Here is a 115343-nt window from a genome sequence, read left to right on the forward strand (position 1 = left end):
CCCTGTTCCAGGCGATCCGCAAACCCTTTGGCCGCCCTTTCAAAGTGACGGAGAAGGGAGGGGACAGGTCCACGATCCGCGTTCACCGCCCAACGGCGCTGTTTTTCGGCTTTGTAGCGGCCTTGTCGGGCCTGTCTGTCGTCAGGGTTGTCTATGGCTGGGATGCGCCCGTCGAATTTTCCGCACGCGAATGCCTCAATCTCGTCTGGTCGTCGGTGGCGATGATCATTGCGTTCACGAGCCTGCTTTGCTGCATTGAGCTGCCGCGCTTCGGACAGGAGGAGCCGATCGAAGTCCGGCTTCGCGGGCGGCACCGGGCCAATGGACACATCGGCGATGTGACGATAACAGCCCTGTCCACGGAAGGCGCGACGCTGGCGGAGCACGGCCCGGCCGGTGCGAAGGACGAGGCGGTGTTCATCCCGGAAATCGGCTGGATTTCCTCCCCGGCCAGAGCGGCGCCATCATCGACGGCCTTCTGCCTTATGCCGACGCCGGAGCAGCACAATGCCATCCTGCGGCTGCTTTTCAGGAGCGCGCCCGACAACGTCGCGGAACGGGGCGATTTGCGCAAATCAATGCACATGCTCTTGACGCGTGCCTTCTCCTGATGGGCGGGCAGGACCATTCGACAGACGCGGGGTGACATATGCGAAGCTCTATCAGGGCCTTTCTGACCGGCGCGGTCGTCATATATTTGATGCACGCGGCATGGGCCGGCGAGGAACGACACGTTCAGCTCGCCGCCAAGCTTTGCGCCGGCCTCGTTGCGCACATGAGCGGCGAGCCGGCGCAACCTTTCGTCTTCCGCAGCTACGAGCCCGCGGACAATGCTTCGCCGCTCCATCCCGCGCTTGAAAATGCCGGCTTTACCTACGACAACGCACTGGCGGTGATGGCGCTATATGCCTGCGGCCGAAAATCTGAAGCAGGCCGCGTCGCCGATGCCCTGGTGCTCGCTCTGAAGGCGGATCGATTTTATCACGACGGACGGTTGCGAAACGCCTATCGTGCCGGCCCGGTTGAGGGTAACGGCAGCATGCTGCTTCCGGGCTATTGGAGCCCGATCAGCAAGTCCTGGATTGAAGACGACTACCAGGTCGGCAGCGCGACGGGCAGCACGGCCTGGGGTGCGCTGGCGCTACTGACCGCTTACGAGCAGACCGGCCGAATGCCCTATCTGGACGCTGCTCGAACGATCATGAACTGGATCCATCGCAGCACTGCAGATCCGCAGACGCCTGGCTATTTCGGTGGCTTCTTTGGTGAGGAGCCCTCACCAGAACGCATCGGCTGGAAATCCACGGAACATAATCTCGACGTCTATGCGGCGGATCGCTGGCTTGCCGGGTTCGATCCCATGGGCGACTGGACGCATCACGCCGAGAAAGCGCGCGCGTTTCTGGAGGTCATGTGGGATTTCGAGGACGGCCGCTTTTTCGTCGGAAGTCTGCCCGACAGCGATGCGCCGAATATGAAGATGTCGGGTCTCGATGCCGAATTGTGGCCGCTCATCGCTGTGCCGTCCTACGCATTCAGGCGCGCGCGCGTCCTGGAATGGACGAAACGCAATCATGGCGTTGATGGCGGTTTCGACTTCAACAACGACCGAGACGGCATCTGGCTGGAGGGCACTGCCCAAGCCGCCCTCGTGTTTCGTCTGAGCGGCAGGGCGCAAGAGGCCGAACCTTTGTTCGAAACGATTTCCAGGCAAATTGCCCCCGACGGGCTGCTCTATGCCACGGTCAACGCTGAGCTATCGACCGGCCTGAAGGTCGGACCCGACTCCGCGTCCGTTGACTTCAATTACTTCCGCCTTCCCCATGTCGGAGCGACGGCATGGGCTGTGCTTGCTGCACTGAAGCGCAATCCTTTCATAGGCACAGACGGTCAGTCGGCGAGCCGTTAGAGTTTCCCGGAAAAGTGCGAAGCGGTTTTCGTCTGGAATTGCGAAAAAACAAAGGGCGATTTCGTAATTCCATATTGTTCGCTCCTGCACCGAGCCGTGAGCGGGGCTTTTTCCGAGTCGAAAGCGCCGGCCACTACGACTTGTATTACAAGCCGGAATACGTGAATCAGGCTACCGACCGGCTCCCGGTGTTTTATTCGAAGCATCTGATCACGTAGTTGCTGCTCCAGGCTGGTCCGGAACGGTCTCCGTGAGCCACTTGATATCGTCAGTCACAATTTTTGTTTTCTCGGCTGCTGCTGTCGAAGCATTCGATCAGCATTTCGGTCAGCACGCGCACTTTTCTTGAGGAATGCTGCCCTGGCGGGCGAACGACGAAGATCCCGGCCGGCGGCGGCGGATGATTTTTCATGACTGTCACCAGAGCGTCGGAATCGAGGTAATCCTGGGTGAGGCCATCGGGGAGCACAGCGATACCCAATCCTGCCGAAGCGGCGACGACGAGAGCAGCGCCGTTGTCAGCCTTGAAACGGCCCTCCGGGCGGATGGTCAGGATCTTGTCGCCATCCATCATCTGCCACGTTTCCATTCCTTGCATAAGCGCCTGATGGGTCACGAGATCGGCGCTGGCGTCCAGCTTCCCCTTAAACCGCTCAATATTTTCAATCACATATGAAAGGGCGGGGCAGTCACGGACATTAGGGCTCTTCCACCAAGAAATTCAATCTGTTCGTGAACTTGCGGTATAAAAATAGGGCGCCAGATCGCGTGTCAATTAATTCAAGGGTAAGATGAAGAAGATTCTTTTGCTCCAATACTGATGGGGGCTTTATGGGAGGGATTAGCTCGCAACTGCCTACCAAGGCAAAAAAGGTCTGGCAATTCGACAGAGCATTCGGTCATCATGGGTGTCGATGGAGACCCTCAGGAGAGTCCCTGACGCTCAACAATATGCCCAGTGAGGAGAGGCAGCTCCTTGAAGAAGAGAACCCGAACAGCCATGCAGGGTGTCAAACGCGTCAAATGATTAATCGTGCGTTCAGGGTGTTGCCGCTAGTTAGGCGACAACGATTGCCCCGGTTGCTGTCAAGTGGGGCGCTGCAACGAAGATCTCAGGCTCCCGGTTCTCGTTTCTAGAAACTCGCATTCGAGAAACGACCCGACAAAAGCGAAAGACACATGTCGTCAAAAAATATTGCAAACGATTCTGCTTCAACTCCCCAGGTGGCTCATTCGGATCGCGAATTCGGAATCCGCGCCGCTCTTCTATCGAACGAACAGTTGAGAGCGAATGCTGCGAAGTTTGCTGAGAGTCGCACGCTCGATCTGGTCGGGTTTAAAGACTTCGATTTTTATCTCCGGCACAAAGAGAACGAGAACGAGATTCTCAGGGTCTATCGCGCTGCTGCCGCGGATGTGGACGCCGGTGAGAGCATTACGCCAGCTGCCGAATGGCTGCTCGACAATCACTACATCGTCGAAGAAGCAATTCAGGAAGTACGCCGCGACTTTCCGAAGAAGTTCTATCGTGAACTGCGCAAGATCAAGCTCGACGGCGTGGAGGTGCCGCGCACCCTTGCGCTCGCCTGGCTTTACATGGCGCATGCGCACAGCAATATAAGCAATGCCGGAATGACCGCTGTAACGGAAGGATTCCAGGATCGCGAAACACTGCGGATCGGCGAACTCTGGGCGCTCCCTTCGCTGGTGCGCTACGTGTTGATCGACAATCTTCGCCGGGTGGCATCGCAGATCGATAAGAGCCGCGAAATGCGCGCGGCCGCCAATGCAGCGGCTACCGAGGTAATTTCGCTCGGTGACGCCGGCGCAGCGCAACATCTGGAAACGCTCGCTGCCAATCTCGACGACACGACCTTCGTCACGCAGCTGCACTATCGTCTTCGCAATGCGCTCGAGCCAACCGAAGCTGCCTTGAATTGGCTCGAAGGCAAGCTTTCCGCTAAGGGAACGGATGCCGAAGCTGTCATGTCGGCCGAGCAGACCCGTCTTGGCGCAGCCAATGCGCTCATGGGCAGCATCATCAAGAGTCTGCGCGAGATCAACGACACCGACTGGTCCGAATGGGTCGAAGAGGTCAGCACCATCGACAAGCTGCTCTGGCAGCAGACGGACTATGCCGAGCTCGATGCCGGATCTCGCAACAGCTACCGCCGTCAGATCGAAAAGCTTGCAAAGCGCTCCGACAAGACGGAAATGGATATCGCCGAGGCCGCCGTGAGGCTGACCGACCGTGCAAAAAATGAGAGCAGGGACGGATCAGCGAGCAATATCGGCTACTATTTCGTCGGCAACGGGCGCCCGGCACTCGAGGCGGAGATCGGTTTCCGGCCGACGCTCGGCCTGCGGTTCATGCGGATGGTCCGCAAGCTGAACTGGCTATCGATCGCCGTTCCCGTACTTCTCCTGACATTGCTGGCGCTGGTCCTGGTCGAGTGGGTGTTCGTCGACGCCGGCATGCCGCTTTTTGCGACCATCGTTCTGCTGCTGATGTTCGCGCTCCCGGCCTCCGAAGGTGCCACCGGTCTCTTCAATTTCTTTGCCACCTTCTTCATCACTCCGGATCGTCTCGTCGGCTATGAGTTCAAGAAGGGATTGCCTGCAGACGCCCGCACGCTCGTCACCATTCCCTCCCTGATCGGCAGGCGCGAGCATGTCGATGAGCTCGTCCGCAATCTTGAGGTGCATTACCTTGCCAACGCCCGCGGCGAGATCTATTACGCACTTTTGACCGACTGGCCGGATGCCGAGGAAGAACAGACCGCCCGCGATCTCGAAGTGCTCGATTATGCGCGCAGCAAGATCGCCGAACTGGAATCACGCTACTCGGAAGAAGGCAAGCAGCGCTTCTATCTCCTGCATCGCCGCCGGCAGTATAACCCGGCCGAGGGCGTCTGGATGGGTTGGGAGCGTAAGCGCGGCAAGCTGCACGAGCTCAACATGCTGTTGCGCGGCAGCCCAGACACGAGCTTTATCGCAGGTGTCGATGTTGTGCCGGCAGACGTCAAATATGTCATGACGCTCGACAGCGATACACGCGTTGTACGTGATACCGTCGTCAAACTCGTCGGCAAGATGCATCATCCGATCAATCGCCCGGTTTTCGACGACAAGAAGCAGCGCGTCGTCGATGGTTATGGCGTACTGCAGCCGCGCGTGACGCCATCGCTGACCACGGGCAAGGACGCGTCGACCTTCCAGCGCGTCTTTTCGGTCAATCGCGGTCTCGACCCTTACGTCTTCGCGGTTTCCGACGTTTATCAGGACATCACCGGCGAGGGTACCTTCACCGGCAAGGGCCTCTATCACGTCGACGCCTTCGAAGCTTCATTGAAGGGCCGTATCAGCGAGAACTCTATTCTGAGCCACGACCTGCTCGAAGGCTCGATGGCTAGATGCGGTCTGGTGACGGACTGTGAGCTGGTCGAGGATTTCCCAATCCGCTACGAAGTCGAAGTCTCGCGCCAGCACCGCTGGGCTCGCGGCGACTGGCAGCTTATTCCCTACATTTTCGACGAGCGCCGTGGCATTACCGCGCTGGGCTGCTGGAAGATGCTCGACAATTTGCGTCGCTCACTGACGCCGATCGCCTGGTTCTTCGCTTCCGTGCTCGGTTGGTACTGGATGGATCCTTTCGGGGCGCTCATCTGGCAGATCCTGCTGATCTTTAGCCTGTTCGTCGCCCCGACATTGTCGCTGATCAATGGCATCATCCCGCGAACCAGCGACATCATCCTGCAGGCGCATCTCCACACCGTCTGGAAAGACATTGAGAATGCCAACGCCCAGGTGGCGCTGCGCATCATCTTCATCGCCGACATCGCCTGCGTCATGGCCGATGCGATCGTCCGCTCGCTCTACCGCATGTTCGTCAGCCGCAAGCTGATGCTGCAATGGCGTACCGCTGCAAGCGCGCAGGCCATGGCCCAAACGACGATTCTCGGTCATTACAAGGTCATGTGGCGCGCCCCGCTGCTGGCCATTTTGGCGCTGGTCTTCGCAGCCTCTTCCGGCGACATCGCCTGGCTGGTCGGGCTTCCTTTCGTGCTTCTCTGGGTGCTGTCGCCAGCCATCGCCTGGCTGGTCAGCCAGACGGCGGAAACCGAAGATCGGCTCGTCGTCCCCGATCACGTCCGCAACGAATTGCGCAAGATCGCGAGACGTACCTGGCGCTATTTCGATCACTTCGTCGTTCCCGATCAGCACTTCCTGCCGCCCGACAACGTTCAGCAGACGCCGCATGCCGTCGTTGCCATGCGTACGTCTCCGACCAATATCGGCGTCTATCTCTTGTCGGTCATCTCGGCGCGTCGTTTCGGCTGGATTTCGTTCGAGGACGCGGTCAAGCGCATCGAACAGACGATCGAAACTGTCGAAAAGCTGGAAAAATATCGTGGGCACCTGTTCAACTGGTATCATACCGATACGTTGAAGCCGCTGGGCCGGAAATATGTGTCCTCGGTCGATAGCGGCAATTTTGCTGGCCATCTGATTGCCGTTTCATCGGCGTGCCGTATCTGGGCTCAGTCGCCGCTCGCCCATATCCATACCGATCTCGATGGCATCGGCGATGTCGCCGCAATTCTGCGCGAGGTGCTTTCCGAGCTCGATGACGATACACGCTCGAATCGCTCGCTTCATGACCGGCTCGACGGCCGGATTGCCGAGCTGGAAGCGGCGGTCGCGACCGGCAAGCGCGAGAAGGAGTTCTCCTCGGGTCTCATTGAACGATTTGCAGGACAGGCTCGGGAAATCCGCGAGCTTGCCGGAAGCCTCGACAGGGAAGTCAAGACCACGCGGAGCGAGGAGGTTGTCCATTGGGCGGAGAAGCTGGTCGAAACCTGCGAACTCCATCAAATCGACAAGGCTTTCGATCCCTCGCAGGCGCCCGACATCAGCGAAAGGCTGACGCGGGTCGGCAATCGCGCCCGCGAAATCGCCTTCGACATGGATTTCAGCTTCCTCTATCGCCCGGAACGCCGGCTGCTGTCGATCGGCTTCCGCGTCGAGACGGAGGAAGTGGATGCCGCTTGCTACGATCTGCTCGCTTCTGAAGCGCGTCTGACGAGCCTCTTCTCCGTAGCAAAGGGTGATCTGCCGACCGAGCACTGGTATAAGCTCGGCCGCCACGTGGTGCCCGTCGGTACGCGCGGCGCGCTGGTCTCCTGGTCCGGCTCGATGTTCGAATATCTGATGCCGCCCCTCGTCATGCAGGAGCGCAGCGGCGGGATTCTCAACCAGACCAACAATCTGATCGTTCTCGAGCAGATGAACTATGCGCGCAAGCTTGGCACGCCATGGGGCATCTCGGAAGCGGCCTTCAACGCCCGCGATCATCAGATGAACTATCAGTACAGCAACTTCGGGGTGCCGACGCTCGGTCTGAAACGCGGTCTCGGCCAGAACGCCGTCATCGCACCTTACGCCTCGCTGCTGGCCAGCCAATACAATCCGGTCGCAGCCCTCGAAAACCTCGATCGGTTGCGGGCCGTCGGCGCGCTCGGCATGTATGGTTTCCATGATGCCGTCGATTTCACGGCAAGCCGCGTGCCTGAGGGCAAGCAATGCGCAGTGGTTTACAACTACTATGCGCACCATCACGGCATGTCGATTGCCGCTGTTGCCAACGTGGCTTTCGATGGCCTGCTGCGAGAGCTGTTCCATGCCGATCCGGTAATCGAGGCTGCCGAACTGCTGCTGCAGGAAAAGGCGCCGCGTGACATCCCCGTTATGGCCTCGAAGCACGAAACCGATGCGCCCGCGACCATCCAGGGCGACCTGATGCGTCCGGAAGTGCGTCGCCTCGAAGACCCGGCATCGCGCGAGCGCGAGTTGCTGCTGTTGTCGAACGGCCGTTACTCAACCATGCTGACGGCGACCGGTTCCGGCTACAGCCGTTGGAAAAACCTCTCCGTCAATCGCTGGCGCGCCGATCCGACCGAGGATCGATGGGGATCGTTCGTCTTCATGCGCGACACGGCATCGAACGAATGGTGGTCTGCGACGGCAGAGCCGCGTTCGATCGCCAACGAGCATGTTCGCGTAAGCTTCAGCGACGACAAGGCGGAGTTCATCAAGACCGTCGGCGAGCTGACGAGCGAAATGCAGGTCTTCGTTGCCAGCAACTACGATGCCGAAGGCCGCCGTCTGACGATCAGCAATACCGGCGCGGAAGACCGGGTCATCGAAGTCACTTCCTACATGGAGCCCGTTGCAGCGCTCGATGCCGTCGATACCGGTCACCCGGTCTTCGCCCGCATGTTCCTCAAGACCGAAATCGCCGAGAATGGCGATGCGATCTTTGTCGAGCGCCAGAAACGCGGTGTGACGGATCCCGACGTCGCCATCGCCCATCTGATCGTCGATACGTCGGGCGAAGATTTGCCGACTCACTATGAGACGGATCGCATGCGCTTCCTTGGACGGGGTCGCACGCTGACGGAGGCTGCGGCCTTCGACGCCGGTGCGGAACTTTCCAATTCCAGCGGCTTCACGATGGACACCTGCTTGTCGCTGCGTCGGACGCTCCGCGTGCCGGCAGGAGAGAAGGTCAGCGTAACCTTCTGGACCATTGCCGCGGCCGAACGCGCCGAACTCGAGGCGGCGGTTGAGCACTATCGCCAACCGGAAAGCTTTGCCCAAGGTCTCGTTCAGGCCTGGACGAGAACGCAGAGCCAGCTGCGCCAGATCGGCGTCAATTCGAAGGAGGCGGCCGCCTACCAACGCTTTGCCCGCTACATCATTTATCCGGATATGGCTCTGCGCGCCGACAACGAGGCGGTCCGTAAGGGGCTGAATTCGCAGTCCGTTCTTTGGGGCGCTACCTTGTCGGGCGATGCACCCCTGATGACCTTGCGCATCACCGACGAGCTCGGCACGGATCTTGTCAAGGAACTGTTGCGTGCGCAGGGCCTCTTGCAGTCGCGCGGAGTCGAGGTCGATCTCGTCATCTTCAACGAGCGCACCGGTGAGGCGGCTGCCGAAATGCAGCGGACCATCGACCAGCTCTGTGATGCGGCGCGTCACGCCAGCGAGGTCGCCGGCATCCAGCGCAATATCTACGTCCTGCGCAAGGATCTGACGACACCGGAGGCCTATGACGCCATCATCGCCGCCTCGCGCGTCGTGCTGCGCGGTCGCGACGGCAGCCTCATCGATCAGGTGCAGAAGGCTCGTTCCGTTGCCGGTTCGCCTGCGCTGCTTGGTCAGTGGGGCGATTCCACCCTGGTGCCGCGTATGGTTCGCGACACTGCCGGGATCTCTCCGGTCGATGGCAGCGATCTTGCCTTCTGGAACGGCTATGGCGGCTTTGCGGCCGATGGCAGCGAATATGTCGTGCGCCTGTCCGGCGGCGAACAGACGCCGCATCCGTGGGTCAATATCGTAGCCAACGAGAGCTTCGGCTTCCATGTCTCGGCGGAAGGTGCTGCCTTCACCTGGAGCCAAAACTCCCGCGACCATCAGCTGACGCCCTGGACCAACGACATGGTGACCAACCGGCCAGGTGAGGCCTTCTATTTGAAGGATCTCGATCGCGGCTCCGTCATCGTGCCGTACGCCTCACTCGCGCAGCGCGTAGACACGCGTTTCGAAGCCCGTCACGGGCTTGGCTATTCGATCTTTTCGACGGTTCAGGACGAGATTTCCTTGGAGGTCACCCAGACCCTCGACATGGAAAAGCCCGTTAAGCTGACGCAGCTGCGCATCCGCAATGATGCGGGTGAAGCACGCAAGCTGCGTCTTTACGGCTACGCTGAATGGATTCTCGGCAACAACCCGACCAAGAGCAAGCCCTTCATCATATCGAGCTTCGACAGCGTGAGCGGAGCGGTCTTTGCGAAAAATCCGTTCAGCGTAAACTTCGGGACGCGCGTCGCAGCTTTTGCGGCAAGTGAAACACCGTCGAGCGTCTCCACCAGCCGCCGCGAATTCATCGGCCGGCACGGAACGATCCAGCAGCCGCGCACGGTCTCGGCCGGCTCGCGGCTATCCAATGCCGTCGACCTCGATGGTGATCCGGCGGCTGCCATGGCATTCGATCTGACGATCGAGCCCGGCGAAGTGCGCGACATCTGCTTCTATATGGGTGACGCCGCCTCGCAGGAAGAAGCCGCCGCTCTCATCGCCGAGATACGCTCCGTCGGCTTTGGCGACGTTCTTGAGAAGACGCGTGGGTTCTGGAAGACCTTCACCGGCAAGACACGTGTCTCGACGCCGGACCAACGGCTCGACTTCATGGTCAACAATTGGCTGCCTTATCAGACCTATAGCTGCCGCATCATGGCTCGCACCGCCTTTTACCAGTCGAGCGGCGCGTGGAACCTGCGCGACCAGCTGCAGGATTCGCTGGCCTTTCTGCTGCATTCGCCTGAAATCGCACGCAAGCAGATCCTCAATACCGGCCGCCGTCAGTTCCCGGAAGGCGACTTTCAGCACTGGTGGCTGGCAGACAGCGGCGCGGGCGTTCGTACGAACATCTCCGACGATCCGGTCTGGCTCGCCTATGCCGTCGACCAGTATTGCACGGTGACCGGCGATAGTTCGATCATGGACGAGATGCTGCCCTTCGTCGAAGGTGCACAGCTCAGCCCCGGCCAGTACGATGCCTTCCTGCAGCCGCGTGTTTCCGACGAGACCGCTTCGCTCTACGAGCACGCCGCACTTGGCCTCGATCTCGCAATTAAGCGCACGGGCGTCAACGGCCTGCCGTTGATGATGAGCGGCGACTGGTGCGACAAGATGGATCGTGTCGGCATCGCCGGTCGCGGCGAGAGCGTGTGGCTTGCATGGTTCCTTGCGGGCGCCTTGCGCCGCTTCATCGCCTATGCCGAAAAGCGCGGCGACAAGCAACGCGTCAGCCGCTGGTCGGATCATCTGGCAAAGCTCAAGGTCGCGATCGAAACGGCCGGTTGGGATGGCGAATATTATCGCCGTGGCTATTACGACAACGGCGCGCCTCTCGGCTCCAGCCAATCGGCGGAAGACAAGATCGACTCGATTGCGCAGTCCTGGAGCGTGCTCTCGGGTGAGGGTGACGCCGACCGTAGCGCTATGGCCATGAACGCGGTCCTCGACAAACTGGTTGACAACGAGGGCAAGCTCATCCGCCTGCTGACGCCGCCCTTCGTGAAGCCGGTCAATGATCCCGGCGTGATCAAGGCCTACCCGCCAGGCGTGCGCGAAAACGGTGGCCAATATACGCATGCCGCCATGTGGACGGCCCTTGCGTTGGCCCGGATGGGTCGAGGCGAAGACGCCTGGCGCGCTGTCGAAATGCTGAACCCCATCAACCACGCGCTCGATAAATCCTCTGCGGAGACCTATCGCGTCGAGCCTTATGTGATCGCCGGCGACGTTTATGGCGAAGGCGACCTTAGGGGCCGTGGTGGCTGGAGCTGGTATACCGGGTCGGCCGGATGGTTCTACCGCACGGCGCTCGAAGGCATCCTCGGCATCCGTACTGAGAACGGACGGTTGCACGTCAAGCCTGTCTTGCCGGCAGGCTGGAACGGCTATTCGGCCACCCTGGAACTTCCAGACGGCAGGTACGAGGTCTCGGTTTCGAAGGCGGATGCGGCCGGAGGATATTCGGTCGCCATCAATGGGACTGTCGTCGACGACCTTCAGGAAGGATATTCGCTCGCGTCCCCGTGAGCGAAGTCCCCTAGCAATTCGAAGTCCGCAATGTGATTTGCGGTTGCTTGCGCTGCTGGCGGTCAATTGTGGGCACTTCGGTTCCTCGTTCGACGAGGAACCGGTTGTGACATTTGCACCAGCCCAATCCGCGAGCGAAGCGGGGAAAGGGGCAAGCGCGCCAGGACATTTCGATTGGTTGCCGTTTCGTAGTTGAAGCGACGGCCGGATTGTCGCGCCATATTCATAAGTCCAGCGCCAGCAAGAAGAACCCCACTTGCCGAAGTGCCCCGACATGAAAATACCAGAGGGCCGCTGCCGGGACCGCACATCGACATCTATCCCTCCTAGAGGTCTGATCTCAACCGCGGCGGTGGGTCGCCGGGCTCATGCGGCCGGCAGCACCCTTATGGGGATGTCGTCGTTCTCGTCGTCGCGTTCGAGGGCCATTTGGTTAGCGAGCTGGCGGAGTTGGTTGAAGTCGGCCGGGCCGTCGAAGGAGATGCCGCCGAGGCGGATGGCGACGGAAAGCGGCGCGCCGTCGGCGCTGAAGGTGGCCTCGGAGAGGCGTGTGCGGATGCGGGTGCTGATGTCGCGGGCATCCTCGATGGTGGCGCCAGACAGGAAGATGCCGAGTTCGTTGGTCGCAAGCCGGGCCACCAGATCGTCGCGACGAACCGAGGACTGGATGATAGAGGCAAGCGATTGTATCACAGTGTCGGCCCATTGCGGCCCGTAGCGGCGGCCGATATCGTCAAGCGTATCGACGATGACGGCGATGACGATGCCGCCGGCATCGGTGGTGGTATGCTTGCGCCGGTCGATAAAGTGCTCGACGGCCGCGGCGAATGCGGTGCCGTTCAGCGTGTTCGTAACGCTGTCGTGGCGCGCCGCATGGGCGACGTTTTCTTGCATCTCGCGGACGACGCCTTTGTGGAGCTGCAAGGCAAAAAGCAGCGGAAAGGCAATAAATGCGGAAAAAAGCGCTGCACCGACAAATCCGACCAAAAATGGTCGATCCGGCATCCATAAGTTTAATATAAGGAAAAGACCAACAGAACCGCCGATGGCGCACAGGGTACCGAGTGTGGCCCTCTGCAGGGCTTTGAAAATGGTGGCGGAGGGATGTCGCTGAATCATATCGAAGTTACATCCGTTCTTGACGCTATGTTAGCTGAACATGGGCTTGAAAAAAACCGATTTAAGAAAATCTGTAAAATTTGTTGCTTTGCACCGTTGTTCTCACGAATTCGCCGGCTTTCCTTGCTCTGGCCTCAGCCAGACTTTGGCTCCCTGTCATTTGCGCACAGCTCGTTTAGAGCGCTCTTTCTCTGCTCCCCAAAAGGAAAGTCGAGCGTTTGGGACTTCCTTGCAAACCGCGATTTGCATATGAGCTCGAAGCTCACTTCGAAAGCGCGAGGCGTTGCGGGCTCCCCATACACCAGCAAAGCACTCTCCGGACGCATCGTTCGTGAAGACCACAGCTCCACCAAAAGCTGAAGACAGGCCGCCTTCACCAACGACACCTCCGGCCCCATAAACCGCGACAACGCGATCCAGCGGCGCAACGCTGACGACCGTATCGCCCCACGGAGCGAACCTGCGCTTCTAAAAAGATAAACCGGGCAAGGCAAAGTTGTCATCGATCGAGCATATCTCGATCAGCAAGGGCGGCAAGCTCCTGATCGAACTTTGACGACAGGACCTAGATTCTAAATGCATCGGCGATGCCCCCGCCTTCGCCGCTTCAGAGTGCCCTAAATATAAGGCCCGAAGGTGATCGCACCCCGTGATCAGAGGTTAGTTTCGACCATTCGATGTCTTAGCCAGCATCTCGCTCAGCGTTGCGGCGGACAGCATGGCTTCGGCCAAAAGCTTCTTGAGCTTCTGGTTCTCTTCTTCCAGGGCTCTCATTCTTTTGGCAGCGAGACCAGCGCTTCCAAACTGTAGGGATTGCCACCGGTAGAAGGTCGGCTCGCTGATGCCGTGCTTGTGGCAAACATCAGCAACCGTCACCCCCGCTTGGTGCTCTTTCAGAATGCCGGTAATCTGGTCGTCGTCGAATTTTCTCTTGCCCATCACCGCTTCAGTCCTCACGAAATGCTCTGTGGAAACTGTCGAGAAGTGGTCTGATGGCATAGAACGCCACGCTGCTTTCGCCCGTTTCGATCAGTGCCTGTGCGGGCATGCCCGGGACCAGTTCGACATCGCTCATTTTCGCCAACCGTTCGTCCGTCACTCGGATCGTCGCGGCAAAGTATGGCTGGCCGCTCTGTGCGTCGATGAGACGGTCCGCCGATACATACTCGACCCGGCCCTTCAGCAATGGAACGCGCCGCTGATTGTATGGAAGGAGGTGAACCTGCGCCTCAAGTCCCGCATGAACGAGATTGATATCTTCCGGTCTGACGTGGGCGGACACGATGAGACGATCGCTGCGCGGCACAAGATCGACGAGCGGCTCGCCCGCGCCGATCACGCCGCCGGCCGTATGGATGCGCAGGTTCATGATTGTTCCGTCTTCCGGAGCGCGGATATCGGTCCTTGAAAGCTGGTCGTCGATCGCCCACAAGCGCTCGCGCAATTGCATGATCTGACTTTCCGTGTCGCGCATGCCCTGCGCGATTTCGCTCAGCCGGTCGCTTTCAAGCTTTGCAAGATCGGCCTGTGCCTCGCTGATCACTTGGTAGGCGCGGGAAATTTGCGCCTCCACCTGACCTTGCTGGCCAGCGAGGTCTGCTTTTTCCCGCTGGAGGTTGAGAACAGTATTCTTTCGTTCCAATCCCTTGGCGCTGAGGGCCGTAACCTGATCCAGTTCCTGCTGAGAGATTGCCACTCTGTCGGTCAATGCGGCCTTCTGGGCGCCAAGTCCGATGATTTCCTGGCGCACCTGTGCGATCTTTTCATTGGTGATGCCAGCTTCCGCCTGCATGACCTGGCGACGCGCTTCGAAAATTTTTCGCTGCCCGGTCAGAATCGCGCCGACCGAGGGATCTTTGTCCATTGCCGCCCGGAGATCCTGCGGAAAGGCGATATGGTCGGTGCCCGTCTGCTCGGTAAGCAGGCGGGCACGGCTTCCTTCGGCGTCCCAAAGTTGCCCTTGAATACTGTCGCGCTCCGAGCGGGACTTCGTGTCGTCGAGTTCTATCAAGACTTGTCCGGCCGTGACCGCGTCGCCGTTTTTGACGAGTATGCGCCGCACGATGCCGCCTTCCAGGTGCTGAATGGTCTTGCGGCTGGACTCCGGTTCGATGACGCCCGATGCGACCGCTGCGCTTTTCAGCGGCGCCAGAACCGACCAGATTCCCAATCCGACTATGAAGACGCCGACCAACAGGTTCCCTGTCCAGATAACGCCTCTAAGCCCTGGTATCGGCGAAGGAGGGGCGGGGCCGCGCTTTTTCGACTCGATCACCGGCGAGTAGGCTGCCAGTTGCTTGGGCGTCGCAATCGATCGTTCAGCGAACCGTTGGCTCGCTCTTGACGAATTTGAAAATCTCGCCAACGTTTCGTCCAGTCGAACAAGGGTCATGACCATCTCCCTCCCTACGTTCCTGTTCGAGATGGCGGTTGAAGATGGGTTTCGTAAATCTGCTCGCTATCGCCGAAGGCGGCCATCGTCCCGTTACGCATAATGGCAATCTTGTTGGTGACCGGCAGGATACCCATCCGGTGAGTTATGATGACGACGGTCATCCCCCTGGATTTCATGCGCTCAATCGCTTTGTACAGCATGCGTTCGCCGTCGTAATCAAGGCTCGAGTTCGGATCGTCGAGAACGATGAGGGACGGATTTCCATAGGCCGCCCGTGCCAGTCCTAGCTGTTGGCGCTGAGCTCGAAGAAGCAGGTTTCCACCTTCGCCGATATCGGTCTCGTAGCCCTTTGGCAGCCGGATGATCGCCTCGTGCAATCCAACCAGCTTTGCGGCGTCGATCGCTTTGGCGAGATCTCCTCCGTCCAGCCTGCCTATCACATCCTTGATTGCTCCGCCAAAAAGCTCGATGTCCTGCGGCAGGTATCCGACGTGGTGGGTCCCTCCGCAAAGGCGCAGAGCCGAGATATCGACCCCACCAAGAAGGGCGCACCCGCTCGTTGCCTGAACAACGCCCGCTATGACGCGGCCCAGCGTCGATTTTCCCGATCCAGACGGGCCGATGAGCGCTATGCAATCGCCGGGTGCCAGGCGCAATGTGATACCAGTCAATATCTGCCGGTTGGCGAATGGCTGAATATAGCCGACGTTATCGAGAATGAGGCCACTGGGTTCCGGTTGCGGAACCGTTCGGGCATCGTGTTCCGATGCCATGGTGATCAGCATTCTGTTCAGGCGATTGAAGGCATTCCGCGCAAACGTTAGGGAGCGCCATGCACCGATTGCACCCTCGATCGGTGCGAGGCCGCGTCCGAGCAGTAAGCTCGCAACGAAAATGATGCCGGGACTGCTGTTACTCGCAAGCACCAGCCATGTCGCCGATCCCATCATCAGGATCTGCGCGAGGGTGCGGATCGATTTGGAGAAACCAAGAATTATCTCCGTACGGTGCATCGCGATGTCCTGCGCTCTTCTTGCCAATTCCGCATCGCGATAGACGAGCAGCGCTGCACCATACTGCATGCCCATTGCCCGGATTACTTCGATGTTTTTGAGGGCGCTCGCAAATCGCAGATAGCTCCTCGAGAGGGCAAGATTGGCACGGGAAAGCGGCTCTTGCGTCGCCAGTTCCGTGAGGAATGCAAACAGAAGAAGCGCAACTGCGCTCAAAAGACCGATGGTCCCAAGCAGCGGATGAACAAGAAAGAGCAGGAGCAGGAAGACCGGCGCCCAGGGAACGTCAAAGAAAAGGGAGCTCGCTGGGGAATCGAGGAATTGGCGTAAGGTGGCCAGGTCCCTGTAGCACTCCGTGGCGGCTCCGGCATCGGCGCGAGCGGCATATTCGAATGATGCGGTGAGCACCATGGGCCGCAACCTGTGATCCAGCCAGCTGCCGATGCGCGAAAGAGCAGCCCTGCGCACGATATCCAGAATGGAGCCGACCACGACGGCGATGGCGATGATGATCGTCAGCATCAGGAGCGTGTCGGCGCTTCGGCTGGACAGAACCCTGTCATAGATCTGCAGGAGATAGATGGAAGGGGCTAGAAGAAAGAGATTGTAGCCGCAGCTGTAAAGGAAAACCAACCCGAAGGCTCCGGCACAAGCCCGGAGCGCAACAACGAGCTGTGTCTGTGGGCGCGATGGCTTTACAGAAAGTGTTGCCATTATCCGATCTCGCTCCACTTGATACTGACAAGACGAGGCTGCCGGCGGGTTCCGCAACCTATGGGGGTCGCCAGCCGAAGCCGGCGACCCTCAGGGCCTGAGGTCATGAGCCAAGATGGCTGAGATCGATATGACCGAAGTCGTTCGTGAAATGATCGAGAGCATTGTTCACGGTCGTCGTTGATGGGTCCGTGTGAACCAATGCTGCCGAGATGTCGCCGCCGCGAGCTGTGTTACCGTTGCCGCCATTGCCGCCAACGCCGGCGAGGATGGTGGCATGCTGATCGGCCAGAAGCTGCGTATATTGCGTCGCCGTCGTATCGGCGCTTACCGCCGCCGTGTCGCCGCCGCTCACGCTTCCTTGGCTGCCGTTGGAGTGAGAATCTCCCCCGGCGCCGCCGGCGCCGCTATTCGTGACCGCCGCCAGGAAGCCGTTTTGGGCCTGGGTAAAGCCACCAGGTCCGCCGCTGCCGGCGGTCCAATCCGCTGTCTGCCCGACATGATCACCGTTGTGCAGATCGGTGGATGCTCCTTCGACCGATTGCACATTGGCGACATACGCAACCGGATTGTAGTCGATGTTGCCATGGCTGATGCCATCGCCGCCGTTGCCGGCGCTCCCGTCGCCGGCAACCGGGTCACTGAAATGAATCGTGTCAGATATTTGTGGAATAGGCATTGATGTCCCTCCTTCAACTTCGTTTCGTCCGAGTTCCTTACTACGGCGTGGGTATCCAGCATCTCATCGCCAGCCAATACAACCGCAGGTTAATATTATCCGCGATTTAATTCGTGAGCTATCTAGATATTCGGCGATGTTCTTTCGGACGTATCGTTGGAGATGGAGCGGCGTTGTTTCGGCTTGATGCTTCCTGATTTGGCGCCGGATGGCATGACCAACGACTATGTCCGCGATCTCGTCGAGGCGGTGCTGCTTTCGTCGCAACGGCCGCTCAGGCGTACCGGCCAAATTCCGGGATTCTGATCATGCTGCGCATGGCAGAGGAGATTCTGTTCAAGGCTGAAAGCGGGTGTATTCCCTGGCCGGAAAAGCGGGCGCACATAATGCCGGACCTCCAATCCAAAGGCGGATTTGGTGCCTTCAAACTCGTACAAGGGGGTTCCGCATCCACGACAGCCAAATGGCTATAGTAACTAGCCGACGGGATGTAGACGAATTGCAGGCTCTGCTTTTCTCATGTTCAGATGCACAATACCTCAAAAATTCAAGCTGCATGCGCTGCCGCACACTCGTTGGGGTGTGCGTTTGACCGCGAAATGGAGATGGTAATGACGGAAATTCGGCCCTTATCGGAAGACTTGCCCAAAACAGGCACCGATCAGAACCTCACCTCCAATTCGGCTGTGGGGCATCTGGCGCTAGTGCCGACCTGGCTTCCATTGGATGTCACGTCGGGTCCGAACTATAATTCAGCCGGCAGTGGCGGTGACGGGATAAGCGACGGCGTGATCGACAGCAACGCGCTGGCCGTCTTCGTGCCCTCCAATGCGGCTATTGCAGGACCTCATTCGAGCGCAGACGCCTTTCAAGGTAACGATGCGCTGATCAATCAGCATCCCACCGAAATGGCTGGGATTGGCGGGAATGGCGGGAGCGGCAATGTTGCCATCGGCGGCGGCGGTGGCGTCAATCATGCCGGCACCGGCGGCAACGGTCTATTTTTCGGCGGGCTCGTAAGCTCCGATGTTGCGGTGTTTGCCCCCGTGAACACGGCTGTGGCGGTTGGCCCTGGCGCTGAGGCTCACGCGGATCAATCGAACAACGCTATGTTCCTGCAGGGGGCGACCCAGATGGGTGGCATCGGCGGCTCTGGGGGAGATCATAATGTCGCGATCCACGATTCGACGATGAGCCCGGGAACCGCAGTTACATTTACTGGTAACAATTATGCGGGGCATGGCGGCAGCGGAGTTTTCGTCGGCAGCATGGTCGACGTGAATGTAGCCATCTTTTCCCCGATCAACATCGCGGTGGGTGCCGCAGGCGGTTCGGCGGAGGCACATCAGACAAACAACGCAATTTTCGATCAGGGCAGTATGCAGATTGCGGGTGTCGGCGGCAACGGCGGTGGCTTCAACATGTCGTCGGATACGATCTTTACCGGCAGCCACGCGGCGGGCGGCGGCGGGATCGGATCGTCAACCGGCAGCATGGTAGACGTCAATCTCGCCTATTTCCATCCTATCAATATTGCCGTTCCCGCCGGCGGGACGGCAGACGCTCAACAGATCGATCACGTGCTCTACGATCAGCATGCGCTTCAGTTGGCCGGCATCGGTGGCCATGGCGGAGGCGGTAACCTCACGGACGCCCATTCGGCTCTCGTAGACGACATTCTCGGCTTCATCCATACCTAGCGGATAGTCTCCCTCACTCACATTACCGCGACGGCGCGAAACCGTTCCTCCGGCCATTTCAAGCGGTATGGTAGATCACTTCCTCCACCGGCTTTCGTCTCCTGGCCCGACATCACGCGGAACGATCGCTTCACGGGGAAATCGAACATTCGACCACGACCTTCTACGCATTGCCGTCGATACGACCGGCAGATGCCATTACGTTTGCCCGGTATCTGCCTGTGCAGTGCTGTAACTGCCTTAAGTTGAGATATGGTATCAAACGCAGGTTGATCAGCATCTGATTACATCCAACTACTCTTTATTGAATGGATATGTCGAAGATCGATTGTCTTTTCAGTGCTTTTGAAAGCTATGTTGAGTTGCTTGCCACACACGAATTCCGCGAAAAGATGTGTCATCTGCAGCGAATAGTCGATTCCGCATGTCTTCACAATCAAGCTTTTTCAACGTGCTCCGCATGCATGGGTTGTCTATCGCTCTGAGCTCATTGGCTATAAGAACTATCATGAAAGATAAGACTATTGATATCGAGAGTACCCCTTTTTTGTGTCATGACATGAAATGAGAACAGGAATAATACGTATTGCCGTTGGGCTGCCAATATTCCGGGGGAGCACGCAGATGTCCAACAGTGCTAAAACCAAGCGTCAAATGCGGCGCAATTTACCAACTATTGTCGTAATTCAGCATTCCACACTGGCGCGGACAACTGTGGTCAAGCTTCTTGAGCGTGAACTCGCCGGGTGGAGTTTTATCGACATGATCTCGACCGAGAGTCTCGATAGAGCTCTCGGAGCCGAGGTGCGTTTGATAGCGCTAGATCTAGCCGGCAGAGATGTTGAGAGCACAAGCCTGCGCGACGATCTCACGGTAATTGCCGCACAATTTCCCGATGTTCCTATCACGTTGCTCTTGGGAACGGATGATGTCGACATAGTTCGTCACGCACTCCAGATGGGTATCCGTGGCTTTTTCTCGACTTCACTTCCCATTGACATCGCCCTTGCCGGTCTTCGTCTCGTTCTGGCTGGAGGAACATTCTGCCCACAGCTGTTGGGAGCTGTTACAAACGGCTCAAACGAGCATATTCCGTTCAGAATTGAGGCCGAAAAAAGCCTGGATGATAGGGCTCAGTATTTGCAGATTGCCGATTTCACCCCCCGGGAGGCGGACGTCCTCGCAGAGTTGCAATGCGGCTGCTCAAACAAGGTAATTGCAGGAAAACTCAATTTGTCGGGGCATACGGTGAAGATGCATCTGCAGCACATAATGCGTAAGTTGCAGGCGCAGAACCGCACGGAGGTGGTTGCCCGCCTGGTTCGAAGAGCCTCCGGCGGGCAGGACGCGTCGCCATGACCGTGAAAGGCGCGCGGTGCGCTGGCTCGCAAGCTGGCGGTGGCGTTGCACGCATGCTTAGGGACGGAACTAACTTCATTCCTCGCAGGGCAGCGCCAGCCGTGGCCGGTGGGGAGGAGGGTGGAAAAGAAAGCAACAAGCTTTCGGGCGGCATACCATCAGTCCCCCGGACCCACGCGTGATCAGGTTTATTCTTGAGGACGAATATCCGACTGAAGCTCCTCTAGTGCTTTCAACGATCCAACAAAAATCGGTCGAGTTTGCCGTTCGAACTCCCGGAAAACAACTCTTTGAACAAGGCGGAAGCAACCCGCGGAGCCAATCCCGCCCTTTCATCGATTAACACCACCGAGAGTCTTTTGATTTCAAGGGTGATTGTGCGCGCCTCGTCACTGCGACGATACTTCCATGAATCCAGTAGATAGAATCCGTTCTGTACTGCCCATGCCGCAATAATCTGCGCCGTCATGACGTATCCTTGTGCGGAAATGGCGCGGCCGCTGCGCGCGTTCAAATCATTCCGCTAACGGATTAATATCTCCTGGGAATGAAAGAGATCCAGCGCGAAAATGACCGAGCGTCAGATTGTCTGAAGACTGTTGCAGGTTAGACTCATGTCGCCCATCAAATCGGTCGAAATATTCATAGGCAGGCGGTGTCGATTAAATCCATTTCACAATCCAATCACAAGATTTTTATAAATTAGATCCGACTAATTCCGACTTCGCTATTTTCTTCCTGTTTCCTGTTCCTATCTCGCACTTGCGAAATGATCGCGCATTCCAACCCGCCGGGCATGGGTACGCCCCCTGCCTGCCGTCCGGCCCATCACAAGGACTCGACAATGGGTGATTTGCTTAAAGGGATCTCCAGCTTTCGCGGAGCCGTCTTTCCCGACCATCGGGCACTTTATCGCCGGCTGGCGGAGGAGGGACAGCAACCACAAGCGCTTATGATTTCCTGCGCCGACAGCCGGGTGATGCCCGAAACGATCACGCAATCCGGCCCTGGCGAACTTTTTGTTTGCCGCAATGCCGGAAATATCGTTCCCCCGTTTTCGACGGCAAATGGTGGCGTATCATCGGCGATAGAATATGCGGTCGTCGCGCTCGGCGTTCGCGATATCATCGTCTGCGGGCACTCCGATTGCGGCGCAATGAAAGGGCTCTGCCATCCCGATCTCCTGAAGCCGATGCCGAATGTCGCCGCGTGGCTGAAACATAGCCATGCGGCCCATTCGATTGTTTGCGAAGCCTATCCTGCCGATCTGCCGGAGCGCCAAAGGGTTCGCGCCATTGCCATGGAAAACGTCGTTGTCCAGCTTGACCATCTGCGCACGCATCCTTCGGTCGCGGCCAAATTGGCGACCAACGACATTACCCTGCATGGCTGGTTTTTCGATATCGAGACGGGCGAGGTGCTGGTCTATGACGGTTCGGCCGCTCGCTTCACGGATATCATGGAGGACAGGCCTTTGCCCGTCGCCGTCACCGGCCGTGGTCGTCCGCATGTGATGCCGCAAGCTGCGGAGTAGGCCGATGATATCAAGCTCTGTTCTGTCGCGAGACTTCGCATCGTCGCTCGTCGTGTTTCTCGTCGCCATACCGCTCTGCCTCGGCATCGCCGTGGCTTCAGGCGTTCCGGTGGCCATGGGCCTCATCTCAGGCATTGTCGGCGGCATCGTCGTCGGCCTTCTAGCCGGATCTCCGCTTCAGGTATCAGGACCGGCGGCTGGTCTCGCCGTGATCGTCTTCGGCTTTGTCGAGCAATATGGCGCTGCCATGCTCGGGCCGGTTCTCATCGTGGCGGGATTGCTGCAGGTCCTTGCCGGATTCCTGAAGATCGGATCGTGGTTTCGCGCCATTTCGCCTGCGGTGGTCCACGGCATGCTCGCCGGGATCGGCATCCTCATCATTCTTGGCCAGGTCCATGTGCTGATGGGGGCAAGACCTGCTGCCGGCGGTATCGAAAACGTCACTGCCATGGAGCAGACCCTTGGCCGCGTGTGGGGCGCGGGACTGACCCAGGAAGCGGTTGCTCTCCTCGTAGGCTTGATTTCCTTGCTGGCCATGGTCGCCTGGGAGAAGTTCAGGCCGAAGCCATTGATGCTGGTACCCGGTGCTCTGGTGGGGGTCGCGGCCGGCACGATATTGACGGCCGGGATGCAGCTGCCGATCGCCAGGGTGGAGGTGCCGTCCTCTCTCATCGACAGTATTTCGCTGCCGACGCTCGATGGTTTTGCCAGGATGGTCGAGCCCGGTATCATCGTGACGACGCTGGTTATCGCGGTGATCGCCAGTGCGGAAACGCTGCTGTCGTCCGCCGCCGTCGATCGCATGCATGATGGCGTGCGAACCCGCTTCAACAAGGAGCTGTTTGCGCAAGGCATCGGCAACGGGCTCTGCGGTCTGCTGGGTGCGCTGCCGATCACCGGCGTCATCGTCAGATCGTCCGCCAATATTCAGGCAGGTGCGAGAACCCGGGCTTCGGCCGTGCTGCACGGCGTTTGGATTCTTGGCCTAGTGGCATTTCTGCCGGAGCTGCTCGCGATGGTGCCGCTGACGGCACTTGCAGCGGTGCTGCTGGTGACGGGATGGCGGTTGATCAGTCTCCATCATGTTCGTCACCTCTTCGATCATCACGGCTGGGTTCCCGTCGGGATCTGGACCGCGACGGTGGCAATGGTGGTGCTTCAGGACCTGCTCGTCGGCGTGGCGCTCGGCCTTGCGCTATCCATATTGGAAATTCTCCCCTATCTGCGTCGCAAGCTCGCTATCGACAGATTGGAGGATGATGAAACCATCCACCTCGACCTCGTCGGTGTGGCGACATGCAAGGATGTTCCAGCCCTGCTAAACACGCTGGAAACGCTTCCCGAGGGTCGCAAGATCAGGATTGTCGGCGCCCGCCTGCATTATCTTGACCATACGAGCGCCGAAACCCTGCGTGAATGGCTGAAACGACAGAAGAAATCGGGACGCCTTGTTGAAATTGAGCTCCCGCCGCTCGGACGCCATCGCAGATTGAAGCCGATCTTTGAAAGGCTGTCAGAGGAAGTTGCCTGATCGGCGGTAAGACGTCAGGGATCTTACGACAATGCTCTTGCCCCGCTTGATGGGGCAAGGCGAACAGCAAAAAGCAAAGCGCGAAATATTAGTTGATTTTCATTGCTGCGGTTATTTCCAAGGGCGATCAGTTCGTGAGACGTGGCAGCACCTTGCACGAACCGGCGACAAGCCAACCTGGCATCCTCATGCCTCATTGGTTCGCTTTCCTTCCAAAGCTATACCGGATCGATTAACCGCGAACTGTCTAAAATTCTTGGAGCCAATCGCGATGAATCATGTGGTGCCTCCTTAGACCGCTCTCCCCAAGCCGAGCGGCGTTAGCCGCGGAAGCGTGTCGGCGCTTTTGTCTTCATGCAACAGTTCGAGGCAATGACGTTTCAGCCGCGAAAATTCGAGCGATGCAATGATATCTGTCGAACGCGGCCGCGGGGAGGGGACGATGAGCTCTTCATGAATGCGGCCAGGTTGTGCCTTCATGACGATGATCCGGTCAGCGAGCAGCAGAGCTTCGTCGATATCATGTGTCACGAACAGTATGGTCTTGCGGAATTGCTCCCATATGGTGAGCAGCAATTCCTGCATCTTCAGCCTCGTCAGGGCATCGAGCGCTCCGAAGGGCTCGTCCATGAGCAGCAGTCGCGGTTGATTGATCAGGACGCGGGCAATTTCCACCCGTTGCTGCATGCCGCCCGAAAGCTGTGTCGGATACCGATCGGCAAAACCGTTCAAGCCGACGAGGTCGAGCATCCTTTGCGCCTCGCGATGCCGCTCTTGTCTTCCGACGCCGCGCATCTTGAGCCCAAACGCAACATTGTCGCGCGCGCTCTTCCAGGGAAACAGGGTGTGGTGCTGGAAAACGATCCCCCGTTCGGGATGCGGGCCCCTGACCGAGCTTCCGTCGACATGTAATCGACCGCCGGCGATCTCGATATGGCCGGCGAGTGCGCCGAGAAGTGTCGATTTTCCGCAGCCGGATGGGCCGAGAAGGCAGACGAATTCGCCGGGAGCGACGGAGAAACTGACGTCGGAAACGGCTTCAAAGGCGGCTTTGCCTTTGCCCAGACGGATGGAAACCCGTTCCGCCAGAATTCTCCCCGTCTCGGATCGCGGCAGACGTTGGTGGGTGTTCATCTGGCCTTTTCCTTCTTCTGCCACGGGATCAATGCATTGCCGGCAGCTCGCAGCAAGGTACTGCTGCCCATGCCAAGCACGCCGATCACAATCATTCCGACGATAATCTCCGGATAATTTTGCAAGGAATATGCTTCCCAGGTGTAATAGCCGATGCCGAATTGCCCGGAGATCATTTCGGCCGTCACCAGACAGAACCATGACGTGCCCATGCCGATGGCGAGGCCAGTGACGATGCTCTGCGCGGCGCCGGGAAGGATGACTTCGAAAAGCATCGCGCGGCGGGTACTGCCGAGACTGCGCGCGGCTGCGATCAGACGCGGATCAACACCCTCGACGCCGTGAACAGTATTGAGCAGGATGGGAAACAAGGCACCGGTGAATGTAATGAAGATCATCGACAGCTCGGACGACGGGAACATCAGCACTGCTAGGGGTATCCAGGCAACCGCCGGGATCGGCCGCAGCAATTCGAGAGGTGCGAGCAGGAAATCTGAAGCGTTACGCGACCAGCCAATGATCAAGCCGAAGGCAATGCCGACGACGCTGGCAATTGCATATCCGGCAAATACTCTTTCGAGGCTGCTGGAAACATGCGAGAGGAGCTTTGGCGATCGGACAAAGGCCAGGCCGGCCATAAGCACCTCCACGGGCGAAGGCACGTTCCGGAAGGTAACGAGGCCGAGGTCGAGCCGCAGGGTGGACGCCACCTGCCATAGGACAAGGCAGATAGCGATCGATCCTGCACGGCGCAGCCAAGATGCATAATCGGGGCGCATCCACGTCGTCATTCCCGGCCTCAGTTGCTTGCCACGACAGAGGATTTGGCGACGGCAAAATCGAGCACTGCGCCGCCATGAGCCTTGGCCCAGCCTTCAGCATTTTCCTTGAGCAGAAAGGCGCTGATCTCCCCCTTTTCGTTGCGAACGAACCAGGCTTGGTTGCCGAGCAGTTTGATGCCGCTCTCCCGATCCTGGGCATAGAAAACGCGGATGCTCCTACCTTCGCTTTCGAGCGTCCTCAAAGCCTTGAACGCATTTTCCGCCGTGGCGTAGTGGCGAACGAGCGGCTCGTCCTTGACCCAGATCTCGGCGACGCGCTTTGGGTCCTTGATCGGTTCGCCCGTTGCCGCGTCCTTCGCGTCGAGCGGAAGCTGGTCATAGTTCTTCAGGCTCGCTTCATAGTCGAGACCCGATGCTTTGAAGGCGGCCTTGATGAAGCGATCGTCGATGAAACTGTCGACATCGAGGCCGGTGTCGGCCTTTTTCAGGTACTTCAGCGTTTCGATCGCCGTGCCGACGGCCTGCCGGTATTCGGGCTTCCAGGTCAGATCGCGGGTCTGCAGACCAAGCGGGCCGTGAAACAGATAATCTACCTCCGCTTCGACGCCGGTCACCTTCGCGATCAATTCACTGTATTTCTCCGGCTCCTTGGCAATCAATTGATCGGCTTCCAGCGCAGCGCGCAGATAGGCCGTAACGACCTCTGGATATTTTTCGGCGTAGTCCGCATCGACGAGCACGCCATGGAAGGTCGGTCCGTTCGCCTGCGAGCCGTCATAGATCTTCCGCGCGAAGCCGCGCCAGGGATAAAGCTCGGCAAAGGGCACGAAATCGGCATGCGCTTCGATCTGGTTGGACTTCAGAGCGGCGCCGGCGACTTCGGGGGCTTGAGCTACAATGTTGACATCGGTTTCCGGATCCCAGCCTTGAGCCTTGATGGCGCGCAGCAATAGGCCGTGCGATGTGGCGGCGAAGGGGACCGAAATCGTCTTGCCCTTAAGTTCCGAGATGGACTGGATCGGGGAGTCTGTGGGCACGACGATGCCGTTTCCGCTTCCTTTGACGCTACCCGAAAGGACCGAGACGAATAGGCTTTTGCGTCCCGCCTTCAAATGCGCGAGACCATTGAAGGAACCGGGGAAGTCCGCCATCACGCCGAAATCGAGTTTGCCGGCAATCTGCTCGTTGGTGATCGGTGCACCACTGGTGAAGTTCTTCCATTGGATGTCGTAGCTCGCGTCCTTGTATTTGCCGTCATGCGGCAGGTATTTTTCGAGAAGGTGCAGTTCCCGGATCAAAAGACCACCGGTTGCCGTATTGATCGTGGTGTCCTGCGTGCCGATCGCGACGCGAATGGTTTCGGCATGAGCCGCGCCGGTAAAACTGATCGCAGTCAAAACTGCAGCTGCCAATGTTGAGCGAATATGCATTGTGCCACCCCATGTGATCCCGTCGTCCCGCGACAGCAACTTTCCGAATTCTTGCGGAGACGCCTAGCAACCGTTCATCAGCCGGCGTCGTGCAGATTTATGTGGTGTGGCGCGAGACGGCGGAAGCAATTAATTTGCATCATGGGGCTGGCAGCGCGGCGCCATATCTCGCGGATCTGAGAGCACAGCCATCAAATCGAATAATTAGAGATTTCAGTGGTTTAATGTCGGGTTGGCAGAGTGAGTTTGTAGCGACATCGCGATAAACGACCACATTCACAGCCGAATTTGCAATTATATTTCTTTATAATCCATAGATTTTATATCTATTGACCCTCTCTTGAATACCAGAGGGCTATCGACGATGAGCTTGGATGTTGAAATCGCACAGCCGGAGCCGCTAAAGCCGGGGCGTAAGCGCGTACTGCGCGATACTGACCCTGAGTTGCCTCGGCAGGCTATCCTGCCCGGCGCGCAGTCGTTGTTTCTCAGTGAGACCGTCGACGGGCTCGACGAGGGTGCGCATTTTCTCGATCCGCTCAAGCTCGATGAGTGGGCGATATTACGAAGCCACGGACGGCGACTCAGCTTCTCAGCTGGCGAAACGATCTTTACTCAGGGCGACAAGCACGGCGGTATCTTCATCATCGAGCGCGGTTCCGTGCGCGTCTTTTATTCCGCGCCGTCGGGTCGTGAGATCACGCTTGCCTACTGGACACCGGGCAACTTCATCGGCGGTCCCGAGATGACTGGCGGCGGCACGCATATCTGGTCGGGCGAGGCCATGGATGATTGCGAAATTTTGTTTCTGCCTGCTCATGCCCTGGGAAAGCTGATCGTCGAACTGCCCAATTTTGCGCTCTGTCTTATCCAGGGCCTGGCGTCGAAAGGTAAAAGCTATTCCGCCATGGCACAGATGCTCGGGACCCGCTCAGTTATCGAGCGATTGGCCCAGTTTCTGATGAACCTTGGAAAGCTGCATGGCGTGCGGGACGGTCATGCCGTTATCATCAACGCCAAGGTGACCCACGACCAGATCGCCGCGATGGTCGGTTCTACCAGGCAATGGGTGACGATGATGATGAAGCGTTTTCAGAAGGAAGGATTGCTGACGGTCACGCCGCGACATATCCGCATCGAACGGCCGCATCTGCTGATGGCAATGGTTTCGAAAGGCGGCGTCTAAGACACCCCCTTTTCCTGATGTTGCTTAACCCAGGCGAGTAAGCGCCCAGCGCACTGTTTTGCGCACATCCGGATCCGGATCGTCAATGTTCATGGCCAGTGCTTCCTCGGCACTATGGTCGCCGATCTCGCCGAGTGCGGCCGCCGCTTCCTTGCGTAAGGTCGGTATGTCGCTTTCAAGCAGAAGGATAATCCGGTGCAGGGCGGTATTTGCTTTCAGCTTGCCGAGCGCGCCGAGCGATTTTTGCTGCACCTGCCAATAGTCGTCGGAAAGGGTCTGGCACAGCGCCTCGACCGCCGAATTATGGCCGATGCGGCCAAGCGATTCCGCCGCCGCCGCCCGGACTTGCCAGTTCGCATCGCCAAGGGCGGTCGCGACGGCCTCTGCTGCAGCCGATTGAGTCGTGAACGTCAGGGCACTGACCGCAGCGGCGCGCACCTCGATGTTCTCGTCGCGCGTCGCGGCGATGAGGGATGGTATCGTCGAGTCGAGCTTGAGGTAGGCGATCGTGCCAAGAGCCTGCACGCGCACCGATGCGTCCCCGTCGCGTAGCGCAACGAGGGCAGGGCCGAGCGCATGCTGCAGCCGTAGTCCTTTCAATCCGCGAAACGCCGCCGCTCGCACGAAGGCGCTTGCGTGATCCAGAAGAGGCAGCAGGCTGTCGCCCGCCTCGTGATTTTTCAACTCCGCCAGGCCATCCGCTGCGGCCTGAGCGACCGAATGATCGTCGTCGACGACCAATCGCGCCAGGCCTGCGGCAGCATCAACGCCATCGAATTCGGCGAGAGCGATCGCTGCCTGGAGGCGGACATCTTCGCTGACGTCGCCAGCTGCGGTAATCAAGTGCGGCAGGGCTTCGAGGCTGGCGGTTTCCGCAAGCTCGATCACAGCAAGGCGGCGGATGGCGGCATCCTGATCGAGCAGGCGTTCCGCGATGACCTCGATATCGCCGAAGTCTTCGAAAGGTTCAAAGGCGCTCATGTCAACGCAGCAGGTAGGGAATGTTGACGGTGACGGCCCCAGTCGGACAGTCGGTTTCGCACGGCATGCAGTACCAGCATTCGTCGAATTTCATGTAGGCTTTGCCGGTGAGATCGCTGATGCGCAGGACGTCGAGCGGGCAGACGTCGACGCAGACCGTACAACCTTTGTCGGCGATGCATTTGGCGTCATCGACAGTCACGGGCACTGTACTTGGGGAAAGGGCGAGAGGCATGGATCTTCCTGTCAGGCTTGCTTTTGAACACGCAGACGCTCGTAGGCCGTCCGTTCCTCGGTCTCGATCGGGACGACGTAGGGCTGGACCTGCCGCTTCTCCGAGACCATGCGGTCGTCGATCTTCTTAAGGAGCGTGTGGCAGAACCAGTTGTCGTCGTCCTTTTCCGGATAGTCGACGCGGTTGTGATACAGACCCCAGCGGCTTTCGGTTCGGAAAAGCGAGGCGTGGGCTGCCATCTCCGCGCAATCAAGAATGGACGATACTTCGAGCGCCCGCATCAGTTCATGGGCATCGCGAGCCACCAGCCCGGTCTCGAGGTCGTCGCGGACTTCGCTGAGCCGCGCCTGGCCGATCCGCATCTTGGCAGTCACCTTCGGCGGCTGCAGATAATCGTTGACCAGGCGGCGCGTCTTGTATTCGAGCTGGTTCGGCGGAATCCCGTCCTCGCGCCGCGTGGGTGCCAGCACTCGTTCGCGCTCGCGCTCCACCAACTCACGATCATAGTCGGGAAGCTCTGTTGCCGAGGCGACATCGGCCGCGTGCTCTCCGGCAACGGCACCATTGGTAAAGGCGCCGAGCATGTAGTTATGCGGGACGTTTGCCATGTCGCCTGCAGCATAAAGGCCTTCGACGGTCGTCCGTGCAAATTCGTCGACGAACACGCCCGAGGCGCTATGACCCGAACAGAAGCCGATTTCGGAAATGTGCATCTCGATCATCTTGTCGCGGTAGTCGGTGCGACGCCCCTGGTGGAAGCGCCCGCGCGATGGGCGCTCGACCTTATGCAGGATCTGCTCGATCTCGCCGACCGTATCATGGTGCAGATGATTTAGCTTCAGGAACACTGGTCCTTTGCCGGACTGCAGTTCGTTATAGAATTCCTGCATCATCTGACCCGACCAGTAGTCGCTTTCAATGAAACGGTTGCCATCGCTGTTGGCGGTATAAGCGCCGAAGGGACCCGCGACATAGGCGCAAGCGGGGCCGTTATAGTCCTTGATCAGCGGGTTGATCTGATAGCATTCGAGGTTCGCAAGCGCAGCACCCGCATGATAGGCCATGGCATAGCCATCGCCCGAATTGGTCGGGTTTTCATAAGTGCCGAAGAGATAGCCGGAATGCGGTAAGCCGAGCCTGCCTGCCGCCCCCATGCAGAGGATCACCGTCTTGGCGCGGAGAACAAGAAATTCTGCCGAGCGCGTGTTGACGGCGATCGCGCCGGCAATCCTGCCGTCCTTGGCCGTGAGAAGTCGCGTCGCCATGTAGCGGTTGGAGATCAGGATGCGTTCGCGGCGAAGCTGTCGATAGAGCGCCTTCTTAACGGTATCTCCGTTCGGCATCGGCAGAACATAAGTGCCGAGGTGATGCACTTTTTTGAGGTCGAAATCGCCATTGGTATTCTTCTGGAAGCGGATGCCGAAGCGATCCAGCTCCTCGATGATCTCGTAGCAGCGCGACGCATATTTATAGACCGGCGCCTGATCGACGATGCCGTCATTCGCGATGGTGATTTCCTTGGTATATTGCTCGGGCGTCGCATAACCCGGAACGACGGCATTGTTCAGGCCGTCCATGCCCATGGAGATCGCGCCCGAGCGCTTGACGTTGGCCTTTTCGAGCAGGATGACGTTCAGCTTGGGATTTCGCTGCTTTGCCTTGAGCGCCGCCATGGGGCCCGCCGTGCCGCCGCCGATCACCAGCACGTCGCATTCGACCTCGGCCAGGCCTTCTACAAAATTATCCATGCACCATTCCTAAACCCAATGAATCAGCGATTTCGCGCAGGTATTGCCAGGGGTAGATTCCTCGATCGTGCCCATCCGAGAAAACCAGCCGGACGGCATAGGAGCCGATCGGCTCGATGCCGGCTACTGTCACGTTCTCGAACGCTCCCTCACGCCCATCGAGCGAAGCTCGAACCGCCTGGGCCGAGCGGCTGTGCCGCCTCAGCACGGAAGCTGGAATAAGAGATGTGTCGCCACCTTCCCAGGTAATGGCGAGGGTGCGGCGTTCCGGTTCGAGCTTCAGTTCCAATGGTGTCATGATCTTCCCTGTCAATTGCAACTCACTCTAAGAGAGCGCGGGACAGAGACACGCAATAAATTGCCTCGTGGCAATTTGCCGAAAGTGGCACCGCACTCTTAGCGAAGGCGGTGCCCCGACATGAAAATTAAGCGAGAAGACGACCTGGTCCCCCCGCTTGAACCATTTCCGCAGATTTAAGAAAGGCTTACACTTTGTTTTTGCGGACAACGTCTGCGACTGTCACCTTCTTGGGAATGAGCTTGAGCTCGAAAAAGACGTCGGCTATGGCTTGCTGCTGCGCCACGACGGAAGCATCGAGGCTGCTGATGCCATAGGATTGACGCTCGAGCGCCTTGACGAGGATAGGTTCTGGGATGCCGACCGACGGTGATAGTTCCGCGGCCGCGGCCGCAGTATCGGATTTGGTCCATGCGTCGATCTCGGAGATTGCGTCTATCAAGACATCAACCGCTTTGGCGTGATTGTCGACTAGCGCACTGGTGCCGAGATAGAACTGGTAATTGGGGACGATACCCTCTCCATTTCTAAGCTCTCGCGCTTCGACCGCCACTTCTGCGGCAGCTTGGAAGGGATCCCAGATGACCCACGCGTCGACCGCGCCCCTTTCGAAGGCTGCGCGGCCGTCGGCCGGTGCCAGGAAGGATGCCTCCACGTCCTCATAGGTCAAGCCAGCTTCTTCGAGAGCTTTAACGAGCAGGTAATGCACGTTCGATCCCTTGTTGAAGGCGACTTTCTTTCCCTTCAAGTCCGCAACAGACTTTATGGGACTATCTTTCGGGACAAGAATGGCTTCGCCACGCGGGGCGGGCGGTTCATGCGCGATATAGATAAGCGGAGCGTTCGCTGCCTGAGCGAAAATCGGCGGCGTTTCGCCGGTCGAGCCGAAATCAACGGCACCTGCGTTCAGCGCTTCGAGAAGCTGGGGGCCGCCAGGAAACTCTGCCCACTCGACCCTATAGTCGATTGCTTCGAGTTTCTTTTCGAGCGTTCCCTTGCCCTTGAGAAGCACCAGAGTTCCATATTTCTGGAAGCCAATACGGACGACCTTGTCGGCGGCCCTTGCCGTTTGAATATTCGTCAGTGGCGCCGCGATGGCACCCGCCACAACCGCAGTGAAAGCTCGTCTTGTGATTTTCATCATGACCTCCCAAACAAGGCTACATCAAACTAAAGTGTTTTTGAGAACGCAGAATACGGCCGACGTCCAGCGCGCCCTCGACTTGAAATGTTCGCTACGATGGTTCGTGCAATGAGCCATTCCGGTATCAAACTGAATTCCAACCTCACGATTACGAACGAACGCCTCATCCTCGAAGCCGAGAGAGTGTTGACGACCGTACTCGGACACATGCAGGCTGGATGCGCGGCGAGCAAAAGTTACCTTTGCAATGATTTTGTCCCAATTGACCTGCTGCGCGATTGCGATGGGTCGCCAGCCGCATCACAACAATGCGATACAAATTTCGATATTATCCATTCATTTGATAGGTTTTTCATTTCGCAGAAATAGGATCACTTCGAATTATTTTTTCAAACTCCGGCGCTTTCATCCCGCTCCCGTGACTCAGTGGGCCACCCTCCAAATGAAAATTCGGGTTAAAGCGTCGTGAAACTCGACAGCCAGAGGGCTTGGAAGCCATAAACATCACCACGTCCGGCACAGCGTCGTGTCCTAAGGTTGACCAGAACATTGTTATAATTTGCGGTTGGACCGGAACTCGAACTGATCGAAGCGGTGCACAAGCTTGCCGAAGAAGAAAGCCAACGTTGAGTTTACTTCAATCGAAGGCCCGTCTTCCCTCTCGCGCATGGTCAAGGCACTTGGCTACAGATCCTTCCGCGGCTTCAGGCAAGTCTATCGGAACCATGTTTTGACGTTATCGCGCCGGTCGCATGGTCTCGGATGATTCGGAGAGATTTCCCGCAATCCCGTCCTGCCATGGCGCAGGCTGCCTATCCTTTTATTCCGGCTGAAAGCATGATGGCGCGCGTAATCTGCTTCTGAAAGACAAGGTAGAGAATGGCTACGGGAAGGCCGGCCAGAACAGCGGCGGCCATGTCCTTGGCAAAACGCACGCCGAAAACATCCTTCACCTGGGTAATCCCGACGGGAATGGTGATTGTGCTGTCCGATGTCGCGACCAGGAATGGCCATAGGAAATTATTCCATGCCGCGATGAAGGTTGTGATGCCGAGCGCAGTGATCACGCCCCAGTTCATCGGCACATAGATCTTCCAGAGCGTTCTCAAGTGCCCGGCGTTGTCGAGCATCGCCGCCTCGCGGAATTCCTTTGGAATCTGGTCGAAGAATTGCTTGAGAATGATGATGACCGATGGCACCACCAGCTGCGGCAACACGATGCCGCCCCAGCTGTTGATGAGACCGAACATGTTCATCAACACGAAATGGTTGATGATGAGCGCCTCCGCCGGCACCATCACCGAGGCGATCAATGCCCCATAAATCACACGTCGGCCGGGAAACTGGATTTGGCTGAGTGCGTAGGCGCAGCCGACGCTCATCATAAGCACCAGAACCGCAATGATAGCCGAGGTGCCGACCGAGTTCATGTACCATTGCACGATGCTGGAATGCTCGATCACGTAGCGATAGGGCTCGAGCGTCGGTGCTTTCGGGAAGAGCCCGGGCGAGCGGCTTACCACCTCGGTGTCCGATTTGATCGACGTCATGACCGCCCAGTAGAGCGGAAAGAACCAGATGAGAGCACCGAACGCCGTCAGGGCGGTCAGCGCGTGCCCGCTCCAGCCTCGGGAGGCGACATGGCTCTTTGCCGCGGTCAGGTCAGTTTGTGCGCTTGTCGTGAGAATACTCATTTTTCCCCTCGCGCACGCAGGAACTGATATTGCAGGACGGAGGCGATGAGAATGATGACGAACAGGATGGTCGCGACGGCCGCGCCCTCGCCACCCTTGTTCTGCTTGAAGGCGAGATCGTAGATGACGGTCATGACAACGGCCTGCGCATCCGCCGGCGTATGGGCGAAATAGCCGAGCAGATAGGGCTGGGCGAAGATCTTGAACTGCGCAATCAGCTGCAGCGTCAGAACCAGCGCTGTCACCGGCCAGATCAGCGGCCAGGTTATTCTCGAAAACACGCGCCAGCGGTTGGCATTGTCGAGTGCGGCCGCCTCATAGACGTCGGGCGAGATGCTGCGCAGTGCCGCAAGGAACAGAAGGATGTTGAAGCCGATCGTCCACCAGATGGTGACCACTGCAACCGACGGCATGAAATAGGTTGGCGAACGCAGTACCGGGAGCGCCCGCCCGCCGGTAAACAGACCGATAACATTCTGGATGACACCGTATTGCATGTTTGCAATCCAGGTCCAGATCTGGGTCACTACCGACACCGGCAGGATCGAAGGCAGGAAAAAGCAGGCGAGAACCAGCATCTGTATGCGCCCGCTCAGGCGATTGATGCCCATGGCAATGAATAGCGCAAGAAACGTGCCGGGGACGACGGTCAGGACAATGAAGTAGAGCGTATTCAAAAGCGCCTTTTGAAATTGGGGTGAGGAGAGTTGGCGCGCATAATTGTCGAGGCCAATCCATTCGCCCGGTCCGATCAGTGGCGCATTGGTCAGGCTCATCGCCACCATCCGCCATGTCGGATAGGCGAAGATCACCAGAAACGCGATGACCGCCGGTGCGACTAGCAGCGCTGCAACGACATTATCCTGTTTCCTGTTGCTGACGGCGGCCATCCATCACCTCTCTCGTTAGCGCAGCCCCGGGGCAGGAAGAGCCCCGGAGCTGTTGAAGAAAGCGTCACTGAGAGTTCATGTGATCGCGAAACTTCGCGAGTGTTTCCTTCACGTCGCCGTCGCCGTTCAGCGGCCCCGACGCCATGTTCTGCCAATCGTCGTCGAATTTCGATGCTGCACCCGTCAGCGGCGTCTTCGGCATGTAGAAAGCGTTGAGCGCCATGGCGGCGTAGTCCGCCTGCGGCTTAAGCGCCTTGTAGGCTGATGACGTGCTGACCGGAAGATAGGCCGGAATGTGGCCGGCAGCAGCCCATTCCAGCGAGTTCACGTTCATCCATCGGATGACTTCGAGAACCGCGGCGCGCTTTTCCGGAGTCATGGTCTTGCCGACATTGTTGGGGATCACGAAGGAGTGTGAGTCCGACCAGTTGGCGGGCTTGCCCATCCAGGCCGGAATGTTGACCATGCCATAATCGAAACCGTTGCCCTTGGCGACTTCGGTTTCCATGGTCGGCAGCTCCCAATTGCCGTTCAGGAAGAAGGCGGATTGTCCGGCGAGAAAAGTGGGGGTGATGGTCTCGGTGTCGATATAAGGCTGGGCCCAGCCTTGCTTCACCCAATCGGCGACTTCATTGTAGGCTTTTTGCATCTTGTCGAAATTGTCGCCCTGCAGGAACTTGCCGTCGGCTGTCAGTTGGCCGCCCTCCTGGCCAAACAGGGTATAGATATCGCGCAGATCGCCGTTGGATGAGGAGATGACGACGCCGTTCTTGCCGGCGTCCTTCGCCTTGGCCAGCAACGCGCGCCAGCCTTCCAGCGTGTCGATGCCGGTCGGCTTGCCGTCGTTGCCCAATGCGCCCAGCTCTTTCAGTATAGTCTTGTTATAGTAGAGCACTTCTCCGTGCACGTCGAAGGGGACGGCATAGCGGACGTTATCGACCGTCGAGGCGGCGATTGCGTTCGGCGGATAGTCGCTGTCTTTCAGCCCGACGGCATCGAGCTCCTTCGGATCGATCGGCGAAACGGTCTTGGCCGCAACTGCGGCTGCCAGGCGTGACAGGTGGTATGTGGCGATATCAGGACCCTGGCCAACGGCGGCGGATGTCTGCAGCTTGGTATAGTAGGGGATACCCCATTCGAGCGTCGTGCCCGTGATCTGGATCTTGTCCTTATGCTCGTCGTTGAAGCGCTGGATCAGCGCCTTCATTCGCACGCCGTCGCCTCCGGACAGAAAGTCCCACCAGACGACATTTTCGACTGCGAATGCCGGAAAGGCAGTCATGAGGGCTAACGCCGCAATCGATGTTCTCAACAGGTTACGCATTCTCTCTCCTCCAGGCTGTTCTGTTTTCCTCCCGGGCCGCTCTTTGCTGGGTGGCCCTTATGCCTTGCGCAGCGGCTAACGAGCCGCGTGATATCCCTTGCAGCTGTCTGGACCGCCTCAACTTCCTCCGGGTCATATGCGGCGGTTCAATCTTTTGGCCACCTATCCCGCTGCCGTCTCGATGATGCAATCGAGCAAGGTTACCGCCACCGGATCGACACCGGCCGCTTCGCGCATCAGGCCGAAGGTCGTGGCGACGATACGGCCGGCGCCAACCTTCCTTTCGGCAATGGTTGCACATGGCTTGTGGATCCAGCCCACCATCGTACCTGCATGCACCAAGCCGTCGAAATGGATCGGCCGAAAACCGGTGATGACGCGGTTCGGGTTGACGCCGACGAAGGAGAGATCGGTCAACGGGCCGCCAGGCAGGCGCTCGAATTTCCCCGAACGCTTCACCCAGCTGAAGCCGGTGACCCAATTGCCCTTCCAGATGGTGCCGTTGCGTTCGGTGACGCGCATCTGCGGCATGGATTGCCCGCGATCGCCCCCTGTCGGGTAATTCCAGTTCGGCTGGTCGTTGCGCAGATTGCCGAACGGCAGCGGCGCCACATCGGCAAGCGATACATAATGGGCGCCGTGCTCCATGGCGTCGATATCGGCCTGGCTGAGGGAAGACGCAACCCGCACATCCGCCTTGCCGGCCTCGACAAGCGTGTAGCCGAGCGCAGTCAGATATTGCGTGATTTCGGGTTCGGCCGAGAATACGGAAAGGACCGGCTTGGAGCGGCTGCCATAGACGCTGACCTCGAGGCTGTTGCGCGCAATCTCCTTGCCGCCGGCGGTGATCGCAAACTGGATGCTGACCTGTCTGCCGGCCATGGCCGGCTCAAAGGACAGAGAAAGTGCCGGCAGATGATGCACCGATGTCGCATTCACAGCCGGGATCACCATCTTTCCGGCAATCGTACCATCGATGCTCCAGCTTAGCTCGGCCGTGGGGAGCGCCTTGCCCCCGGTCGAGATTTCGAGCTCGATATTGGCGGTATCGCCTGCCCACACAGCATGGCGCTGCATGCGCGGGATGATGACGACATCGGTGTTAATCTCGTGGAAGCGGCTGTGATAGGCACGCGTATTACGCTGCATGTCCATCAGGCCATTGGCTTCCCAGTGCAAATCGGTCAGCTCGGTGATGACATAGCCCTGGATCGAGGCGTGGCGGCGCATCTCCTCGATTTCGAATTTGAGGGCATTGAACTGATGCCACTGCGTGTCCTCGATGAAGGAGCCGAAGGACGGAAAGACCTTGTCGAACTGATAGGTGCGGAATCGCTGTTCGACGCCATGCGGATAGGTCGCACCGTCGCTATCCCATTCCAGGCCATTGATGAACCAGAACGGCTCCTTGCCGTCCTGCTTGAGTTTTTCCGGATGCGGCAGACCCCAGACGCCGAACTCGGAGACGACGAGCGGTTCGTCGCCGCGCCGTTTTGCATCGCCGTTCGGCGAATAGGACCACTCAGGCCGCGCCGCGAAAGCCGATACCCAGTCAGTCCATTCGCGTGCCATTTCCGGAACCGAGGCGTAGTAGTGATAGTCGTCTATGTCGGAGACGACATGGAAGTTCGGAATGCAGGCGGAATTGTCGACGACCAGCCGTGTCGGGTCCTTCTTCTTCAGCCAGTGATAGGCGCCTTTCAACCAGGCTCGCTGATCGGCGCTTTCGACGAGGCGCGTTCCCCAATCCTCGTTGATGATGGTCCAGATCACGATGGAGGGGTGATTACCGTCGCGGCGCAGGATCCCTTCCATCGTATCGAGCAGGCGCTTCGCCGATTTCTCGGTGAAGGTCTGAATGTTCGGAATCTCCGTCCAGACCAGCAGGCCAAACCGGTCCGCCACATCGTAGTAGCGCGGATCGGGAACCTTGATATGGCAGCGCAGGAGGTTGAGCCCGAGTTCCTTCGCCTTGCGTGCCTGGTCTTCCAGAAACTCCAGCGACGGCGGTGTATAGATGCCCTCGGGATAATAATCCTGATCCAGTGCGCCACGCATGTAGAAGGGCTCGCCGTTCAGGAAGAACTTTCCATCCTTTGCCTCGAAGCTGCGAAAGCCGAAATTCTGCTCGGCGACATCGAGAACTGTGTCGCTCTCGGATAGCTCGGCAACGGCCCGATAGAGCGCGGGATCATCAAGCGACCACGCCTCCGCTTTGGCGACTTTGAGCGCGGCCGATGCCCGTGCCTCGTCATCGAGCGCAACTTCGGTCGAAGCTGCGACCGCACCGCTGCGATCGAGAAGCGTGATTTTCAAGACGCCGGTAAAAGCTGCTGCCAGCTCGACATCGATAGCGACATCGCCCGTTGCGAGATCGGCGCGAATGGCCTGGTGGGTGATATGCGCCTCGCAGCGGCACTCCAGCCAGACCGATTGCCAGATGCCACCCAGCATTCCGTACCAGCTCTGCTTGCCATGCGGGATCTCGTCGAACGGGAAATCCGGGAAGGCCCGGACATCGGCGTTCGGCAGCGTAACCTTCACATCCAGACGCAACTCGCCGGTCAATAGATCGGCAGGGATGACGAATTCGAACGGCAGATAGCCGCCTTCGTGAGAACCGAGAGCACGGCCGTTGACCGAGACCTCGGCGAAATAGTTCACGGCACCGAAATGCACGATGACCTGACGGTCAAGCCACTCTTGCGGCACCGTGAAGGCGCGGGAATAGGTTGCCACGCCAGCCGCGGCCCGCAGATCTGGAAAATGAGCCTGCCAGGGCGCGGGCACGGCGACAGTCGTCGACGTTTGCCCTTCCAGCTGAAAGTCCCAGGTTCCGTCGAGAGACAGGCGTGCACGCGGCCCGGAACGAGTATCGGCGAAACGGTGGGAGGCGATGGTCATAGCCGCGGGCTTTTCGGTTGGATTAAGTCACAAAATAAGTTACAGACAAGTTTCGTAACTTATAAACTTAACTTCCGCAAGGGCCGTAGCTTCACATTGTCCGTCAGATTTCCTAACGTGCGTGCAGACTGCCCTTGAGTCCGAGAAAGAAACTGAGTGAACGACAAGACGACGAAACGACCGACCATGTCCGATATCGCCTCGCAGGTCGGCGTTTCGCATGCGACGGTTTCACTGGTGCTGAACGAAGCGCCCGGCAAGAGGGTTTCGGAGAAAGTGCGCGAGCGCGTGCTGGCGGTCGCCGAGGAACTTGGCTACCAGAAGACCGCGCCGGCCAATGATCCGATCGGCGGCATCATCGTTCTCCTGATCGACGATCTCATGGCCTCGCAGCATGCTGCGCCGCTGATAGAAGGTGTTCGGAGCGCTGCGGAAGAGCAGGGCTTGGCGGCGCTCACCGTCGTGACGGGCGGACAGGTCGAATTCGCCGAATCCATTCTCGACTATTTGGGACGGCGCCAGATCGTCGGCGTAATCTACGCCACGCTCATCACCCAGCTGGCGCCGGTGCTGCCTTCCAAACTTGGCAACTATCCGGCCGTCCTTCTGAATTGTCATCAGCAGCGGGCCGAGTTCTCTTCGATCATTCCAGGCGATCATGCCGGCGGTTATGCGGCAACGGAAGCCTTGATAAAGGCCGGCCATCGCCGCATCGCCATGATCGATGCCGGCAGGCAGCGGCTTGAAGCGGCGCGCGATCGTCTGTGCGGCTATCGCCAGGCGCTGACGACCTACGATATCGCCGTCGATCCCGAACTGATCCTTTCGGAAGCCTGGTCGCTCGATCTCGGGCGGGAAAAGATGCTGCAGCTCCTCGATCTGCCGTTGCCGCCGACGGCGGTTTTCTGCTTTTCCGACCGTGTGGCGATGGGCGCCTATGATGCGATCAGGATGCGCGGATTGAGGATTCCCGACGATATTTCCGTCATCGGTTTCGACGATGAAAGCCTCGCCCGAAAAATCCTGCCGCCACTCACAACATTGAAGCTGCCGCACGAGGATATGGGCCGTTGGGCGGTCGCCGAGCTTCTGGAAAAGGTGATGCAGCCGAAGAAGCCGCCAGTGAGGCTGAAGATGGAGTGCCAGTTGATCCTTCGCGCTTCCATCGCCCCACCGCCTTGAATGCAATGAAGGAACGGCCCGAGCGTGTTGCTTTCTCAACGATTCGCTGAAGGCCTCGAATGCGCGAAGGGGTTTGCTCTTTTATGAGCGAAAGGTCTTGCCCTGTTGGCATGAAACAAAGGTGGGGTGCGTGCGTTTCCGTAGTGGTGAAAGGAGTTCACCAATGACGTCCCTTGCTCTTTCACACGGCATTTTCGAACCAAACGATCTGGAGATCCTGCAAAAAGTGTTCGACCGGATATGCGCGGAACCTTGGTTCACCGTGCGTACGGAAGAAAGACGGAAGTTCGCCCGATATTTGATGCACATGTATATGCGCGGCCTCATCCTGCCGGATCGCCTGGACGCGCTTTGCCGGCTTGTAGCCTACGAGCGGTTTTCCCGCCGTCGCGGCATGACCGATATTTCGGGCCAGCGGTTTCTTGTCGTGGAGGATGAATACATGATTGCGATGGAGGCAAAGGAAAAGCTGAACGAGTCCGGCGCCGAAGTCGTCGGTCCGGTCGCCAACGTGAATGACGCACTCCAGATCCTCAAGTCTCAGGACATCATGCTTGATGGAGCTCTTCTCGATATCGCTCTTGATGGGCAGATGGTTTATCCAGTCGCAGCCTCTCTGCGCATGAAGCGGATCCCGTTTGCCTTCGTGACAGGTTATGAGGGGCGGCAGGTTCCTGCAATCTATCGAAGGGTTCCGACTTTCGCCAAACCCGCAGATTGGGCCGCGGTGGCTGCTTCGCTCGCGGACTCCAAGACCCATGGTGCCATGCGCCGCCCCGCGCATCATAAGCACTGATGAGTCTCCTAGTTGAAGTCGCGGCTCAGCCTGAGCCCGCCCCGGCAATGAGCAGGAGCGGTCAATCGCAGCTCTGCGAACCCGCTTGCTCCTGATTAGCCGATGTCGAGGTCATTGCATTGGCCTGATTGTTGCAGCCGCCACTATTCTTGTTCGAATCCGCCTTCGTCTTCTTGCCGGTGTCCTGTGCCCCGTTCGCTCCGGTTTTGTTGTCTCCCTGCACCGGTTTATCTTGGTTTGTCGCGGAAGCGGGAGGTGAATGATCGCTGGCTGCGCCGTCGGAGCTGTTGGATTGTGCCAGCGAGGCTGTGGCTAGGCAAAGTGAAATAAGCGAGGTGGCCGCGATTTTCGAGAGCATGGCTTTCTCCTCAACATTCTTGTAAGTTCACTCGGAACTTTTGCAGCTGCCCGAAGTTCCGAAGCCCGTCGCAGATATTTAGAGCGGGCATATGTTTTCCGTTGCCGAGCGGGACAATTCACTTCGATCCTATTCCTGTCACCTGAGCCCGCGCGAATACTGGTTAATCGAGGGTATTTTCGATGGAACGTAAACGTGCTCGGGGCCACACCCGCCGTGCATTCCTCTCATCCACGGCAGTTGCCATCATCCTTGGGTCCGTGCAAAGGGCGAGCGCCCTCGTCGTCGGCGGGGAACGTCCCTGGATCCCATTTGACGCGAGTCCGCCGGATGTGCCCTCGGCGGCAGCGTCCGGACGATGGTTTTTCTTCACCGATGAGGAAGCAGAGACGATCGGCGCCATTGCCGAGCAGTTGATCCCGGCCGATGAGCTCAGCATCAGCGGAAAAGAGGCAGGCTGTACCGAATACATCGACCGGCAGCTGGCAGGTTTTTTCGGCAACTTCGACCGGCTTTACATGCGGGGTCCTTTTCAGCCTGGTACGCCTGAACAGGGAGATCAATCGTCGCTTGTTCCGCGTGCCCGTTACCGCATCGGCATTGCGGCACTGAATGAACACTGTTCCGCCACCTTCAAGCAGCCCTTCGCCAAATTGACGAGCGAACAGCGCGATCAGGTGCTGACGGATCTTCAGCATGGAAAAATCGCCATGCAGGCCATTGATTCCATGGCCTTTTTTTCGCTCGTCCATGCCAACACCATGGAGGGGTTCTTCGCCGATCCCATCTATGGCGGCAACAAGGACATGGTCTCCTGGAGGATGCTCGGCTTTCCCGGCGCCCATTACGACTACCGAAACTACGTGGAGCGCCATAACGAGACGCTTGATCTGCCGCCGGTCGGCATTGCCGGGCGGCCCGAATGGAACATCGGAAAGGATTGACGATGGCGACGAAGCTGCCTCACACGGATGTCGCCATCATCGGCCTTGGCTGGACCGGTGCCATTGTGGCAAGCGAACTGACGGCCGCCGGCCTCGATGTCGTTGCGATCGAGCGCGGACCCTGGCGCGACACGGCGCGCGACTTCAGCATTGCGTCCGTTCCTGACGAACTCCGCTATATCCACCGGCAGGAACTTATGCTGCGTACGGCCCAGAATACGGTGACCGTCCGCAACAATCCCGCGGAAACTGCCCTGCCTATGCGCAATTGGGGTTCCTTCCATCCTGGAAACGGAACGGGTGGCGCCGGCAATCATTGGGCCGGCATCACCTTCCGCTTTCAGCCGCAGGAGTTCCGGCTGAAGAGCTATTTGCAGGAGCGTTACGGCCCCGCAGCCATTCCGGACGAACTGACCTTGCAGGACTGGGGGACGGATTGGAACGAGATGGAGCCGTTCTATACAGCCTTCGATCGCATCGTCGGGACCTCCGGCAAGGCCGGCAATCTCCGCGGTCAGATTCAAGAGGGAGGCAATCCGTTCGAGGGCCCCCGTTCGGAAGAATATCCGACGAAACCGCTTCGCCAGCCTTATGGGCCTGTTCTGTTCGCCAAGGCCGCGGCGGAGATGGGCTATCGGCCCTTTCCAGTGCCGTCTTCGCTGATTTCCGAGCCATATACCAACCCTCTTGGCGTAACCATGGGGCCGTGCACCTTCTGCGGGTTCTGCACCAATTACGGCTGCGCCAACTATTCCAAGGCCAGCCCTATCGTAAACATTCTCCCGGCGCTTGTTCGCCGGCAGAATTTTACGGCGAGGACGAACTCCGAAGTCTTGAAAGTGCTGACCGATTCCACCGGTAAAAAGGCGACCGGCGTTCTCTTCGCCGATACCTCAGGCCAGGAATGGGAGCAGCCGGCAGATCTTGTCGTTGTCGGCGCCTTTACCTTCGAAAACGTGCGTCTGATGCTGCTATCCGGGATCGGTAAACCCTACGATCCCTCAACTGGAGAAGGCACCACCGGACGCAACTATTGCTATCAGACGGCCAATGGCGTGCAGCTCTTCTTCGATGACAAGAACTTCAATCCCTTTATCGGCGGGGGCGCGGTCGGCATGGGGATCGATGAATTCAACAATGACAATTTCGACCATGGCGGCCTCGGTTTCTTCGGTGGCGGGTCGATCCGCGTCACGCCGATCGGCGCCGCTCCGATCAGCTATCGGCCCGTGCCGCCGGGAACGCCCGCCTGGGGCAAGGAATGGAAAAAGGCGACGGTGAAGAATTACCTGTCGGCCATGTCGATCGGCTGCGAGGCCTCGAGCTATGCGACCAGGAACAATTATCTCTCATTGGACCCGACCTATACCGACCGTCTCGGACGGCCGCTTTTGCGCATTACCTTCGATTTCCCTGAAAACGACCTCAAGATGGCACAATACTGCACGTCGAAGGTCGCCGACATCGCCAGGCACATGGGGCCACGCCAGATCGTGGAGAACCCGATGAAAGGTCATTGGAATACGGTTCCCTATCAGTCGTCGCATGTGGTTGGCGGATTTATCATGGGTGAAAACCCCGCCAACAGCTGCGTCAATAAATATCTGCAAAGCTGGGATGTGCCGAACCTGTTTGTCGTCGGCGCTTCCGCCTTTCCGCAGAATCCAGGCTACAATCCGACCGGCACTGCGGCCGCCCTCGCTTTCAAGGCTGCCGATGCAATCAGGAACATCTATCTTAAAGATCCAGGCCCGATGGTGCGCACATGACGAGGGCGCTCTGGAAATTCCGGGTCGGGGTGACGGTAGCCGCAGTTGGGGGCTTATCGTCACTTGCCATGGCGCAATTCCTGGGCGATGCGGAGTTCAACGTGGTCGACCGGGGCCGCTATCTCTCCATTCTGAGCGATTGTGCGGCCTGCCACACCGCGCCAGGAGGGCAGCCCTTCGCCGGCGGTCTGAGCATCGAAACACCCTTCGGCGATCTGGTCACACCGAATATAACCCCGGACCGCGAAACCGGCATCGGCAAATACACGAAGGAAGATTTCCAGCGCGTCATGTCCGAAGGGATCGGCAGGGGCGGCTATCATCTCTACGCCGCCATGCCGTATCCTGCCTATACTAAAATGACCGCTGAGGACAACGGAGCGCTTTTCGCCTATTTGCAAACGTTGCAGCCAGTTAAAAATCAGGTCGAGGTCAACCAGCTGCCGTTCCCTTATAACCAGCGCTGGTCGCTATTCGGCTGGAACGCCCTGAACTTCACTGCAGGTGTTTTCAAACCGAATGCAGCCAAGAGCGAGCAATGGAATCGCGGAGCCTATCTCGTGGAGGGGCCCGGGCATTGCGGTACATGCCACACGCCGAAGAATGCGCTCGGAGGAGACAAGGACAGCAAGGCATTGCAAGGGTTCGTCATACAGGGATGGAATGCTCCCAATATAACCACTGATCAGCATCAAGGCATCGGCAACTGGAGCATGGACGATATCGTTGCCTATCTCAAGACGGGTGCTAACCGGTTTGATCTGGCGTCTGGACCGATGGCGGAAGTCGTCACCAAGTCTACATCCAGGATCAGCGATTCCGATCTTGCAGCGATCGCCACCTACCTCAAGGACAGCGGCGAAACATCAACGGCGGCACCTGCCGCCATCGCGCAATCCGAGCCTGTCATGAAGGCTGGCGCGGCTCTTTATGCCGACCGTTGTTCCGGCTGCCATACGCCGGCGGGCGAGGGGATACCAAAACTGTTCCCAAGGCTTGCCGACGCGCCGCTCGTCAACGCCGATGACGCAACATCGCTAATCCATGTGGTCCTCGCCGGAAGTCGAGCCGGGAGCACAGATGCCGTCAGTACCTCCCCCGCGATGCCCGCCTTCGACTGGAACATGTCTGACGAACAGGTTGCAAACGTCCTGACCTATGTTCGCAATAGCTGGGGCAATGCTGCACCGGCGGTAAAGTCCGCGGATGTTGCAAGTCTGCGTGACTATTTAAAGAAGCAATGATCGTGTGGTCTGACGGTTTCTTGAAAAAATCCAGATGCCGGATTGCGGATCGCTTCTACCGCTTAGCTCCAAATCCAGATGGCTCGGGTTACGAACGGAAGGAAGCGTCGTGTCAGCATATTTAAAGATAGCGTGCGGCCAAACCGCTGCACCACAGCATCAGCCTTGATGCTATGCGTAAGTCCTGCAATCGTCATATGTCGAAGCCCCATTCGAGCACAACATCAACGATCAACCAGCTGTGCGGAAGGTAGGAGCAAAATAGCGCTTACATTAGACTGGTGCACGACCTAAGATTTATTCGCGGGCGCGACCGGTGCCTAATTTACGACGCGACGAGCCACATATAAGCTGCAGCCGTCCAGGAGAAGCCAAGGCCGCCGCAGCCTTCCCCGGTGACCGGGTCGAAATATTCGGCAAAACCCTCCGCCTCGATCGCCGAGATGGTCGACTTGCGTAGCTTCTCGGCTTCGTCGATCCGGCCATTGCGCTTCAGGCCGTCGATCAGCAGCCAGTTGATGATGGCCCAGGCCGGGCCCCGCCAGTATCGTTTCGGCTCCCAGCTGGCGACGCCGGGCTTTACGGTCGGGAAGGCGACTTTCATCCCCTTGGACCATGCCTTCATTTCATCGACGAGAGCGCCGACGACCGCCTGGTCGAGATCGAGCGACAGAAGCGGGATGAACCCCGCTTGTGTCGGTGCCTCGACATCCCAGCCCGAAACGAGATCGCGGGATACGAAACGCGACAGATCGGGTCGCCACTGGGCGAGGATCGCGTTGCGAGTTTTTTCATTGAGTGCGGCGATCTCGGACGCATCTTCATTGCGGCCGAATTCGTGGGCGAGTGCTTCGAGGTCTTCGCCGGCCTTGAGCAGGATCGCGGTGGTCTGGATCTCGGCGACCTTGAAGGGGGCCTTCGCCCACTGTCTGGCCGGCTCCCAGCCGCAGGCGGCATAGGTATCAACTAGGTGGATGAAGCGCTGATAGTCCTCGTCGCGGGGACGCATCAAAGCGTTCACATGGCCGGTATCCTTCCGCACGACCGGCGTGTCGGTGGTGGTGGGAACGCGGGCAAGCGCGACATCCCATGCGGGAGAATTGTCGCTGCCGCTTTCCCAGGGATGAAGCAGGGCAACGAGGCCGGTCCCTTCAGGGTCGCGAGCCGCATACCACCAGCGATGCCATTTCAGGGCCGCCTCATAGAGCGGCAGGGTGCGGGTCTTGTCCCCAGTGGCTTCGTGCAGCTTGCGGAGCGCGATGGCGAAAACGGGCGGCTGGGTGATGCCGGAGGTCGGGATCGTATGGCGGGTGCGCCAGACGTTCGGGCCCGGAAAATAGGTATCGCTCGGCTGATGGAAGACGATATGCGGGATCATGCCGTCGGCCCACTGGCCCTCGACCAGCCGCTCCAGTTCGCGATAGGCGCGGTCCGTATCGTAAAGCGCGAAGCCCATGGCGACGAAGGCGGAATCCCAGTTCCACTGGAAGGGGTAGAGCCGGTCCGTCGGCACCGTATAGCCGCCGCGGTCGTTGGCGACGAGAATACGCTTGGCTTGATCGATATGGAGGTTCATGTCGGTACTCCGGTATTTGGGGAGGGACGCCCCTAGGCCATGACGGCCGGAAAGGATTGGCCGCTTTCGGGGGAAAGCCAGGTGATGCGCTTGCGATCGAGCTTCAGGCCGATCGTATCGCCGCTCCTGACGGTCTCGGAGGCAGGCAGGATGACGCGGACGGGCTGATCGTGGATCGAGCCGGTCAGGAGCAGGTGTGAACCCATCGGTTCGGCGACCCGCACTTTCATTTCGAGGCCCTCGGGCAGGCCCGCGAGTTCCACCGCCTCGCCGCGCAGGCCGAGGATGATCTCCTTACCGGCTTCCTGCGGTGCATTCAGTTGCTCGATACCGGCAGAGACCTGGCCGTTCAGGACGGGTACCTTGATGAAGTTCATCGGCGGATTGCCGATGAACCCGCCGACGAAGCGCGTAGCGGGATGATTGTAGACATCGACCGGCGAGCCGACCTGCTCGACGATCCCTCCATGCATGACGGCGATGCGGTCGGAAAGGCCCATCGCCTCCGTCTGGTCGTGCGTGACGTAGATCGTTGTCGTGCCGGCCGATTGCAGCACTGTCTTGAGTTCGGTGCGCATTTCGAGGCGAAGCAGCGCATCGAGGTTGGAGAGCGGTTCGTCCATGAGGAGTACCTTGGGCTCGACGGCAAGCGCGCGGGCAACGGCGACGCGCTGGCGCTGGCCGCCCGAAAGCTTGTTCGGATAACGGTCGAGATACTGTTCGATATGCAGCAGGCCGGCGGCCTTTTCGACCTGCGCCTTGATGCGCGCCTCGTCTGCCTTCTGCATGCGCAGCCCGAAGGCAACGTTTTCGTAGACCGTCATATGCGGGAAGATCGCGTAGTTTTGGAAGACCATCGCGAGGCCACGGTCCTTGGGAGCGAGCCCGAGGACCGGCTTGTCGCCAATGCGGACATCGCCGCCGGATGCGGTTTCGAGACCGGCGATGATGCGCAGGAGCGTGGTCTTGCCGCAGCCGGACGGGCCGAGAAGCGAGACGAATTCGCCATCGTTGATCGTCAGCGAGACCTCTTTCAGGGCCTGGAATGCCCCGAAACTCTTGCGGACACGGTCGATGACAATATTGGCCATGGAATTGGTCCTGTTATTTGGAGGAAATGCCCCAGATCGCGAAAAGGTAGCGCCTGACCGCGAAGATGAAGACAACCGAGGGAAGGATGAGCATCAGGCCGCCGGCGAAGCGATAGTGCATCGGGCTTTCGGAAAGCACCGTCAGCAGATAGGCCGTCAGCGTGCGGTTGCGCACCGTCAGCACCGAGGCGGCAAAGACTTCGTTCCAGGAAATGACGAACGCAAAGACGGCCGTTGCGACGATGCCCGGCAAGGCGAGTGGCGCCACGACCTTGAAAAAGGCCTGGATGCGGGTGCAGCCGAAAACCCATGCGGCTTCTTCCAGCTCCTTCGGGACGCCGAGGAAAATGCCCTGGGTCACTAGAGCCGCGAAGGGGAGCGCCAGGACCGTATGGATCAGGCCGACGCCGACGATCGTATCGTAAAGGCCGAGCCGGATGAAGGAGACGGTGAGCGGCAGCGCCAGGATCGCCAGCGGGAAGGCGCGCGTCAGAAGGACCAGCAGCCGGTAGCTGTCCTTGCCCGGAAAATTGTAGCGGGCGAGCGCATAGCCCGCGGGTGCCCCGAGCAGGATGGAGAGGGCTACCGTGATGCCTGCGGCGCCCAGCGAATTGAGGAAGGAGCGGACGACCCCTTCCGTCTGCAGGAAGAGGATGAAGGGTTCGAGCGAGATGCCGGTCGGCAGGCCGGTCTTCGGCCAGATGTAGACGCCCTGTCGCCCGCCGAGTGCGCCTAGCGCCACGAGATAGATCGGAACCAGAACCCAGGCACAAAGCGCGGCGATACCGCTCCAGAGCAACCAGCGGCGCGATGAAACGAAGCTTGCGGGATTGGCGGTGGCGGCTGCTTCGGAACTGATGGCTTGCGTGTTCATGGCAGGCGCTCCGGATCGACCTTGAAGGCCTTGAGATAGACGAGGGTTGCGGCGAGCGAGATGACCATGATCAGAACCGCATAGGTGGCCGCGACGCTGTAATTCTGGTTCTGGTTCTGCCAGTTGTAGGCTTCGCCAACGAGGACCGGAAAATTGCGGCCGCCCAGTGCGTATACGACTGCGAAGACCTCGAAGGCGAGCACGGTGCGCAGGATGAGGGCCGATTGGAGCGCCGGGCGGATCAACGGCAGGGTTATTTTCCAGAAGCGCGTCCAGGGACCGGCTCCGAAGATTTCGGCGGCTTCCTTGAACTCCTTCGGCACCTGGTTGAGGCCGGCGACGACGATGACCATGACGATCGCCGTGCCGCGCCAGATCTCCGCCACCGCGATGGCGATGAAAAGCGCAACCGGCGTCTGGTAGGAAAGCCAACTCGCCTGGCGGCTGATGACGCCGAGGCTGAAGAGCAGCGAGTTGAAATAACCGGTATTCTGGAGGATCGACAGCCAGACGAGGCCGGCAGCGAGATCCGAAATGCCGAGCGGGATCGTCCAAATCCACAGAATCGTCTCCCGCCCGCGGTCGATCTTGGCGACCATCGTGCCCATGGCGAGCGCGATGGCGATCTGGACCGGTACGACCACGATCGTCAGCAGAAACGTGTTGCGCACCGATTGCATGAAATTGATGTCCGTCACCATGCGCTGCATGTTTGCGAGCGACGGTGCGCCATCATCCGAGACCGCCAGCCAGATCGTCTGCACCAGCGGCACGATGAAAAGCAGGCCGAGGAAAACGACAGATGGCAGGATCAGCAGATAGGGGATCAAGGGTCGATTTTGAGTCATGGGCTCCCGCCTCGAAAAGCAGGGTTGCGGAAAGAATGCCCGGACATTTGCGCCCAGGCATCCAGGGAGGATTATTGAACCGGGCAGGCGCCGTCACTCTTGGCATCCGGTGCCCAGCAGGGAGCCTTGGTATCGGTCATCAGCTTGGTCATGACGGCGCCCTGCTTGGCCAACACCTCGCCGACGGGCTGGTTTTGCAGCACGATCAGCTGGAAGCTGTCCATATAGACCTTGTTGAACTCGCCGCCCTTGTCGCCGAGGCCGACTGGAAGAAGCGAGATCACTACATCCTTGGCAGCTTGGGTCTTGGTGACGGCACCGGCGAGAAGTGCGACGCCCTTGTCGAGATCCGGCGGCAGCTGGACGTTCAGCGTCGGGAAGAAGCCGACCTTGGACGCGGTGAGCAGCTGGATTTTCTGGGCCGTCAGTGTTTCGATGATCTTCATCGCACCCGCCGCATCCGGGGCACCCTTCGGGATCGAAAGGCCCGCGAGAACAGGCATGTATCCGCGCCCCTTCGGGCCGGCCGGAGACGGGAATACGACATAGTCGTCCGGCGAGGCGGAAATGGCATTCTTCAGTCGGGCGACATGGTCCCAGGCGACCATGACTTCACCCGCGGCCAGCGGCTCCTGCATGAAGTCGTAATTGGTCGAGTTGGGATTTACATAGGCCCAGAGCGCCTTGAGCTTCTCCCAGCCTGCCGCGGCATCGGCGTTCTTGAAGGTGCGCACTACGCCGCCGGTGAAGGATGGGTAGAAATAACCCTGGAAGTAACGTGCCATCAGGCCCTTCGGGCCGGCCGGGAAGCCGATCTGCGGTTGGCCCGTCGCCTGCTGCATGTTCTTGCCCCACTCGATCAGCTGATCGTAGGTGATGGCGTTGATATCGGCGCCTTTTGGCAGGTATTGCAGGGCTTCCTTCTTGGCGGCCATGACATAGGTCGCCTGCATCCACGGAATGTATTGCTGGGTGGATTTGCCGAGCTTGCCGAGGTCGAGGAGCGATTGCGGCATGCCGCCGGCGGCGAGCTTCTTGGCGAGATCATCAAGCGGTTCGAGCTGATCCTTGTCGGCGAGTGGTGAAAGCTCGCCGTGCAGCGCACCGACCAGGCTGACGGTGTGCTTGCCGGCCTTGGCCTCGGCTTCCATGCGTACGGCGAACTGCGGGGGTTCCTCGACCACATAATCCACGTTGCCAGCATCCTTCAGCAGGTCCTGCCGCACGACGGTCGCCTCTTCGATCGGGCGAAGCTGGGTGGATACGAAAACCGTCTGGGCAAGCACCGGCGAAGCAAAGGCCAGCACAGTGGAAGCCAGAATTCCGAATGACGTGATGCGTTTCATATTCTCTCCTCCTTCATTGTTCTTATCCGTGATGCACTATGTCGGATCATGCCGCCTTCATCGGGCGGCGATGGCTGTCGCGATCGATGAATTCGATCGCGTGAAGCTCCTGCAGTTCCTCCGCAGGCTCGCCGGCGATCGCCCGCAACAGCAGCGAGGCGAAGCTCGCGCCGAGGTTTTCGCCGGTCATGCGCATGGTCGAGAGGGAAGGGCTGGTGAAGGCGCCCGTCGGCAGATCGTCGTGACCGACAATGCTGATCGCTTCGCCCCCATCGATTTCGCGTAGCGCTCTGAGCGCTCCGATCGCCATTTCGTCCGTGGAGCAAACGAGCGCGGTGGGACGCGAAGGCTGCCGGAGCAATTCCAGTGCGGCGAGATAACCGCCCTGTTCCGTGGGCGCGCCTTCGGCACAGAGATCTGCATTCAGCCCTGCCTCGTCCATCGCGGCCTTCCAGCCCGTGCGGCGCACATGCGCGAAGTAATATTCCTGTGGCCCGGCGATATGGCCGATGCGGCGGTGGCCGGCGGCCTGAAAACGGACCGTTGCCGCGTGAAACCCAGCAAAACCATCGCCGTCGATATAGGGATGGGGTACGAGGCTTTCGGTGCGTCCGTTGGTGACGAAGGGAATGCCGCGCGACTGGAGAAATTCGACGCGTTCGTCCTGCCGTCTGGTGCGGACGAGAAGCATGGCGTCGACGCGGCGGCCATCAACGAAACGACGGCAGATGTCGAGTTCACTTTCACCGCGTGGCACAGGCGCGATGACCAGGTTGAGGCCGGCACTTGCAAGATGCTCGGCACAGCTGGAGAGCATGTCGAGGAAATGCGGCGGACCGATATGCCCGGGGTCGCTCGGCAGCGTGATGGCAACGAGTTCCGCACGTTGTTTTCTTAGCCTGCGCGCCGATGCGTTCGGGCGGTAGCCAACCATGTCTGCAGCCTCTCTCACCCGCTTCTGGGTTGCTGCAGAGACATCGCCGTAACCGTCGAGTGCACGGGAAACCGTGGTGATCGACAGTCCGAGCGACTGCGCGAGTTGCTTGAGATTTGCCAAGATCGTCCTCCGGAATGGGGCAGAGAATTCTCCAAAACGTTTTGGGAGTCAAGCCAAAACGTTTTGGATCCTCACGGTGCATGGTCGAAGCGATTATTTGTGGTCATTACCACTGGAAGCGATGCCGTTATCGATTCCGATAAGGCAAGGACCGCTCCAGCGATGGCTCCCTTGCGCGCCGTCCAGCTTGGTGGTGGGCCGATCGGCGTTCTGCAGAAGATTGTCTGCCGCATGGACGTGGCCACAGGACGTCTCAATAAGATACGCGAGATTTAACAGCCTGATCGACATATTGATAAGCTGAAGGTGAGATCGAGGAATTCTCAGTAAAAGCGGCTGCTGTCGATTTGGACTGGGCAGCTGACGAGTCCGAAAAGACCATTATGCAACCGCCGCGCTTGGGAAACGTTCAGGGCTCTGGGGTCGTACAACGGTGCAAGACTCCGCCGGTGGAACTTCCTTGCTTACCATGTGGTTTGGTGTGCCGAAGCGAAATTGGAGAATGCGATGAGAAGAATAGTCGCCATTGGAGTTTTGGCAGGCATGCTGGCGGCTTGCCAATCCACCCAAGCGGAGCTGCAGCCTATTCCAGGAAGCATCACCTATGGTGGGCAACCGACGCAACGATTACAAAAGTCACCCGTCGGCAGCATCGTCCCCCACACATTCACGGATCAGTGGGGCGAACGGGTGCGCGAGACCTACATCCTGCAGCCCGATCGCAGCCTGAAGCTCGTAGATCGGGTATATCTCGATAATCCGTTCGATTGACACGGTCATCAGCGAGCGCGAGGGATGCTACGTTAAGGCGAGCACCTGCCATTCAAGGTTCAGGTGACATTTCGAGATGCGCCAAAGGCCTGACTTTCTTCGAATAGGGGTCATTCCGCGAAGACGCTCACTCGATTGTGCATCGCTACAAATTCATAAGCGAAATTTTTGGGGATCACCGCTCTCGGAGAGCGGGCCTGGCGAATTGGCGGCTCGACATTCGCGAGTATCGGTATCTTGTGATACGCGACACATCGGACTGAATTCCGCCGAAACAGATATGCGAGCGTCCGTGGTCGGGGTAATATGGTAGAAGCGCGGAAATTTCTCAATAATTTGAAGATGAGCGAATAGAAAATGGCCGACGACGAACTCAAATCACAGTTCCAGCAGACCTTCGTGCCTGTTTGTGCGATCGGGGCGTCTGCGGGCGGGGTGTCGGCACTGCAGAATTTATTCCGGCAGTTGCCGACCGACCTCGGACTTGCCTATGTCGTCATCGTCCATCTATCTCCCGATGAACCGAGCTCGCTGGGCGAGATCCTTTCTGTGTGCACCCGCATGCCTGTGCACCAGATCGAAGATAGCCCGACGCTGAAGCGGGATTGCGTCTTCGTCATCGCGCCGGATCGGGAAGTCATCATCGATGGCGATAATATATCTTCAAGACCATTCAGCGAACCGCGGGGCCGGCGCGCGCCGATCGATATGTTTTTTCGTTCGGTTGCCGCCGCGCGCGGTGATGGCGTCGCTATTGTTCTCTCCGGAGCGGGTGCGGATGGCGCGCTCGGCGTGACAGCCATCAAGGAAGCCGGCGGCGTGATCATGGTCCAGGATCCTGCCGAGGCGAGCTTCAACGCCATGCCGCAAAACGCAATCGCGACTGGCGCCGCTGATTTCGTCGCTCCCATACCCAGATTGGTCGAACGGCTCTCCGAGGTGGCTCGCAGCAAGGAAGCCGTCCGGTCGCTTGATATGGCAGGGGTGGCCAATGATCTCCGGCGGATCGTCGCTTTGTTGCGGGCTCGAACCGGCCACGATTTTTCCGCTTACAAGCGCGCCACCGTGATGCGGCGGGTTGTGCGAAGGATGCAGGTTTGTCGCACGGAGACGCTTGCCGACTATGCCGACTATTTGCTGACGACACCTGAGGAGGCGCAGAATCTATTCTCCGATCTGTTGATATCGGTGACGATGTTCTTCCGCGACGAACAGGCTTTCGAAGCGCTAGGACGCCAGGTGATCAAGCCCCTGTTCGATGCCTATAGCGGGGAGAACGACGAGAGTATTCGTGTATGGGTGGTCGGCTGTGCAACGGGGGAGGAAGCGTACAGCGTGGCTATTCTTCTGCATGAAGAAATGGCTCGCCGCAGCGTAAAAATCCCTCTGCAGATCTTCGCGACCGATTTGGATGAGGGAGCGCTCGGGACAGCCAGGGAAGGGCGCTATCCGAGAGCGATCGAGGCTGACGTTTCCGAGGAGCGATTGTCTCGTTTCTTCATTGACGAAGGTACCCATTTCCGGGTCCGCAAGGAAGTAAGAGAAAGCGTGCTGTTTGCCAAGCACAGCGTCCTGAAGGAGCCGCCTTTCATGCGGCTCGATCTGATTACCTGCCGGAATTTGCTGATCTATCTTGAACGCGCCCTTCAGGCCCAGGTCTGCTCGATCTTTCACTACGGATTGCGGGCGGGGCGATATCTCTTTCTTGGCTCAGCCGAGACGGTTGATGTCGCCGCCGACCTTTTCGCGCCGGTCGATAGGCAGGCGCGCATCTATAGCGCCCGGCCTCACGGCGGCCATTTGTTGCCGATCCTGCCGCAGTTTGCCGCACCGGAGCAGCAGCTGACGAGCAATGATCGGCCAACGCCGATCACCACGGAACGGGCAGCGCTTCCAGCCGCCCTCCATCTCGCGGCGCTGGAACACAACGCGCCGGCGAGCGTCTTGGTCGATGATGGGCAGAATATTCTGCATCTGTCTCCGACGGCGGGCCGATTTATTTTGCACTCGGCCGGGCCGGTCTCCAAAACCTTGACTGCGATCGTCAGACCGGAACTTCGTTTAGATCTCGGAATAGCGCTTTCACGAGCGCTCGAGAAAGGAGAGCCGAGCGTTACGTTGCCGACGGTGGTCGCCTTCGATCAAGGTAAGCGGCGAATTTCCATGCAGGTGACCCCCATCACAAACGACGCGCAGAAGGCTGCGCAGGCTCTGGTGTTCTTCCTGGACGGGGGTGTCGTCCTCGATAGTGATGAGTTGGAACCCGTGGCCGACGCGCGCCCGGACGAAGTTCGCCGCGTCTATGCCGAGCTCAAGGCTTCACAAGAGGCGCTGATGCTAAGCCGCAGCGGACACGACGCCCTCGTTCAAGAGCTTCGTGCGGCCAATGAAGAGCTGCAATCGATGAACGAGGAATATCGTTCGACGGCCGAAGAGCTCGAGACCTCCAAGGAGGAGCTGCAGTCCATCAACGAGGAACTCCACACCGTCAATGCCGAACTGAAAAGCAAGCTGGAGAGTATCTCGGCAGCGCATAGCGATCTGCAGAACCTGTCGGCTGCCACCGAAATCGGCACGCTTTTCCTCGATCCGGACCTCCGCATCAAGATGTTCACCGCGCCGGTCGCGGAGCTCTTCAACGTCACAAGGCACGATATCGGCCGCGCCATCACCGATTTTACCCATCAACTGAACTATGACGATATCGAGAGCGACGCGCGAAGAGTTTTGAAAGATCTGATCCCTATCGAGCGCGAAGTTACCAGCCGCAAGGGCCGGCAGTTCTCGATGCGCCTGCGGCCCTACAGGACGGTAGAAGACCGGATCGATGGAACCGTCGTGACATTTGTCGACATATCCGACCGCGCGCGGGCCGAGGCGGCGTTGCGTGCAAGCGAGGATCGGCTGCGCCAGTTTGGTGAGGCGTCGCAGGATATTCTTTGGATCCGGGACGCCGAGACATTCCAATGGTCGTATCTGACACCCGCATTCGAAGCGATTTATGGCCTTGATCGCGAAGCTGCGCTTCGAGGGGATAATATGGCTGGATGGCTGGAGATGATCCTGCCGGAAGATCGTGAACGGGCAGCCGAAAACCTGCGACGGGTTCGCACCGGTGAGCGAGTGGTCTTCGAATATCGCATCCGGAGGGCCTCGGATGGAGGTATTCGCTGGCTCCGGAACACGGATTTTCCCATCAAGGATGAAACGGGACGTGTTGCCCATATCGGTGGAATTGGCCACGACATTACCGAGATCAAGGATACCGAAGCGGCGCTTGCAGCCGCCGAGCAACGTCAGCGCGCTCTTTTGGAAGGCATTCCGCAACTCGTCTGGCGCGCGGTGGACGGAGGCAGTTGGACATGGTCGAGCCCGCAATGGACCAGCTATACCGGCCAGGCTGAGGGCGAAAGCCGTGGTTCGGGATGGCTCGAACCGGTACACCCTGACGATCGTGACAGTGCGCTGGCAAATTGGTCCAAGGCCATTGAATCTGGCGGGATGGAGACGGAATACCGCATCCGTCGGGCTGATACGAACTCTTATCGGTGGTTTCACACACGGGCAACACCGGTTCGTGACGGAAATGGCGCCATCGTCGAGTGGCTCGGCACATCAACCGACGTCGATGATTTGCGTGGCATGCAGGCACGCCAGGAAATCCTGGTGGCCGAGTTGCAGCATCGAACGCGGAATCTGATGGGTGTCATACGCTCGACGGCCGACAAGACCGGCCGCGCCAGCAACGACCTTGAGGAATTCCGTGAGAAATTCCACGATCGGCTCAATGCGTTGGCGCGAGTTCAGGGGCTGCTGTCACGTCTCAACGAACATGACCGGGTTACCTTCGACGAACTGATCGAAAGTGAACTTTCGGCGATGGATGGCAGTGCCGAGCGCACCAGCCTCGAAGGACCGAGCGGGGTGCGCTTGCGATCTTCCACGGTCCAGACGCTGGCGATGGCTCTCCATGAGCTTGCCACGAACGCTGTAAAATATGGCGCGCTTGGTCAGCCCGCCGGCCGATTGTCCGTTCGCTGGAGGCTTGATGAGCAGGGTGATGGCGGTCGTCCCTGGCTCCATATCGATTGGCGCGAAATCGGCGTTAAAATGCCCGGCGGAGGTGAGGCCGTGGCCGGCACGGGGCAGGGTCGTGAGCTGATCGAACAGGCGCTCCCATATCAACTCGGCGCCCAAACAAGCTATGTGCTCGGTCCTGACGGTGTTCATTGCACCATCGCGATACCGGTTTCGGCGACGAGATCCGCAAGGGAGACTCCGGATGAATGATCAATCATTGAAAGGTCTCCGCATTCTTGTGGTCGAAGATGAATACTTGCTTGCCATGGAGCTTAGCGATTTTCTGAGCGACGCCGGAGCCTTGATCATTGGACCTGTCGGAACGCTAAACGATACGTTTGAATTGATCGGCAAAACATCGCTTATCGATGGGGCTATCCTCGATATTAATTTGAGGGGCGAGACGGTCTTCCCGGCGGCTGACAAACTGGTGGAGCGAAATGTTCCGATCTTATTCACGTCCGGTTATGATGCCGCTGGGCTCCCAAGCCGATTCAGGCATTGCGATTTGCTGGGTAAGCCCAACGACATGGCCAAACTCTGTGAGGCTATCCGCCGGATTACAGCCGGACCCGGCCAATAATGCCGCGGACTGTCGTGCGCTCGTCTAAGGCATTTGAGCAGGATCGCTTCGGGAATTGGCGACAAGTTCATGCTACGGGCCGTATCAACTCCGACGGCAATTCGCGGGTAAGAGGAAGATGCATCAGCCGTTCATACTCGGCTTCGGGCGTACCATAGGCTTCGCCAGCGATCTTGATCAGTTGTACGCGATCTCGGATCTCGATGTTCGATCGTGTGGCCCTGATCAATTTTTCGCCCTCAAGCACATGGATCGCGTCTGTGACGGATGACCGCCTCACGCCGAGCATTATCGAAAGATATTCATGCGTCAAATCAAAGGATTGTAGAGGAACGCGATCCTGAACCATCAAGAGCCAGCGCGCCAATCTCTGTCGCAGCTCAAATTTGGCGTTTACCAATGCCGTGTGACTGACCTGCACCCCCAGAATTCGGGAGAAACGCGCACCGAGCAATCCGAGGTCAGGCGCCAGGTGAAGCGCAGCTCGAAAGTCGAGAGCCGCCATGACCAGCGCGTCGCCCTCGACTTGGTTGATTAACTCGTGAGAGGTCCGATCGTCACCGATCGCGATTCCCATCCCGGTCATGCCCTCCCTGCCAATCAGCCCCGTTTCGATCCGCGTTCCCTGGCGACCCACCGCAATGAGCGAGGCGACGCAATCAATTGGGAAGTAGACGCGAGTGACCTTCTGATTCTGGACCTCCATGACCGCACCGCGAGGCAAGTGCACACGGCGCAGAAAGCGGGAGATCTGGCCAAGTTGCTGCTGCGGCAATCGTCTCAGGATTGCGTTCCGCTGCATTTCATCGTTGGCCACGGCCGCTGGCTCCAACACGTTCGCGAGCGCGGCGACTATCGCACGGTCTTCCAGAGGCTTGCGCAGAAAAAGCTTGTCGGCGTGGCGAGCCGGGACGACTTGTGGATCGAACGCAGTTGCGAAAATGAACGGAACAGCGCGACGTTCAAGTTCGTCGGCGACCGGAAATACCATCTCTCCGGATAACCTTATATCCAGCATCGCGGCCGCGATGTTATCACCCGCGCGAATTCGCTCGAGAGCTTCTTCGACACCGGGCAATGGGCCGACAACGTCGAAGCCCATTTGGTCGAGTCGTCGCGCCAGATCGGACGCGATGAAGTAATCATCCTCGACCAGCAGAACCCGAGTTCCCTCAGCGATTTGCGATGCAGCCATTTCGCACCTACCATCAGATTGGTCGAGCACTATCTGGAAACGGAGGCGATCCTAAGCGGTTCCATCATATCCCAATATACCGTTGCGCGCTCAGTCTTGTTCAGAGGGGCGAATATTGGACTGAAGCTGGTCGAGGAGGGCAGAGATTTCTTCGTAGGCTTGTTTGACAGCCAGATGACCTTCCGCTCGCTCCTTCAGCACCGAATCCTGGACAGCGCGGTATAAGAGGTTTCGGATCTTCCAGAGACGAGTTTCCGCCGCCGGGCTGCACCTAATATCATTCATTTGGCCCTCCTTATCACGCTGGGCTCTCGGCGCGAGACTCTGTTCGCGAGCGGAAACAACCACTGTCTTCGGGGAATAGCCTAACCTGTGCCGTATGACGCTCAAATGGCCAGCAAAACAACCTGATCCTAGTAAGTTCGGCGACCACGTGCCCAACCAGAACAAGACCGCAAAGTTCCTTTGCAGCACGCAGAACCATGCTGATCGACCTGCTCATCGCCTGCCTTCCGCAAGCCGCGCGGCTGCGGTGAGTGACTACGGTTTGTACGTTGCCGTACAATGTCTAATCGCTGATGGTTGTAATCTAGGATGGCGGATCGCTCCGCTATAATGTGGATTTGCGGAGCTCATGGATGTGAGACGGGTGGAGTAGATAGCAGGAAATAAAATCGTTCAACTGAGACTTAGGGGAGGGGAAACGATGTTCAGCGAACTGCTTGGCAGATGCGTTCTCGTGGTCGAAGATGATTATTTCCAGGCAAGCGATCTGACGATCGCGCTCGAAGACCAAGGCTGCGATGTCGTCGGCCCTTTCTCCACACTTGCCGCCGGGATGCGTGCTTTTGCGAAGGCACGGATCGATGCCGCGGTGCTGGACATTCATCTCGGCGCCGAGCGCATATACGGTCTCGCGGATCAGCTTAATGAAAGCAATATTCCCTACTTATTCGTCACTGGCTACGACGCGACGGCGATCCCAGAGCGATTTCGAAAGATCGAGCGCCTTTCAAAGCCAGTTGAGCTTGAAAAGATCATCCCCGTGCTGACCGCCATGATTAGCAAACATGCCAGCAGACATTAGAACGATGTAGGCACGGCCGTTGATCCCACAGAATGAGAAAGACAGCGAGAGCGATGTTCCGAAGGAATGCCGATAGCCGCTGGTCGGCAGCTATCGGCATCGGCAGGAGAACCGGAAGGCGGGGAGCCCTTCCACTTGTAAAACCACACGCCTCTCGGAAAGTTCCTCATATCAGTCGAATAGAAGTGTATTCGGCCATGTCCCTACGCCAGCGTCCCCTCAAGTCTTGGTCAGGTAACATAATGAAACGAAAGTGACACCTCCGCGACCAATGCCGGGACGCAAAAATGGCCCGATCTAAGGTCGGGCCAAGCTTTGCGGGAAGGCTGAGTGATATGAGTGAAAGATCACCCGCGGAATAAACTGGGCAGCCCGGCTAAGGTTCCCAGTGCTCGAAACAAATCGCCCTGCCGGGTGGGGCCAGGCAGGGCAGCAACAGGAGCACTGTTGGGAGCGCGAGTCGGGATAAACCGGAGTTCAGTAACTTACGCAGCTTCAATCTATCATTGTGTGACAGCTTTGTGAATGCCACCATTCGCATCGGGCGATGGCCGTGGGCGGACCAAGCGCTACGTTCTTCGCACCGACTACTCGCAAACCGTCTCGCGCACTACGACCCGATGATGATGACGGTAACCGTAGCGCCTCTCTGTCCAGCACCGGCGATGATACCTGTAGCGCGGGGCGTCATAGTATCCATCATCTGCGTAGGCCGGCCGATCGCGATAATAGCGTGGCGGCGCATCATAGTCGTAGCGAGGCCCAACTCCGTATTCAAAATAGACCTGAGAGAATGCCGGCGATGCGCCCAAGGTCGTTGCGAGCGCCAGCGCTGCGATTACAATTCTTTTCATGTCTTTCCATTCCAATTTACATACAGCTCCGGCGCGCTAATCCGCGCCTTAGATGTAGTATGACATGAGCGCTGCTTATGAACACGGACCAAAGTCCCGACCACGTAAGGACTTAGGCCTTAGAACTCATGAAAGCTTTGTCCGCCGGCGTACATAGAAATGGGTCGACTCGTCGTTCTCATAGCGTAAGATGATATATCGCCGCCAACCGAATAAGTAGGCGGTGGCGACTGAGGGTTTGTACGTGCTCCCGCCTGCAGGACCGAGGAAGCAGCATTATGCCCTTTCGGAAATACGCATCTATTCCAAATGATCCTGATTTTCGCGAAGCCTTAGTGCTTTGGGCTCGCAAGTTTGCCAGATCCGAGATGGTGGCAAAACGTGTGGCTCAGCGGACGATTGATGTCTTGTGCGACAATCCCAGCCTCCTCGACGGCCGCGACATAAACGAAGCGATTTTCAAGCTATTGCGTCGGCACGCGTTCGATGAAATCGAATTGTCGCGTGAGCAAGGCCTGCACGCTGATGGCGCGGTGCCCGAGGAGCGGGTTGATCATTGCAGTCACTAAAAGTTGGCTCTGCTGGAAAGGGCGTCCCGGATCGCCTCGATGCGGAGTTCCATTCGCGGCGCTAGAATTTTCCGCTTTCTTTGATCTTTCCAATTTTTGAAAAAAGCTGTGCTTCCCAACGTCTTTGAATGAGTTTCATTCATTGCGCTAGGCATCGATTATCGCCGGAACACAGATCCTTTTGCGGTGTGAGAGGCGAGATGTTCGCTCAAGCGGAAGTTGCTCGGATTGGAACAACTAAGCTGCCTGCAGGTTAGGCTCGGTAACCGCCTAAACAATAGTTCATGTCCGCGTGACGCGTGGAGAATTACTTGATGCCGCTTGCAGCTCAGTCAGACGTCGCATTCAGCCATCCGCGGATCTACTATGTGAATCCATTGCTGCTGGCAGGGCGAGATCGATGGAGCGAGGTATTTGATCACGCGAGCACGCTCGGCTTCGACATCGTGCTCTCGGCCCCGCCTTTTTGCAAAAAGGCTGGCGGCGGTCTTTTTTCCACGGACAATTACGAACATCTGGATCCGGCGCTCGAGCTGGAAGGAGATGCGAAAGAGGCTCTCTCCATGCTGGTGCAAGAGGCGCGAGCATCGGGGATCGAACTCATGCTCGACCTTATGGTTAGCGCTCATGACGCGGGGACCGCAACCGCCTTTACCCCGCTCGACCCACGGCGGTCGCCCCTCTCTTCAACTAGGCCTGTAGCACTATCCCCAGCCGCGGTAATCGACGAGTGGGAAGCGCGGCTGGCGGAGTTTGCGTCATGTGGAATCGCTGGATATCGGGTCCTTGGCATTGCCGGCCTCCCTGTCGATGGCTGGCGGCGCTTGATGAGCAGCGCGAAAAAGGCACGACCGGGAACGAGGTTTTTTGCGTACACGCCGGGGACGGATTTCGCCCTACGCTCGGCATTACGGGACTGCGGCTTCGATGGTGCCTTTTCCTCGCTTGCCTGGTGGGATCTGCGAGAAAGCTGGTTCCTTGAGGAATATCGCCTGCAGCTTCCTTTCGGACGGCAGATCGCCTTTCCGGAAGTGCCGTTTGGACGGCGCCTGGCGCATGGCACCGAAAGCAGGGAAATCCGCGAGCGAAAATCACGCCGCGCTCTCCATCTTGCCGCCGAACTCGGCGATGGATTGCTTGTGCCGATGGGTTTCGAATTCGGCGCCACCCTGCCGCTCGATCCGACATATGGTCATGGACAGGGCTTGCGTGTCCTTAAAGCCGAGGGAGCCTACGATATCTCGGGGGATATACGCGATCTGAATTCCGCGCCACGCGGCTCCACTCGACCGATGACCCTTCGTTGCGAAACAACCAGCCAGGTGACGGTGATTGCCCAGGCTGATCGGCCTGCATTGCGGGATGCAACGCATGCGCGGCTTCTCGCTGTTAACAGAGATCCGCGTCGTCCCGCGGAACTGCCTGACGATATCATGCATCGCTTGGCTTCGCCTTTCCTGCCCATTGAGGCGGTGCCTAGCAGCTGCAGGATCGCTCCGGGCGAGGTGCGTGTTATCACAACTGAGGCCCGCCCTCTCGTCACGGCTGACGAAGGGCAGCTGTCTCTCGCCGAAGCGACGGCCTCTCCACGCATCGCCATCGAACATGTTACGCCGCAGGTCGACGATGGACGCTTTCCAATCAAGCGCATCGTCGGCGATACCGTGATCGTCGAGGCGGACATCTTTGCCGATGGCCATGATCTGCTGTCGGCGGCCCTGCTTTACCGCGCCCACGATGAGCTTGATTGGCGTCAAACCAAGATGGTCCTTTCCGAAAACGATCGCTGGCAGGGCGCATTCCTGCTCGATCGCATCGGGCGCTTCGATTTCATGGTCGAGGCCTGGAAAAATCCCTTTGCCATTTTCCGCTACGAGCTTCTCAAGAAGAGCGAAGCGCGGCTCGATCTTCGGTTGGAACTGATCGAAGGCGAAGAGTTGATCCGGGATGCTGCAGTCGATGGCGGCGTACGGATGAGGGATGAGGATAGGACGGAACTCGCGATGCTGCTTGCCGAGCTCGAAAGACGTGACGGGCCGGGCAAGCTTGAATTGCTCCTTGCCACACGTACAAACGAACTGATGGCGCTTGCCGACCGCCGTCCTTTCACCTCGCACTCGCGGATCTATGGTGTGGAAGCCGAACGCCGCGAGGCGGCCTTTGCGAGCTGGTATCAGATCTTTCCCCGTTCGCAGAGCGGTGACCCCAATCGCCACGGCACGTTCGAAGACGTCATCGCACGCCTGCCGGCCATCCGGGATATGGGCTTCGACGTGCTCTATTTCCCGCCGATCCACCCGATCGGCCACACCAACCGCAAGGGCCGCAACAATTCTCTTATTGCCGCTCCCACTGATCCGGGCAGTCCTTACGCAATTGGTTCGGAAGCCGGCGGGCATGAAGCAATCCACCCCCTCCTTGGACAATTCGATGACTTCGAGCATCTGATTTCGGAAGCAAAGCGGTTCGGATTGGAGATCGCGCTCGACTTAGCGATTCAGGCCTCTCCGGACCACCCGTGGCTAAAGGAACATCCGGGCTGGTTCGACTGGCGGCCCGACGGTACGATCCGTTATGCGGAAAATCCGCCGAAGAAATACGAAGACATCGTCAATGTCGATTTCTACGCACCGGAGGCCGTGCCGGCGCTTTGGGCCGAACTGCGCGACATCGTCGAAATGTGGATCGAGGAAGGCGTAAACGTCTTCCGCGTCGACAATCCCCATACCAAGCCTTTTCCCTTCTGGGAGTGGCTGATCGGCGATATCCGCGCACGTCATCCAAAGGTCGTGTTCCTTTCGGAAGCCTTCACAAGGCCGAAAGTGATGTACCGGCTGGCGAAGGTCGGCTTCTCTCAATCCTACACATACTTCACATGGCGCAACACAAGAGCGGAGTTGGAGGAATATCTGACCGAGCTTACTCATGGTGAGGTCACCGAATTCTTTCGTCCCCATTTCTTCGTCAACACCCATGATATCAATCCGGACTTCCTGCAGAATGCGCCGCGCTCTGCCTATCTCATCCGGGCCGCGCTGGCTGCCACATTGTCCGGCCTTTGGGGCGTCTATAACGGCTTCGAGCTGTGCGAAGGACGGCCCGATGCCAAGCGCAAGGAATATGCCGATAGTGAAAAATACGAGATCCGTGCCTGGGATTACGACCGACCGGGCAACATCAAGGCGGAAATCTCGATGCTCAACCGCATTCGCAAGAATAATTCAGCCCTGCATTCGCATCTCGGGCTGACATTTCTGCCCTCGTCGAACCCCAACGTCATGTTTTTCGAGAAGGCAAGCGGCGGACGCCACAACGTTCTGTTTGTCGCCGTGACGCTCAATCCGCACGCGATAGAGGAAAGCAATATCGAATTTCCGCTCCGGCGGTTTGGCCTGGCAGACGAAGGGACCCTCGCTTTCGAGGATCTCGTTAGCGGCCAAAGATTCAGTCGCACGGGGAAGTGGCAGATGATCCGGCTCGATCCGGCCCATTTGCCCTTTGCCATCTGGCGCGTCAGGGCAGGGGAGGTCTGAGATGGACACTGTTCACATGCCCGAGGTCGATAATGCTGCCGATGATCCGCTATGGTATAAGGATGCGATCATCTATCAGCTGCACATCAAGTCCTTTTACGATGCCAATGGCGATGGCATCGGCGACTTCGAAGGCCTGTACCAGAAGCTCGACTATATCGCCGCACTCGGCGTCAATGCCATTTGGCTCCTGCCGTTCTTTCCCTCGCCCCGGCGCGATGATGGTTATGATATTGCCGATTATCGCAACGTCAGCCCTGATTACGGGACGCTGGAGGATTTCCGGAAGTTCGTGACGGCTGCGCATGAGCACAATATCCGCGTCATTATCGAGCTCGTCATCAATCACACGTCGGACCAACATCCCTGGTTCCAACGCGCGCGGCAATCGCCTGCCGGAAGCCCCGAACGAGACTTCTACGTCTGGTCGGATACCGACCTGAAATTTCCCGAGACCCGCATCATTTTTCTCGATACGGAAAAATCGAACTGGACATTCGATCCCGTGGCGGGCGCCTATTACTGGCATCGCTTCTATTCGCACCAGCCAGATCTCAACTTCGATAATCCGCTGGTCATGAAGGAGATTATCGATGTCATGCGTTTCTGGCTTGAGACCGGCATCGATGGCTTCCGGCTCGATGCAATCCCCTATCTTGTCGAGCGCGAAGGCACCAACAATGAAAATCTGCCGGAAACCCATCTGATCCTCAAAGAGATCCGTGCGGCGCTTGATGCGACACATTCCGGCGTGCTGCTCCTTGCCGAGGCAAACCAGTGGCCAGAGGACACGCGCGAATATTTCGGCGACGGCGACGAATGCCATATGGCGTTCCATTTCCCCCTGATGCCGCGCATGTACATGGCGATTGCCAAGGAAGACCGCTTTCCGATCACCGACATCATACGTCAAACGCCTGAGATCCCCGACATCTGCCAATGGGCGATCTTCCTCAGAAATCATGACGAATTGACGCTCGAAATGGTCACCGACGCTGAACGCGATTATCTGTGGGAGACCTATGCCTCCGATAAGCGCGCCCGTATCAACCTTGGCATCCGCCGCAGGTTGGCGCCATTGATGGAACGCGACCGCCGCCGTATCGAGCTCATGAATGCATTGCTGCTGTCCATGCCGGGAACACCTATCGTCTATTATGGCGATGAGATCGGCATGGGAGACAATATTTATCTCGGCGACCGGGACGGGGTGCGCACCCCTATGCAATGGTCCCCCGATCGCAACGGCGGCTTTTCGCGCGCAGATCCGGCACGCCTCGTATTGCCGCCGGTTGCCGATCCCCTTTACGGCTACGAGGCATTGAATGTCGAGGCGCAGGTGTCGGACGCGCATTCGCTGTTGAATTGGACACGGCGAATGCTGGCGCTGCGCGGTCGCCACAGCGCCTTCGGGCGGGGTTCAATGCGGTTTCTGACGCCGGCGAACCGGCGGATTCTCGCCTATTTGCGCGAATATGATGATGAGGTCATTCTTTGCGTCGCAAACCTGTCACGCGTTCCCCAGGCGGTAGAGCTCGATTTGCAGCAGTTCGAAGGGCGGGTTCCGGTGGAGTTGACGGGTATGTCGCCGTTCCCGCCGATCGGGCAGCTCACCTATCTGCTCACACTGCCTCCCTATGGTTTCTTCTGGTTCCAGCTCGCTGCCGAAGCCGACGGGCCGGCCTGGCGCACGGCCCCGCCTGAGCAACTTGTCGATCTGGTGACGATCGTTATCAGACGCAGCCTGACGGAGCTTGCCGAGCTGCCGCATCACACGGCGATGCTGAGCAGGGATATCCTGCCGGCCTATCTTGCGAAGCGCCGCTGGTTCGGCGCCAAGGACCAGGCTCTGCAGGAGGCGAGGCTTGTTTCCGCGACACCGATACCCTTTGCCGACGGTATCGTGCTCGGAGAGATCGAGGTTGTGCTGCCGGATCATGTGGAGAGCTATCAATTGCCGCTCGCAGCCGAATGGGATGATACGGCGCCCAACGTGCTCGCCCAGCAGCTTTCCCTTGCGCGCATCCGGCAGGGTAGGCGGGTTGGATTCTTGACCGACGGATTTGCCGTCGAGATGATGGCACGCGGCATTTTTCAAGGCCTATGCGATCGCTCGACGGTCAGCGGACGCACCGGCATGATCGAGTTCATCGGTACTGATCGGCTCGATTGTCTGGCTTTGACCGGGGATATGCCGATCCGCTGGCTTTCGGCCGAACAATCCAACAGCTCCTTGCTCGTGGGCGACCTGGCAATGATCAAGCTGATCCGCCATGTCTTCGTCGGCGTCCATCCGGAAGTCGAGATGACGCGCTATTTGACGGAACATGGTTATGAGCATACTGCCCCTCTTCTGGGCGAGGTGGCTCGGACCGACGGTGAAGGTCGCCGATCGACGCTGATCATCGTGCAAGGCGCGATCCGCAACCAGGGTGACGCCTGGAATTGGATGCTGTCCAACCTGCGCCGCACCGCTGACGAGATCGTTATCACCGAGGCTGCAGTCGAGTCGGCCGATGAGCAGCTGCAGCCACTTCTGCATTTTATTTCCATGGTCGGCGAACGCCTTGGAGAATTGCATGTCTTACTGGCGCAGCCGACCGACAACGAAGCCTTCGCACCGCGTCGGGCGGATGCACGCGATATCGCCGGCATTCGCAAAACCTTAACGGGCGAGATCACCTATGCCTTTTCCAAGCTGACCGACCTCGAAGACAGTGTCGAGCCGGAGATCGCAGAGCAAATGTCCTCGCTGCTTGCCAAACGCGACAGGATCCTCGAGCTTGCCAGTGCGCTGGCGGAGGAGGCGAAAGGCACGTTGTTGACGCGTGCGCATGGCGATTTCCATCTTGGCCAGATCCTGGTGACGGAAGGCGATGCTGTCATCATCGATTTCGAAGGCGAGCCAGCGCGCAATCTTGCCGAGCGCCGCGCCAAGACGAGCCCGTTGCGCGACGCTGCCGGCCTGCTGCGGTCGCTCGATTATCTCTCAGCAACCGCCATGCTCGAAAACGACGCCATTTCGGATCATCATGATGCCCGCCGCCGAGAGGTGATCCGGCGCTTCGCGGAAAATGCGGAACGCATCTTTCTGACATCCTACATCGCGGCATTGGCGGCTTCGCCCGATTTGCCGAAAGAGCCTGCCGAAGCTCGGCGGATCATCGATATCTTTCTTCTGGAGAAGGCTGCCTATGAGATCGCCTACGAGGCACGAAACCGTCCGAAGTGGCTTCCGATCCCGCTGAACGGACTTGCCGCCATCATAGCGCGACTGTCGGGGAGCCGCTCATGAGCGATGTTGCCGACATTCTCAGCGGAGTGGATGCGGGTTCCATGCATGCCCTGGCGGAGGGGCGGCATGGAGATCCCTTTTCGATCCTCGGCATGCACCAAGGTGTGGATGGCCGCTACAGCGTCAGAGCCTATCTGCCTGGGGCTTTGCGCGTTGAAATTCTCAATCGGGACAGTGATCGCGTTCTGGCGTCGGCCGATCTTATCCATCCCGCCGGCCTGTTTGGCGCCACACTTGCCGAACGCAACGCCTATTATCTGAAAATTCACTGGCCCGATGCAATCCAGGTGACGGCCGATCCCTACAGCTTTGCGCCGTTGCTCGGTGATCTGGATCTCCATCTGATCTCGCAAGGCACGCATTACAATCTGAGCGAGGCTCTTGGCGCCAATCCCATGACGGTCGACGATGTCGCGGGCGTGCGTTTCGCGGTCTGGGCGCCGAATGCAAGCAGGGTATCCGTGGTCGGCGACTTCAACGCCTGGGACGGGCGCCGCCATCCGATGAGGCTCCGGCCGCAGGTCGGTGTCTGGGAGATATTCATTCCGCATATCACGGTCGGCGAACGCTACAAGTTCGAGATTGTCGATCGCTCCGGTACCCTGCTTCCGCAGAAGGCCGATCCGGTCGCACGGGCAGCGGAGCCCGCGCCATCGACGGCGTCCGTGGTGGCGTCATCCGAGCCCTTTCGCTGGAACGATCATGCCTGGATGGACAATTGCCGAAACGCCGATCATTTCGCCAAGGCGCTTTCGATTTACGAGGTTCATGCCGGTTCCTGGCTGCGCTACATGGAAGATGGCGGCCGCGCGCTGGATTGGATCGAACTCTCGCAGCGGCTCATTCCCTATGTCAGCGAAATGGGCTTCACCCATATCGAGCTCCTGCCGATCATGGAGCATCCTTTTGGCGGATCGTGGGGGTATCAGCCACTCGGGCTGTTCGCGCCGACCGGGCGCCACGGCACGCCTGAAGATTTCGCATATTTCGTCGATCGCTGCCATCAGGAAGGGCTCGGTGTCATTCTGGATTGGGTGCCGGCGCATTTCCCGACGGATGTGTGGGGACTGGCGCGTTTTGACGGAACCGCGCTTTATGAGCATGAGGATCCGCGGGAGGGTTTCCATCGCGATTGGAACACGCTGATCTATAATCTTGGACGCAACGAGGTCAAAGGCTTCCTGATCGCGAGCGCGCTCGAATGGCTTGACCGCTTTCATGTGGACGGACTGCGCGTCGATGCCGTCGCTTCCATGCTCTATCGCGACTATAGCCGCCCGGAAGGCGAGTGGATCCCGAACCGCTACGGAGGGCGCGAAAACCTGGAAGCCATCGAATTCTTCAAGCATCTGAACAGCATCGTTCACGAGCGCTTTCCGCATGCGCTGATGATTGCCGAGGAGTCGACCGCTTTTCCGAACATCACCAGACCTGCTGCGGAAGGCGGACTCGGCTTCGACATGAAGTGGAATATGGGATGGATGCACGACACGCTTCATTACATGTCCGACGATCCGGTCTATCGAAAATATCATCATGGCTCGATGACATTCGGCATGATCTATGCCTATAGCGAGCGCTTCATCCTGCCGTTTTCGCATGACGAAGTCGTGCACGGAAAGGGTTCCATGCTGGCCAAGATGCCCGGCGATCCCTCGCAGAAGATGGCCAATCTTCGCGCTCTTTTTGGCTTCATGTGGGGGTACCCGGGTAAGAAGCTTCTCTTTATGGGCGGTGAGATCGGCCAATGGTCGGAATGGAGCCACGACAGTTCCGTGGAATGGGATCTCCTGGATGAACCGTCTCACGCCGGCCTGCAACGGCTGGTGCGCGATCTCAACCGAATCTACAGGCATTTTCCCTGCCTGCAGCACGGCGACACTGTGCCCGACGGCTTTGAGTGGGCGGTTGCGGATGATGCCGAACAGTCGGTTTTCGGAATGCTGCGCTTCGATCCCGGACGGCGGTCGGCCATTCTGATCGTCTCGAATTTCACTCCGATTTTCCGCGGTGGATACAGAGTTGGCGTCCCTTTTTCCGGTCTCTGGCGGCGGATACTCGATACGGATGACTCTGTTTATGGCGGAGCAGGCATCGGCTCCCGCGATCGTCTTACCGACGACTTTGCCGTGCATGGACGCCGCCAGTCCCTTCTCCTTGATCTTGCCCCTCTTTCAACAGCGATGTTTCTCTTTGAGGATGGAGAAACGATGACGGGAGGTGAGTGACCCTGAAGGTCTGCGTCGTGGGAAGTAGTCGATACTGTCCTAGCTGCGCGTTCAACGGAACGGTCCGGTAGCGGACATCGTCTTTCTTCCAATTTGATCTATCTCTTATTGCATGAGGAGGTTGTGATGAAGATTATGATTGTCGAGGATGAGCCCCTGGTGGCACTCGAATTGGAGCGTATCGCTACCGAAGCCGGTCATGAAGTCGTGGGCTCCTTCATGACGGCGGAGCAGGCCCTGGCCTATGCATCAAAGGCACAGGTGGCTTTCGTGGATCTCGGCTTGGCCGATGGCCATAGCGGAGGGGGGCTTGCTCGGCGATTGACGGATCGGTTCAGGATAAAGGTGATCTTTGTGACCGGTAGCCCCGAACGGGTCGGATACGGTCTCGAAGGGGCAGTCGGAATAGTCGGCAAGCCATTTACCGACAAAGTGATCCTCGACGCCTTGGAAAAGGCGCAGCTAAAAGCCTAAGCTAACGGGCCTCTAAGGGTCTCGGAGAGCGGTGCAAGCTTGTCGTTCAGCTCTGTAATGTGGCTGAGGACAGGCTCCAAACAACCGCCCGCGGTCCCATCCAGTTGTCTGCTATGCTGCCTGACGAGAAAAACACTTGCCCTTCGGTCGGCCTTTTCAAAACGACTGGCGTGTTCGACAAGTTGGCTACCAAATGAAGGTTTGTGGACCCGATTTGCCAGCGCACTCGGATGGGAGAGGCATCTGGATCATAGGTGGCTGGGCAACTATGCGCTTCAGCAAGGAGCGGCACGACTACTTGATGTCTGAGCTTTAGCAACTGCTTGTAGTAGTCGCCAATTGCCGGATTCTCATTCATTTTGTCCCACCGCAATTTGGCGCGGCGGAAGGTGGCTTCGGCTGTCGGGTCGCACGCATCCTCCGCGTCGAAGCCGGGCAGGCGCTTCAGTTCCTCCTTGCGGCCAAGTCTTACCTTGGCGTTGAGTTCCTCGTCGAAGTCGCAAAAGAAGGGAAAGGGATCGGCAGCGCCCCATTCCTCACCCATGAACAGCATGGGGATCTGCGGCGAGAGAAGATAGATGGCTGCAATGGCCTTTATCGCCTCGATGGGATGGGAGGAAATCATGCGATCGCCGCGTGCCCGATTGCCGATCTGGTCATGGTTCTGGATGAAGGAGATAAAGGCCGATGGCGGCAAGCCAACGCTCGGCGATCCTCTGGGCCGGCCTCGATACTCCATATGTTCCCCTTGAAACGCGAAGCCTTCGGCAAGCGCGCGGCTCAGACGCGGTGCCCAATCGGCATAATCCGCGTAGTAGCCGAAAATCTCGCCCGTGGCCGCCACGTGAAGAGCGTGGTGGATGTCATCATTCCACTGTGCCGTAAAATGGCGTTGCTTGCCGTCATCGTCGCAAGCGAGGAGAGCCGATTCATTATCCTCGTTTTCGACGATCAGATGAATTTTCCGTTCGGGAAATGCGCTCCTGACGCGATGGGCAAGTTCGAGAAGGATATGCGGATCGCTATCGTCCTTCATCGCGTGCACGGCATCGAGCCGCAAACCATCAATCCGAAATTCGCTCAGCCAATAGATTGCATTTTCGATGACGAAATCGCGGACGAAACGGCTGCCATCGCCATCGTAATTCAGCCCCTTGCCCCAGACGCTTTCGTGCCGGTCTCCAAAAATCGGCGCGTAGCGGGGCAGATAGTTCCCGTCCGGCCCGAAATGATTATAGACCACATCGAGAAAGACGCAGATGCCGCGCTCGTGGGCTGCATCGACGAGCAGTTTGAGATGTTCGGGGCGGCCGTAGCTGCTATCCGGCGCATAGGGTAAAACACCGTCGTAACCCCATCCATACCGACCACGAAAATCCGAAAGCGGCATGAGTTGAATGGCCGTTATGCCGAGGCGCTGCAAATGATCGAGCTTTTCGATAGCTGCTAGGAACGTGCCAGCTTCCGTGAAGGCGCCGACATGCAGTTCGTAGATGACGATTTCTTCCCAGCGGCGTCCCTTCCATCCCTGCGTTTGCCATTCAAATGTTGGATCGATCAGCTCGCTCGGGCCGTGGACGTCTTCGGGTTGAAAGCGCGAGGCAGGATCCGGCACGGCAAACCCGTCGTCCAGCACGAATTTATAGCGATCGCCGATCTGCGCATCGTTGACTTCGACGACATGCCACCCGTCCTGTCTTCGCCGCATCGGCCATTCCCCACGCTGCTCGATACGGACGAGCACGCGCTCCGCCAAGGGCGCCCACAGGCGGAACAGGACCGCATTCTTGTTGATTTGCGGTCCAAATGCGAAGCTGTGCTGCATGACATCCCGTCCGTCGATGATGCTGAAATTTTCATGCACTCCAACGCATCTTGACGGGAACGGTTCCTGAGGTCGGAACAGATCTCTTTCAGTCCCGTTCGTTAAGGCAGCCTGACGCAGCGAGGAAGCCATGACTGTCTTGACCTCTACCTACCGCCTGCAGTTTCGCGGAGATGTCACCTTTGACAAGGCAACGGGGCTGGTTCCCTATCTGAAGGATCTCGGCATCAGCCATGTCTATGCCTCGCCGATCTTTGCTGCCAAGAAGGGATCGACCCATGGCTATGATGTCACAGATGCGAACGAGATCGACCCGGTGCTTGGCGGCCGCGCCGGGTTCGATGCTTTCTGCACGGCCTTGCGGCAGGCGAAGCTGGGCCTGATCCTCGACATTGTGCCCAACCATATGGCCGCCTCCGTGGAAAACGCGTGGTGGCGTGACGTGTTGCAGCGCGGATCGAGCAGCGCCTATGCCGGCCATTTCGATATCGACTGGCGCCGCAAGCTCACCTTGCCGCTGCTCGGGCGGCCGTTCGAGGAAAGCCTACCCGCGGGGGAGTTTCATCTTCGCTACGAGCCTAAGGATGGAGGCATTCATCTGGTCTATTTCGACGATCTGCTTCCGCTCTCGGCTGAAAGCGCCGAGTGGCTGACAGCGGACATTGGAACGGATGCGGAGCGGTTGCGTGCGTTTTCGAAAGATGCGGTCGCGATGCGAAAACTACTCGCCGAACAGCACTGGCAATTGCTCTATTGGAAAGATGCCGCCGAAAACCTCAGCTATCGGCGCTTCTTCGAGGTGGCAGGCCTGGTCGGGATGCGGGTGGAGAACGCGCGGGTCTTCAACGACACGCACCGGCTGATCATTGAATTGGTTCGCGCCGGACAGGTTCAAGGATTACGCGTCGACCATATCGACGGACTGGCCGATCCGAAGAGCTATCTCGAGCATTTGCGGCAGGCCGTCGGCCCGGACATTTTCATCGTAGTCGAAAAAATCCTCGCCCGCGGCGAGACGTTGCCGGCGGATTGGCCGGTGTCGGGAACGACCGGCTACGAATTCATCGCCGCCATGGCTGATCTCTTCGTGAACGAGGATGGGTTACGCAGGCTGGATGAAGCCTACAACTCCCTAAGCGAGGAGGACGCCGACTTCGCCGCAGGTTTGCGCAAGGCGAAGCTGTTGATGGTCGGGCGCAATTTTGCCGGCGAGATGAGGCGTTTGGCGAGCCTGGCATGTTCGATTTTTCCTGATTTCGACGCGGAGCAAATATCGTCGGCGCTTCGCGAACTGCTGGTCGCCTTTCCGGTTTACCGTACCTACGGCTATCGGGGAGCTGCATCGTCCGATGACGTGGCGATCATCGAGAGTGCCTGCGAGACGGCACAAAGCCGATTGCCGGCCAATGATGCCCTCGATGCGCTCGGCCGTCTTCTGAAAGGGGATGTTTCTGCAGCCGACGCTCTGGAGTTTCGAGCCCGATTTCAGCAGCTCAGTGGTCCGATCATGGCAAAGGCAGTCGAGGACACGCTATTTTATCGATATAACCGCCTGATCGCATTAAACGAGGTCGGAGGCGAGCCGCATGCGTCGCCCGGCTCTATAGCGGCCTTTCACCAATTCATGATCGATCGATTTCAACGACAACGCCGCGGCCTTTCCGCGACATCGACGCATGATACCAAGCGGGGAGAAGACGCCCGTGCCCGCCTCTACGGCCTGACGCAGGATCCTGATGCCTGGATTGCCGGTGTCGAGCGGTGGCGCAACATGAATTCTGCTTTTCGCTCCAGCCTTGCCGATGGGCCTGCTCCTGAGCCCAATATCGAATGGATGCTTTACCAGGCGCTTGCCGGTATCTGGCCGCAGGACATTGAAGGAGCCGATCGGAACGCACTGAAGGAGCGCTTTTACGCCTATGCCTTGAAAGCGATCCGAGAGGCCAAGCTCAGGACGGATTGGATGGATGAAAATCCGGCGTATGAGCATGCAGTCCAAGCCTATGCTGCCGCCTTGCTTTCGGAGGATAATCGGGAGTTCATCGGTGATTTTGACCGGACGCTGCGCCCTTTCATGGAGTTTGGTTTCGGCAACAGCCTGTCGCAGTTGCTGATCAAGCTCACGGCTCCCGGCATTCCCGACATCTATCAGGGTACCGAGGGTCTGGATTTCAGCCTGGTCGATCCTGACAACCGACGACCGGTCGACCATCTGTGGACTGACACGGGAGCAACAGGTCCCCTTGCGCCGAATGCCGCTTCCTTGAAACGGCACGTCATCCGCAAGGTGCTGCGATATCGCAATCAGCACCCCCTTCTTTTCCTGGAGGGCGAATATGTGCCTTTGGAAACCAGCGGGGCACGAGCGTCCAATCTCGTGGCCTTCGCGCGCGTTCACGAGCGGGAAATAGCGATTACGATCGTGCCGCGCCTGATCGGCATGCCATCATCGGATTTCTGGAAGGACATCGCTGTCGCGATGCCGCGAGAGCTCAAGGGGCCGCTGTATGATCTCCTCACGGATCAGCCGGTCTCAGCCGGCAATCTTCTGGCAGCACAGCTGTTTGCCGATCATCCCCTATCCCTCGTCGTGGGAGACAGGTGACGATCCCGGCATCCATTCATGTGTACTCCAACCCGAAGGCCGGAACAAAGCGCTTCATAGGGTGTTTCTGCTGCGCGGCAACAATCACGAGGTATCCATGACGGAAGGCGGCAAGAGGCATGCGATCGAGCCTGGAGATTACACGCGCCTGGGAGCGAATTATGACGGAGAGGGTGTCAATTTCGCACTTTTCAGCGCCTACGCGGAAAAGGTGGAGCTTTGCCTTTTTGACGAAAGCGGAAAGCAGGAGATCGAGCGGATCGCTCTGCCGGAATATACCCATGAGATCTGGCACGGCTATGTTCCTGGGTTGAAGCCGGGTGCCTTGTACGGCTACCGCGTGCATGGCCCGTTCGATCCGTTAAATGGTCATCGCTTCAATCCGAACAAATTGCTCGTCGACCCCTATGCTCGCGAGCTTGTGGGCGACATCGAATGGTCGCAAGCGCAATTCGCCTATGGTCTGGATGACGAGCAAAAGGATCTTTCCTTCGACGAGACCGATAGCGCCGGACAGATGCCCAAATGCCGTGTGGTCGACCTCAAGAATGAAGCACCGGATAAAAGGCCGTCGGTCGCGTGGCCTGAAACCATTTTCTATGAGGCGCATGTCAAGGGAATGACGATGCTGAATCCGGCAATTCCGGAGCCGTTGCGTGGCACCTTTGAGGGTCTGGCGCATGGGGCGGTCGTCGATTACATCAAGAGCCTCGGCATCACCTCGATCGAGCTTCTTCCCATTCACTTCTTTCCCGATGACAGTCATTTGCTCGACAAGGGCTTAAGCAACTATTGGGGCTACAACAGCCTTGCCTTCTTCGCACCGGCAACTCGTTATTATGGGCCAAAAGGCCTCGAAGGCGTTCGCGACATGGTGCGTGCCTTTCACGATGCCGGTATCGAGGTCATCCTCGATGTCGTCTACAATCACACCGCGGAGGGCAACGAACTCGGTCCCACCCTTTCATTCAAAGGCATCGACAATTTCTCCTATTACCGCACCCTGCCGGACCAGCCCCGCTACTACATCAACGACACCGGCACCGGTAACACGATCAACACGTCGCATCCGCGCGTGCTGCAAATGGTGACGGACTCGCTGCGCTACTGGGTCGAAGAAATGCATGTCGATGGCTTTCGTTTCGATCTCGGCACCATTCTCGGCCGCGAACCTCAGGGTTTCGACCAGCGTAGCGGCTTCTTCGATGCGGTCGGCCAGGATCCTGTGCTTGCGAAAGTCAAGCTTATCGGCGAGCCGTGGGACATTGGTCCCGGCGGTTATCAGGTGGGGGGATTTCCGCCGGGTTGGGCGGAATGGAATGACAAATATCGCGATACGGTGCGGGATTACTGGAAGGGCACTCCCGGCATGACAAGGGATTTTGCCGCCCGCATTTTAGGGTCAGGCGATGTTTATGATCTTCGCGGCCGCCGCCCATGGGCGAGCGTCAATTTCGTCGCCGCCCACGATGGCTTCACGCTCAATGATCTCGTCTCCTATAACGAGAAGCATAATGAGGCGAATGGCGAAGAGAACAATGACGGCCACAACGACAATCGCAGCTACAATTATGGCGCTGAAGGTCCGACCGACGATGAAGCCATCAATACCGTTCGGGAGCGCCAAAAGCGCAATTTTCTCGCGACCCTCTTTCTCTCCCATGGCACGCCGATGCTGCTGGGGGGTGATGAATCCGGCCGCAGCCAGATGGGCAACAACAATGGCTATTGTCAGGACAACGAACTCAGCTGGCTGCATTGGGACGATCGATATGGTAGCGCCGAAGCGCTTTATACCTTCGTCAAACGCCTGATCGCCTTGCGTCAGGCGCATTCCATCCTCAGACGGGAAAATTGGCGCGACGGCCTGATCGTCACCTGGCTCAATCCGGGTGGCGGTGAGCAGGCGGATGAGCAGTGGGACGATGAAGCGAATACGGCGATCGGCTTGCGTCTGTCGCGTCAGCAGCCATTCGAAGAGGGCTGGGATGATGTTCTGATCCTGTTCAACCCCCATGACAGCAATGTCGACTTTAGCTTGCCGGATGATAAGCGCTGGGCTCTTGAGCTGTCGACATCCTATCCTGATGAGCAGGGTCGAGGTGCAGTTGAGAAGAAAATTTTAAATCTTGAAGCCCGCAGCCTCTCGCTTTTGCGGCCAGCCTGAAACAAGCGTGGGAATGCAGGTTGCCCATCCAATTTGTCCTCGGGTCATATAACACATGCCACTCACTGAGATTTTAGTTTGAAATCCAGATCGAACGGCTCTGCTTGGCTGTCAGCAGACGTCAATATCTGTTGTTGTTTGGAAACTTTTCCTGGTCTCGGAACTTTGGTGGGAGACGGTGAGATGATGCGGGCGCTCTCCTGCAAGGGATCGACCCTTGGTGCACCGTTTCCGAATTCGCCGAGCCGGAGGAACCAATGCCGTTAACATATCATGTTGGGATCCATGACGAGGGTTTTGCCTACCGCGTCGGTGATGTCTGGTCGGACACGTTTCCCGATCACGAGAGTGCGCTTGCCGCTGCCAAATCTGCTGCAGCCCGGCAGCAACGGGGCGCTGAAGACGCCGAAATCAGCTATCAGCTGTCGGACGGACGCTGGCAGACGGAACATGTCAGCCGCGGGGAGGGCCCAATCACGAATGTAAGCGATGACGAGGACGACACCATGACGGAGTTAACCGGGTCGTGCCGTTGTGGGCAAGTGCGTCTGATGGTGCGCGGAAAGCCGCTTCGTATCGGCATTTGCCATTGCACGGATTGCCGACAGGAAAGCGGGTCCGCCTTCACTTATTTCGGCCTATGGCCCGCAAGTGAATTTCACTATGAAGGCGCGACGAGCGAGTTTGCTGGACGTGAGTTTTGCCCGCGTTGCGGTTCGCGCGTCTTTGCTGTTGGCAAGAGCGAGGTCGAGATCAAACTGGGAGTCCTGAGCGAGGCACCCACGCGTCTCATGCCCAGCTATGAGGTGTGGACCAAACGGCGGGAACCCTGGCTTTCGTCGATCGAAGGCGCGGAGCAGTACGAGGAGGATCGACGATGAGCAGCGCGCGACGGTCGGGTGGCTGCCTTCGCGAAAGCAAAGCGGCGCAAACGGCGCGCGTGACCTGGAGTGCTTCTCCACTCACTCGACTATCCGTCATCCAAGCTATAGCTGTGATCTCAAGGGCATTGCGACGGATCTGCGCCAGGTGGATATTCTTCTCAGTTTTCAATGAAAACCCGTAGCTGATGCTCCAAAAGCGGCAGGTCGGCAGTTCAAGTCCGCTTAAGAGCACAAAAGTGGTGTGCTCCACCTAGGCCAAGCGGATTGTGCCCGACTTTGACATCTGTTGCCCTTTTCCATTTGCCTGAGGCGCTTCTCGATCTGCTATTCTATGAGGCAACGGTTCATCATCAGCGCCGTTCATGCCCGGTTCAGCCGTCCGGTTTCAGGATGTCGACGATGACGGAGGTTCGCTATGAAAATCTTTAAAAGTCTGCTTGCGCCGCTCCTGAGCGTCGGTCTGTTGATCGGTGCGGGTACTGTTTCAGCTGCGCCCATGATGAACATGACGAAGCCGGAGATTCAGTCATCCGTTCAAATCGTCCGCTATCATCATCGTCGCCATTGGCACGGCCCGCGGCATCATCGGCCCCACCACTGGAGATCGCATCGCAGTTACCGGAGCCATTATTGGCGCGGCCATCATCGTGGTTGGTACAAGCACCACCATCATCATCACCGCTATTACCGCTACTGACCGTGCCCTACGGAAAGCTTCATGAGGATAGCAGCGTGTCCATCTTCGGCGCGATCTCATCCACTTTCGCTTTTCGTCTTGTTCCTGCTCAGATACGATATCGCTAGTTCGTCAATGTCATCTTCGCGAGGGAGCTGACCAGCGCGAGATGAAAATGCAGGTCGGCTGACTCGCCTGGCGATAGCGGAAGTCGAATACAATTTACTGGGATGAGCGCACACTAGGCCTTGGCTCGAGCCGGCCGGGCTCTGTGGGCGGCAGACGCTCCATGAACGGCTTTAGGAAAAAATTGTCGAGAGCAGAGTGCAAGGTAAGCGGCGCATAACGAAGGCGTACCGGAATGCGCGTTCCTTAGTAGCAACAATGGGCCGCAGCCGCGGTTCGGCACGCCCCTGTATCGAGGCATGCCTGAAGCACTTCAACGTCTATAAGAACGCTGATGACGCTGCTGCGGCCGGCTGGACGCTGGCTGCCATCCAGGAGCAGTTAGGCGAGCGCAACCTTTACGGTGACGTCGGCTCAAGGAGATCGTCGATGCGGCTGCGAGATATTATGATAGCCGCGTTTGTCTCGCTGTGTGCTTCGAGAGGGCAGACGGATCGAGAATCTGGCCGAAACAGACTACCGCTACCCGCTCGCCGCTGGTTTTAGCGATATACATATATTCATCCGCGCGTTTGACATAGGATTGCACAGTGTCATCCGCCCGCAGGAAGGTAACGCCAACTGCAGCGCCGGTGAACGTCACTTGCCCGTCGATAGGTATCGGTTTGAAGATGCGTTCCATCGTCTCTTGGAGATGCGACTGCAAATCGCCGGCGAGCTTCCGGTCTATGTCGAGCAGCACGACAAATTCATCCCCGCCGATACGTGCAATGAAGTCGGTGGCGCGAAAATTCTCACGCAATCTGTTGGCTATCGTTCTTAGCACCTCGTCGCCCGCCGAATGCCCGATCGTATCATTCACGATCTTAAAATCATTCAGGTCGATATATGCGAGGGCAAGCTTTCGATCGTTTAGCAGGTTGCGAGCGACTGCGTCGGCGACAACTTCATCGAAACAGGCCCTATTGGGAAGACCTGAAAGTGCGTCGGTGCGCGCCGAGGTTTTTAGTGCGTTCTCGATCTCACGTTGCTGCCTGACACGAGCGGAAACATCGAGGATGATCTCGACATCGAAAGAAACTCCGTCGATCACGGTGCGCTGGGCTGAGATCAACGTCGGAATAATCGTGCCGTCGGCATAGGTGATATCCACCTCTTCCAGCTCATAGGCGCCCTCTTCTTCGAGAAGCCGGTGACGGCGGTCCCGGGCCGGATTGTCAATCGCCGCACCCTCGGAAGTCAGCTTCTTGCCCTTAATGTCGTCCCACTTCAGGCCGGTCAGCCGGAGATAGGCTTCGTTGACTTTAACATAACTGGATGTTTTCGTGTCACTCGTGGTAATAGACATCGCTATAGGCGCGGACTCGAACATTCGCATCAGCATCGATACCAACAATTCCGTCGGCAAGACATCTTTCGGGTCTGTGACGGACGCTGCGCGACTTATCCCAGAACCCGGAAAATTCAGTTCATGCTTCACCGCTGTGGGACGCCAGGGTGCAACCGCCATGCCGGTCGGCGATTTCGTCTGCCACACCTTCGTCGAAGTTCCGAACAGTTCAATTTTCGGCTCGAATCCGTCTCGATCCGCGACCGCGGTTATGACACCGTACCACTTGACGATCTTCCCTTCGGAGTCACGATGCGGCTTTGCACGACTGAGCATCCATCTCCAAGCATCGTCGTGAAGTCTCATTCGAAACATTGTTTCAAAAGGCTTGCCGGATGGCAACCATGCAAGCCATTCCTGCCGAACCCGGAGTCGATCGTCTGGATGCATGCGGCGATACCAGTCCGCAATACGATCAACGGTGCTATCAGCCATTCCATCGAGTGTCGGTCCCATGAAATTGACAACACCTTTGGCGTCACTCGACCAAGGAATACTTGCGTTGAGTTCGGCCGATCGCCGAGCATGGTCTTCGGTTTCCCTCAGCACGGTCTCAACCGTTTTGCGATCGGTAACGTCGATTGCGGTAACTGAAATGCCGATCTGCTCACCCCCATCGTCGTCGACAGGCTGATTGATGACAAGGAAAGCCTTTTCGCTGCCGGCAGGCTGGTATTCGTTGATGACGACGGTCTCGCCGGCGAGGACACGCCGCAGATCGCCGGCGACGCGAGGCGCGTCATGGTCAGGCGCGAAGCTGTGCACCGTCCGCCCGATCAGGTCATCCGGACAGAGGCCAAACATTTCGGCAAAGCGATCGTTGACGCTGACATAGCGCAGTTCCATGTCGAGAAAACACAGGCCAATCGGCGCCGCTCTGTACAGTGCGTCCAGTTGGTGAACGCGCTGGAACAGTGAAACACTCCCGGCACGTTGAGACAGCGATTGTTGTTTATGATATGCCAGCCACTGCGCCGTCTCAGCTCCATTCAATGGTTTGCCGAATAGCCAGCCCTGTCCGAGGTCGCATCCCAACCGGCGGAGAATGGTCGCCTGTTCCTCGGTCTCGACGCCCTCTGCAACGACGACCATCCCAAGGCTTTGGCCTAACCCGACCACAGAGGCGACGATCTTGCGGCTATCGTTGTCGTGTTGCATTGAGCGCACGAAGCTCATGTCAATCTTGAGCTTGTCGAAAGGAAAGGCGTGCAATCGGGTGAGACTGGCAAATCCCGTTCCGAAATCGTCAAGCGCAAGACCTATGCCAGCAGATTTCAGCAGAGCGATCGTTGACCGGACGGTCTCATCATCTTCAAGCAGAACGCTTTCCGTTATCTCAATATGGATTCGATTTAACGGAAAGCCGGTCGCCTGAACAATGCTGCGGATGAATTCGAACAAGTTCGGATCACGGAATTGCACGGCAGAAATATTGATCGCGAGCACGAAATTTCCCGGCCAGAGATTTGCCAGCTCACAGGCTTCCGAGACGATCTTTTTTGTCAAAGCGTCGATGAGGTCGTTTGCTTCGGCAACAGGAATAAATGTTGATGGCGGAATGATGCCTGCTTCGGAATCGGTCCAGCGCGCCAGCACTTCAAACCCGACGAGCGCTCCGCTTTGCATGTCCACCAATGGCTGAAACGCTGGCCAGATTGCTGGGGTCGACAACGCCTGCTTCATGGAATGTGGTGATATCTTCCGGTCACTCAGCAAGGTGCGTTGCGCCGCGTCCGACCACCGGCCGTGTTTCCGAATTTGAGCGGTTTTCTGACGAGAGATCATAGTGCTTTCCACCTGGGCGTAATAATCATGCCGGCATCCGCTTAAAATTCGATTATCTCTTTCGAGTATAGTGAACTTTGATATGTATATGATCAAAGTCTTATAAGCATTGAGCGAGATCGTTACACTATCGAGTGATGGACGTCTCAGCTATCCTGCTGAAGTTGGTGCTATATTCTTGTGAGAGGGCGCAGCTATATGGCATCAACGCCTCCCGCACAAAACGGAAAGTGTTATCCATGACGCCAGTAGAATTCGTTACCTATTTCTCAGGTCGGGCATTCGAAACCCGCTTATTTAAGTCCGATTACCTAGTCTCCTGCTCATTTAAATGAAACGACGCTTGCTCGAATAGCGATCGAAAATCATATTTTTATTTCGCCATTCAAGTAATCGACGTGGCTTGATGTGCCCTGGGTGAGGCTCTGCCAGGTCGATTGCTGGTCGGCCTTTGTGCCGCTCTCAGGTGCGAAGCGCCCAGACGAAATACCGATCGTCCATTTCGAAGGTGCGGCCGGATTATAGCCGGCAGCCACGAGAACGGCGTGTGCTTTTTTCGCCAGGCTCGCTGCCACAGCGTCCCGCAGAAACCGGATGCCGGCCCGGCTCAAGGCGGCGTTGATTTCCTGTGCTTGCCGGAGATGATCAGCACGATCGGGAGCATCGATCCGGCAAGACGTTGCATCTCTGCATCCTCGCCGAAGGAAATCTCCCATGCCAGCAGTTGTGCGGTCTTCTGATGATCGACGATTTGGGCCGCGATATAGGCCCTGGCGAAAGCTTCGCCGTTCAGCTTATCCAGGCGGTCATGGATCACCTGATGATCGGCATCAAGTTCGGTCGGGAGCGGGATCTTTACGGCATTGGCGAGACCGCGTGCTCGGGGCCGCAACCAATCTGAGCCGTGGCGTTTCAAACAGCAAAGGCGGCACGATGTTCATTTTATTCGCCAGGCCATTTCCGGTGCTGCCATTCAGCCTCCATTTTCGTGAGATCCGATTCAAGAATGGCGCGCATCAGGATATGCGTGTCGACCAGCCGCCGATGGCCGATCTCATCCTGGAATCCCACAGCGGCGGCGGTGAGCCCGGCGACAATCTGCTTCTGCCCCTCGATTTCGACTCGTGTCCGATCGATCGCCAGCAATAGATCATCATCGGATAACCTCTTGTATTTTGGCATCAGGCGCGTCCTCGCTATCCGTGATGGATATTATCCTTTGCGGGAAAGATCGCCAATCGGTTGTAGAGGGGTCATCGAAAAAAATCGTCTGACATCACGAAAAATGCCGAGCTACGCGTGAGGGTTGTTCAGTTTGAAGCTGAAATTCATCATCACGATGTTAGATGTATCTTGTGGCATTAGATGATCGCGAAATGCGCGGAATGATATATATCCATCAATCAATATATATCGTACAATTGTATTGTTTTCTTGTATTGGTTGAGGAAATTATTTTATATATATTTAATATAAAGGATGGAAAACCAAAATAAGAAAATTCTTTAACCATATTCATGCATAGATCTCACTCTCATCGAGCATCTTTTGAGAGGGGATGATGAATAGGGCCATACTTGCTGCAATAATCATGTCGATCGCAGCCTCGACTGCAAATGCCCAGACGATCGGCGTCTCCATGTCCGATCTCGATAAATTCCGAACGGCATTGCTCGACGGTATTGTCTCCCATGGAAAGACGATTTCAGGATTGAAGCTGGTCACCCAAACCGCCAAGGGCGACAATGAGCTGCAAAAAAAGCAAGTTCAGCAGTTCATCGCCGACAAGGTCGATGCGATTATTGTTGCCGTTTCGGATGGTGACCTCGGCCCGCAAATGACAAAACTGGCCGCCGACGCCCATATTCCCCTCGTCTACATCAACAATGTGCCCTCCAATCTGTCGGACCTGCCTGAAACCCAAGCCGTTGTCGCGTCCGACGAAAAGGAATCGGGAACTCTACAGACGAAAGAAGTCTGCTCTCTCCTGAGGGGAAAGGGACGCCTGGTCATTCTGATGGGTGAACCCTTCCATGCGGCTGCGCGCGCCCGCACACAGGATATCGATAGCGTCATCGCTACATCCGCCTGCAAGGATCTGCAGATCGTAGAACGGCAGGCTGCCTATTGGTCGCGCGACTATGCCGATCAACAAATGCAGGAATGGCTGACAGCGGGTGTGAAGTTTGATGCTGTGATCGCCAACAACGACGAAATGGCGCTAGGCGCAATCCGCGCGATGAAGCGCAATGGCATGCCGATGAAAAATGTCGTTGTTGCCGGCATCGACGCAACCGACGATGCTTTGGCGGCAATGCAGACCGGCGACCTGGCAGTCACTGTTCTTCAAAGTGCCTCGGGGCAGGGAGCAGCGGCGGTCGATGCGGCCATCAAACTTGCCAGCGGACAGAAGGTGCCACGGGAAAACAACGTGCCTTTCGAACTGGTGACACCACGAAATATCGCCAACTATCTGCCGAAGACCCAGTGACCGAGGGAAATACGATGTTACGTTTTTGGAATAAACTTGGCATCCGAGGCCAGATTACCGCGGGGTTCCTGCCGCTAATCTTGCTTATGAGCTTTCTTTCGATCAACGCCCTTTCCGGTATGGATGGACTTTCCTCGATATTCACGTCCTATCGCGGGACTGCGGGACAAAGCCTTGCCATTTCCCGCTACAGCGATGAACTTAGTGAGATCCAAAAGGCGGTAGAGGCCTTTCGCTCGAGCCCGACTCAGGACGTGATCGATCGCTTTCATGCGGGCGTTAAGTCGTTCGCAGAGGACGATCCGCGCTTTGCCGGCAATGCCACGCTTCAGGCGGGAATGACGGCAATTCGTCAGGATGTCGGCGCTTACAGCGGAGCTTTTGAGCGGATCGTGACGCTTCAGGCGAAGCGAGATTCCCTGATTTCCAAAGTCACGGAGTTTGGACCTTGGACGAGCGTCGCGCTCAATGACGTGATGCGCAGCGCCTGGCGCCAGAACGATGTGGCGTTGCTGCATGCGACGGCTGCGACGCTCGAAGCTCTAGACCGCAGCCTCTATTTCTCCGAGCGATTCATCCATTCGGGCGACCTTGCCGCCTACGACACGGCGCAGTCGGCCTTGAATGAAGCGATGGCGTTAAACGACGTCGCCGCGAGGGCGGCAAAGAATGAACTGCAGCACAAGCGTGTCATGGGTGCGGGGCAGCTCATGCAGAACTATACAAGCCGCCTTGGCGATGTTCGGGATGTCCTGCTGGCGACCAACAAGATCCGCGACAACGAACTCAATGTTCTCGCGCCGAAGATCGCCAAGGGCTTCGAGGATTTGCAAGCGTCCGTCATGGACACGCAAAAGACGCTCGATGGATCGGTTGATGCGACCGTCGCCGCCGCGAGTAGCTCTACGCTTGCGATTAGCGGAGTTCTGATCGTCATCGGTCTCGTTCTTGCCTATTTTATCGGACAGCTGATTTCCTCCAACGTGCGTAGCATGGCACGCCTGATGGAACGCTTAGCTCACGGCGATGACACGATGACCATAAGCGGTACCGAACAACGTCACGAGCTCGGGGCGATGGCACGCTCGCTGAAGGTCTTCCAAGAGACTGGGCGAGCCAAGCTCATTGCCGAAGCCACGGCCGAACGGGCGCGCATCGCAGCAGAGGAAGAGCGGCTTCGCCAAGAGGCCGAGCGGCTTGCCGATGCACAGGTGATGGAGCACGCCTTCCAGCAGATTTCGCTGGGCCTGGATGCTCTGTCGAAGGGTGACCTGACCGCCAGGGTCGGCGATGTTGATGTGCGCTATGTCCGCATCCGGGATCACTTCAACAACTCGGTGTCCAGCTTGGAGGAGGCCGTCGATTCGGTTATCGGTGCTGTAGCCACCATCAAATCTGGCCTGGCCGAGATCTCGACGGCGTCCCACGATCTTGCGCGCCGCACGGAGCAGCAAGCCGCCTCTCTCGAAGAGACTGTTGCAGCCTTGGGCGATGTAACGCGCGGTGTCAACGGAACCGCGGAGGGAGCGGGTCATGCTCAAAACGCGATGGTCACGGCGCGCGCCAACGCAGAAAGCGGTGGTGCGATTGTCGCCCGCGCGATCGCCGCAATGACGGAAATCCAAAGCTCGTCGTCCAAGATCGGCAACATTATCGGCGTTATCGACGAGATCGCATTTCAGACCAACCTGCTGGCGCTAAACGCTGGTGTGGAAGCAGCCCGTGCTGGGGACGCAGGCAAAGGCTTTGCCGTCGTTGCTCAGGAAGTGCGCGAATTGGCTCAAAGATCAGCAAGTGCGGCCAGGGAGATCAAGTCCCTGATCTCCATGTCGACTGATCAGGTGAGGACGGGCGTGCAGCTCGTCGGCGAATCCGGTACGTCGCTTTCCCAGATCGTCGAGCAGGTCGGTGCCATGAGTTCGACGATTGCAGAGATTGCCGTTGCGGCGCGCGAACAGGCGGCAAGCCTGAGAGAGGTTTCCGCTGCGGGTGACCAGATGGATAAGGTCACTCAACAGAATGCAGCCATGGTGGAGCAGACGACAGCAGCTGCGCAAAGCCTGACGAAGGAAACCGAAAATCTCGCGGACCTGGTGCATCGGTTCAAGACGCGCAGCACCAGAGTTTCGGAGACTCGTCTTTACGCGATAGCATCATGAGCGAGCAAAGGCAGAGTTCGTGACGACAGGCTGGGCTTTCTAGGAGGCCCAGTTCCCCTTTGCGCGTTCGCTCACCAATCACCAATTCCGGCTTTGGGCCAATGCTGTCAACAAGGGTGACTATAGTCCACTATGGCGCTCACACTTTTGATTTCTTAGGGATGTCTGGACCGAGGCGGCCTCCGATTTGAGTGAAGGGGACGAGCTTGGCGCAGCGTAGAGTGAGCTGCACGGGCACGCTGATAAGCTCGTCTATCTCAGATCGTAGCTCATGCCTGCCGCCATCGAGGCGTTAACTTGCGGCTTATCCCTCAACTGTTATACTGTTTTTGAAAAACAGTATAACGCCGGAGTCGAGCTTATGAAGGCGATCGATCTTATGTATCAGACGATGCTCGCCGAGCTCGGTCAGCGCTCGCTCGACGCCGCTTGGACAGCCGATTTCCCTCCGGAGGGTCGGTTCACCCCGGCGAACATCAAGGGGCGCAAGTATTGGTACTTCGACATCCCAGATGGGCAAGGTGGTACGAAACGTCGTTACGTCGGTCCTGCTGACGATCCGGACATCGCGCGGCGCGTAGCTGATCATAAGCGGGACAAGGATGATCTACGCGCTCGCAGGCGGTTGGTAAATACCCTGACACGCGAGGGCGGTATGATCGCCCCTGACGCCATGTCGGGAGACATCGTCGAGGTTCTTGCCGATGGCGGTCTTTTTCGGCTCCGGGGTGTTCTCATCGGCACGGTGGCCTTCCAATGCTATTCGGGACTGCTGGGCGTCCGCCTTCCCATGGCTGCAATTCTGACCGGCGATGCGGACATTGCTCAGGATTATGCCATCAGTCGGGAGGTTGAAGATAGTCTGCCTCCGATCCTTGGGCTGCTGCGAGGCGTAGACGCCAGCTTTCGTCCAGTTCCACATCGATCGGGATCCTCGGCCTCGTCGGCCTTTCAGAATGCCGACGGCTACAGGGTTGAGTTCCTGACGTCGAACCGTGGTTCTGATGACTATATCGATCAGCCGGCAACGATGCCCGCCCTTGGCGGCGCCAGCGCGGATCCGCTACGCTTTCTCGACTTCCTTATAAGGGAGCCCGTCAGGACAATGCTGCTCCACCGAAGCGGAGTCCCAGTTGTCGTTCCTGACCCGTCTCGGTATGCGGTCCACAAGCTCATAGTCGCCAGCCGCAGACACACTGGCGGGCAGGGGGCAGCAAAGCGAGAGAAGGACCTTCGTCAAGCTGCGCTGCTCTTTGAAGCCCTGCAGCAGACAAGGCGATCTGCTGACTTGGCGCTCGTCTACAATGAAGCATGGGAGCGTGGGTCTGCGTGGCAACAGGGTATTCGAGCCGGGGCCGGAATGCTGCCGGCACAGGATGCCGATCGGTTCAAGACAGTTCTGATCGAGGGCGCGAAAAAAAACCGTGAAGAAATTGAACTTCCGTTTGACGAATAAGGCTCCTTTCGTTTTCCAAGCAGTTGATCTGACCAGAAGCGGCGAAGGGTAAATATGGTGCCGAGAGTTCGAATCTGCTCAAGAGAATAGAGAGCCGGGGCGAGGTTCGGTCAGCTTCCGGCCTATGCACATCAGCTGCGAAGGAATGCCAGCAGGTCGGCGTTCAAGGGGTCCTTGTCGACATGCAGCAATCCATGCGAGCCGCCTTCGTAAACGATCAGCTTGGCATGCGGAACGAGCCCGGCGGTCAGTTTCGCAGAGATCTCCAGCGGGACGATCTGATCATCGCTGCCGTGGACGACCAGTGCGGGGACGGTGATCTTCTTCAGGTCATCGCGGAAATCGGTCTCTGAGAAGGCGCCGAGCGCATGGTAGGCGGCAAGAAAGCCGGTTGCCTGCCCCTGCCGCTAGTAGCTCTCCCGCAGGCCTTCCGAGACATGCACTCTCGGCCGATTGAAGCTGTAATACGGTATGGTGACGTCGAGATTCCACTGTGACCGGTTTCCCTGCACGGCTGCGCGGAAGGTGTCGAGCAACTCCTTCGGCGCACCCGTCGGGTTGGTTGCGGTCTTGAGCAGAAGCGGTGTCACCGACGAGACGAAGGCGACCTTGGCGACACGGCCCTGGCCATGGTGCGCGACATAACGTGCGACCTCGCCACCGCCCATCGAATGACCGACGAAGGTCGCCTCGTGCAGATCGAGCGCCTCGACCAGTTGGGCCAAGTCGTCGGCAAAGGTATCGTAGTCGTAGCCGCCGGATGGCTGGCTCGACCGGCCAAAACCCCGACGGTCATGGGCAATGACGCGATAGCCGTTCTGCAGCAGGAAGAACATCTGGTCCTCCCAGGCGTCGGACGAGAGCGGCTAGCCATGGCTGAACACCACGGCGGAACCGGTGCCCCAGTCCTTGTAGTAGAGGCTGGTGCCTTCTTTCGTGACGAGGCGATCGCCAGTTGCCTTGTCGGCCCGGTTTGATGAGGGGGTCTTTGCATCCGCCGGATTGGCGCCGGCCCCGGCTGCAAGTCCGACGTCAGCGATGGCGACCCCTTTCAGCAGGTTGCGCCGCGAAGCGCTATCGGGTGTTGAGATCGTGGACATGAGGAAACTCCGTGAGAATTGCCGCCCTGGGGCGGCGTAATTGGCAAATGTGGACGGGATTGTCGGTGCGACGTTCAAGCCGCTTCTGCACGGGGGATTAGAAGCCGAGCCTGCGCAGATCCTCAGAGACGAACATCTGGCCGCTGCGATTCTTGACGCTCGGCAGCTCGGATACCTTCGCGCGCCACGACTTCAGGGCGGAATGATCTTCAGGGATGGCAATGCCGGCGGCATCTGCAAACATCAGCCCGGCAAACACAGTGATATCGGCCATCGAAAATGCATCGCCGGCCACGAAAGGATGGTCCTGCAGCACCGTGTCGAAATACCGCATGCCGGCGAGCGCCTTGTCGCGCTGGCGGTTGCCCCAGTCCTGACGGCCAGCCCATTCAGGGCTCTTGAACATTTGCAACGCGTCGCCGAGGCCAGGCGTTGCGTGGTGGAAATAGTTGCCAACGGCGTCGAGCAGTTCGGTTTCCGCCCGCTTCTGCATCATGTGGATGACGGCCTTTTCCTTTGGCGTCTTGCCGGTGAGCCGCGGATCGCCGTCGAGATTGTCGAGATATTCAGTGATGGCGGTGGCCTCACTGATGTAGGTGCCGTCATCGAGTTGCAGGACCGGCAGCACGCCGGAGGGATTCTTTTCGAGGAAGGCCGGCTGTTTGTGTTCCGCGGCGATGAGGTCGACGGAGACGAACTCGACTTTGGGCTCCAACCCCTTCTCGGCCAGCACGATGCGGATGCGGGCCGGATTGGGAAAGCCGGGGCGATCGAAGATTTTCATGAGAGACTCCTTGTCTGTCTATCGATAGATAGATTGCCAGCATCGTTTATCTCTTCCCTTTTCGGCCGTCAACAACTATCTATCGAGTGATAGGTAATGGATCGACGATGGCTAGAACGAAAACGGATATGCGCGAGGCGGTCATGACCGCCGCAAGAACGACAGTACAGTCGCATGGCTACAATGCGCTCAGCTTTCGCGAGCTTGCGAAAGAGGTCGGCATCAAAAGCGCCAGCGTGCATTACCACTTCCCGACCAAGGGCGACCTCGGTGCCGCGTTGGCGCGTCGCTACACGGAAGAAGGGGCAGCCTATCTGGCGGAGCTACTGGCGACGTCGGAAGATGCGACCTGGTGCATGGACAAGTACACAGAGATCTTTCGCTCTGCCTTGGCCAATGACAATCGCATGTGTCTGTGCGGGATCATGAGTGCGGAACTTGACGATCTTCCTGTGGAGGTCCGCGCCGAGGTGGACAAATTCGCCGCGATGAACGTCGGCTGGCTCGCCCAGGTGCTCTCTCGGGCTAAGTCTTCGGTTAGCGAGCAGGACCTGCAGGAACATGCGATGGCGATCTTTTCTGCGATCGAGGGGGCCCAGTTGGTCGCACGCGGCTGCCGGGACATTGGCATCTATGACCGTACGATCCGGGCATATCGGGCGACAGGTCTTATTCCATGATTGGTGACGGCATCTAAAGGAACGATGCTTCCGGCTGCTCCTCTCTGCGGCGCAATTCTCACGAACGGCTAACGGGAAGCAGACTTGACAGAAAAAAATACAATATATAAGCGCGGTCGAGATCGCCGCGTTGACGTGTTCCGCTGTCCGCTATCTTTGCTGGTTCAAGCAGGGCGCTCGAAGGAAGCTCAATCCAATGAAACCCGTTCTCGTCGGTGACGAGGCTCGAATTTCAGACGCCAACCGGCATGCCGTGACGCCGGAGAGGCTGTGGAAATCATCTACCTCGTAAAACTTGACAGCAGGTAGGATGACAGCTGCCATTTCCGCAATCGCTCGGCCAATCCCCAGTTCGAGGATCGTAGTTGCACCGCGCTCTGCAGGGCATCGATTGCGGCGGCCCAATCCGATCCTCTCGGCCAACTGCTGCACGCGGCCCTTTTGTGCGCAATACGGATCCCACGCCTGCGGATCCCGAGCGGAAGAACTCCGGTTTGTGGCTCCTAACCGGTCATTCCATGCAGACAAAGCGGATATTCGACGGCAAGAATTTCAGATCGATAGCTCTTGTAACAACGGAGTCGCAGGTTCGAATCTATTCAAGAGCTGGAAACTACTCCCGTAACCCTGGTTATATCTAGCGCGCGGCAGTGATGAGAAGTTTGCCTGTCGGTGCGTCGTGTCTCGTATTACAATTGTAGTCCGATGCCATTAGCGCTTGCCGAATGCACGAAGAAAGGTCTTCGTTGCCTCTCTTGCCATACGGTCGACTTCTTCCTCTGGCGTCGCGCGGCCGATCTGTTGGTTGATCCGTAGATCTGTTGCAAGCAGCGCCATATACTGACGCGCGGCAAGTGCCGGATCCTCTATGTCGAGATGGCCGGCCAGCGCGAGCTGCGCCAGGCGAGCTGCGATGGCGGGGTATTTCTTGCCCGGTCCGTATTCCTTCCAGGTCTCAAACAATTCGGGAAATCTGCCGCCCTCGGTCTCGATGAGCTTGCGTAGCCAGAGACCATTCGGATCGCAGACCGCCTTGCGCAGGAGCAGCGCTGAAAATTCGGTCAGTTCCTTTTCGAGATCGATAGGCGCAACGGGAAATGTGTCCAACACCCGAAAGAAGCCGGCGCTCGACTTCTCGGTGATCTCCGCAACCACAACCTTGAACAGATTATCCTTGTCGCCGAGTTGATTATACACCGTCTGACGGGACACGCCGGCTCTTGCCGCGATGGCGTCGATGCTCGCCGCCGCAAACCCCTCCTCGGCAAAAACGTCTGCGGCCGCGTTGAGGATTGCCTGACGTTTGCTGGTGGCGGGCGGATTCTCTGTCTCGGAAGAAACCGCTGCGGGCGAAGTTTTCATGACACCACCATATAGGACTTGACCAATTGGACAATACTGTCCAAAATATTTTACAGGAATGACGGACCATGCGTTGGAACCATCTCCGTCTTTCCGCTGTCCCATCTATAATCGCCCACTCAATCCCCGTCACATGCTTTTTGTATGAGACTTTGTTTCGTCCGGGGAATGGTGTGCGGGAAAGGTTTCTTCCGTGCAGAGCAAGGATTCCGTTTCATCCCTCGGAGCCGGCGGCTCCCACCATGCCATCGTCCTTGGCATCCTTTCAGCCGTGGGTCTCTTTGCCCTCGACATGTATTTACCCGCGTTGCCGACGATCAGTCTGGATCTCCACGCTGACAGCCATGCAGTTCAAGCAAGCTTGATCTCCTTTTTCGCCGCCATGGCCGTGTCGCAGATCATCTATGGTCCGTTGTCGGATATGTTTGGCCGCAAGCGGCCTCTGTATGTCGGTCTGGTGCTCTATATCCTCGGCGCGATCGGTTGCGCGCTTTCCACCGATATTGGCTGGCTGGTCGCCTTCCGTTTCATTCAGGGCACTGGCGCCTGTGCAGGTGTCGTGATTGCCCGCGCCATCGTGCGCGACCTGCATACAGGAGCCGCCGCCGCGCAACTGATGTCGCGGCTTATGCTGGTTTTCAGTATCTCACCCATCCTGGCGCCGCTTGCGGGCAGCATCGTGACAATGTTCGGGAACTGGCGACTGATCTTTTGGGTCATGGTCTTTGCTGGCGTTGTCGGCTTCGTCGCGGGCCGTTTTTTCCTCGAGGAGACCCGTCCGGTTGCGGCACGCAGTGAAAGTAGCCTCGGCGGGGCATTGAAGGCCTATGGAACACTCCTCAGGGACCCGTACTATCTCGGCCTGGTGCTGATGGCCTCCTTCGGCATGTCAAGCTACATGATCTATGTCGCCAACTCTTCCTTCGTACTCATCGGCCATTACGGGCTCTCTCCAAGCTTTTACAGCGTGGTCTTTTCGGTGAATGCTGTCGGCTTCATCGGCATGTCGCAGATGAACGGCTGGCTTGCCCGCCGGATTGGTTTGCGCAAGGTGATTCGCGGTGCAGTTTCCGGTTATGCGCTGGCGATGTTGGCGCTGGCTGTCCTGATGGCCGGTGGAGCCGATCGCCTCGACATCATGGCGGCCTTCCTGTTTGCAGGCTACGCTTTCCTTGGAATGATCGTGCCGAATGCGGCGGTGCTGGCGCTTGAACACCATGGCCGCATCGCTGGCACAGCCTCGGCGATGATGGGGACGGTCCAGTTCATGACATCGGCGCTGGTGGTTGGCATCAGCAGCATGTTTATGGACGGTACGGCGAGACCGATGGTGGTCGTCATCGCTATCTGCTCGGCCATCGTGCTCCTCCTTTCGATCGCAGTGCTGAAGAGCAGGCATGTGGTGGCGGCTGAATAGATCTCGCTGCCACCGATTGCAGCGGCTTAACAGGAACTTGAGCGACGAAGACGCAAGAACGCGAGCGCACTGATCCATGCGTTTCAGAGCATGGGATTTGCTCATATCTTAGTTGCCCTTCGGTTCAACAGAAACCGTCGCAGTCCGGCCGGCAATAAGCCGGACTGCGTCCGGGGTATCATCTATCTCGATCCGCACCGGAACTCTCTGAGCCAGGCGGACCCAGGCGAAAGTCGGTGCCACGCTCGCAAAAGAGCCGGCAGAATCACTTCGCTCCCGATCCTCTATGCCGGCGGCGATGCTCGCGACATGACCGGTTATTGTTTCCGGCTCGCCCATGATATCGATCTTGACTCGATCTCCGACGTGGATACGGGGAAGCTTTGTCTCTTCAAAATATCCCGCGACGTAGATGGATTCTCTTTCCACCAGCACACCAACCGCGTTTGCCGCAGAGACATAGTTCCCGCTGCGGAGGGAAAAGTTCGTGACTGTCCCGGATGCTGGGGCCTTCACGATGGTCCGCTTGAGGTTCAATTCCGCCAGATCTCGAGCTGCAAGCGCCGACTGGTATGCTGCTTCGGCCTGATGCATCTGGCTTTCTGCATGCTGCCGCTCCTTCAGGCTGGCTGCTTCTTTCGATGCGAGCAGTTGATATCGTTCGAATTCGATCCGTGCCAGCTCCGCCGCAGCCTTGGCGCTCTGCACTTGGGCCTCTGCCTCGCGCAGCGCAAGTTCGAAACGGTCTGCTTCGATGCGAAACAGCGGCGTTCCTTTCTCCACCTGGGCGTTGTCGGACACGAGAACCTGCGTGACGGGACCCGAGACGTCTGGTGCCAGTCGAACGATATCCGCACGGACGTGGGCGTCCCGTGTCCACGGCGCTTCCATATAGAAGGACCATAAGTGCCAGCTTAAAACTGCTGCGCAGCCGACCATGGAAAGGGTCAATAGGGCTCGGCCCGACGTGAAAACGAGGTTCTTCATCCTTGAAACCAGTTGATAGCGGCGGAAAGTCCGCCGAGGAGAGTGATGTAGAATGCGAGATTGAATAGAGAGGGATGCCACACCACGCGGTAAAAACCGATCTTGGCGAGAACCGCTGTGAGAATGCGAAACATGCCGTATGCGAGCAAAGCGAGCGCCGAGAACGATGGAAGAAAGACGCCGTAGAGATCGTATTGTCCGGTCACGCGACGGCCGTCCTAGTAGAAGGTGTTGGCAAAACCGGAGGATCAGCGTCCCGGGCGACGCAGATGCGAAGAGCGGCTGCACGCACAACAAGTTCCCTTTCCGCATCCACCGCGATCACGCGCGGAGCGGAAAGGATGAGATCGTCCAGCCTCGATAGGGCATTTTTCAAGGCCTCGTCACGGTCGGCAGGCACCAGGTCATATACCACCGCCAGCGCCGACAAGACTGCTTCCGTCTTGAAGCGGATAGGTATCGATGCTTCATCAGCGAGCTCTCGCATCGCCGTCATATGAAGTCCGACCCTCAGATATCGTATGAGGTCGGCATTTGACGTCTCCGATGTTGGCGGAAGTCTTGCCGCTCTGGAGGCAAAGAGGCCTGCAATATCGATGACGCGATCATGCGTGACATGAGCGTCGGAATGTCTGCCGGCCGCGATTCCTGCGACATGCTTCCGGGTTACGGAAGAAAGCCTTCCGGCATTTGTCTCCGCGCTTACGGATCGGAAGATGCCGCAGACCACGATCGTCCACACCATCGCAAGAATGGTCGCGATCGCCGTGTTTGCAAACGTCACGAAGTCGCTGGTCTGGTGTGCCTGGAGGGTGAGAAGAAGAGGAAAGTTTATGCACAGCCCCATGCCGATGATCGCGAGCGAAGGCACGGCGAGGCATATCCCTGCAGGGATCAGGAACAGCCCGAGCGCAGCGACGAGCGGCACAAAACCGTCGATCATCGGTAGGATCGCGAAGCCGTAGACGAACGCTGCGATGACCGACCCGATCGTCACCTCGACGAACTTGCGCATGGCTGGGACCGGATCGTCCATTGCCGCAAGGAGACAACAAAGCACACCCGAAATCTGGGCAAATGTCATTCCGTCGGACCAGCCGCTCGCAATCCAGAAGAAGGTCGACGTTGCGAGGCAGATCGCGACTGCCAGCGCCGATAGCAAGGCCATGCCCACGTCGCGATGCTGACCCTGCATCTTATCGGGAGCAGCGAAGCGGCGGCGGGCTGCTCTTGGCGCATTCTCTTCTTTTATGGATTCCCGAAGAGAACGGCACTCGTCAGAAATTCGAAGAATATCGCGCAGACTGCGGGAAACGTTGATAAGAACAAGCTGTTCCCATGAAGAAGGCACGCCGGAAGAGGTAAGCGCGTCGATCTTAGCCCTAGAGCTCTCCATGGTATCGGCGGAACGAGAGCCAATCCTTGCAATCAAAGACAGCGCCTGCTTTGATTTCGGAGTGTGAAGCTTGATCAGTGGTCGTCGCAAATCCTCCAATTCGCCCAGCAATGGAAGGAGCGACACCATTCGACGCTGCAGCGATCTTACCAGCGAAACTGCACGCCGATATCTGGATCCGTCATATTGAAGGTGGACCGTGAAAGACCGCAAGTCCGCCGCATCCGCCGCCAGTCCCTGCCGTTCGATCCTCCTGTGGTTTTCATCTGTCCCGTCGGTTGCCGTCGCTGCGAGGAGCTTCTGCGCCCTTGCCATCCAACCATCGATCCGGTTGATGAGCACCACACCAACGTGAGCCGGAAAAACAGCGTGGCTGATGATCGAGGCACAGGTAATCGCAAGAGCGATTTCCTCAATTCGGGACGCCACAGTGTCGAACGTGTTTATCGGGGCCGTGACCAATGGCAATCCTGCGAGGAGCACTGTGTATCCTGCCAGCAGGGGAACATAGCTACGAGGCGTGCGATCGAGAAGACTCATGAAAGTACAAGCCGACACCCATGCAATGATCGCTGCTGAAAGCAGGATAGGCTCGTTAACAAGGTTCGGAACCATGACAAGCGTCGCAGCACCGCCTAGGAGGGTTCCTCCCAGTCGATAGAGCGACTTCGACGATATCGCCCCGGAAAGTGGATGCGCGACGATGTAGACGGTCGCCACTGCCCAGAACGGTCGCGGCAGGTCGAACCTTATTGCGATAAAGTAGGCCAGCATGGCCGCCAGGAATGTCTTCAATGAAAAGATCACGTTCCCGGTGGTAACAACCGATCGACCGTTCACAGATCATCTCCTGGGTCGGTGCTTCTTTGCGTGATATTTCGTCCATGACCGGAGATGGTAAGACCGTAGATCGTAGGCGAAACGTAGCAGAAGAATGGCGATGCAATGCAGGCATGAAGATAAGCTTCGGCAGGATCGCCACATGAAATCGTTGGCAAGTCCGTCGCCGGAGGCGTCAGCAAGGCACAGAACCTTGAGGCGAACGAGCCGGCCTGCTTCAGCGTGGTACGAATAAATCTTCCAACCAACCGCGTCTTCGGCGGCGGCGATGAGCTTTCAGCCCGCGAAGGTATGGCCGCGGTAGGATCATGCAGCTGGACTGCCATCATCATCTCCTAACTTCGTGTCTGATCGAAATCTATCGACAAAGTTCCTCGATGAATTTAGACATTCTCTCAAATGATAGCGAAATTCCACCAGACCCCAATGTCTCTTGCCGGGGCACGGGACGATGATGATCTCGACAAGTCAACGGCGCGATTGAACGCCGTGAGGATCGATGTCTCGCAAAACGAGCGCGAAGCCCCCGAACATCGTCATCGCAAAGGGCAGCTCGTCATGCCCTTGCACGGGGGCGTGACATGTCGTGTTCCGAACGGGATGTGGATGGTTCCACCCCACTGTGGTGTGTGGGTTCCGGGGGGCATTCCCCATAGCAATGTAGCGACCGCCAATGCACGTTTGTTCTTTCTGTTCATTGAGCCGGGTGCCGCCGATCTGCCGGAGCGGTGCTGCACGCTTTCGCTGTCTCCTCTCGTCAGGGAGCTTATCATCGAGATGGCTGATCATTCCGACGTAGCGACGGCGGATGCTGAACTCATCACAACATTGCTTCTATCGGCTTTGTCGCGGATGCCGGTAGAGCATCTTCATCTGCCACTGACGGCCGAACCGCGACTGGGACGCATCGCATCGGCATTGGTCGATGATCCATCGGATCGGAGCACGATCGAACAATGGGCGGCGCGAGTGGCGATGAGCGAAAACTCGCTTGCTCGTCTTGTTCAACAGGAGACGGGGCTTACCTTCGGGCGTTGGCGACAGCAATTGCAGTTGATCATCGCAATCCGCAGCCTTGCAGCAGGGGCAACGGTTCAGCAGGTTTCGGGCGATCTCGGATATGAGTCCGTGTCTGCATTCATCACAATGTTCAAGAAAGCGCTTGGCGCATCGCCAGCAAAATATTTAAGGAACTTTGACCGATAAACGCCAGGGAATTTAGTTACAAAAGCCCCAACAGGAGATGACGCATGTTCACGCACATAATGATCGGCAGCAACGACTTGGAGCGCGCCAGAAGTTTCTATGACGCCACCTTCGCTGCATTAGGAGGCAAGCCCGGCGAGATGGATGCGAGAGGCAGGCTGATCTACGCCCACGAGGGAGGGCGGCTGATGATCACGAAACCGATCGACGGCAAGCCGGCGACTGCGGCCAACGGTGGGACGATCGGTATCGTCGCCGCGAGCTCCGGCCATGTTCTGGCGTGGCATGCCGCCGGTATCGCGCATGGTGGCATGGCAATCGAGAGCCCGCCTGCAGAGCGTCCGAACGGGTCGTTCGTCGCATATCTTCGCGATCCGGATGGAAATAAACTAACCGTCCGGACTCTGCCGACGAAATGAGATAGGCGTCAGCAGCGCTTAATGGACAAAGACCCGAATGGCCGGCACCACGAAGCCGAGCCCTAGATCCAAGTCCGAGCCGACCTGCCCGGACCTGCCTGCTTCTGGGGAAGAATGATCCTAACCTGCGAACGGCTTGCGGATTTCTTCCAACAACGGCATCTCAGGCGGCGGTCGTCAGCGCAACCGCAAAGTCGCGATAGTTGTGCAGTGGACGACCCAAAATCGCGGTCAGCCGTTCGATGTCGCCGGTCTCGGGGATCATGCCATCGCTGACGTAGCGTTCCGCCATCAGGCGCATCTCATAGGCGGTCCACTTCGGCATGAAGCTCGCCATGCTCTGCTCGAACCCGCTCGGATCGTCGCCGCCGTAGACAACTGGCCGACCAAGCAGGTCCGACCAGATCTTCGCAACGTCCGCGCCCGTCAGCGTGTCGGGGCCGACGAGGTTGATCGTTTCGATCGGCAGCTTGCCGTGAGCCTGGTCGCGGCGGATCAGTTCGATGGCGGCAACCTCGGCGATGTCGCGGGCGTCCACCATGGCAACACCCTTGCTGCCGATCGGCATCGGGTAGACGCCGTGATTGAGGATCACATCCTTGATCATCAGCTCATTGTCGATGAAGTAGGTCGGGCGCAGGATAGTGGCGCTGAAACCCATCTGTACGAGCATGCGCTCGGCGCCGAACTTGACGGCGAAGTGCGGCACGTTCACCGCACGGTCGGCTTCGAACACGGAGAGATAGACGACCCGTTCGACGCCTGCCTCGCGGGCGATATTGAGCGTGATGATCGCCTGGGCGAATTCGTCGCCGGTAACGGCATTCAGCAGGAACAACGTGCTGACGCCATGGAAGGCGCCGCGCAGGGCATCAATGTCGAGCAGGTCGCCCTGAGCGACTTCGACGCCAGCCGGGACATCGGCCTTCGAGGGATCGCGGGTCAGCACGCGAACCTTTGCGCCGCGTTTGACGAGTTGATCGACGACGTGATGGCCGACACGGCCGGTGGCGCCTGTAACGAGAATGGTCATTGTGGTTACTCCGGTTGGGGTGTTCAGTTGACAGTCATCAATTTAATGATCCACATTGATCCCGATAGACGCTCTATTTGGACCCACTGTCTCACTGGTGAAACACATGGATCTGCTCGCTCTTGCCGATTTCAATCTGGTCGCCCGCCATGGCGGGTTCGGCAAGGCCGCTCGGGCAACAGGTCGTCCGAAGGCAACCTTGTCACGGCGGGTAGCTGAGTTGGAGGCAAGTCTCGACCTGCGCCTGTTCGAGCGCGGCGCCCGGACGCTGAAGCTGACGGAGGAGGGGCGTGCACTCTTCGAGCGAACGGGCACGCTGCTGACAGAACTTGACGAAACGGCGAAGGCGATCGCTTCAGGCGGACATAGCCCCCGCGGCCGGTTGAGGATCAGTGCACCCTTGCTGTTCTCGCAGACGGCGTTGGGGAAGCTTGCAGCAGGATTTGTCCGGAAATATCCCGAAGTTCAGCTTGAGATCACGACGGAAGACCGGGCCGTCGACATGATCGAGGAAGCCTATGATGTGGTCATACGCGTGAATCCGGAGCCAGATGAAAGTCTTGTCGGCCGCGTCTTCCTGCATGATCGTCTTGTTGTCGTGGCAAGTCCCGACCTGCCGCGTCCAGCAGGCCGCAATGCTGTTCCCGCCGTCACCCGTGGAGCGATGAACCAGGCCGAATCGTGGGAGGTCACGACTTCAGGGGAAAAATTCCGCCTTGTGGCAAGGCCGGTTCTGAGCGTCTCCTCCTTCATCATGGTTCGCGATGCCGTCCGCGCCGGGGTGGGCGCGGCGCGTCTACCCCTTTCGCTCGCTATTCCGGATCTGGCCACTGGCAGGCTGGTGAGTTGGGGTGAGGTGGAAGGATTTCAGACCGCCCTTTGGGCGCTATATCCGACGCGGCGGCTTCTCAGCGCCCGCGTGTCAGCATTTCTGGACTATCTTAAGGAAGCTTTTCCTCGGGGAGCGCCTGAGGAGCTTGCGGCCTATATGGAATAAAGGGGGGTATGGCCCGGTGTCTGTCTGGCTGAGCGCCGATACCGCCAGGTGAAAGGACGTTACCCAGACTGGAGCTATCTCGATCGCTGCAGCGCGAACGAGCGCTTCGATTGCTCCGCGCCATGGCAAGCGGGGCCGCTTCCGATCGTTGCCGTATCTGCAGCTCGAAAGCGACCCTCGATTATCGGAGCAGACGCAGTGACCTTGCCCGTCAGCTTTGAGCGAGCGCGGTCTGCTTGCCGCCGCGTGTTGCCATCACGATCGTTCCAGCAAGGCATGCGGCGCCGAGGAACAACATGACGCCCAGCGGTCCCTGCAGGTCGATCAACACGCCGCCCAGGACCGCTCCACTCGAAATGGCGACCTGGAAAGCGGTCAGAAGCAATGCCCCTGCGCTTTCAGCTTCGTCCGGAGCGGCACGCGTGATGTAGCTCTGGATGGAAACGGGGAAGGCGCCGAAGGCGAAACCCCAAATAGCAACTCCGACAATCGCTGCGAGCTCGGAGGCGCCTACGGTTACGAAGATAGCGGCGGCAACGGCGATCAGGCTCGATGAGAAGACGGTGCCAACAGCAGCGCTGCGCTCCGCGATCATGCCACCGACAATATTACCGAAGAAACCACTGACGCCGTAAGCGAGGAGCACCAGCGATACCATCTCCACCTTAAGATGGGCGATACCTTCCAGATACGGGCGAATATAAGTAAAGCCGGCAAAATGGCCTGCGACGATCAGAAGTGTCGTGATCAGACCCACCCGGATCTTAGGCCGCGTCAGAACGGCGCCGAGCGTTGACAAACCCGCGTGACCTGCCGGTGGCAACGACGGCACGGTGACAGCCTGGGCAATAAATGCAAGCACGCCGACAGCTCCCGCGAGGATAAAGGAAGCCCTCCATCCAAGGGTCGACCCTACATAGGAGCCGAGCGGGGCTGCCGTGACGGTGGCGAGGGAGACGCCGGTAAAGATCATCGCCATTGCCCGGGGAAGATGTTCAATCGGGACCAGCCGCATTGCAAGCGCGCCCGCCATCGCCCAGAAACCGCCGAGCCCGACACCAAGCAGAACTCGTGATGCGAGGAGCGAAATCAAATTGTTGGCGGTTGCCGCCAGAGCGCAGGAAAGAATCAGAAGAGCGGTCAGGCTAAAGAGCACGCGGCGTCGGTCGAAGCTTCGAGTGGCTATGACGATACCCGGGCCTGCAAATGCAGCGACAACAGCTGTTACAGTCACCGTTTGGCCCGTCTCTCCGGCAGAGAGACCAAGATCGGAAGATATTGGGGTGAGCAGGCTGGCCGGCAGAAATTCCGCCGTAACGAGACCGAAGACACCGAGAGCCAGGGCGACTACGGCATCCCATCTGGGTCTGCTGGATGCCTCCGCCGCCGGCTGATTGTGAGGAGATGAAATGGGCTTGAAATCGCTGTCTGCCATGGCGGGCGGTCCTATATTAAGATGTCTTGGCGTGCTGTTGATGCCATCCAGCAAAAGGTAGTGGTGACAGTCTGTACTTTCCATGCTAGGAAATCCGAGATGCTTGACTATTCGTCCAAAGATAATGCCGGCGAGACTCATGATGCTCTGAGCGAGATGCTGAGGGGCCTGCGGCTTGATGGTGTTGAATATGGGCGCTGTCGACTCTCGGAGCCGTGGGCGACCTATTTTGCGCCGCAGTCGTCGGCGAGATTGCATTTCATTTCGTCCGGCTCCGCATGGCTTCAGGCGCCGTCAGGCGATTGGCTTCCGTTGGGTCCCGGCGATGCTGCGCTTCTGCCGCGTGGCAACGCGCATATGATTGCAAGCGAGCCAGGCATTCCACCGGTGCCTTTCGAGCAATTTGACCGCAAGGAAGTCTGCCGGGATGTCTTTGATCTCCAGTGCCAGGATGCGTGTGGGGGAACGGTGGCTTTGACCGCGGCGATGCGCTTCAATATCGATAACCTTCATCCGCTGCTGCGGTTGATGCCCGACACCATGCTCACCAGCGATCTGGCCAAGAACGAGCCGGCGATCCCGCATTTGCTCGATGCCATGACGCGCGAAGTGCAGATGGATCGGGTCGGTGCGGGCGGCATACTGGCGAGGCTTGCGGATGTGTTGACTGCGACGTTGATCAGGACGTGGGTCGAACATGGCTGCGGCGATACCACCGGCTGGATTGCCGCGGTGCGTAACCCGGAGATTGGCCGAGTGCTGGCTGCAATTCACCTCGAGCCGGACCGTGACTGGAGCTTGGCGGCACTTGCGAACCTGATGGGTATCTCACGCTCGGGTTTCGCCGAGCGCTTCCTGAAAGTCGTGGGTGAAACGCCGGCACGCTATGTGGCGAGGGTGCGCATGCATCAGGCTCTTCAATGGCTGCGTGGCGGGATGCGTGTGTCCGTAGTCGCACAGAGATTGGGCTACGACGCCGAAGCATCGTTCAGCCGTGCCTTCAAGCGTATTATCGGTGCTCCACCGAGCCAGTTCCGCAAGGGCAGCGGAGCTGAGACGAATTCACTCGCTGTGGATTGAAGCTCTCGCCAACGAGAAGTGCAATGCGGCTGAAATCAGTTCTGAGATCGTCAGCCTTTCGATAACGCGCTCTTCAACGGCAATAGCGCCTGAGACAATGTAGGCAGCAGGATGTCTCTTGGCACGCCGTCGGCCGCCTGCACCGATAGACCGTGAAGAAAAGCAGCGTAGAATTCCGCCAGTGCGCGAGGGTCGGCATCAGGTTTTAACTCGCCGGTTTCTGATGCCTCCTTGAGACGCTCGTGTAGGGACGCAGCGCGGTCCCGCCGGTATCTGCCGAGCCGCGTGCGGACGGCCTGGTTATTGACCGTATAGTTCGTAGCCGCCATCACGATCATGCAGCCGTGTGGGTGATTGGGACGCGTATAGAGCAGGACCGCATCCCGCAGGAGCCGCTCGAAGGCATCGAGAATATTCGGTTCCTCAACCAAAGCACGGGTGGCAAATCCGCCCTCGCCGGAGGCGTACAGCATGACCGCTTCCTGGAACAGCGCCTCTTTCGATTCGAAAGCGGCGTAGATGCGCGCCGACGCTATGCCCATGGCGTCGACGAGGTCGGCCATCGAGACGCCTTCGTAGCCTCGCTCCCAGAAGAGGTCGCGGGCTTTGGCCAGCGCCTCATCACGATCAAATTCCCGCGGCCGTCCTGCCATGCTTAACCTCAATCTTTGTCGTTCAACAAATAATAGCCTTGACTCGGCTATGCAAGCTTCACATTATTTGTCGATCGACAAAGAATTGACGGAGGGATAAGTGGACCACATTGCAGAAAGACCATCAGCCGGAGTAGGCGCGGCGAATTTCAACCGGGCGGCTGCGCTGGCGCTCCTCGCGTTTGCACAGTTGATCATCTCGCTCGATATCAACATCGTCTTCGTCGCCTTGCCCAAAATCGGCGAGGGTCTCAACTTTTCCGGTCAGACACTGCAATGGGTCGTCAGCGCCTATACAGTCTTCTGCGGCGGCTTTCTGCTCTTCGGCGGACGCGCGGCAGACCTTATCGGCCAACGCCGGTTGTTCATCGCGGCGCTCGGGCTCTATGCGGCATCCTCACTGGTGGGGGGATTGGCCTGGGAGCCCGCAGTCATCATCGCAGCCCGAGCCGTCCAAGGCATCGGCGGCGCTTTTCTCTTTCCCGCCACGCTTTCGCTCGTCAACCGGCTGTTTGCGGAGGGGGCAGCGCGCAACCGGGCTCTGGCGGTCTGGGGCGGGGCGGGTGCCAGCGGTCTTACGATCGGATCGCTCGCCGGCGGTTTTCTAACAAGCGCTTTTGGCTGGCCGTCGGTGTTTTTCGTCAACGTCTTCCTCGCCTTGATTGCAATCGTTGCAGCCCTTTTCGTCATACCGCGAGATCCTCGTGTGTCTCATGGCCGCTCCTTCGACTTGTCGGGAGCGCTGACGGTTACCGGAGGCGCCACGCTGCTGGTGTTCGCGCTCGTCCAGGGGCCGGTGTTCGGCTGGAATACCGCACCAATTCTCTGGGCCTTCGGTCTATCGGCGCTTCTACTGCTGGCGTTCATGATCATCGAATCGCAAAGTCGCGATCCATTGATGCCTCTGAGATTGTTTGGCAACCGCATGCTTGTGACGAGCATGGCCATCACTTTTCTCTACATGGGCACGTTTGGAGCCCTGCCGTATTTTCTGACGGTGCTATTTCAGGATATCCATCACTTCACAGCCTCGCAGACGGGTCTTGCCTTCCTCGTTCCCTCGCTTGCCATTGCTGTCGGTACTCAAATCGGCGAGCGTTATGCATCACGCTTTTCGGCACGATCGGCATTGATTGCGGGAATGCTGGTAGGGGCGGCGGGTACAGTCATCATGGTGGCCGGGGCGTGGCCCGAAAGCAGCTATGCAGCCATCGTTCCGGGCCTGCTCGTCTCGGGGACCGGTCAGGGTGTGGTGTGGACGGCAATGTGGATCATCGCCAGTTCCGGAGTTCCCGATCGCGAACAGGGCGTTGCCTCAGGAATGGCGTCCACCACGATGAACATCGGCAACGCCGTTGGCCTTGCTGTCCTCGTTGGCTTTGCCAATGCTTATGCCGGTTTCGCAGGGGGCAAGGTGTCGGCCGGCGATCTGGCGAGCGGTGTTCGTCTCGCCTTTTGGCTCTGCGCGGCGGGCGGCGTCATTGCCACGGCTATTGCCGTAGCAACGTTGTTCCGACCGCGGCGATCGCAGGAATGACCAGCTATCCATCTTCGATTTAGATATAGATACGCCCCAGGCAAAGCCGCCGAACTTCAGTAAATCGTGCCCCTATCGGCAGTGAACAAATTCCGAAGATTGAGGCCCTTCGTACAACTCCTGCTCCCCTGCTGCGGCCTCCCATCATTCGCGACATTTATCGTTGGAGCTGGCCCGACACCATCTGCATGATGAGTGTGATCCGGTGGGACCGGAACGCGGGCCTTATTCTTCCGTGACGCTCAAGCTCCGCCAATCCGTGGAGCGCCGCCCAAAACGTTTCCGTGGCGGTATCCACATCCTGAGCGAAGGGCGCGATCACCGTTGCCATCGCTCCGAAGCCCGCACGGAGCTGCGGTGGCGTATCGGATCTGGCGAAGCGCAGACCGGTGGGAAGGATAAACATCGCCTCGTACATCGCCGGTCGGGCAAAGGCGAAATCGAGATAGGCGGTCGCGACACTTTCCACTGCCTCCCCGGGCGTGGACGACGGCCGGATCGCGGCACGGAGTATCACGGCCAGCTCGCCGAATCCTTCGAGCGCGACTGCTCCGACGATTTCATCGCGGTTTTGGAAATGCGAATAGAGAACCGGCTGGCTGTATTCTATTTCGTCGGCGAGACGCCGGATCGTGACCGAAGCCCAGCCATCCCGTTCGGCGATCGTCCTCGCAGCGATAACGATCCTGCGGCCTCGCTCCTCCCTTTCTCGCGCTTTGCGTTCGCTGATACCCACCTTGGCTCCCCGTCTTCATTCGCACGATTTCTCTGATGCTGAAGCTATCAAAAAGAACGTCGATTGACAAACTAGCAATGCTAGAATATATGATGACGCTATAAGAGCTCGTTCAACGTGGCTCGCCAGAGAAGAGAATAGCGATGAATCTTCCAGTTCAAATTTTCACGGGCACAACGGTGCTCAATACCGTCCTGGTTTGGCTGTCTGCAGCCGCGTTTCTCGTCGGGGCCACGATCAATATGAGCGGCCATTCAAAAATCCGCGCGGGCTTCGTGCAGCTTGGATTTCCATTCTGGTGGTGCTGGGTCACGGGTGCCCTCGAACTCCTAACCGCGGTGCTGCTGGTTACAGCCGGCAGCCGATATCTCGGCGTCGCTTTGGGCACCTGCATCATGCTCGCAGCGATCGCTGCCGTTGTCCGGATCCGGAACTATCGCGAGCTACCGCCGCCCATGCTGTTCCTGCTGTTGCTGATGCTCGCCGGTGTCAGCGGCCATGTTTGAGCATCTCGCATCACATGAGTTCATCACCCTGAGAATCTCCGCATAACTGGCGGACTAAAACTATCCATCGCCAGGCCTCGGGCATCATCCGCCCCCCATCAACCTCTTTTGAAAGAAGGCACCGTACGGAGCGAAATCGTCTCCGGACTGCGCACAGCCACGGCCCCAAGGAGGCCAGATCATCATGTCACATCGCAAAGCCAATACAGCCGTCGTCTATCATTCCGGCTATGGTCACACTCAGCGGATGGCGGAAGCCGTCGCGGAGGGGGCAGGCGGCACACTTTACGCCATTGACGCCGACGGCAACCTTTCAGATGAGGCGTGGGCTGCATTGGATGCTGCCGACGCCATCATCTTCGGATCGCCGACCTACATGGGCGGTCCGAGCTGGCAGTTTAAGAGGTTTGCCGACACGTCCTCGAAGGCCTGGTTTGCCAATAAATGGCAGGACAAGGTCTTCGGAGGCTTTACCAACAGCGCCAGTTTGAACGGTGACAAGCTCAATACCCTCGAATATTTCGTTCTTCTGGCGGGACAGCATGGCGGCCTTTGGGTCAGCCTGGGTATGAAGCCGGCGAACGTGAAGGCGTCGAAACGCGACGATGCCAACAGGATGGGATCGTACATCGCGCCCATGGCGCAGTCCGACGCCGATGCAGCCCCGAGCGAAATGTCGGTCGGCGATCTCGAAACCGCCCGCACCTACGGCGAGCGCGTTGCACGGATAGCGCTGCAGCTCGCATCGGCTCAGGCGGCTTGATCAAGGCGTCAACTCTCAAAAGATAAACGGCCGTTGGATCCCGCGGGTAGGGCGGCCGTTTTCTGCGGGGACCGGCCCGTGGTGGTCCCTGGTTTTGAACAATCCGGCAGCGACTAGTTCTGCGTCCACGCCCCGATCAGCATGCGCATGAAATGTTCGGCAGCGGGGGACAATGTTCCTCCCCGACGGCGGACGACGCCGATCGTACGCGAAATTTCGGGGTTTCGGATCGGGCGCGTGATCAGGAAAGGGTGTTCCCCCTGCGGGGTCGCCATTTTCGGCAGCACGGAAATCCCGAGCCCCGCCTCCACAAGACCGAGCGATGTGGAAAGATGGGTCACTTCGTAAAACCAGTTGAGCTTGATGTTCGATCTGGCCAGAGCAGCGTCGAGCAAGGTCCTATTCGCGCTGGAGCGATGAACCGTGATCAGCGGATAGGGTTCAAGATCCTGCCATCGGACCTCTTTCTTTTCCGCTAGCGGATGATCGCGCTTGGCCGCCAGCACAAACGGATCCTCGGCCAGCCTCTCGAAGACAAGATCGCTGTCGGAACTTCCCATGATGTTGATGCCGAATTCGACCTCGCCGCGCGCCACGGCCTGCAGTGCGTCAGTCGCCGTCAGATCGAGAATCCGCAGCCGAATATTCGGATATTCCTGGTTGAACTGGCGAATGACGGACGGCAGGAAATAAAAGGCTGCCGTCGGCAGGCATGCAATCGTCACCAGGCCCCCGCGCTTGGCGCCTAGTTCCCGCATCGAAAACAGCGAACCGTCGAATTCTTCGAGCATACGCTGCACCAGTGGCACGAGCTCGGTTCCAAGAGCCGTAGCAGCGACATGACGCGTCGTCCTTTCCAGCAGCGGCGCACCGATCGCCTGCTCCAGCTTTTGGATGCGTCGGCTGAGCGCCGGTTGCGACATATTCAGCTGATCGGCCGCGCGATGAAAGCCCTGCAGTTCGACCACGGCAAGGAAGGCTCTAAGGTCAAGGATTTCGCAATTGATGTTCATTCCGTATCAATGCCCTCGATTTTAGCATTTTACATATCAATCATTAATTCCATAATAGCAATAACAAGGCGGATTGATACGCCAATCACATTATACGGCGAGAAAAACGCATGAATGATTTGCTCTCCATACCGTGCGTGCTGATGCGGGGCGGCACCTCGAAAGGCCCGTTCTTTCTGGCGTCGGATCTGCCGCAAGACCCGGCGGAGCGGGATCAGGTGCTTTTGTCGGTAATGGGCTCCGGGCATCCGCTTCAGATCGATGGTATCGGAGGGGGAAACCCGGTCACCAGCAAAGTTGCCATCTGCGGCCCGGGAACGGTGCCTGGGGCGGATGTGGATTATCTGTTCGCGCAGGTTCGCGTCGACAGGCAGATCGTCGATACCTCACCCAATTGCGGGAACATGCTGGCGGCTGTCGGGCCGTTCGCGATAGAGGCGGGGCTTGTGCCGGTCGCCGGAGAGACCACCCTCGTCAAAATCTTCAACGTCAACACCGGCAAGATGATCGAAGCCGAGGTTCCGACACCGAATGGTGCGGTAGCCTATCTCGGTGACGCGAAAATCGACGGCGTACCCGGCCAGGCCGCTCCGATCGCGCTCACCTTCAAGGATGCGGCAGGTGCCCGAACCGGCCAGCTTTTCCCGAGCGGCAAATCGATAGAGACGATCGCCGGCATCGATGTGACCTGTATCGATTGCGCGATGCCGATGCTCCTGATCGAGGCAGCCTCGCTTGGCGTAACCGGATACGAGAGCGCTGCTGAACTGAACGGCGATCATTCCTTGATCGAGCGGCTGGAAAATCTTCGTATCCTTGCCGGCGAGAAAATGGGAATGGGCGACGTTCGCAGCCAAGTCACTCCGAAACCAGTCCTCATCTCTCCCGCCAGACAGGGCGGCGCATTGAACGTTCGCTATTTCATGCCGAATGAATGCCATCCGTCACTGGCGACGACGGGCGCTGTCGGGATTGCAACGGCCTGTGTGAGCGAAAACACTGTGGCAACCCGCCTTATCGGCATTCAAACACCGCCCGTCGTGCTTTCCATTGAACATCCGAGCGGCCATCTGGACGTGAAGCTGCAGTTGCGGGATGGGAAGCTCGTCGCCGGAATTCTTCGCACGGCACGCAGGCTGTTCGAGGGCCATGTCTTTGCAAAGCCCGCCAAAACGCTGGTTTGTGCAGCATAATCAATCAACCTATGGTGCCGGGAGGGTGCCAAAATGGAGGAGATCGAATGAAAAAACTTATTCTCGCACTCGCTGCGGCGGTCGCGCTGTCCGGAACGGCTTTCGCGGAACCTGTCCGCATTAGTGTTGGTTCCTACAACCTCAACAACCTGCCTTTCCCGGTCGCGCAGGGTCTGGGTCTTTATGAGAAAGAGGGCCTGGAGGTCACCGTCGAAAACTTCGCATCAGGCGGATCGAAGACCCTGCAGGCGCTGGTCGCCGGCTCGACGGATGTCGCTGTCGGCTTTTACGACCATACGATTCAGATGCAGTCGCAGAACAAGCATGTTGTCGCCTTCGTGGAGCTTGGGCGCAATTCCGGGCTCGTCCTGGCCGGCGGCAAAGACGCGAAATTCGATCCAAAAAATCCGGAGACCATTAAGGGCGCCAAGATCGGAATCACCGCTCCGGGATCGTCCTCGGACTTCTTTATTCGCTACTATCTTCAGCGGCATAAGCTTTCCGCGAACGACGTTTCGATCATCGGCGTCGGATCGGGCGCTGCCGCCGTTGCAGCTCTTCAGCAGGGCAAGATCGATCTGCTCGTCAATTATGATCCCGCGGCGACGTTCGTGGTCGAGAAGGGCGTCGGAAAGATTCTGATCGATGCCCGCAACGACGATGGCGCCAAGGAAATCTATGGCGGCATCTATCCCACATCGGTGCTTTACGCCACGCAGGACTACATCTCCAAAAATCCGGAGACCATTCAGAAGGTCACCAATGCAACGGTAAAGGCGCTTCAATGGATGAAGATGCACAGCGCCGCCGAGATCGTCGAAAAGCTTCCGCCGGAATTCATTTCGGGCGACAAGGAGACGTATATCAAGGCAGTTGAAAACGCGCGGCAGATCTTTTCCACGGATGGGCTGCTGGACGAAAAAGATATCAAGACGCCTCTCGATGTCCTGACGTCGTTCAACGACAAGGTCAAGGCTGCCAAGATCGACCTTTCCAAGACCTATACCAACGAATTCGTAGCTAAGGTGCCGGCGACGGCATCGAACTGAGGGAGGTTAAGATGTCCGTGACAGCCTTAAAGCCGGCAGCACAGACACCGCATGCGGCGGCGTCACCCAAAGCGATGGTGGCAATCGAAAATGTCACCATGGCCTTTGGCTCCTTCGTCGCGGTCCAGGATGTAAATCTGACGGTGGCCGATGGCGAATTCGTCGCTATCGTGGGGCCGACGGGCTGTGGCAAAAGTACGATCCTGAACGCGATCGCAGGTCTTTTGAAGCCGGCAAAGGGCTCGGTCTCCATCGATGGCAGCGTGGTCTCCGGCATCCAGAATAATATCGGCTATCTGTTCCAGCAGGATGCTCTGCTTCCATGGAAGACCGCGATCGAAAATGTGGAACTGGGGCCGATGTTCCAAGGCGTCGGCGCTGGCGAGCGCCGGGAGCGAGCTCTCAAATGGCTGGCGAAGGTCGGGCTTAAGGGTTTCGAGGATCGCTATCCGCACCAGCTTTCGGGCGGCCAGCGTAAGCGTGTGCAAATGGCGCAGGCGCTGATAACGGGGCCGAAGGTGATCCTCATGGATGAACCTTTCTCCGCGCTCGACATCCATACCCGGCATTTGATGCAGAATGAGCTGCTTCGGCTATGGCAGGAAGAGCAGCGGGCCGTGGTTCTGATTACCCATGATCTTGAGGAAGCGATTGCTCTGGGGGATCGCGTTGTGGTTCTGGCCTCGGGTCCTCGCTCGCGCGTCATCGATAGCTTCCCGGTCGACCTGGAACGGCCTCGCGATGTCGCGGAGATCAAGCTCGATCCCCGTTTTACTGACCTCTATCGCAATATCTGGGCTTCCCTGCGCGGTGAAGTGGAGAAAAGCTATGAACGCCATGACTGAGAGACTTACCCAACTGGCATTGCTGCTGGTCATTGTCGGCGGTTGGGAGTTCGGCGTGAACCTGGGGGTGGTCGATGTCTTCTTCTTTCCCTCGCCTGTCGATATTCTGAAACAGGTATTCACATGGGTCACCGATCCAGGCTTCTTCAAGCATGTGACCATCACCCTGACGGAAACCGTGCTCGGCTACGTCATCGGCACGGCTCTCGGCGTTGCTGCAGGCGTATGGCTCGGACTGTCGCGCTCGGCTGCCCGAATCCTCGATCCATTCATCAAAGGCCTGAACGCCATTCCGCGTGTGGTTCTTGCCCCGATCTTTGTTCTGTGGCTCGGCCTCGGCCTGTGGTCCAAGGTGGCTCTCGCCGTCACGCTCGTGTTCTTCGTAACCTTTTTCAACGCGATGCAGGGCGTGCGTGAAGTCAACCCCGTGGTGCTGTCGAATGCCCGCATTCTTGGCGCGAAGAAGTCCGAACTGCTGCGCCACGTCTATTTCCCGGCTGCGGCGAGCTGGATTCTTTCATCGCTTCGAACATCCGTGGGTTTTGCGGTTGTTGGCGCCATCATCGGTGAATATCTGGGTGCGTCGGCCGGTCTGGGATACCTCATCGCGCAGGCCGAAGGGAACTTTGATGCTGTCGGCGTTTTCGCGGGGATCTTCATCCTGGCAGTGTTCGTCCTGCTGATCGATCTCGTCCTGGATTTCGTCGAGGCTCGTCTGATCAAGTGGCGTCCGCGCGCGGCGGAGCGCACCACCTGATTGTCAAAAGCCTCATTGTCAAAAAATTGCCGAAGGCCCCCGTCACGAAACGGGGGCTTTCGACATCGTGACCCCTTGCCGTCGGCATTGACGTAAAGGAAGTAAGTATCCTTTGTGTCAGTCGGCCGCTCCGGGCGGCTTCGTGTGTGCTCTATCTCGGGTCTTTGACCGCGACGTAGACGACGGCGTGACCGTTGTATTGTGGTTCGAACCAATTTCCGCCGCAGTCCTGATAGGAGACGCCCTTGATCACGACCGCTGTGCAGGCGGGGGGGAGCGTAGCAATCACAGTACCAACGGCGATAGCCGTTGCTGCTCCCCATACGGCAGCGGGTGCTGGCCCCCAATATCCGGGCCAATAGGGTCCAGCCGGCGGAGGAACCGGCCCATATGGTCCGGGGTGCGGCCCAGGAGGAATCGGGCCTGGGCCGGGATAGGGATGAGGCCCCGGATGCGGGTTCGGATGGGGTGTTGGCGTCGGCGGATGAGGGTGCAGCCCGGACGGATTCGGGTGTGGAGCGGGATGTGGGGTCGGATGAGGTGCCGGGTGTGGCCTTGGCCCATGAGCGGGATGGGGCGCCACCGCTGGGTGGAAGCGCGGCTGGAAATGCGCAGGCGCGTTGAAGCCGCGAAAGCCCCCGCCGCCGGGATGAAAGCCGCCATGAAAACCGCCGCCGCCAAAATTCATGCGGGGCATCCGGCCGCCAAAGCCGCCCCTCGCTTCGGCGATATAAGGCGCAACAAGAGCCGTGACCAGAAGTGCGGATAGAAAGATACCGGGCTTTTTCATTTCTTGTCCTCCTCGCCGAGGAACTTGATTTTTTGAGCGCCTTCGGCCGGCTTGTAGGCGAACGTATCGTCCGGGATCGTCGCGTTTTCCGTCCATTCGAGAATCGAGGTGATCCTCGGCCGGGTAAGATCTTCGCGGTCGACAAGGGAAACTTTCAGGGGAAGGGGGGCGCCTTCCGTGGCGATCCAGATTTCCGCGTCCTGATCCGGCCCCCGATACGCCCAGTGATTGGTTTCCTTGCCATTGATATTGGCGTGCCCGACGAAGAAGCCTTCGCGGATCAGGTTGATCGGCGCGTCGGGCGTTCCCCAGGAGAAAAGATCCGCCAGCGGGAATGTGAGATGATATTTCTGGGCGGCGTGTTCCAGCGTGTCCTTGATGGTGGCCGGCGCTGGTACCTGAGCGTAGACGTTCTTGTCAGGCGACGCGTAGATAAGCGTCTTGCCGTCGTAGACGAGTTCGCCGTGAACGACGTCGGTTGCGAGATCGATGCGCAGGTGGTCGGGTCTTTTGACCTCATAGGTCGCTGTGCCACCAATTTCGAGCTTCTGGTCGGTGTCGAGGATCACGTCCGCCGTCGTTGTCGCCTTCAGGCTGAAAGTCTGCAGCGCTTGCAGGTGCTCGCCCATCTTCTTGAGGGCCTCGATGGATTCCGGCTCGATTCGCGGCTCCTTTGCATGCTGCTCCTGCGCGCTCATGCCGCTTGCAGCAATGAGCAGTGCTATCGTCGCGAGCGCGAGGCGCGACCGTTTCAAATGAAGCATCGCATTGCCTTCCTTTCTCCCGCATGGATCGGGACAAGGTAAGGCTAGGCGTTCGGTGTTACGTCAAGGAAGTACGCAACGGTAAACACAGACGTAAACGCATGCGTGGTTGCGCGGTTGCCATCACATTATGATGTTGAAAGTCCCGCTGATCTTGCTGCGGTCAGGAAAGCGTCTCTCGCATCGCCGAGACCGGCATTGCCTTCGAAGACTTCAAGGCAGATGCGAAGAGCTTCGTCACGCTCAGGACTGAGGTCCGGCTCGGGCCAGATGTCCATCAGGCAATCGGCAGCTTCTCGAACTGTAGTGATGGTCTGGCGCCCGTATGGGCGCGGCAGATCGATCGCAACGGGGGATTGCCATTTTGCGTCATACATGTCCCGCTTCCTTTCGGTACCACTCTCCAAGACCGTACGAGAGACAGCCACGGAAAGTTGCAGCGACATGAAGTCGGATGACGCCTTTATCAGCTTCTGTCTTTTCGGGAACGCAGGCCTTTGAGGATTCTCGGCGCATAGATCACGCAGGCGATGGATGCAGCCAGCATCAGGAGCGAGATCGCCAGCTGGACCATGTCATATCGCAGGGTACTTTTCGCGAAGAACCACCCGGAGATGACACCGGCAATTGCGAAGGGCACGCGAACGACGATGGGAAACCACATCGGATAAGTCCTTCTCTCAAAGAAGCAATAGCCGCTTCACCATCGAACCAAGCTGCGAATACGGCAGGAAAGAAGCGCCTGTTGCAGCCAGTGGCAAAAGAGCAGGCAAGAGAAGCGGCCAAAGGTTGCCACGATTGATGAGAAAGCTCGACATTTGCGTCGACGCCACCCAAATCGGCCTGGCGTCATGAACTTCGATGAATTGCTCGTCTTTCTCGTCGTTGCACATGTTGGCGCCCAGAATTGCTCGCTCGTTCCAGCGTTCATAGTTCGTCGCCCTGATCATCGCTGCAAGGATTGCTTTCTTCTTCAGCTGTGTGATTCGGATGGCAAGCCCGACGAGCGGAAGCGCATAGTAAAGCGTCACCACCGTGAGCCAGCCTGCGCAGATCATGGTGAAGAAGGTTGCGGTCATGCTTTCGTGTTGCACGACGTGACCGATTGATGCAGCGGCCACACAGCTGACAGCCAGGGTGAAGAGGCTATAGCCGGTTGGATAGAGGCCCAGAAAGCCCAGACCTGCGTGACCGTCGGGATGTGTGACCACCAGCCGTAGGCGGCACTCCGCGATATCGGCAAGAAAGCTCGCCCAGACGAGATGTTTCCAGATGAGCCTGCTGAGAAGGAACCAGTAGATCGTGTTG

General features: G+C 58.3%; 89 protein-coding genes and 2 pseudogenes (2 of these 91 running past the window's edge). 42 read left to right on the forward strand and 49 right to left on the reverse strand.

What is annotated here, in order from left to right:
• Together PH562_RS01055 and PH562_RS01060 are read left to right on the forward strand one after the other, a co-directional pair.
• Positions 1 to 611: the end of a glycosyltransferase family 2 protein gene (locus PH562_RS01055; protein WP_483315302.1), read on the forward strand. The gene continues 1393 nt to the left of window position 1, outside the view; the window shows 611 of its 2004 coding nt (coding positions 1394-2004); its start codon lies off the left edge, out of view; the stop codon is at positions 609 to 611.
• Positions 612 to 649: 38 nt separating this feature from the next.
• Positions 650 to 1909, forward strand: coding sequence for a hypothetical protein (locus PH562_RS01060; RefSeq protein WP_285171019.1), 1260 nt, complete (start codon positions 650 to 652; stop codon positions 1907 to 1909).
• A 268-nt stretch (positions 1910 to 2177) separates the two neighbouring features.
• Here the strand turns inward: PH562_RS01060 and PH562_RS01065 are convergent.
• Positions 2178 to 2531: pseudogene (locus tag PH562_RS01065) on the reverse strand (LysR substrate-binding domain-containing protein); the annotation flags it as partial.
• 557 nt (positions 2532 to 3088) lie between these two features.
• Here PH562_RS01065 and PH562_RS01070 point away from each other — a divergent pair.
• Positions 3089 to 11581 carry a glycoside hydrolase family 94 protein gene (locus tag PH562_RS01070; RefSeq protein ID WP_285171021.1) on the forward strand — a complete coding sequence of 2831 codons (8493 nt, stop codon included), beginning with the start codon at positions 3089 to 3091 and terminating at the stop codon, positions 11579 to 11581.
• A gap of 366 nt (positions 11582 to 11947) precedes the next feature.
• On the opposite strand, the gene PH562_RS01075 is transcribed toward PH562_RS01070, so the two are convergent.
• From PH562_RS01075 to PH562_RS01095, 5 genes are all read right to left on the reverse strand, one after another.
• Positions 11948 to 12700 (reverse strand): GGDEF domain-containing protein, encoded by a 753-nt coding sequence (locus tag PH562_RS01075; protein WP_285171022.1) that lies wholly within the window; start codon positions 12698 to 12700, stop codon positions 11948 to 11950.
• 660 nt (positions 12701 to 13360) lie between these two features.
• Entirely contained in the window at positions 13361 to 13639 is a 279-nt protein-coding gene (locus PH562_RS01080) for a transposase (protein ID WP_285171169.1), read from the reverse strand.
• A gap of 7 nt (positions 13640 to 13646) precedes the next feature.
• Positions 13647 to 15092 carry an HlyD family type I secretion periplasmic adaptor subunit gene (locus PH562_RS01085; RefSeq protein WP_285171024.1) on the reverse strand — a complete coding sequence of 482 codons (1446 nt, stop codon included), beginning with the start codon at positions 15090 to 15092 and terminating at the stop codon, positions 13647 to 13649.
• A 14-nt stretch (positions 15093 to 15106) separates the two neighbouring features.
• Positions 15107 to 16822: a type I secretion system permease/ATPase gene (locus PH562_RS01090; RefSeq protein ID WP_285171025.1), complete on the reverse strand. Its 1716-nt coding sequence runs from the start codon at positions 16820 to 16822 to the stop codon at positions 15107 to 15109.
• A 103-nt stretch (positions 16823 to 16925) separates the two neighbouring features.
• Entirely contained in the window at positions 16926 to 17501 is a 576-nt protein-coding gene (locus tag PH562_RS01095; protein WP_113232416.1) for a PE-PGRS family protein, read from the reverse strand.
• A gap of 611 nt (positions 17502 to 18112) precedes the next feature.
• Between PH562_RS01095 and PH562_RS01100 the strand changes: the two genes are divergently transcribed.
• Both PH562_RS01100 and PH562_RS01105 read left to right on the forward strand, forming a co-directional pair.
• Entirely contained in the window at positions 18113 to 19201 is a 1089-nt protein-coding gene (locus tag PH562_RS01100; RefSeq protein ID WP_285171027.1) for a hypothetical protein, read from the forward strand.
• Between the two features lie 597 nt (positions 19202 to 19798).
• A complete protein-coding gene (locus tag PH562_RS01105) occupies positions 19799 to 20560 on the forward strand; it encodes a LuxR family transcriptional regulator (RefSeq protein WP_208409450.1) in 762 nt (253 codons plus the stop codon).
• A gap of 232 nt (positions 20561 to 20792) precedes the next feature.
• On the opposite strand, the gene PH562_RS01110 is transcribed toward PH562_RS01105, so the two are convergent.
• Positions 20793 to 21029: a hypothetical protein gene (locus tag PH562_RS01110; RefSeq protein WP_113232413.1), complete on the reverse strand. Its 237-nt coding sequence runs from the start codon at positions 21027 to 21029 to the stop codon at positions 20793 to 20795.
• Between the two features lie 375 nt (positions 21030 to 21404).
• On the opposite strand from PH562_RS01110, the gene PH562_RS01115 reads away from it, so the two are divergent.
• Together PH562_RS01115 and PH562_RS01120 are read left to right on the forward strand one after the other, a co-directional pair.
• Positions 21405 to 22094 carry a carbonic anhydrase gene (locus PH562_RS01115; RefSeq protein ID WP_113232609.1) on the forward strand — a complete coding sequence of 230 codons (690 nt, stop codon included), beginning with the start codon at positions 21405 to 21407 and terminating at the stop codon, positions 22092 to 22094.
• A 4-nt stretch (positions 22095 to 22098) separates the two neighbouring features.
• Positions 22099 to 23625, forward strand: coding sequence for a SulP family inorganic anion transporter (locus PH562_RS01120; RefSeq protein WP_285171031.1), 1527 nt, complete (start codon positions 22099 to 22101; stop codon positions 23623 to 23625).
• 291 nt (positions 23626 to 23916) lie between these two features.
• On the opposite strand, the gene PH562_RS01125 is transcribed toward PH562_RS01120, so the two are convergent.
• The 3 genes from PH562_RS01125 to PH562_RS01135 are packed head-to-tail and all read right to left on the reverse strand — an operon-like array spanning position 23917 to position 26971.
• Complete coding sequence (locus PH562_RS01125; RefSeq protein ID WP_113232411.1) at positions 23917 to 24759, reverse strand: ABC transporter ATP-binding protein; 843 nt, start codon at positions 24757 to 24759, stop codon at positions 23917 to 23919.
• The gene (locus tag PH562_RS01130) at positions 24756 to 25550 is read right to left on the reverse strand and encodes an ABC transporter permease (RefSeq protein WP_285171033.1); all 795 of its coding nucleotides are present in this window, start codon (positions 25548 to 25550) and stop codon (positions 24756 to 24758) included. Before PH562_RS01130 ends, PH562_RS01125 begins: the two co-directional genes overlap by 4 nt.
• 8 nt (positions 25551 to 25558) lie before the next feature.
• Positions 25559 to 26971, reverse strand: a complete 1413-nt coding sequence (locus PH562_RS01135; protein ID WP_285171035.1) for an ABC transporter substrate-binding protein — start codon at positions 26969 to 26971, stop codon at positions 25559 to 25561.
• Between the two features lie 364 nt (positions 26972 to 27335).
• Here PH562_RS01135 and PH562_RS01140 point away from each other — a divergent pair, with 364 nt between their 5' ends.
• On the forward strand, positions 27336 to 28157 hold the full coding sequence (locus tag PH562_RS01140) for a Crp/Fnr family transcriptional regulator (RefSeq protein WP_285171036.1): 822 nt from the start codon (positions 27336 to 27338) through the stop codon (positions 28155 to 28157).
• A 24-nt stretch (positions 28158 to 28181) separates the two neighbouring features.
• On the opposite strand, the gene PH562_RS01145 is transcribed toward PH562_RS01140, so the two are convergent.
• The 9 genes from PH562_RS01145 to PH562_RS01185 all read right to left on the reverse strand — a co-directional run bounded on the left by PH562_RS01145 (position 28182) and on the right by PH562_RS01185 (position 39375).
• A complete protein-coding gene (locus PH562_RS01145; RefSeq protein WP_285171037.1) occupies positions 28182 to 29138 on the reverse strand; it encodes a HEAT repeat domain-containing protein in 957 nt (318 codons plus the stop codon).
• Position 29139: 1 nt separating this feature from the next.
• Entirely contained in the window at positions 29140 to 29373 is a 234-nt protein-coding gene (locus tag PH562_RS01150; protein WP_064841978.1) for a 4Fe-4S dicluster domain-containing protein, read from the reverse strand.
• An 11-nt stretch (positions 29374 to 29384) separates the two neighbouring features.
• Entirely contained in the window at positions 29385 to 31121 is a 1737-nt protein-coding gene (locus PH562_RS01155) for a fumarate reductase/succinate dehydrogenase flavoprotein subunit (RefSeq protein ID WP_285171046.1), read from the reverse strand.
• Positions 31114 to 31419 (reverse strand): gamma-butyrobetaine hydroxylase-like domain-containing protein, encoded by a 306-nt coding sequence (locus PH562_RS01160; protein WP_285171047.1) that lies wholly within the window; start codon positions 31417 to 31419, stop codon positions 31114 to 31116. The genes PH562_RS01155 and PH562_RS01160 overlap by 8 nt, the downstream gene beginning before the upstream one ends.
• A gap of 187 nt (positions 31420 to 31606) precedes the next feature.
• Positions 31607 to 32560 (reverse strand): sulfonate ABC transporter substrate-binding protein, encoded by a 954-nt coding sequence (locus tag PH562_RS01165; protein WP_285171048.1) that lies wholly within the window; start codon positions 32558 to 32560, stop codon positions 31607 to 31609.
• A gap of 815 nt (positions 32561 to 33375) precedes the next feature.
• Positions 33376 to 34113 carry a carbohydrate ABC transporter permease gene (locus PH562_RS01170; protein ID WP_285171170.1) on the reverse strand — a complete coding sequence of 246 codons (738 nt, stop codon included), beginning with the start codon at positions 34111 to 34113 and terminating at the stop codon, positions 33376 to 33378.
• Between the two features lie 140 nt (positions 34114 to 34253).
• Entirely contained in the window at positions 34254 to 35147 is an 894-nt protein-coding gene (locus PH562_RS01175) for a carbohydrate ABC transporter permease (protein ID WP_285171049.1), read from the reverse strand.
• A gap of 64 nt (positions 35148 to 35211) precedes the next feature.
• A complete protein-coding gene (locus PH562_RS01180) occupies positions 35212 to 36471 on the reverse strand; it encodes an extracellular solute-binding protein (RefSeq protein WP_285171050.1) in 1260 nt (419 codons plus the stop codon).
• A gap of 162 nt (positions 36472 to 36633) precedes the next feature.
• Positions 36634 to 39375 carry a glycoside hydrolase family 2 protein gene (locus PH562_RS01185; RefSeq protein ID WP_285171052.1) on the reverse strand — a complete coding sequence of 914 codons (2742 nt, stop codon included), beginning with the start codon at positions 39373 to 39375 and terminating at the stop codon, positions 36634 to 36636.
• 156 nt (positions 39376 to 39531) lie between these two features.
• On the opposite strand from PH562_RS01185, the gene PH562_RS01190 reads away from it, so the two are divergent.
• Together PH562_RS01190 and PH562_RS01195 are read left to right on the forward strand one after the other, a co-directional pair.
• On the forward strand, positions 39532 to 40557 hold the full coding sequence (locus PH562_RS01190) for a LacI family DNA-binding transcriptional regulator (protein ID WP_285171053.1): 1026 nt from the start codon (positions 39532 to 39534) through the stop codon (positions 40555 to 40557).
• Between the two features lie 163 nt (positions 40558 to 40720).
• Complete coding sequence (locus PH562_RS01195; RefSeq protein WP_285171054.1) at positions 40721 to 41353, forward strand: response regulator; 633 nt, start codon at positions 40721 to 40723, stop codon at positions 41351 to 41353.
• A 61-nt stretch (positions 41354 to 41414) separates the two neighbouring features.
• Here the strand turns inward: PH562_RS01195 and PH562_RS01200 are convergent, their stop codons facing one another.
• The gene (locus tag PH562_RS01200; RefSeq protein WP_285171055.1) at positions 41415 to 41711 is read right to left on the reverse strand and encodes a hypothetical protein; all 297 of its coding nucleotides are present in this window, start codon (positions 41709 to 41711) and stop codon (positions 41415 to 41417) included.
• A 182-nt stretch (positions 41712 to 41893) separates the two neighbouring features.
• Here PH562_RS01200 and PH562_RS01205 point away from each other — a divergent pair, with 182 nt between their 5' ends.
• The 3 genes from PH562_RS01205 to PH562_RS01215 are packed head-to-tail and all read left to right on the forward strand — an operon-like array spanning position 41894 to position 45668.
• Positions 41894 to 42655, forward strand: coding sequence for a gluconate 2-dehydrogenase subunit 3 family protein (locus PH562_RS01205; RefSeq protein WP_113232396.1), 762 nt, complete (start codon positions 41894 to 41896; stop codon positions 42653 to 42655).
• Between the two features lie 2 nt (positions 42656 to 42657).
• Positions 42658 to 44424, forward strand: coding sequence for a GMC family oxidoreductase (locus PH562_RS01210; protein WP_285171056.1), 1767 nt, complete (start codon positions 42658 to 42660; stop codon positions 44422 to 44424).
• Positions 44421 to 45668, forward strand: coding sequence for a c-type cytochrome (locus PH562_RS01215; protein ID WP_285171057.1), 1248 nt, complete (start codon positions 44421 to 44423; stop codon positions 45666 to 45668). The genes PH562_RS01210 and PH562_RS01215 overlap by 4 nt, the downstream gene beginning before the upstream one ends.
• Positions 45669 to 45993: 325 nt before the next feature.
• Here the strand turns inward: PH562_RS01215 and PH562_RS01220 are convergent, their stop codons facing one another.
• The 6 genes from PH562_RS01220 to PH562_RS01245 form a co-directional block, all read right to left on the reverse strand.
• Entirely contained in the window at positions 45994 to 47244 is a 1251-nt protein-coding gene (locus PH562_RS01220) for an MGH1-like glycoside hydrolase domain-containing protein (RefSeq protein ID WP_285171058.1), read from the reverse strand.
• 32 nt (positions 47245 to 47276) lie between these two features.
• The gene (locus PH562_RS01225; protein ID WP_285171060.1) at positions 47277 to 48335 is read right to left on the reverse strand and encodes an ABC transporter ATP-binding protein; all 1059 of its coding nucleotides are present in this window, start codon (positions 48333 to 48335) and stop codon (positions 47277 to 47279) included.
• 13 nt (positions 48336 to 48348) lie between these two features.
• Positions 48349 to 49209, reverse strand: a complete 861-nt coding sequence (locus PH562_RS01230; RefSeq protein ID WP_285171061.1) for a carbohydrate ABC transporter permease — start codon at positions 49207 to 49209, stop codon at positions 48349 to 48351.
• Positions 49206 to 50057 (reverse strand): carbohydrate ABC transporter permease, encoded by an 852-nt coding sequence (locus PH562_RS01235; protein ID WP_285171062.1) that lies wholly within the window; start codon positions 50055 to 50057, stop codon positions 49206 to 49208. The genes PH562_RS01230 and PH562_RS01235 overlap by 4 nt, the downstream gene beginning before the upstream one ends.
• A 71-nt stretch (positions 50058 to 50128) precedes the next feature.
• A complete protein-coding gene (locus PH562_RS01240) occupies positions 50129 to 51403 on the reverse strand; it encodes an ABC transporter substrate-binding protein (protein WP_285171065.1) in 1275 nt (424 codons plus the stop codon).
• A gap of 46 nt (positions 51404 to 51449) precedes the next feature.
• Complete coding sequence (locus PH562_RS01245; protein ID WP_285171066.1) at positions 51450 to 52460, reverse strand: substrate-binding domain-containing protein; 1011 nt, start codon at positions 52458 to 52460, stop codon at positions 51450 to 51452.
• Positions 52461 to 53003: 543 nt separating this feature from the next.
• Between PH562_RS01245 and PH562_RS01250 the strand changes: the two genes are divergently transcribed.
• The 3 genes from PH562_RS01250 to PH562_RS01260 all read left to right on the forward strand — a co-directional run bounded on the left by PH562_RS01250 (position 53004) and on the right by PH562_RS01260 (position 57894).
• Entirely contained in the window at positions 53004 to 53231 is a 228-nt protein-coding gene (locus PH562_RS01250; protein WP_374817971.1) for a hypothetical protein, read from the forward strand.
• 357 nt (positions 53232 to 53588) lie between these two features.
• Entirely contained in the window at positions 53589 to 57521 is a 3933-nt protein-coding gene (locus tag PH562_RS01255; protein WP_285171070.1) for a chemotaxis protein CheB, read from the forward strand.
• Positions 57514 to 57894 (forward strand): response regulator, encoded by a 381-nt coding sequence (locus PH562_RS01260; protein WP_285171072.1) that lies wholly within the window; start codon positions 57514 to 57516, stop codon positions 57892 to 57894. The genes PH562_RS01255 and PH562_RS01260 overlap by 8 nt, the downstream gene beginning before the upstream one ends.
• Positions 57895 to 57961: 67 nt before the next feature.
• On the opposite strand, the gene PH562_RS01265 is transcribed toward PH562_RS01260, so the two are convergent.
• Together PH562_RS01265 and PH562_RS01270 are read right to left on the reverse strand one after the other, a co-directional pair.
• Positions 57962 to 59089, reverse strand: a complete 1128-nt coding sequence (locus tag PH562_RS01265) for a helix-turn-helix domain-containing protein (protein WP_285171073.1) — start codon at positions 59087 to 59089, stop codon at positions 57962 to 57964.
• 90 nt (positions 59090 to 59179) lie between these two features.
• Complete coding sequence (locus tag PH562_RS01270) at positions 59180 to 59374, reverse strand: hypothetical protein (RefSeq protein ID WP_162738170.1); 195 nt, start codon at positions 59372 to 59374, stop codon at positions 59180 to 59182.
• Between the two features lie 421 nt (positions 59375 to 59795).
• On the opposite strand from PH562_RS01270, the gene PH562_RS01275 reads away from it, so the two are divergent.
• On the forward strand, positions 59796 to 60176 hold the full coding sequence (locus PH562_RS01275; RefSeq protein WP_285171077.1) for a response regulator: 381 nt from the start codon (positions 59796 to 59798) through the stop codon (positions 60174 to 60176).
• A 587-nt stretch (positions 60177 to 60763) separates the two neighbouring features.
• Here the strand turns inward: PH562_RS01275 and PH562_RS01280 are convergent.
• The gene (locus PH562_RS01280; protein WP_113232384.1) at positions 60764 to 61030 is read right to left on the reverse strand and encodes a hypothetical protein; all 267 of its coding nucleotides are present in this window, start codon (positions 61028 to 61030) and stop codon (positions 60764 to 60766) included.
• Positions 61031 to 61308: 278 nt separating this feature from the next.
• Here PH562_RS01280 and PH562_RS01285 point away from each other — a divergent pair, with 278 nt between their 5' ends.
• The 5 genes from PH562_RS01285 to PH562_RS01305 all read left to right on the forward strand — a co-directional run bounded on the left by PH562_RS01285 (position 61309) and on the right by PH562_RS01305 (position 71129).
• Entirely contained in the window at positions 61309 to 61599 is a 291-nt protein-coding gene (locus tag PH562_RS01285) for a hypothetical protein (RefSeq protein WP_285171078.1), read from the forward strand.
• Positions 61600 to 61913: 314 nt separating this feature from the next.
• Positions 61914 to 65132: an alpha-1,4-glucan--maltose-1-phosphate maltosyltransferase gene (locus tag PH562_RS01290; RefSeq protein WP_285171079.1), complete on the forward strand. Its 3219-nt coding sequence runs from the start codon at positions 61914 to 61916 to the stop codon at positions 65130 to 65132.
• 1 nt (position 65133) lies between these two features.
• Positions 65134 to 68427 (forward strand): maltose alpha-D-glucosyltransferase, encoded by a 3294-nt coding sequence (treS, locus tag PH562_RS01295; RefSeq protein WP_285171082.1) that lies wholly within the window; start codon positions 65134 to 65136, stop codon positions 68425 to 68427.
• Positions 68424 to 70655 carry a 1,4-alpha-glucan branching protein GlgB gene (gene glgB, locus PH562_RS01300; RefSeq protein ID WP_285171084.1) on the forward strand — a complete coding sequence of 744 codons (2232 nt, stop codon included), beginning with the start codon at positions 68424 to 68426 and terminating at the stop codon, positions 70653 to 70655. Before treS ends, glgB begins: the two co-directional genes overlap by 4 nt.
• Before the next feature lie 126 nt (positions 70656 to 70781).
• Positions 70782 to 71129, forward strand: a complete 348-nt coding sequence (locus tag PH562_RS01305; RefSeq protein ID WP_113233128.1) for a response regulator — start codon at positions 70782 to 70784, stop codon at positions 71127 to 71129.
• Positions 71130 to 71175: 46 nt separating this feature from the next.
• On the opposite strand, the gene treZ is transcribed toward PH562_RS01305, so the two are convergent.
• Positions 71176 to 72954: a malto-oligosyltrehalose trehalohydrolase gene (treZ, locus tag PH562_RS01310; protein ID WP_285171171.1), complete on the reverse strand. Its 1779-nt coding sequence runs from the start codon at positions 72952 to 72954 to the stop codon at positions 71176 to 71178.
• A gap of 130 nt (positions 72955 to 73084) precedes the next feature.
• Here treZ and treY point away from each other — a divergent pair, with 130 nt between their 5' ends.
• The 4 genes from treY to PH562_RS01330 all read left to right on the forward strand — a co-directional run bounded on the left by treY (position 73085) and on the right by PH562_RS01330 (position 79307).
• Positions 73085 to 75559, forward strand: coding sequence for a malto-oligosyltrehalose synthase (gene treY / locus PH562_RS01315; protein WP_285171085.1), 2475 nt, complete (start codon positions 73085 to 73087; stop codon positions 75557 to 75559).
• Positions 75560 to 75656: 97 nt separating this feature from the next.
• Entirely contained in the window at positions 75657 to 77726 is a 2070-nt protein-coding gene (glgX, locus tag PH562_RS01320) for a glycogen debranching protein GlgX (protein WP_285171086.1), read from the forward strand.
• A gap of 506 nt (positions 77727 to 78232) precedes the next feature.
• Entirely contained in the window at positions 78233 to 78607 is a 375-nt protein-coding gene (locus PH562_RS01325; protein WP_285171172.1) for a GFA family protein, read from the forward strand.
• 418 nt (positions 78608 to 79025) lie between these two features.
• Complete coding sequence (locus PH562_RS01330; RefSeq protein ID WP_285171087.1) at positions 79026 to 79307, forward strand: hypothetical protein; 282 nt, start codon at positions 79026 to 79028, stop codon at positions 79305 to 79307.
• A 550-nt stretch (positions 79308 to 79857) separates the two neighbouring features.
• On the opposite strand, the gene PH562_RS01335 is transcribed toward PH562_RS01330, so the two are convergent.
• The 3 genes from PH562_RS01335 to PH562_RS01345 form a co-directional block, all read right to left on the reverse strand.
• Positions 79858 to 82587 carry an EAL domain-containing protein gene (locus PH562_RS01335; RefSeq protein WP_285171089.1) on the reverse strand — a complete coding sequence of 910 codons (2730 nt, stop codon included), beginning with the start codon at positions 82585 to 82587 and terminating at the stop codon, positions 79858 to 79860.
• A 607-nt stretch (positions 82588 to 83194) separates the two neighbouring features.
• The gene (locus PH562_RS01340; RefSeq protein ID WP_285171090.1) at positions 83195 to 83479 is read right to left on the reverse strand and encodes a DUF4142 domain-containing protein; all 285 of its coding nucleotides are present in this window, start codon (positions 83477 to 83479) and stop codon (positions 83195 to 83197) included.
• A gap of 50 nt (positions 83480 to 83529) precedes the next feature.
• Positions 83530 to 83769 carry a hypothetical protein gene (locus PH562_RS01345; protein WP_285171091.1) on the reverse strand — a complete coding sequence of 80 codons (240 nt, stop codon included), beginning with the start codon at positions 83767 to 83769 and terminating at the stop codon, positions 83530 to 83532.
• A gap of 379 nt (positions 83770 to 84148) precedes the next feature.
• On the opposite strand from PH562_RS01345, the gene PH562_RS01350 reads away from it, so the two are divergent.
• The 3 genes from PH562_RS01350 (at position 84149) to PH562_RS01360 (ending at position 88693) form a co-directional block, all read left to right on the forward strand.
• Positions 84149 to 85078 (forward strand): substrate-binding domain-containing protein, encoded by a 930-nt coding sequence (locus tag PH562_RS01350; protein WP_285171173.1) that lies wholly within the window; start codon positions 84149 to 84151, stop codon positions 85076 to 85078.
• 14 nt (positions 85079 to 85092) lie between these two features.
• Positions 85093 to 87237: a methyl-accepting chemotaxis protein gene (locus tag PH562_RS01355; RefSeq protein WP_285171092.1), complete on the forward strand. Its 2145-nt coding sequence runs from the start codon at positions 85093 to 85095 to the stop codon at positions 87235 to 87237.
• Positions 87238 to 87598: 361 nt separating this feature from the next.
• Complete coding sequence (locus PH562_RS01360; RefSeq protein WP_285171174.1) at positions 87599 to 88693, forward strand: nucleotidyltransferase family protein; 1095 nt, start codon at positions 87599 to 87601, stop codon at positions 88691 to 88693.
• A gap of 131 nt (positions 88694 to 88824) precedes the next feature.
• Here PH562_RS01360 and PH562_RS01365 read toward each other — a convergent pair.
• Together PH562_RS01365 and PH562_RS01370 are read right to left on the reverse strand one after the other, a co-directional pair.
• Positions 88825 to 89793: pseudogene (locus tag PH562_RS01365) on the reverse strand (alpha/beta fold hydrolase).
• Between the two features lie 97 nt (positions 89794 to 89890).
• Positions 89891 to 90577, reverse strand: a complete 687-nt coding sequence (locus PH562_RS01370; protein ID WP_113233122.1) for a glutathione S-transferase family protein — start codon at positions 90575 to 90577, stop codon at positions 89891 to 89893.
• Positions 90578 to 90684: 107 nt separating this feature from the next.
• On the opposite strand from PH562_RS01370, the gene PH562_RS01375 reads away from it, so the two are divergent.
• A complete protein-coding gene (locus PH562_RS01375; protein WP_285171093.1) occupies positions 90685 to 91257 on the forward strand; it encodes a TetR/AcrR family transcriptional regulator in 573 nt (190 codons plus the stop codon).
• Between the two features lie 711 nt (positions 91258 to 91968).
• Here the strand turns inward: PH562_RS01375 and PH562_RS01380 are convergent.
• A complete protein-coding gene (locus tag PH562_RS01380; protein ID WP_285171094.1) occupies positions 91969 to 92619 on the reverse strand; it encodes a TetR/AcrR family transcriptional regulator in 651 nt (216 codons plus the stop codon).
• A 193-nt stretch (positions 92620 to 92812) separates the two neighbouring features.
• Between PH562_RS01380 and PH562_RS01385 the strand changes: the two genes are divergently transcribed.
• Positions 92813 to 94036, forward strand: coding sequence for a multidrug effflux MFS transporter (locus PH562_RS01385; protein ID WP_113233119.1), 1224 nt, complete (start codon positions 92813 to 92815; stop codon positions 94034 to 94036).
• Between the two features lie 108 nt (positions 94037 to 94144).
• Here PH562_RS01385 and PH562_RS01390 read toward each other — a convergent pair whose 3' ends face one another.
• The 4 genes from PH562_RS01390 to PH562_RS01405 are packed head-to-tail and all read right to left on the reverse strand — an operon-like array spanning position 94145 to position 97585.
• Positions 94145 to 95023, reverse strand: a complete 879-nt coding sequence (locus PH562_RS01390) for an efflux RND transporter periplasmic adaptor subunit (RefSeq protein ID WP_285171095.1) — start codon at positions 95021 to 95023, stop codon at positions 94145 to 94147.
• The gene (locus PH562_RS01395) at positions 95020 to 95229 is read right to left on the reverse strand and encodes a DUF1656 domain-containing protein (RefSeq protein WP_113233117.1); all 210 of its coding nucleotides are present in this window, start codon (positions 95227 to 95229) and stop codon (positions 95020 to 95022) included. The genes PH562_RS01390 and PH562_RS01395 overlap by 4 nt, the downstream gene beginning before the upstream one ends.
• Positions 95226 to 97259 (reverse strand): FUSC family protein, encoded by a 2034-nt coding sequence (locus PH562_RS01400; RefSeq protein WP_285171096.1) that lies wholly within the window; start codon positions 97257 to 97259, stop codon positions 95226 to 95228. Before PH562_RS01400 ends, PH562_RS01395 begins: the two co-directional genes overlap by 4 nt.
• Complete coding sequence (locus PH562_RS01405) at positions 97256 to 97585, reverse strand: hypothetical protein (RefSeq protein WP_285171097.1); 330 nt, start codon at positions 97583 to 97585, stop codon at positions 97256 to 97258. The genes PH562_RS01400 and PH562_RS01405 overlap by 4 nt, the downstream gene beginning before the upstream one ends.
• 73 nt (positions 97586 to 97658) lie before the next feature.
• Between PH562_RS01405 and PH562_RS01410 the strand changes: the two genes are divergently transcribed.
• On the forward strand, positions 97659 to 98465 hold the full coding sequence (locus PH562_RS01410) for an AraC family transcriptional regulator (protein WP_162738193.1): 807 nt from the start codon (positions 97659 to 97661) through the stop codon (positions 98463 to 98465).
• Between the two features lie 44 nt (positions 98466 to 98509).
• A complete protein-coding gene (locus PH562_RS01415) occupies positions 98510 to 98884 on the forward strand; it encodes a VOC family protein (protein ID WP_113233114.1) in 375 nt (124 codons plus the stop codon).
• Positions 98885 to 99047: 163 nt separating this feature from the next.
• Here the strand turns inward: PH562_RS01415 and PH562_RS01420 are convergent, their stop codons facing one another.
• Positions 99048 to 99917: an SDR family oxidoreductase gene (locus tag PH562_RS01420; RefSeq protein ID WP_285171098.1), complete on the reverse strand. Its 870-nt coding sequence runs from the start codon at positions 99915 to 99917 to the stop codon at positions 99048 to 99050.
• Positions 99918 to 100023: 106 nt separating this feature from the next.
• Between PH562_RS01420 and PH562_RS01425 the strand changes: the two genes are divergently transcribed.
• Positions 100024 to 100914, forward strand: coding sequence for a LysR family transcriptional regulator (locus PH562_RS01425; protein WP_285171099.1), 891 nt, complete (start codon positions 100024 to 100026; stop codon positions 100912 to 100914).
• A 211-nt stretch (positions 100915 to 101125) separates the two neighbouring features.
• Here the strand turns inward: PH562_RS01425 and PH562_RS01430 are convergent, their stop codons facing one another.
• Entirely contained in the window at positions 101126 to 102349 is a 1224-nt protein-coding gene (locus PH562_RS01430; RefSeq protein WP_285171100.1) for an MFS transporter, read from the reverse strand.
• Positions 102350 to 102448: 99 nt separating this feature from the next.
• Between PH562_RS01430 and PH562_RS01435 the strand changes: the two genes are divergently transcribed.
• Positions 102449 to 103429 carry an AraC family transcriptional regulator gene (locus PH562_RS01435; RefSeq protein WP_113233111.1) on the forward strand — a complete coding sequence of 327 codons (981 nt, stop codon included), beginning with the start codon at positions 102449 to 102451 and terminating at the stop codon, positions 103427 to 103429.
• 50 nt (positions 103430 to 103479) lie between these two features.
• Here PH562_RS01435 and PH562_RS01440 read toward each other — a convergent pair whose 3' ends face one another.
• The gene (locus tag PH562_RS01440) at positions 103480 to 104082 is read right to left on the reverse strand and encodes a TetR/AcrR family transcriptional regulator (RefSeq protein ID WP_285171101.1); all 603 of its coding nucleotides are present in this window, start codon (positions 104080 to 104082) and stop codon (positions 103480 to 103482) included.
• A gap of 100 nt (positions 104083 to 104182) precedes the next feature.
• On the opposite strand from PH562_RS01440, the gene PH562_RS01445 reads away from it, so the two are divergent.
• Positions 104183 to 105619 carry an MFS transporter gene (locus tag PH562_RS01445; RefSeq protein WP_285171102.1) on the forward strand — a complete coding sequence of 479 codons (1437 nt, stop codon included), beginning with the start codon at positions 104183 to 104185 and terminating at the stop codon, positions 105617 to 105619.
• A 157-nt stretch (positions 105620 to 105776) separates the two neighbouring features.
• Here the strand turns inward: PH562_RS01445 and PH562_RS01450 are convergent, their stop codons facing one another.
• Positions 105777 to 106355, reverse strand: coding sequence for a TetR/AcrR family transcriptional regulator (locus tag PH562_RS01450; protein ID WP_285171103.1), 579 nt, complete (start codon positions 106353 to 106355; stop codon positions 105777 to 105779).
• Between the two features lie 143 nt (positions 106356 to 106498).
• Between PH562_RS01450 and PH562_RS01455 the strand changes: the two genes are divergently transcribed.
• A complete protein-coding gene (locus PH562_RS01455) occupies positions 106499 to 106861 on the forward strand; it encodes a DoxX family protein (RefSeq protein WP_285171104.1) in 363 nt (120 codons plus the stop codon).
• A 184-nt stretch (positions 106862 to 107045) separates the two neighbouring features.
• Positions 107046 to 107624 (forward strand): flavodoxin family protein, encoded by a 579-nt coding sequence (locus tag PH562_RS01460; protein ID WP_162738191.1) that lies wholly within the window; start codon positions 107046 to 107048, stop codon positions 107622 to 107624.
• Between the two features lie 113 nt (positions 107625 to 107737).
• Here the strand turns inward: PH562_RS01460 and PH562_RS01465 are convergent, their stop codons facing one another.
• On the reverse strand, positions 107738 to 108637 hold the full coding sequence (locus tag PH562_RS01465; RefSeq protein ID WP_285171105.1) for a LysR family transcriptional regulator: 900 nt from the start codon (positions 108635 to 108637) through the stop codon (positions 107738 to 107740).
• A 110-nt stretch (positions 108638 to 108747) separates the two neighbouring features.
• Between PH562_RS01465 and PH562_RS01470 the strand changes: the two genes are divergently transcribed.
• The 4 genes from PH562_RS01470 to PH562_RS01485 all read left to right on the forward strand — a co-directional run bounded on the left by PH562_RS01470 (position 108748) and on the right by PH562_RS01485 (position 112481).
• A complete protein-coding gene (locus PH562_RS01470) occupies positions 108748 to 109830 on the forward strand; it encodes a 4-oxalomesaconate tautomerase (RefSeq protein ID WP_285171106.1) in 1083 nt (360 codons plus the stop codon).
• Between the two features lie 47 nt (positions 109831 to 109877).
• The gene (locus tag PH562_RS01475) at positions 109878 to 110879 is read left to right on the forward strand and encodes an ABC transporter substrate-binding protein (protein ID WP_285171107.1); all 1002 of its coding nucleotides are present in this window, start codon (positions 109878 to 109880) and stop codon (positions 110877 to 110879) included.
• A 74-nt stretch (positions 110880 to 110953) separates the two neighbouring features.
• Entirely contained in the window at positions 110954 to 111724 is a 771-nt protein-coding gene (locus PH562_RS01480; RefSeq protein WP_483315306.1) for an ABC transporter ATP-binding protein, read from the forward strand.
• Entirely contained in the window at positions 111708 to 112481 is a 774-nt protein-coding gene (locus tag PH562_RS01485; protein ID WP_285171109.1) for an ABC transporter permease, read from the forward strand. Before PH562_RS01480 ends, PH562_RS01485 begins: the two co-directional genes overlap by 17 nt.
• Before the next feature lie 786 nt (positions 112482 to 113267).
• Here the strand turns inward: PH562_RS01485 and PH562_RS01490 are convergent.
• From PH562_RS01490 to PH562_RS01505, 4 genes are all read right to left on the reverse strand, one after another.
• The gene (locus PH562_RS01490) at positions 113268 to 114035 is read right to left on the reverse strand and encodes a DUF2092 domain-containing protein (protein WP_285171110.1); all 768 of its coding nucleotides are present in this window, start codon (positions 114033 to 114035) and stop codon (positions 113268 to 113270) included.
• A gap of 128 nt (positions 114036 to 114163) precedes the next feature.
• Complete coding sequence (locus PH562_RS01495) at positions 114164 to 114412, reverse strand: DUF982 domain-containing protein (protein ID WP_285171111.1); 249 nt, start codon at positions 114410 to 114412, stop codon at positions 114164 to 114166.
• Between the two features lie 89 nt (positions 114413 to 114501).
• Entirely contained in the window at positions 114502 to 114699 is a 198-nt protein-coding gene (locus PH562_RS01500) for a hypothetical protein (protein ID WP_113233098.1), read from the reverse strand.
• A 16-nt stretch (positions 114700 to 114715) separates the two neighbouring features.
• On the reverse strand, positions 114716 to 115343 hold the 3' portion of the coding sequence (locus PH562_RS01505; protein WP_285171112.1) for a hypothetical protein. It continues 512 nt past the right edge of the window; 628 of the gene's 1140 nt are visible here — the last part of the coding sequence; its start codon lies beyond the right edge, outside the window; its stop codon occupies positions 114716 to 114718.

The organism is Rhizobium centroccidentale (assembly GCF_030182565.1).
GTDB lineage: Bacteria > Pseudomonadota > Alphaproteobacteria > Rhizobiales > Rhizobiaceae > Rhizobium.

Bases quoted from the DNA above. Each gene is read 5' to 3' on its own strand.
- PH562_RS01060 (WP_285171019.1), top strand. From the start codon at position 650: ATGCGAAGCTCTATCAGGGCCTTTCTGACCGGCGCGGTCGTCATATAT.
- PH562_RS01070 (WP_285171021.1), top strand. From the start codon at position 3,089: ATGTCGTCAAAAAATATTGCAAACGATTCTGCTTCAACTCCCCAGGTG.
- PH562_RS01075 (WP_285171022.1), bottom strand. From the start codon at position 12,700: ATGATTCAGCGACATCCCTCCGCCACCATTTTCAAAGCCCTGCAGAGG.
- PH562_RS01080 (WP_285171169.1), bottom strand. From the start codon at position 13,639: ATGGGCAAGAGAAAATTCGACGACGACCAGATTACCGGCATTCTGAAA.
- PH562_RS01085 (WP_285171024.1), bottom strand. From the start codon at position 15,092: ATGACCCTTGTTCGACTGGACGAAACGTTGGCGAGATTTTCAAATTCG.
- PH562_RS01090 (WP_285171025.1), bottom strand. From the start codon at position 16,822: ATGGCAACACTTTCTGTAAAGCCATCGCGCCCACAGACACAGCTCGTT.
- PH562_RS01095 (WP_113232416.1), bottom strand. From the start codon at position 17,501: ATGCCTATTCCACAAATATCTGACACGATTCATTTCAGTGACCCGGTT.
- PH562_RS01100 (WP_285171027.1), top strand. From the start codon at position 18,113: ATGACGGAAATTCGGCCCTTATCGGAAGACTTGCCCAAAACAGGCACC.
- PH562_RS01110 (WP_113232413.1), bottom strand. From the start codon at position 21,029: ATGACGGCGCAGATTATTGCGGCATGGGCAGTACAGAACGGATTCTAT.
- PH562_RS01115 (WP_113232609.1), top strand. From the start codon at position 21,405: ATGGGTGATTTGCTTAAAGGGATCTCCAGCTTTCGCGGAGCCGTCTTT.
- PH562_RS01120 (WP_285171031.1), top strand. From the start codon at position 22,099: ATGATATCAAGCTCTGTTCTGTCGCGAGACTTCGCATCGTCGCTCGTC.
- PH562_RS01125 (WP_113232411.1), bottom strand. From the start codon at position 24,759: ATGAACACCCACCAACGTCTGCCGCGATCCGAGACGGGGAGAATTCTG.
- PH562_RS01130 (WP_285171033.1), bottom strand. From the start codon at position 25,550: ATGACGACGTGGATGCGCCCCGATTATGCATCTTGGCTGCGCCGTGCA.
- PH562_RS01135 (WP_285171035.1), bottom strand. From the start codon at position 26,971: ATGCATATTCGCTCAACATTGGCAGCTGCAGTTTTGACTGCGATCAGT.
- PH562_RS01140 (WP_285171036.1), top strand. From the start codon at position 27,336: ATGAGCTTGGATGTTGAAATCGCACAGCCGGAGCCGCTAAAGCCGGGG.
- PH562_RS01145 (WP_285171037.1), bottom strand. From the start codon at position 29,138: ATGAGCGCCTTTGAACCTTTCGAAGACTTCGGCGATATCGAGGTCATC.
- PH562_RS01150 (WP_064841978.1), bottom strand. From the start codon at position 29,373: ATGCCTCTCGCCCTTTCCCCAAGTACAGTGCCCGTGACTGTCGATGAC.
- PH562_RS01155 (WP_285171046.1), bottom strand. From the start codon at position 31,121: ATGGATAATTTTGTAGAAGGCCTGGCCGAGGTCGAATGCGACGTGCTG.
- PH562_RS01160 (WP_285171047.1), bottom strand. From the start codon at position 31,419: ATGACACCATTGGAACTGAAGCTCGAACCGGAACGCCGCACCCTCGCC.
- PH562_RS01165 (WP_285171048.1), bottom strand. From the start codon at position 32,560: ATGAAAATCACAAGACGAGCTTTCACTGCGGTTGTGGCGGGTGCCATC.
- PH562_RS01170 (WP_285171170.1), bottom strand. From the start codon at position 34,113: ATGACGTCGATCAAATCGGACACCGAGGTGGTAAGCCGCTCGCCCGGG.
- PH562_RS01175 (WP_285171049.1), bottom strand. From the start codon at position 35,147: ATGGCCGCCGTCAGCAACAGGAAACAGGATAATGTCGTTGCAGCGCTG.
- PH562_RS01180 (WP_285171050.1), bottom strand. From the start codon at position 36,471: ATGCGTAACCTGTTGAGAACATCGATTGCGGCGTTAGCCCTCATGACT.
- PH562_RS01185 (WP_285171052.1), bottom strand. From the start codon at position 39,375: ATGACCATCGCCTCCCACCGTTTCGCCGATACTCGTTCCGGGCCGCGT.
- PH562_RS01195 (WP_285171054.1), top strand. From the start codon at position 40,721: ATGACGTCCCTTGCTCTTTCACACGGCATTTTCGAACCAAACGATCTG.
- PH562_RS01200 (WP_285171055.1), bottom strand. From the start codon at position 41,711: ATGCTCTCGAAAATCGCGGCCACCTCGCTTATTTCACTTTGCCTAGCC.
- PH562_RS01205 (WP_113232396.1), top strand. From the start codon at position 41,894: ATGGAACGTAAACGTGCTCGGGGCCACACCCGCCGTGCATTCCTCTCA.
- PH562_RS01210 (WP_285171056.1), top strand. From the start codon at position 42,658: ATGGCGACGAAGCTGCCTCACACGGATGTCGCCATCATCGGCCTTGGC.
- PH562_RS01215 (WP_285171057.1), top strand. From the start codon at position 44,421: ATGACGAGGGCGCTCTGGAAATTCCGGGTCGGGGTGACGGTAGCCGCA.
- PH562_RS01220 (WP_285171058.1), bottom strand. From the start codon at position 47,244: ATGAACCTCCATATCGATCAAGCCAAGCGTATTCTCGTCGCCAACGAC.
- PH562_RS01225 (WP_285171060.1), bottom strand. From the start codon at position 48,335: ATGGCCAATATTGTCATCGACCGTGTCCGCAAGAGTTTCGGGGCATTC.
- PH562_RS01230 (WP_285171061.1), bottom strand. From the start codon at position 49,209: ATGAACACGCAAGCCATCAGTTCCGAAGCAGCCGCCACCGCCAATCCC.
- PH562_RS01235 (WP_285171062.1), bottom strand. From the start codon at position 50,057: ATGACTCAAAATCGACCCTTGATCCCCTATCTGCTGATCCTGCCATCT.
- PH562_RS01240 (WP_285171065.1), bottom strand. From the start codon at position 51,403: ATGAAACGCATCACGTCATTCGGAATTCTGGCTTCCACTGTGCTGGCC.
- PH562_RS01250 (WP_374817971.1), top strand. From the start codon at position 53,004: ATGCTGGCGGCTTGCCAATCCACCCAAGCGGAGCTGCAGCCTATTCCA.
- PH562_RS01255 (WP_285171070.1), top strand. From the start codon at position 53,589: ATGGCCGACGACGAACTCAAATCACAGTTCCAGCAGACCTTCGTGCCT.
- PH562_RS01260 (WP_285171072.1), top strand. From the start codon at position 57,514: ATGAATGATCAATCATTGAAAGGTCTCCGCATTCTTGTGGTCGAAGAT.
- PH562_RS01265 (WP_285171073.1), bottom strand. From the start codon at position 59,089: ATGGCTGCATCGCAAATCGCTGAGGGAACTCGGGTTCTGCTGGTCGAG.
- PH562_RS01270 (WP_162738170.1), bottom strand. From the start codon at position 59,374: ATGAATGATATTAGGTGCAGCCCGGCGGCGGAAACTCGTCTCTGGAAG.
- PH562_RS01275 (WP_285171077.1), top strand. From the start codon at position 59,796: ATGTTCAGCGAACTGCTTGGCAGATGCGTTCTCGTGGTCGAAGATGAT.
- PH562_RS01280 (WP_113232384.1), bottom strand. From the start codon at position 61,030: ATGAAAAGAATTGTAATCGCAGCGCTGGCGCTCGCAACGACCTTGGGC.
- PH562_RS01285 (WP_285171078.1), top strand. From the start codon at position 61,309: ATGCCCTTTCGGAAATACGCATCTATTCCAAATGATCCTGATTTTCGC.
- PH562_RS01290 (WP_285171079.1), top strand. From the start codon at position 61,914: ATGCCGCTTGCAGCTCAGTCAGACGTCGCATTCAGCCATCCGCGGATC.
- treS (WP_285171082.1), top strand. From the start codon at position 65,134: ATGGACACTGTTCACATGCCCGAGGTCGATAATGCTGCCGATGATCCG.
- glgB (WP_285171084.1), top strand. From the start codon at position 68,424: ATGAGCGATGTTGCCGACATTCTCAGCGGAGTGGATGCGGGTTCCATG.
- PH562_RS01305 (WP_113233128.1), top strand. From the start codon at position 70,782: ATGAAGATTATGATTGTCGAGGATGAGCCCCTGGTGGCACTCGAATTG.
- treZ (WP_285171171.1), bottom strand. From the start codon at position 72,954: ATGCAGCACAGCTTCGCATTTGGACCGCAAATCAACAAGAATGCGGTC.
- treY (WP_285171085.1), top strand. From the start codon at position 73,085: ATGACTGTCTTGACCTCTACCTACCGCCTGCAGTTTCGCGGAGATGTC.
- glgX (WP_285171086.1), top strand. From the start codon at position 75,657: ATGACGGAAGGCGGCAAGAGGCATGCGATCGAGCCTGGAGATTACACG.
- PH562_RS01325 (WP_285171172.1), top strand. From the start codon at position 78,233: ATGACGGAGTTAACCGGGTCGTGCCGTTGTGGGCAAGTGCGTCTGATG.
- PH562_RS01330 (WP_285171087.1), top strand. From the start codon at position 79,026: ATGAAAATCTTTAAAAGTCTGCTTGCGCCGCTCCTGAGCGTCGGTCTG.
- PH562_RS01335 (WP_285171089.1), bottom strand. From the start codon at position 82,587: ATGATCTCTCGTCAGAAAACCGCTCAAATTCGGAAACACGGCCGGTGG.
- PH562_RS01345 (WP_285171091.1), bottom strand. From the start codon at position 83,769: ATGCCAAAATACAAGAGGTTATCCGATGATGATCTATTGCTGGCGATC.
- PH562_RS01350 (WP_285171173.1), top strand. From the start codon at position 84,149: ATGAATAGGGCCATACTTGCTGCAATAATCATGTCGATCGCAGCCTCG.
- PH562_RS01355 (WP_285171092.1), top strand. From the start codon at position 85,093: ATGTTACGTTTTTGGAATAAACTTGGCATCCGAGGCCAGATTACCGCG.
- PH562_RS01360 (WP_285171174.1), top strand. From the start codon at position 87,599: ATGAAGGCGATCGATCTTATGTATCAGACGATGCTCGCCGAGCTCGGT.
- PH562_RS01370 (WP_113233122.1), bottom strand. From the start codon at position 90,577: ATGAAAATCTTCGATCGCCCCGGCTTTCCCAATCCGGCCCGCATCCGC.
- PH562_RS01375 (WP_285171093.1), top strand. From the start codon at position 90,685: ATGGCTAGAACGAAAACGGATATGCGCGAGGCGGTCATGACCGCCGCA.
- PH562_RS01380 (WP_285171094.1), bottom strand. From the start codon at position 92,619: ATGAAAACTTCGCCCGCAGCGGTTTCTTCCGAGACAGAGAATCCGCCC.
- PH562_RS01390 (WP_285171095.1), bottom strand. From the start codon at position 95,023: ATGAAGAACCTCGTTTTCACGTCGGGCCGAGCCCTATTGACCCTTTCC.
- PH562_RS01405 (WP_285171097.1), bottom strand. From the start codon at position 97,585: ATGGCAGTCCAGCTGCATGATCCTACCGCGGCCATACCTTCGCGGGCT.
- PH562_RS01410 (WP_162738193.1), top strand. From the start codon at position 97,659: ATGATAGCGAAATTCCACCAGACCCCAATGTCTCTTGCCGGGGCACGG.
- PH562_RS01415 (WP_113233114.1), top strand. From the start codon at position 98,510: ATGTTCACGCACATAATGATCGGCAGCAACGACTTGGAGCGCGCCAGA.
- PH562_RS01420 (WP_285171098.1), bottom strand. From the start codon at position 99,917: ATGACCATTCTCGTTACAGGCGCCACCGGCCGTGTCGGCCATCACGTC.
- PH562_RS01425 (WP_285171099.1), top strand. From the start codon at position 100,024: ATGGATCTGCTCGCTCTTGCCGATTTCAATCTGGTCGCCCGCCATGGC.
- PH562_RS01430 (WP_285171100.1), bottom strand. From the start codon at position 102,349: ATGGCAGACAGCGATTTCAAGCCCATTTCATCTCCTCACAATCAGCCG.
- PH562_RS01435 (WP_113233111.1), top strand. From the start codon at position 102,449: ATGCTTGACTATTCGTCCAAAGATAATGCCGGCGAGACTCATGATGCT.
- PH562_RS01440 (WP_285171101.1), bottom strand. From the start codon at position 104,082: ATGGCAGGACGGCCGCGGGAATTTGATCGTGATGAGGCGCTGGCCAAA.
- PH562_RS01455 (WP_285171104.1), top strand. From the start codon at position 106,499: ATGAATCTTCCAGTTCAAATTTTCACGGGCACAACGGTGCTCAATACC.
- PH562_RS01460 (WP_162738191.1), top strand. From the start codon at position 107,046: ATGTCACATCGCAAAGCCAATACAGCCGTCGTCTATCATTCCGGCTAT.
- PH562_RS01465 (WP_285171105.1), bottom strand. From the start codon at position 108,637: ATGAACATCAATTGCGAAATCCTTGACCTTAGAGCCTTCCTTGCCGTG.
- PH562_RS01470 (WP_285171106.1), top strand. From the start codon at position 108,748: ATGAATGATTTGCTCTCCATACCGTGCGTGCTGATGCGGGGCGGCACC.
- PH562_RS01475 (WP_285171107.1), top strand. From the start codon at position 109,878: ATGAAAAAACTTATTCTCGCACTCGCTGCGGCGGTCGCGCTGTCCGGA.
- PH562_RS01480 (WP_483315306.1), top strand. From the start codon at position 110,954: ATGGTGGCAATCGAAAATGTCACCATGGCCTTTGGCTCCTTCGTCGCG.
- PH562_RS01485 (WP_285171109.1), top strand. From the start codon at position 111,708: ATGAACGCCATGACTGAGAGACTTACCCAACTGGCATTGCTGCTGGTC.
- PH562_RS01490 (WP_285171110.1), bottom strand. From the start codon at position 114,035: ATGCTTCATTTGAAACGGTCGCGCCTCGCGCTCGCGACGATAGCACTG.
- PH562_RS01495 (WP_285171111.1), bottom strand. From the start codon at position 114,412: ATGTATGACGCAAAATGGCAATCCCCCGTTGCGATCGATCTGCCGCGC.
- PH562_RS01500 (WP_113233098.1), bottom strand. From the start codon at position 114,699: ATGTGGTTTCCCATCGTCGTTCGCGTGCCCTTCGCAATTGCCGGTGTC.